We start from the raw sequence: 115,343 nt of genomic DNA, 5'->3' as shown, positions 1-115,343 counted from the left end.
ATCCCTTGCAATTACATCCCGACGTTACAGTCAGTTTTGCGAAAAGCCCCGAGCAAATCGTCGGTGCCGATTTGCTGGTACTGCCCGGCAGCAAATCGGTGCGCAGCGACCTGATTCGGCTCAGAGCACAGGGTTGGGAAGCGTTTATTCATCGGCATTTACGCTATGGCGGCAAGTTACTGGGGATTTGCGGCGGGTTTCAGATGTTGGGTAACAGTATCGACGATCCGCATGGCCTTGAGGGGCCGCCAGGCTGTGCCGATGGATTGGGTTTGCTGAATATGCACACTATTTTGCAGACGGAAAAATGTTTAAAACAAACCGGCGGCACTTTCCACCGGCAAACGATTCCGGTGGCTGGCTATGAAATTCATATGGGCGTCAGCAGCGGTCCCGCCTTATCTCGCCCAATGTTCGCGTTGACTACGGGCGACGACGGCGCAATGTCCGAGGATGGGCTGGTCGCGGGTACTTATTTGCACGGCTTGTTCGATATGCCGCAAGCCTGCGATGCCTTGCTGCGTTGGGCCGGTTATAACAAAGCATTGGCGGTCGATTTCAATGCGCTGCGCGAAGCCGGTATCGATCGCTTGGCGGCATGCCTGGCGGCTCATTGCGATTTTGCGTTGCTGGAAGAACGCGTACAAAATTTCCGCTCAAGCAAACAGCTCTAGATGTTCGAGTAGCTGCACGATTTGCAGATTGAGTTCCCGGAGTTTTTTCAAGTTCTCGCCGGCGTTGCTATTACCGCCATTTTGCGCACCGCGTTGCATTTGCTCGGCCAGACTATGTTGTCGAGTTTGCGTCTGCGCCAATTGCTCCAGCAGGCGCGGGTCGATGTTATGTTCGTTGCGGAGCCGTTCCAGCCATCTACTCAAATGCGATTTTTTCGGATTTAGCGCGGGCCAGCGCGTATTGGTTTGCAGGCATTGTTCCAAGCGGCGCAGCCAATATTGCTGTTGTAGTTTTAATAATTCCAATTGACTAAGCCAACTATTCAACGAGTGTTTTGCGCAATCGATCCAGGCAGGATGATGGTGGTAGTGCTTTACCCAATCCGCAACCGCGTTCGCCGGCATCGGACGGGCAATGCAGTAGCCTTGAGCCATGCTGCACCCGAGGTTTATCAAAAATACGCCGTGTTCTATATCTTCCACGCCCTCGGCGATCACTTCCCGTTTAAAGGCTCTGGACAGAGCGATCACGCTCTCGACGATGGCCATGTCGTCTGGGTCGTCTATCATATTGCGCACAAAACTTTGATCTATCTTGACGGTATTGATGGTCAAATGCCGTAAGTGAGCCAGCGACGAGTAGCCGGTGCCGAAATCGTCGAGCGCGCAAGGTACGCCTAGTTCGTGATAACACTGCTTCAGCGTTTCGCCGACGGAGATCATGTCCTCCAACACGCTGCTTTCCAATACTTCGAGCTCCAGCTGTCTGGAGGAGATTTGCGGATATTCGGTCAGCAGGGTTTGTAGCGTCGTCGTGAAATCCGGCCATTGCAGATGGCGCGGCGAAATATTTACGCTGACGCGTAGATGTAGTCCAGTTTCTTGCCAGGCTTGCAATTGCGCGAATGCTTGTCTGAGTACCCAATTGCTGACGTCGATTTCCAACGTGGTGTTTTCGATTATCGGTAAAAACTCCGCCGGCGGCAGCAGACCTCTTTCCGGATGCCGCCAGCGAATCAGCGCTTCCATGCCGACGATTTCGCCGGTTTTAATATTCACCTGGGGTTGGTAATATAAGCAAAACTGACTTTGTACCAGCGCTTGGCCGACTTCGGCCAAGGCCTGTTCCAAACGGCTGGGCCGATGATAGCCGCCGTTGGCGGGGCCGGATAAATGTTCGTAGATCCGGTAACGGTTGCGGCCGTCCAGTTTAGCCTGATACATAGCCTGATCGGCGTGGCGCAACAGAATGTCGGGGTCTTCCATATCCAGCGGATAAATGGTGACGCCGCTGCTGGCGGCAATCCGGATATGTCTTTCCGCCAGTTCGAACGGTTCCGCCATTGCTTGATGAATCCGGCTTAAAGTGTCTTCGCATTGCTGCACGGATTGCAGATTTTCGAATAGCAAGGCAAATTCGTCGCCGCCCAGCCGGCACACCGTATCGCCTTCGCGCAGTTTTATTTTAATACGCTTGGCGACTTCGACCAGTAATTGATCGCCGGTTTCGTGGCCGAAATTATCGTTAACTTGTTTGAAGCCGTCCAAATCCAGATAACAGACAGCCAGTAGCGATTCCGCGCGCTTGCTGTGGGCAATAGCCTGGGCGAAGCGGTCGGCGAACAAGGCCCGGTTGGGCAATTGGGTAAGCGGATCGAAATGAGCCAGCACTTCCAAGGCTTGTTGTTGCTGTTTACTTTCGGTGATGTCGGAAAATAAGCCCAGATAATTGATGATCTTGCCGCTTTCGTCGCGTAACGCCGAAATGGTGAGTAGCTCCGCGAACAAATCGCCGTTTTTTCGGCGATTCCACACTTCGCCTTGCCAGTGTCCGGTGTCGTGCAGCTCTTGCCACATAGCTTGGTAAAACTCCGGCGCTTGCCTGCCGGATTTCAAAAAATTTGGGTTTCGACCTATCGCTTCGTCGCGGCTGTAGCCGGTAATCTCGGTAAAGGCAGCGTTGACATCGATAATCAAGGTGTCGATGCCTGTAATGATGATGCCCTCGTGAGCGTCCGAAAACACCCGAGCCGACAAGCGTAATTTTTCCTCGGCTTTTTTCAGTTCGCTGATGTTTTGAACGATACCGCGCATGCGTACGGGTTTACCGTTGCCATCGCGTTCGACCTGTCCGACCGAGCGCAACCAGCGCTCTTCGCCGCTAGCGGTGCGAATGCGGTATTCGACATCGTATTTGGCGCCATATTCCAGATGCCGCCGTTTGGCTTCTATGATTGCCGGCCTGTCTTCCGGGCAAACAGCCGCCAGAAAACTGTCCCAGGTATGCGGTGTGCTGCTGGGAAAACCCAATTCGCTGATAACGATCTCCGACCAAAACTGGGTATTGCGAATTAAGTCCGACTCCCAGATCCCCACGCCGCCATAGACTTGACTGATACGAAAACGCTCCTCGCTTTGCTTAAGCGCCAACTCGGTATTTTTGCGTTCGGTAATGTCCTGAACCAAGACCACGAAACGATCGGGTCCGGCCTTATAGCTGTCGATGGCGAACCAGCGGCCGAGCTGCGGTACGTGGTTTTCCAAATATTTCGGTTCGCCGCTGGTATCGAGGTCGTCAAAACTGGTAATCCAGGCGCCTTCGGTATTGGGCATCACTTGTTTTACGGTTTTGCCTATCCAATTGTCGCGGGCGATTCCCGTCATTTTTTCGAAAGCCGGATTGATGTCCAGGTAGCGGTAATCGACGATTTTGCCATTGTTGTCGCGGATGACTTGGTGCAATGCGAAACCCAGCGACATATTGGTGTATAGCCTGGCCAAGTCGGCCTCGCTGGCTTTGCGGGCGTTAATTTCCTGACGCAACCGGATCACCCAGTAGGCAAAAAATAGTAGGATCAGGAATACGACGGCTGCCGAGCGGAATATCGCGTCCATCCGAATGCCGGGTTCGACTTTTAAGCCCATCCAGCGGTTGATAATGGCATCATGCTCGGATTGATTGATGCTGGCCAGCGCTTTTTCCAGGAGCGACAGCAGTTGCGGATGGGCTTTTTGGGCCGCCATGCGGGTTTCGTTGACATAGCCGGGTTGTCCGGCAATATGCAGATTCAACAGACCTTGCTGCTTGATTGCGTAATTTGCCGAGGCGGCATCGCCGATATAGGCTTCCACCTTGCCTTCGGCCAGAAAATTCAGCGCTTGTTTTACCGAGGTGGCGGTAACTAACTGCAAATCCGGATAGTCGCGGCTTAACAGTTCCTGAACGAAATAACCTTGCTCCACCGCGACCCTGTGTCCGGCGAGCAGTTGCAGGGAATTGATATAGCTGCTGTTTTCATCGCCGATAATCACGATCGGCGTACTGATATAAGGCTGAGTGAAACTGAGATATTGTTCGCGATCGGGGGTTTTGGTTGCGCCGGCGATCATATCCAGTTCGCCGCGTTTTGCCATGTCCAGAATTTCCTGCCAGGTTTTGTCCTTGATGATGACAAATTTAACGCCTAATCGCCGCTCGATTAGCTTTAGGTGTTCGGCAATCATTCCTTGATACTCGCCGGCCGGGTCCAGCCATTCATAGGGTGGGAAATCAGGATCGATGCCCACCCTGATTTCAGGGTGCTCGGCCAGCCATAGCCGTTCCGCGTCGTTTAATTGCAAGGCGCTGGATTTGCTGCCGCCGTGGACAAAGTCGTTCAGTTGGCTCTCGTTTAACGGTCTGGCCAATTTTAGGTTGGCATAAATCTCTGCTACCCGGCGTAAGCGGGCAGCTTCTATCTGACCGAGCGGGATAGTGTCCGGCACGATCAGTTTGCGGGTTTCTTCGGCTTCGTAGCGCAGTTGTTCCCGGCTAAGTTTGCTTGAGTACTTGTTTCGGATCAGTTCGATAAGCTCGTCGGGGTGAGCCAGTGCATATTCCCAGCCTTTCAGACTGGCGCGGCGGAAACGCTCGGCCCGGCCCGGATGCTGCTGCAATTCCTTGCGGCTGGTGAACAGTAAATCGCCGTAAAAGTCGATACCGTAGTTTTGCGGATTGATGATATTGACTTTGATGTCGGCGCTCCGAAAGGCGAAAGGCCGGTCAGTGATATAGCCGGACATTACATCGACTTTATCCGCGATCAAGTCCGCGTCGTTAAAGGTCTCGGCAAATTTTTGATAACGGCTTTCGTTCAGGTTGGCTTCGGCCAGCAAGGCGCGCACTTGGGCGTTATTTTCGCCGACCACGTCGTACATAATACGTTTACCGGCCATTTCGTAAGGGCTAATAATGCCGGAAGATTGTTTACTGAACAGTACCAGCGCGTCGTGCTGAAAAATGGCGGCCAGGGCCACGATAGGGCTGCCGTTGGCATATTGGGCGATGATGCCGGAATCGCCGATGCCGTATTCGGCGCGTCCGGTCGCCACTTCTTCAATGTAGTCTTGACTAGGCGAGCGCTCGCGTATCTCTACTTGCAAGCCTTCTTCGGCATAATAGCCTTGCTCGACGGCGGCGTAATACCCGGCGAATTGGAATTGGTGGAACCATTTTAACTGCAACGCCACCGTTTCCAGTGGCTGTTCGGCTGTGGGTATAACCGCAAGGCTAGACGTGCAAAATAGTAGGAAAAATGCCGTAATCAGCCCAAAAATGGTTTTCTTCATAAATGCCAGCGCGGCCTATTTTGAAAGTAGCGATATTCTACATCCAAAGGCAAATGCGCTAAGCAGTTTTAGTAGGCGGTGGCGGAGGTGAACAGCGATTGAAATTTGTTCTTGCCGGCGTTGGCTTTACGTTGTTGGGTATTGGCCAACGCAAGTTTGGCTTCGTTTTGTAATTGGCTATCGGCAAACACTTGCTGCTTGCGCAGTGGAGCCTGGATGGCCTTACGCAAATATTCCTCGGCTTCCGCGCTACGGTCTTGTTGCAATAAATAATCGGCATAGAAATAGTTGGCGTCGATGCCGTTGGGGTTGATTTTCAAACTGGCTTTCAACATCTGCTCGGCCAGCTGATTATCCCCAAAAGATACCGGCCAGCCAGGCACCATGTAATACAGCGTACCCAGCGTGACATAGGCCGCACCATCCAGGGCGCTAGGGTTTTGGGCGATGGCTTCTTCCAATAAGGCCTTGGCGGTTTCCAGGCTGGACAAGGCGCTCAGCGAGGACTGAAATGCCGCATTGGTGGCTATGATAGTTGCTTGCCAGATTTTCGGCTCGGCGGCATTGGGGTAGCGCTTGGTCAGTTCCGCGGCTTTCTCCAGCAACTGCGGATATGTCTGTCTTTGCCGGGTTTCGTCGCTTTGGTAATAAGCGCTGGCCCAATCGCTTTCCAGATTCGCGATAGCACTAGCCAGCTCCGAGGCGAACAGCGGAGTTGAAAAAAGTATCAAAAAAACAACAAAAGTAGCTTTGCTCATACATAAAATATAGAGCATTACAGTCGGCATTTCAATATGCCTTCTAAATTATTGTTTTATAGAAGCATTGCCTGGTGCGGAAGTTCGCCGTTTTGCTGTCTGTTTCTGTTTGGTGTTGTCGGTATTTGTAGCGCTATCGCTACCTCTGTAGTTAATTGTCTATGTTTTGCAACAAATGCTACAAAAAGTGGGTTTTGGCGTTTTTTTAGACAAGCCAAACAAGCAATCGAATGCCGGCGTTAACTATTTGCCCAGTCTTTGAAAGGGTGTTTGCAAAGATTATTATTGTAATAACGCAAATCTTCCGTGACTTCCCGGCCCAGCCAGGCTGGCTGGGCGAAAGCTTCCCCGATGGTCGTCAATTCGATTTCCGCGACGATCAAACCTTGGTTGTCGCCCATGAATTCGTCGATTTCCCAAACATGCGGTTCGCGATAGACAAAATGACGCATTTTCTCCACCAGGGGTTTGTGGCAAAGTTCGTCGAGAATGCTATTGGCGTCGCTTAGCGGAATTTCGTACTCGAACTCCTGGCGGTGACTGCCGATAGTGGCGCTTTTGATATTCAGCCAGGCATGGCTGTCGGAAATCCGCACGCGTATCGAGCTGAGCGGACTGCTACTAAGATAACCCTGCTTATAGTGCACGGAATGATCGATTTCCCCGCGCCAGTCGTCGTTCGCCAGCAAGAATTTATGTTCAACCTCAAGCGCCATGGCTGTTTTCCTCAGATTTAGTTAGTGTTAAGCAATGTTTTATTAAAACCGGTGTCGTAGTAAAAACACCTTTTAATACAATAAGTTGTTTTTGTTTAAAATTTGCGGCGGGAAGATTCCGCGGCGGCGTTACAGCTGAAAAGACATCAGCAAGCCTCACCGCTAAAATGAGAAGCCGTACCGGTTGAGCATGCGCTTAGCCAATAGCGCTTAAAAGAATTCTCGCTCATTATCGCCGTCATCGGGCTGGTCGCGCTGCACACTGCAATCACTGTTAATTCCGAATTGGCCGGCGAACGACAACAGCAAAGCTCGTATGCGGCCTATTTTTTCTGCGGTAGAATGCGGCACCCGGCCTTTGACGGTACGGAAAATCTTATTGTTTACAGCCACTCTATAAGGTTCGCACCCGGATGAATATCTCGTTTGAAATCGTACCCAGAAGCATAGCGGCTTTTGACGAACAATATGCCTTTGTTCAGACGCTGGATGAAAGCATAAACTTCATTAATGTACCCGATATCCAACGTTTCGAAACCCGGAGCTGGGAATTGGCGACGCGCATTGATCGCAGCAAGTACCGATTCATCCCGCATTTTCGGTCAATCGATTTCAAGATCGAAAGTGGCGAGCTGTTCCGCATCATTGAACAATACCAGCTCGACAGCATACTACTCGTATCCGGCGATCCGCCGGAAGGCTTGAAGCGTACTTTTTACGCCACCGACGTCGTGGATATGATACGTGCCGTGCGTCAGCGTTTTCCAAGTTTAAATATTTACGCCGGTTTCGATCCGCACCGCCAGGGCTTACAGGACGAATGCTACTACACCCTGCGCAAGGCCGAAGCCGGCGCCACGGGTTTTTTCTCGCAGCCGTTTTACGATAGCCGTTTGATTGAGATTTATGCCGAACACATGCAAGGGTTGGAAACCTATATCGGTATCAGTCCGATCACGACGATGGCATCCAAGAATTATTGGGAAGTCAAAAATAAGGTCAAATTTCCCGTGGCTTTCCGGCCGGATTACGATTGGAATGTCGAATTCGCGAATCAGGTGATCGCATCGGCCGCCGCTTGTGGCTTAAATGTTTATTTCATGCCGATTCGGATTGATTTGAAGAAGTATTTTGGGGCGATTAGATTAGGTGAAATCCGTTAAGGGGATATAGAACCAATACCGAATTTCACGAAAGCCATTTGCCCGGCGGCGATCATGAAGGCTAGCGCCTAAACAGATCCCATCCAGGGCAATTATGGACAGCCTATAAAAGACGGTGCCTTAATCGGCTTCGAAAACACCGACTAAACTCAAGGCCATTGTTTTTTCGGTGAGTTGTCTATGCAAATTCTTCCTCTGTTATGCATCGGTTTTTCGCTGGGTGCGGCTGCATTGCTGATCGTCGGCAATATTCTGCAAGGCGATGAACCCGTGCGCTTTTCCGCCAAATTTGCCGGGTTTATGTTGATAGCCGGTCTGGCTGGCATTCAGTATCTGCATCTGGGCTGGTTGTTAAATCGGTTTGACCATCTGCATTCCGTGCTTTATCTGCTGTTGCTGTATGCCATTGCGCCCAGCTTTTATTTTTACAGCCGCCAGCTGTTAATTGCCGAAGCCCGTTACCGCTGGCGCGACGTTCTACATTTTTTGCCGTTTACGCTGTGCCTGATTTTGCCTTACCGTCTGGTCTTGCCCGGCGCATTTTTTATCGGCAGCGGTTATTTGTTATGGTTGGCGCAAATCGTTTACGGTCTACGCCAACAACGGCAACGTTTTCGTTTGGAACTCTTGGCGTTGGGGACCTTATTTGCGATAGCCTTGGCGGTGTTGTTACTGGGTTTCATCTGGCCGTTGCTTAACGAAGCCGATTTTATACGTGACTACAGTATCTTGATCGGCTTGGCATTTTTCGCTGTAACGTTGACCTTGCTGCGTTTCCCCGGCATCGCCGCCGATGTGTCGGCGGCGGCGCAAGCGGTTTATGCGGAGTCGACATTAAAAAGCATCGATAAGCCGGCGGTGTTAGCCAGGCTCGACGCCTTAATGCAGCGAGACAAACTGTATACGCTGGAAACCCTGAGTCTGGCCTTGCTGGCAGAGCAGTTGGAGTTGAGCCAGCATCAATTGTCCGAGCTGATCAATACCGAGTTTCAACGAGGCTTTTCCCGCTACATTCGCGAGCAGCGCATAGAGGCAGCAAAAAAACTGTTATTGGCGGAACCCAATGCATCGGTACTATCGATAGGGTTGACGGTGGGTTTTAGTACTCAGTCCAATTTTTATGCCGCATTTCGCGACATCGTCGGCGTGGCGCCGGGACAATACCGGAAAATGCACACGCCACCAGCGTCCTAAACCCGGAAAATTCCGGTTTTATCATTTTGTAAATCCGTAGCTATTTGAATCTTATGGATTTATGTCCCGCATGAATTATTTTTATTCCTGCCTTATCAATTTGGAAGTTCGTTTGTTTGCTGCTGGTTAACCTGCTCCTGCCTCTCAACTTTCGGAGCAAAACCATGAATATTCGCTTGAAACCTATATGTCCCGGCCAACGGCTGCCGGTAACAGCAGACGGAATAGCCAATTGCGGGAGGCGGTTATGAATATCCTGTTAACCGGCGCGACCGGTTTTATCGGCCAGGCAGTCTTGCGGGAGTTGCTGAAACAAGGCCACCAAATCACAGCCTGTTGCCGCCACCCCGAACGTCTGTCGATCAATAACCCCAAGCTTACGCTGTTGAGTCTGGATTTTGCCGACACCCGCACGATAGATTCCTGGCTACCGCATTTGCAGGGTATCGATGCCATTGTCAATTGTGTGGGCATCATTGCCGAGAGCGGGAACCAAAGTTTTGCCCAATTGCATGCCCAAGCACCGATAGTCTTGTTTCAGGCCGGTGCGCAAGCGGGAGTCAGAAAGATCGTGCAGATTTCCGCCCTCGGTGCCGACGCGGGCGCCGAAACGGCCTACCATCTCAGCAAAAAAGCCGCCGACGATGCCCTGCGTAAATTAGCCGTGGATTGGTTTGTATTGCAACCGTCTTTGGTCTACGGTGCAGGCGGACGCAGCAGTAGTTTGTTTCATGCATTGGCGGCTTTGCCCCTCCATTTTCTGCCGGATGGTGGGAGGCAGTTGCTGCAGCCGATTCACGTCGGCGATGTAGCCTCTGCCGTTTGCCGCTGTATGGAACCGGCTGTGTCCGGCCGTAAAACCATAGCTTTAGTCGGCCCGAGTCCGATCAGTTATGCCGAATGGCTGCAAGGGCTTAGACAGCGACTGGGTAAATCCAAGGTCGGAACTTGCTCCGTTCCTTACCAATATGCGTTGGCGATGGCTGGTTTTGGCAAATGGCTGGACGAGCCGATTTTGAGTAAGGACAACGTGACGATGCTAAGCCGAGGCAATAGCGCGGATTCAGGTCCGTTGACTAAGTTCTTGGATCGAGCGCCCATCAGCGTCTCCGCGCAATTGTTTGAACTGCCGGCCAGCCAAGCCGAGCGTTGGCATGCCGGCTTGTATTTTCTAAAGCCTTTGCTGCGATACACGATTGCCATAGTCTGGCTGTGGAGCGGCATCACCTCGTTGTTTTTCTATCCGCATCAGCTCAGTTACCAGTTATTGGCGCCGCTAGGCATCACCGGTTCAGGCGCGCCGTTTGCTTTATACGGCTTGGCGGCAATGGATATTGCCTTGGGTTTGGCGACCTTAGCGCGATTCAGGATCGGAAACCTAATGCTTTCGCAGTTCTGGATCGTACTGGGCTATAGCCTGGCGGTAGCGTTGTGTTTGCCGGGGTTCGTATTCCACCCTTTCGGACCGCTGTTGAAAAACCTGCCGTTTTTAATGTGCTTGTTGATAGCAAGAGAACTGGAAGGAGAGCCATCATGATGTATTTATCTTTAAAGCTGATCCACATCCTTAGCGCGATCGTGCTGTTTGGTCTGGGTTCCGGCACGGTGTTTTACAAAGTGATGGCTGACAAGAGCGGCAATCACGCGGCAATTGCTACCACAAGCAAACATTTAGTCTTGGCCGATTGGTGGTTCACCACGCCGACCGTCATTATCCAACCGCTAACCGGTGTGTTATTGGCCGAGCAATTGTCGGCTTCGTTCGGTGAAGGTTGGTTATGGTGGACGCTGGTGCTGTATTTAATCACCGGCTTGTGCTGGTTGCCGGTGGTGATTTTGCAGGTCCGCATGCGCGACATCGCCGTCGAGTCGCTGGCTCGGGGCCGAGCCTTGCCGTATCTGTATCATTATTACGCCAAGATCTGGCTCTGGTTGGGCGTGCCGGCTTTCTTCGGCATGATCGGTATCACCACCTTGATGGTGTTTCACAATTCACTCTGGAGTTAAGTCATGTCCATGCCATTAATGCAAAAAGTGTTGGGCGACGACTGGCAGCAATTGCCGGAGCTTATTCAAAGACATTATCGAATTAGCGACGGGCAACAAAGCCGGTTAGTGGGTACGATGGAGATAGGCTATCCGGGATATCTGTTTCCGTTGATCTGGGTGATTCATTTGTTCGGTGGCTTGTTGCTGTGGCGCGGACAGGCTGCGCGGGCCGAAGTGGACAAGGCCGCCGATGCAAACGGCGAGTTGTATTGGTACCGGACGATGACTTACGAAGACGGCAAAACCGATTGCTTCAGCTCGCGGATGCGCTATGGAGCTGATCACGAGTTGGTCGAAAGCATAGGTTTTGGCTTTGGTTTGCGCTTGAGCGTCAGTGTCGTGAATGGCGATTTGCTGTATCGTGGCATCGGCCACTTCTGGCAGTGGGGTCGAATATGCCTGAACATCCCAGATTGCTTGTTGTTGGGAGCGGCAAACATCAGCGAACATGCTGTGTCGGAAGACGAGTTTTATCTGAATTTTAGTATCCGCCATCCCTGGTGGGGGCGGAGTTATTACTATCGAGGGCGCTTTCGCAATAGCCGATAGCGAAGAGCTTGGCGTAGTCTGTTGTAATGCTGGCCGGACCCAGGGCAGGCCTGCGCGATAGGCGTAAACCCGGAGCATGCCGACGGGTTTACGTTTAAGTAGTTACCGCATTTAATTTTGATGACGATGATAATGCTCATCGTGCTTGTTGCGGGTATGTCCGAATCGGGCCGATGAGCTGTCATTGTCGGCATTAACCGATGCATCCCGGGCGGCAACGCCGGTATCGGCAAAGTCCGTAAACAAGCCATCGACTCCCAAATCGAAGTAATAGGTCATTTCTTGTTTAGGGTCGGCGAAGCCGTAGCCACTGGCGTCGTTGCGGAAGGTCCAAGTGTGAACCAGCAAGCCCTTGTCGTGCGCCAGCTCCACTACGCCCGTGCTGCCGTCGACACGACGGTCGTTGATGGTGATTACGCCGTCGCTGTCGCGATCCACGCCGTCTGCCACGGTTTTTACCAGATAAGGCTTCCAGGGGCCGACCGCATCGGCATAGGATTTAACGAAATCCAGACCTTCGTCGCTCAACAAATCGGCAAAGGTACGTTGATCGCCTATCACCACCAAGTCATACGGCTGTTTGTACGGCGCAACCAGCGAAATCGAGCCGTCGGCATTAACATCGTCGGCATCGATCAATTGCACCAGTTTAATGTCGGTCTTGTGACTCAGGTATTGCAGATTACTGACTTCAAATGATTGGATGAATACCGGTGCGCAAGCGCTATTGCCGTATTCCTTGTGCAGCTTTTTCAGCAGCTTGTTTTCAAAGACATTCAAGCCAAATAAAGGCTTATCGTTGGCACCCTTAACGGTAGCGTGGTAGGTGGAATGCTTGATTTCCGGATAAATGCCGATAGTGCGGCCAGTTACCTGGCTTTTACGCTTGGCCAATGCAATCACTTCATCCAAGGTCGGGATTGCAAATAAACCATTGTATTGCTGGTCTCTATCGGCGCGGGCTTGAATGGCGTGCAGGGTTTTAATTTCCGCCAAGGTAAAGTCGGTGGCGAACCAGTCGTTGTATTCCACGCCGTCAACCATACGCTTGGTTTTGCGATCGGCAAACTCCGGATGGCTGGCGACATCGGTGGTGCCGCCTATCATCGGTTCGTGGCGGGCGATCATGTGGCCGTCCTTGGTCAATACCAGATCGGGCTCGATAAAGTCCGCGCCCATTTCGATAGCCAACGTATAGCCTTCGATGGTGTGCTCGGGCCGATAGCCGGCCGCGCCACGGTGGCCGATGACGATGGGGCTGTGATGCATCTGATGACTATGCTCTCTGTGTGACTGTGCGTTGGCGTTGCTTTCCGCGCAGAGTATAGCCAGCGTCGCCGCTGCTAGTAAGCCTAGTTTGTGAAAATGTTTCATCATGTTGTTTTCCTAAGTTTTATCGTTTTCTCAGAGATAAATAACGGTTGCGGGCCGATGCTTTTGCCTAAACAACTGCACCGGCCTTGCAATCAAGCTATCAATCCCGGTCGTGATGCTCGTGTTCGCGTTCTGCTTCCGCAGGTAGGGTTTTGCTGAACACAACGGCGCCGTCGATGTCCTTTAAATCAACAGTCATCGCCCGGCTGCGCTTGTCGATATTCACTTCGCCGAAGAATTGCAGGCCGGCATAAGGCGACAAATTGGCTTTTCCGGCTGGCGGCGTTTTGGAAAATACGACTTGCGGACCAAAGGTGCCGTCGGTGGTGTTCGGGCCGAAGGTGCCGGCGTTCAACGGACCGGCGACAAACTCCCAAAACGGCGAAAAATCCTTGGTTTGGGCTTTACTTGGGTCGTAATAGTGAGCCGCCGCATAGTGGACATCGGCGGTCAACCAGACGATGTTTGCCAGGTGTTGGCGTTTGATGAATTTCAGCAAATCGGCCATTTCCAGTTCGCGGCCGGCTGCCGGGCCGTTGTTACCGTTGGCCACCGCTTCCCAGCGTGCCTTGCCTTGCGCATCGACGCCGTCGCCGACGTTAAGGCCAATCGGCATATCGGCGGAAATCACTTTCCAGGTGGCGTCGGAATTTTTCAATTCCTCCTTCAGCCAAGCGACTTGCTCCGGGCCCAAGAACGCGGTTTCGCCACTTTGCTGGGTTTGCAGATTGGCGGTGTTAGGGCCGCGATAGCTGCGCATATCCAGAACAAATACGTCCAGTAATTTACCGTAGGAAATTTTTCGGTAGATGCGTTCAGGTTCCTCGGCGTTATGCGGGCGCAACGGTGCGTATTCATGGAATGCTTGGGTGGCGCGGGCTACCAGCAACGGCACATCCTTGACCGTGTAGCGGTTGTCTTTGCTCAAATCTTTCGAGTCAGACCAGTTGTTGGCGACTTCATGGTCATCCCATTGCCAGATTTGCGGCACTTCGGCATTGAAGCGGCGGACGTTTTCATCCAGCAGATTGTATTTGTAGCGGCCGCGAAATTCGGCCAGCGTTTCGGCGACTTTGCTGACTTCAGGCGTTACCAGATTGGTCCAGATTTGGCCGTCCTCGGCAGTAACACTGGCGGAAATCGGGCCGTCCGAATAGACGCTATCGCCGCTTTCCAGAAAGAACTGCGGCTGTACTTGGCGCATGGCTTCATAGATTTTCATGCCGCCGAAGCTTTCGTTGATACCCCAGCCTTGACCGGCAATATCGCCGCCCCAAACGAAACGGATATCGTCGCGTTTGCCTATGGTATGGAAATGACCTAAGACCGGTTCGCTTTTATTGCGGGCATTGGTCAAGTCTTCAAACCAGACTTTGACGTAAACGTCTTTGCCTTCCGGCAACCCGGTCAAGTCTTGGCGAGCAGTAAAATCGGTTTCCGCCATTGCGTATGGCCCACGCACACTGACGGCATCATTGAATTGCGCGTTATAGGCATATTCCACCATCATCCGGGAAGGACGATCGGCACGGCTCCAAACGATGGCGCGGCCCGGCGCCAAATCGCCGATTTGAATGCCTTGTTCCATTAGAGGCGCATCGCCGGCCACGGCAAGGCCTGCCGGCAACCATAACGGTATCAGCGCGAGCGTTAGTTTTAGGGCGCGGTTAGAACGGATATCCGGAGAGTTTTTGCTACGCATCGTGATAAATCCTGGATTAAGTAGAAGAGGCCAGGATTATAGGTAGCGGCAAATGACAGGATGATTAAGACGGCATCGGCTTAACCCGGATCGGAAAAGCCGACGCTTGCGATCAAGCAGACTTTTCTTAAACAACAAGTTGTGCGGAATCGAAACCGCTTTTTGACTAATCCGGTTTTCGGCTAATAATCGCGCAAGCTAAAAATAATCGGTACCAGCACTGTGCTGGCCAACGCGGTCTGGCCTTGCATGGCCGGGGTAAACTGCCATTTTTTTACCGCTTCCAACGCCGATTCATCCAGGATGTCGTAGCCGCTGCTTTGCTCGACGCTTACGGTTTCGCTCAGGCCTTCAATGGACACCAACACCCGCAATAACACCTTGCCTTGCCAGCCCCGGCTTTGCGCCACGGTAGGGTAGGCCGGCGCCGGATTGCGTGCGTAGCTGGCGCGGTAATCGGGATCGACAATCGGCGCCGGATCGGTTTTGGTCTGAGCGTTTTGCTCGGCCGGATTAGCGGCCGGCAGCAGCGGAGCTTGGGTAAACACCTGTTCGGTTGGAGCGAATTCGTCAGGTGCTTGCACTATTTGCGGCGCTTTCAGCTTCGGTTTTGGTTGCGGTTTTTTTTGCGGTGCGGGCTTTATTCTGACCGGCGCCGTGGGGGGCGGTGGAACGGCCGGCTTGGGCGGGGCAACCTTGACTAAGGATATTTGCATGTCCAGCGGTTTCGCCGGGGGCTGGGTTTCCGAAGCCGGATGCGCGAACCATAGTGCGCCGCCCAAATGCAAGGTCAGTACCAAGATGAAGAGTAAGGCCAACATTCTTACCGAGCGCTCGTGGCGCGACACTCGTCTGGCTAACGGCGCACTCAATACCAGAGCCGGTTGTTCGCATACCGTCGAGCCGACGAACGAAGTCACGCGATTGCCCATGAAGCGAAAAATCTTCCGCTTCATGGTCTTGAGCCGCGTCCGGTTTGTCCGGCTATCGTTATTTTAAAACGCTGTTGGAAAGCTCGGCGGAGCTTTAAAGCCGGCAGGTCAATTCTCATCTTACATCCCTAAAAGACAAATTGTGGCTGGTAAATTCTGTGTGGTGTCGGCTTTGCGATTTGACCAGCATCCCGCTCAAGTCAACAGCTTGTAAATTGTCTATCAGCAATAGCGATTTCTCAACAAATATCGCAAGGCGCCGTGCAATGCTACGGACGCGGCTGGTCAATCTAACAAATAGTCCGGGAGCAAAAAATGCGGTGAATTGCCGCGCGGCAATTTGCCTCACCTACGCCGATAACCGTAGACTTACTGCGGGCGTAAACGGCGGCAAGCGGCAATTTTTTCGGCCCTGGGGTGGGGATTTTCGGTAGTTAAACGTCTTATAGATACCTCGCTAATTTTTTTTGACAACCCGTTTATTGTTTCCCGTCTCCCGACTGAATGCCAGCCAAGCCTGATCGCCCGATATTGTGGATTATTTCAGCCCTATCGGCGTTGTGCGCCGCCGGTTGCGAATCGACTGGGGCGCGCGATGCCAAGGCCTTGGCGTTTTCGGCGCCGTCTCGTTGGACCATTAACGGTCATGTCGCCGAACCTGCGACGAACGGCTGGCTGCGCACTTTTAACGACGCGCGCTTAACCGACTTGGTTGAGAAAGGCCTGACCGATAACTTCGATCTGAAAAGCGCCGCGGCTCGGGTCGATGCGGCACTCGAACAAGCTGTCATCGCCGGTGCCGCACGGTGGCCGCAGTTATCGCTAGCGCCGGGCTATCAGCGCACAAAAACCAATGCCGGCGGCGAGAGCAGCGAATACGGCGCGTTTACTGCAATGTTTAATTTGAGCTGGGAGCTGGATGTCTGGGGGCGAATCAAGGCCGGACAGCAAGCGGCTGAAACCGAAGCCGAGGCAACGAGCGACGATTATCGCGCCGTCCAACTCTCTTTGGCGGCACGGATTGCCCAAGCCTATTTCGAATTCGGCGAGGCGCGTTTGCAAGCGGCGGTCGCGGCGCAATCCGTTAAGGATAGAGGGGTGATCGTCGATTTGGTGCGCGGCCGCTTCAACAAGGGGTTGACGCGTGGCCTGGATTTGCGGCTGGTGCTGACCGATCTGGCAAACGCCGAGGCACAGCTGGCGCAAGCCCGTAACGACGTGCAAGTGCTGGGTAAACGATTGCAAGTCCTGTTGGGCCGGTATCCGGCAGACGAGCCGGCCTGGCCGGATGGGACGAATCAATCGGATCCCGCGCTTTCGTTGCCGCAGCCGCCGGAAACCTTGAGCGCAGGCTTGCCAGCGGCGCTATTGGAGCGCCGCCCCGATGTGATCGCTGCGTTCAAGCGACTGCGGGCTGCCGATTCGCGCTTGGAAGGCGCGGAAAAAGCCTTATTGCCGCGCGTAACCTTGACCGGCGCCGGCGGCTCCAGTAGCGCGGCCTTGACCGAAATCATCGATCCGCGCGCGGCGGCCTGGAATTTGGCCGCCGGATTGGCACAGCCGCTGTTCACCGGCGGTCGCTTGCAAGGCGAAATCCGTTTCAACGAGGCCAAAGTGCGGGAAGCGTTTAACCAATACCAAAGCGTGGCCTTAAATGCCTTTCGTGAAGTGGAACAATCGCTGGCAGCCGAAGCTTGGCTGCGCACCCAGGAGCAGGCCTTGCGCGAAGCGGTGCGGCAAACCGAAGCCAGCCGTAGGCTGGCGGTGTATTCCTACCGGCAGGGCTTGATCGAAATTCTGACGCTGCTTGACAGCTATCGCAGCACCCTCAATGCCCAAAGCGCGCATTTGGCCGTACGGCGGCAATTGTTGAACAACCGCATCAACCTCTATTTGGCATTGGGCGGTGGGGTTTGAACAAATGCTCGCGGCCGGCAAACCTAGTGCGTTCGCTGGGCGGAATTGCTGCGAACTATCGGGCTGTGTTTGCGTTTAGCCTACGGTTACGCCTATCGATAGCACCGCGAATAGGATATTTGACGGCGAGGCAATTCGGCTTCGTTCCAACACTATGACAGTTAAATTGAATTTAAAAATCCTATTACCGATCCTGGTTTTGCTGGCGGCGGTCGGCGCGGCTTGGGCGATTATGGCTACCAAGCCGCAAGTCGTGCAGCAGAGTGCGGAATCCACCGTCCCCAGCGTCAATGTGGTTCGGGTACAGCCGCAAAGTTTACGCATCAACGTCATGTCGCAAGGCGTGGCGATGCCGCGCGAGGCCATCGATTTGGTCGCGGAAGTCGGCGGCAAGGTAGTGCAGGTGCATACCGCCATGGTCGCCGGCGGTTTCTTTGCGGCCAACGAATTGCTGTTGACGATCGACACCCGCGATTACGATTACGCCATCGTTGCCGCCGAAGCGCAGTTGGCCGAAGCCAACCGGGTACTGATCAACGAGCAGGCACAGGTCGAGCAGGCGCAGAGCGAATGGCAGGCATTGGGCGAAGGCGAACCCAGCGCACTGGCTCTCCGCAAGCCGCAATTGGCCGAGGCGCAAGCCAAGCTTAAGGCCGCCGAAGCCGATCTAGCCAAGGCCAAACTCAATCGCAGCCGTTGCGAATTACGGGCGCCGTTTGCAGGGCGGGTGCTGAGCAAGCAGGCCGGCTTGGGGCAATACATTCCTTCCGGTACGGTTGTGGCGCGGATTTACGCCAGCGATGTCGCGGAAATCCGGTTGCCGATCGGTACCGATCAATTGGCGTTTCTGGAACTGCCCTTAGGGCATGCCGCCACCAAATCCGGGCACTGGCCCGCCGTGACGTTGCGCGCGGAACTGGCTGGCAAGTCGCATAGCTGGCAAGGACGTATTGTCCGCAGCGAAGCGGCGTTGGATGATAACAGCGGCCAGTTGTATCTGGTAGCGCAAGTCGCCGAGCCGTTTCGGGTCGTGCCGGATCGCCCGCCCCTGTTGAGCGGCTTGTTCGTGCAGGCCGAGATAGAGGGCGTGGTGCGTGACGGCCTGTTTGCACTGCCGCGCACGGCGCTAAATAGTTTGCAGCAAGCCAAACTGGTGGATAGCCAGCAACGTCTGGAAATTCGTCAAGTAGATGTGCTACGCCTGGAAGCCGACCGCGTCATCGTCAAAGCCGGCCTGAATCCCGGCGAAAAAGTAGTGGTGTCGGAGTTACCGGTACCTGTGGCGGGCATGAAAGTGAATGCAGTCGAAGTGCCGCACGAAACCGTTCAATGATGCTTACCAATAAACAATTTGGCTTGTTGGCTTGGTTTGCCGGCAATCCGGTCGCGGCCAATTTATTGATGCTGTTGATTCTGACCGGCGGCGTGCTGGGCATCATCGGGGTCGACAAGGAAGTGTTTCCGCGTTTCAGTCCTAACAAAGTCGAAATTGCCGTTGAATTTCCGGGTGCCGGACCGTCCGAAGTGGAGGAATCGGTGTGCGTGCCCATCGAGGAAGCCATCCAAGATGTGCCGGGTGTCAAGCATTTACATGGCGAAATCAGAGGTGATAACTGCAAGATCGAAGTTGAAATTTTGCCGGATCACGATCGCAATCAGATGCTGGCGACGCTGCAAAGTCGGGTGCAAGCGATTCCACGTCTGCCGAAGCAACTGGAAAAAATTCAGGTATTGCCGGCCAACCGTGAGGACGACGACGGCGTGATCTGGCTGGCCTTGCACGGCGCTACGGATGCTGCCACCTTGCAGCGCTACGGCGACCGGATTCAGCAACAATTGGCGGCAATACCGGGTGTCAGCCGTGCCCGCAACTACGGCGAGCTGGCCTACGAAATCGATATAGAAGTGTTGCCCCAACAATTGCGTAAATATCGGCTTACCCTCGACGAAGTTGCGCAAGCGGTGCGCAAGGCTTCGGTCGATCTACCGGGCGGTCTGATCAAAAACCCCGACGGCGAGCTGTTGCTGCGCGTCAGTGGCCGCGCCCGCGATGCCGAAGCGGTCGGTGCGTTGATCGTCAAGACCTTGCCGGACGGCAACCGGGTGCGCTTGGATCAAATCGCCACCATCAAGGATGGTCTGGAAGAACGCTTATGGGCTTGGCATCACAACGGCCAGACCGCGCAGGGTTGGGAGATTCACGCCGAACAAGACAGCGTCGCGGTCGCGCGGCGAGTGAAGGCGTATGTCGAAGAGATGCGCGCGCAATTGCCGGAAGGCCTGCGCCTGATTACCTGGTGGGACGATTCGCAAGCTTACGACGAGCGCATCGGCACCTTGCTGGAAGACGGATTGAGCGGTTTCGTGCTGGTCTGTCTGGTGCTGACCTTATTCTTACGGCTGCGGGTGGCGTTGTGGGCCGGCGTCGGCATCTTTACCTCGGTATTGGGTGCGTTCTGGCTGATGCCGGCCCTGGATATTTCCCTGAACATGCTGTCCTTATTCGGCTTTTTATTGGCGATGGGCATCTTGGTGGACGACGCCATCATCATCGGCGAGAGCGTACATAGTCGGCAGCTCGAAAACAGAGATTTGCCGCTCCAAGCCACGATAGAAGGCGTGCGGGAAGTAGCGCTGCCGGTCAGTTTGTCGGTGTTGATCGTCTTGGTTGCCTTCTTGCCCGGCTTGTTTTTACCGGGCTGGGCCGGACAGTTGATGCGGCCGATTTGTCTGGTGATGATTTTGACCCTGGTGTTCTCGCTGGTAGAAGCCTTGCTGATACTGCCGTCGCATCTGGTCGCCGACATCGGTGCTCAAGCCGGCCCGAGTCGTCTACAACGCGTGCGAGACCGAATGAATGGGGGATTGGATCGTTTCGTCGAGCGCGTTTATAGGCCGTTGCTGGAAACCGCGCTGGCTTGGCGCTATCTGACCGTCGCCTTATTCATCGCGTTGCTGGCGGTCTGCGCGGCGCTGGTGCTCAGCGACCGGGTGCGGCAATCGGTTAATCCCGATGTTACCAAGGACAGTTTTTGGGTATCGATGCGCTTACCCCAGAGCGCGCCGTATAGCGAGACTCAGGCATTGGCGGCGCAGGTGGAAAAGGCGCTATTTGCCTTGCGCGACGAATTGGACGGCGTCGCGCAAACCGGTCAACCCGCCGCCGATAGTGTTGCGGCGGCCCATGCCAACGACCATAGCGTCATCGTCGGCGTGGAAACCCTGATCTGGGATCACGGAGCCGGCATCTGGCTGGAGTTTTCGGCGGAAGGCCGCCGCCGCTTGAAAGTGGAAGAGTTCATCCGCGACTGGCGGCAGCGGATCGGCGACATCGGCCGTGGCAAGATCGATTTCATTTATAAGGAAGGCGATGTGCCGTATGACATCGATTTGAGTCTTGGCGCCAGCGATCCCGGCCTGCTGCAACCCGCGGCAGAGCAGCTTAAAAAGATACTTGAAGCCTTCCCCGGCGTTTACGATGTGATCGACTCCGCCGAACCTGGCAAGCCTGAAGTGCGGCTGGCTTTGAAGCCGGAAGCCGAACGCCTGGGTTTGCGCTTGGAGCAACTGGCCGAGCAAGTGCGCCAAGGTTATTACGGCGAGGAAGTACACCGTTTCCTGCGCGGCCGCCGCGAAGTGAAAGTGATGGTGCGCTATCCGCTGGAGCAGCGGCAATCCTTGGATGCGCTAAAGGCCCAGCCGGTGCGTTTACCCAACGGCAGTAGCGTACCGTTGAACGATCTGGCCGAAATCAAGCTGGTGCAAGGTTATTCCCGGTTGAATCGGGAAGACCGGCAACGGGTGTTGAAGGTACAAGCCCGCGTCGATCCGACTCAGGCCGATGTCAACGGGATCTATGCCGCGCTGGAAAGCGGTGTTTTGCCTAGCCTGGAACAGGCCTTTCCAGGCTTAAATCTGCAAATCGGCCAGCAGCGCCAAGAGCAAGAGGCTATGCTGGCGGCTTTCGGCAAGAACACCTTGATCGCACTGTTGGTAATCTACGCCCTGATCGCGGTGCCGTTTAAATCCTACAGCAAGCCGTTGATTTTTCTGTTGGCGGCGCCGGTGGCCTGGAGTGGCGCGGTATTGGCGCATTGGGCGGCCGGCTTGCCTTTGTCGATGGAATCGCTAGTGGGCATGATCGCCGCCAGCGGCGTGGTGGTGAACGATAGTCTGGTGCTGCTGGACTACATCCGCCAGCACGGCGACGACGACATACCGGTGGAAAATCTGATCAGTGCCGCCTGTACCTCGCGTTTCCGGCCGATTTTATTAGCCTTTTTAACCAACTTCGCCGGCTTTCTGCCGACCTTGATGGAGACCAGCCCGCAAGCGCAATTCCTGATCCCGATGACCCTGTCGCTGTCGGCCGGCCTGCTGATCGGCATGGCCGCCAGCTTGATTTTAACGCCGGTTTGTTATGCGATTCTAGGAAACAGTCGGCGGCCGGAGCGATAGACAACGCCGTTAACGTAAGCTTTGACGTTGTTCATCCCTTTCTTTGAAAAGTTGCCCATAAGGGCACGACAGGGCAGGGAAAATCTGCTTCATAAATTATCTACCTCACCCATCTGTACCGTTTCGTTTATGCCGCGATGCGATCGCAACCGCGAATAGCGGCCATCTTGAGTATTTCCCTGCCTTTCGTTTTGGAAGTCGGATCGATTAGCGACTATGCTATGTAGAAATGACGGCGTAGGGAAAACCCTACTCGAATCATAAAAGCAAGCAAGCCAATCGAATTCTTTTAAATCTAATGGTGTTGACACATGCGGCTGCGGTTTCCAAATCACTTCTCCTTCGGTATGGTGAATGCCGGCAGTTTGGTCGGTGTGCTTGGTTTTGCGCTGTTGATGGTGGTGAGTTTGTGGCAGGAGCGCGAACAGAGAATCGCTCATGCCCGCGTCGAAACCGAAAATATGTCATTGGTGCTGGAGGGGCATGCCCAGGCAACCATCGATAAAATCGACCTGATTCTGACCGATGTATTGGGGCGCTTGCATCCCGAGGATTTGCGCGAGGGGGCTGCTCGCCGTGAAGATATTCCGGTTATGCTCAAGGAGAAGATTGCCGAATTACCCGAGACCGCGGCCGTGGAAATAGGCGGGATAGCCGTCTTCGACGCCAACGGTGATAGTCTGTACGACTCTGCCGCCGGCCAGCTGTCAATTAATATTGCCGATCGCGAATATTTTCGCGAGCATCTGGAAGGTCGTAGCCACGGTCTGGCGATTTCGGCGCCGATCGAAGCCCGGCCGTCAGGGGCTTGGGCGATCACGCTGAGCCGGCGCGCGAACTTTGCGGACGGGAGTTTCGCCGGTATCGTCAATGTATTCGTGGAATTGGCCGCATTCGAAAAATTTTATCAGACGCTGAATTTAGGTCGCCACGGCGCGGTGGTATTACGCGACGCCGAGATGCGCTTGTTGGCGCGCCATCCGAGATTGCAGTCCGACCGAGGGCTGGTGTTGGAGGAACATCCGATTCGGCAGTTTCTCGCCAAGGGTAGTGAACGCGGCGTGTATATCGATGTCAGTCCGGCGGACGGCGTCAAGCGACTCTACAGTTTTCGCCGTGTCGGCAAATATCCGCTATACGTGCTGGCGGCCATCGCCGAGTGGGATTATTTGGAGGAATGGCGCAAGCACTTATTTTGGTACGGCGGTGCCGGCCTGGTTATCGTACTGTTGTCGCTGAAGTTGACGCGGGTAGCGCGATACGGCCTGCTGAAATGGCAGAGCAACGAGCGGAAATACCGCTATATCATCGAAAACGCACCGATAGGCGTATTCCAGTGCGATCATCTGGGACAGAACCTTTTTGCGAACTCGACCTTGGCTCGGCAATTCGATTGCGATTCGGTCGACGAATTTTTGGCAAATTACGGCTCTCCGGAGAGGCGGTTTGCCGATTCCGCCAGATTGGCCGAGTTTAGTGATTCGTTGCGCAATCAAAAAGAAGTCCGAGAATTCGAAGCCCGAGCGATATTGGACGATGGCACCATCAAGTGGTTTTCGCTGTCCGCCAGAAAGGATGAGCATAGTGGTCTGGTCAACGGTTTCACGCTGGATATTACCGACCGCAAGCAAACCGAGGAAAAGTTACGCATTTCCGAGGAGCGTTTGCGCCTGACGCTGGAAGTGGCGCAAATCGGTATCTTCGATTGGGACGTTAGACGCGATAGCTTTGTGGTTTCGCCGATTTACTACAGTATGCTCGGTTATTGGCCCAAGGAGGGACTGGGGGATAGAGAGGAATGGCTGGACCGGCTGCATCCCGCCGACCGGGAAATGGTCGCGGAAAAAATCGGCAGTGTGTTGGCGAAGCGAGCCGATGCATACAGTTACGAGGCCAGAATGCGCCATGCCGACGGCGACTACCGGTGGCTGAGCGTCAAGGCTTTCAATGTCGAATGCGGCGACGACGGTGCGGTTAGCAGAATTCTGGGCGTTCGCATGGACATCACGGAACGCAAGCGCAACGAAGAGGAATTGGAGCGTTACAAAAACGGTTTGGAACGCCTGGTTAGCGAACGCACCGCCGAATTGCAAGAAGCCAGACAACAGGCGGATGCGGCCAATCGGGCGAAGTCGGATTTTTTAGCCAATATGAGCCATGAGATTCGTACGCCGATGAATGGCATACTCGGTTTGACTCGGCTGGCTCTGGATACCGATTTGGACGAAAGGCAGCAAGATTATTTACGCAAGGTGTTGAACGCTTCCCAGGCACTATTGGGTATTTTGAACGATATCCTCGATTACTCGAAAATAGAGGCCGGGCGTATCGATATCGAAGCCGTCGATTTTTGCCTGGAAGATATACTGCGTGCCACCGGCGACCTCTTCTCCTTCCGCGCCGAGGAAAAAGGCATCGAATTGTTCATTGATATGGCACCGGATGTTCCGGAATGCTTGGTTGGCGATCCGTTGCGGCTCAGCCAAATCATCGATAATCTGGTCGGCAACGCCATCAAGTTTACCGAGCGGGGCGAAGTGCATTTGCGGGTCGAAAAGCGCGACGCGACGGCCGATTCGGTGTGCTTGCGTTTCGCGGTGCGCGACACCGGCATCGGTTTGACGGCCGAGCAAAGCAGCCGCTTGTTTCAGCCCTTCGTGCAGGCCGATGCCGGCATCACCCGAAAATTCGGCGGCTCCGGACTGGGATTGACCATCTGTAAACGCTTGGTGGAAATGATGAGTGGTCAAATCGCCTTATCCAGCGAGCCCGATCGCGGCAGTACTTTCGTGTTCACTATCTGGCTGGGTCTGCCCGACGCAGAGTACAGAGAGCGGAAAATCGGCCGGGGTTTGCAGGATTTGCGGGCGATGCGCACACTGGTCGTTGACGATCAGGACACTTCGCTGCTAATTCTGCGTTCGATCTTGGAAAGTTGGCATTTCCCGGTGGTTACCGCGAATAGCGGCGAACTGGGGTTACAGTTGTTCAAGGCCGCCGAGCAGCGAGGCGAGCCGTTCGAGTTACTGTTGCTGGATTGGAAAATGCCGGGTATGAGCGGCTTGGACTTCGCCCGGGCTATCGCCGGCATCAAACCGGACAACCGGCCGCCGATTTCCGTGATGGTGACGGCTTACGGCCGCGACGAATTGGCCGACGCGACGCGGGGGGCCGAGATAGATGGGCTGATCGGCAAGCCGGTGACGCCGTCCGACCTATTCGACGTGTTGATCGGATTGCAACGCCACGAAACCCGGCGGACCTTGCCGGTGCCGGCGGTGTTCAAAACCGCCCATGCCTTGCTCGAGGGAATTCGCGGCGCCCATATCCTGCTGGTCGAGGATAACGAGTTGAATCAGCAAGTTGCCAGCGAGTTTTTGCAGAAGGGCGGATTGCGGGTGACAGTGGCCAATCATGGCCGGGAAGCCCTGGAAATGCTCGAAAACCGGACCTTCGACGCGATCTTGATGGACCTGCATATGCCGGTGATGGACGGGCTGGAAGCCACGCGCCGGATCCGGGCTCTGCCGGTCGGCAAGGACTTGCCGATCATTGCGATGACGGCGGCGGCGATGGCTCAGGATCGCGCGGCCAGCACCGCCGCCGGTATGAACGATCACGTCGCCAAGCCGGTCGAGCCGCGCGAACTGGCCGAAGCCTTGGCCCGTTGGATTCGGTCGGGCGGTTCCCGTCCGGAGCCGGGCTCGCCATCGGCCGTTGCCGGTGGCGCCGATGGCGAGGCGCTGGTTCGCTTACTGCCTGGCGTATCGGTGCAAGCGGCATTGTCGCGGATGGGCGGCAACGTCGATTTTTACCGGCGTTTGTTGTTGACGTTTGCCGATCGCCGCGCCGATGTCGGCACCGAATTTCGCCGCTTGCTCCAGGTCGGCGAACTGGATTCGCTATTCCAAGTGGCGCACAATTTAAAGGGCGAGGCCGGCAATTTAGGCTTGGATGCCATCGCGGCCTCGGCCGGACATTTGGCGGATTTGCTTAAATCGGAGGTCTCGGCCGGTTTGTCCGAGGCCGGCGAGGAATTGGCGCGGCAATGCGATGCGATACCCGAGCTGCTGGCGGGGTTGGCGAGAGTCGAGCGGACAGCGGCGCCCGACACCGGCATCACGCACGATGTCGATGAATTCTGGTCTCGCTTGCCTTTGCTGGAGCAGCAATTGCGGACCAAGAGCCTGGATGCCCGCCGCTTGGCGGCCCAATTGGAAAGCGAAATCGCCGACCGCGAACTGCTTGGCGAATTCGCGCCCATCGCCCTGTCGATTGTACAATTGCGGTACGATGAGGCGCTAAGCGACTTGTCTCGGCTAGTCGAGAGTTACCAAAACAGGAGCTGAACATGGCTGGCAATCCAAACCGCCCGCGGGTATTGATCGTCGACGATTCGCTAAGCAATATCGAATTGTTGGATAACATTTTGGGAAAATATTACGAGACCAGCTTTGCGACCAACGGCGCCGAAGCGCTGGAGCTGATTGGGCGCTGCCCGCCGAATCTGGTATTGCTCGATGTGGTGATGCCGGGTATCGACGGTTACGAAGTCTGTCGGTGCTTGAAGGCTAATATCGTCAGCCGGGAAATTCCGGTGATTTTTCTGACCAGCCTGGACAGTCCGGTCGACGAAGAATACGGCTTGTCGCTGGGCGCGGCCGATTTCATACATAAGCCGATATCGTCGCCGGTTGTTTCGGCGCGCGTGCGTAACCATCTGGCGCTGGCCGACAGCACCCGTGAACTGCGCCGGCACAACGAAGGTCTGGAACTGTTGATTGCGGAGCGTACCGAAGAGTTAATCAAACGCAATCGGCAACTGATAGCCGCTCAAGGCTCGATTATTTCGGCGTTTTGCGCGCTGGCCGAAGTCCGCGATAACGAAACCGGCAATCATATCCGCCGCACCCAACACTACGTTCGCGAGTTGGCCGAGGCTTTGCAGACACATCCGCGCTTTCGCGACTGTCTGGACGACGAATCCATAGAATACATGTACAAAACCGCCCCGTTGCACGATATCGGCAAGGTGGCGATACCCGACGCAATTCTGCTCAAACCCGGTAAATTGACCCAGGACGAGTGGGTGATCATGAAACGCCATTGCGAGGCAGGCAAAAATGCCATCGTCTCGGCAGCAAAGGAGTTTGGCGAAAACGAAGGGGTTTTCTTGGGATATGCCGCCGATATTGCGTATTGCCATCACGAACGCTGGGATGGCAGTGGTTATCCGCGAGGGCTGCGCGGCGACGATATTCCCGTCTGCGCCCGGTTGATGGCGGTAGCGGACGTATACGATGCATTGACCACCAGGCGTGTTTACAAGCCGGCCTTTAGCCATGAAGAGTCGGTCGCGCTGATGATGGAAGGGCGCGGCTCACATTTCGACCCGGATATAGTCGACGCCATGCAGTCGATAGTCGCCCGGTTTCAAGCTATCGCCAACCGTTACCGGGACGATGTGGTCTGACCGCGTATTGAATGAGCCGTTCGGCACCGAGCGCTTGGGTAAGCCGGACAACTGAAAGCAGTCATGCAGAAGTTTTAAAAATTGACGGAAACCTAAAAAGGTAGCGGGGTTTGGCGGCGATAAATTTCCCGGTCTTGAATGGTCGGAGTGAGAGGATTCGAACATCTCATTTGAACATTGATTTTAATGAGTTTTTTCTAGAAAGATACATTCTAACATACATAACCGTAGCGAATGGGTTTGGTCGAGAGAATCCCGCCCAAACCCATGGACAGGCCGTGATTTTCCTTCGGAACGTGTGGAGAAGGCATTGATAACCTAAAAAAGCAGGTTATCAACACCTTCACCACACTAAATCACCGCCTGACCACAGGTTCGGGAGTAAGATCACTGCCAGATCAGGACACCTGCGGCGCAATTAATAGAACTGAAAAGTTAATTTTTCTAAATAACCGGGGAGTCGCTATTTTTGCGAAAGATTTTTCGGCAATCCCTTGCGCGAAAAATCGGCAAAAATTACGCGACCGCTCATGCCGAGGCGCTTGGCGACCGTCCGCTCCTCAGATTCATGGCCGGAAAGCTGTCATTGAATTCCGATACCATAAAGCGGCCGTTCGTCACTGTGTCAAACCGACCCATTCCGGTCTGTCACGTTTCTCCAAACCGGCCAGTCAGCAAAACCCTCATTCTGAGGATTAAATGGCTACAAAGCAGCCACTGGAACATGGCCCAATCGGCCATGAGCGGACCGCTGGGTTAGCTTGGTGAACGGCAGCACTTGAATACCTAGCAGACTGTCAGTGCAAATAAATTCCTGATTGTAAGACTCTGACTCCGGTATTCAAGAGGATAGTATGCCGGAATCTATGCATCTAAGAGCCACTTGGATTTAGGTCTTAATCTCTCTGGAAACCTTGGGCGATTTAGCAACGACGAGACTGGGATTGCTTTGTTGGTCGGGCGCTTAGAACAAGATCGTCTAGCGATGAGGGTGTCCTGAATTTTGTGTAAACGGGATTTAATTATCGATTGGGCATCCTGTCTTCAAACTGAATGCTAAACCGATTCAACGCGGCTTTCCAGTCATGCAAAGGCATGGTCCATTTTTTACTGATATTCATCAGGGCCAAATAGAACAATTTCGACAAGGCTTCATCACTGGGAAATGAACCGCGATTCTTGGTGATTTTCCGCAAACTCATGTTGACCGACTCAATGGCATTGGTGGTGTAAATGATGCGGCGTATCTCCGGCGGATAGTCGAAAAAGGGGATGATCCGATCCCAATGACGTCGCCAAATTTGGGCAATGGGAGGGTAGGCCTCGTTCCACTGCACCTCGAACTCAGCCAGCTTCTGCTCCGCCTTGGCGACGGTGGCTGACTGGTAAATCTGCTTGAGATCGGCGGCGATCTGTTTGCGCATTTTCCAGCCGACATAGTTGAGGCTGTTGCGGACCAAATGCACGATGCACAGTTGAACGGCTGTGTGTGGATAGACGGTTTCAATCGCTTCGGGAAAGCCTTTCAAGCCATCGACACAGGCGATGAAGATGTCTTGGACGCCGCGATTTTTCAGGTCTGTCACCACCTGTAACCAGAACTTGGCACCTTCGGTTTGGGCAATCCATAAGCCCAGCACTTCCTTTTCCCCGCTTAGGTTAATTCCAATCGCCAGATAAACGGCCTTGACCCGCACCGCACCGGTATCGCGCACTTTGACGTGGATGCAATCGAGATAAACGATGGGGTAAACCGGGTCGAGCGGTCGCGTTTGCCAGGCTTTCACTTCCTCAATCACGGCGTCCGTCACTGAGGAAATCAAGCTAGACGACACTTCAGTGCCATACAGCTCTTCCAGATGGCTCTGGATTTCCCTGACCGTCAGCCCTCGGGCATAAAGCGAAATAATCTTGTCGTCAAAGCCCGTCCAACGGGATTGGTGTTTGCCAATGATTTGCGGCTCGAACTGACCATGACGATCACGTGGAATCTCAATCGGCAATGCGCCAAAATCACCTTTCAGCGTTTTACGGCTTTTGCCGTTGCGCGTATTCCCCGTAGCATTACTGACAGACTCATGCTTGCCATGCCCCAGATGTTCGGTCATTTCAGCTTCTAAAGCCCGCTCCACCAGCGCCTTGGTGAGTTGTTTCAGCAGGCCATTTTCGCCCAGCAGGTCTTCCGGTTTTTGATAGCCGGACAATAAGGTATCGATTAGGTCGGTTGGGATCGATTTGGGTAAGGTCATAGTTACTCCTCAAAGTAAGGGCAGTTTCCTGCCTAATGACCGTTTACACAAAAATTCTTACACCCTCAATAACCCATTTATAAGCTTCTGATTTTACAAGTTACGCATATTTCTATTGTGAGTTAATCAGCGCTTCCTTAGGCATGTAACCAAAAACCACTTTCGGCAAACTGAGCACCTTTCCACCAATCTTTTTTCCCAGTGCCATACTGGAAATTAGTCGAACCTGCTTGGCTTTGCAGAGGAGCGGTAACATCACCGGTAGCGTTTCGCTGCGCACTCTGGTTAGTCGTTTCAGGCACGACAACAACAATATGCCCTGGTTTTCCGTTTTGTACTCGTCTTGCCACTATCAGCCCTACGGCACCTTGATTCACTTCGGTTTGCAGCTTCGTCAATGTACTAGTTTGGCGCCAGCCAAAATCTGGACCAAAGTCTCGTAACCAACGGAATAAATCGTTGGCACGGAGCTCGTCTATTGTTTTGCCATATGCGGGCTGAACTGCTTTCCCTTTTGTTAAATCTACGATTGCAGCCTGCGACCACCAGACCCGTGGCAAATAAATGCCAGCCAAATGGCAAAAATCGTGAGCATAAACATTACAGAAAGTCGATCCACTGTTCGGCTGGTAGCGCAAATGTGCAGGATTATCCACTGCCAACCAACTGATTATGTTGACCAGTTCTTTTCGTAGTTCATCCGGCGTAGTGCCTTGTCGTCCTGGTTGTCTCGGCTCGTTGAGGGAGTGTGCGCCAGCAGGTTGTGTGCGTTGCGTGATAGTCCCCGCTTTTCGAGGCATATATACAGCAACTATACCCGAAGCTGGGAGAGTGGTGGAGGGGATGGTGACTGTAACATTGGAACCAGCAGGAGCAGGCTTTAAGTATTGTGCGGACAGATATCCATGAAAATGAGCGCCGAGGAGATAGGTTTCCACCTCAAGAAAACCATTGTCTGGTCTATTTGTGACTGCTTGGACGATATGACCATCAGGAAGATGGGTTAAAACATTTGAATTATCGTTATCGATTTTCGGCTCGCTACGCAACCTTAGTGGTGAATGCTGAACATCGACTTCATATATTGGGCCTGTGGCGGTGATTGGCGATGGGTTGGCTATCGTAGCTCGACCAGGTTTAGGTGGGGCCAATGATGCACTTCCATCACTAATAGCCACAGTCTGAGCCAATCTCAGATAATCAAAAAAATACTCCCCGTAATATTTGTCATTATCCTTGTCGTAATAGCCTTGCCTGATGCCTTTCCTTGGGTTGTAACCGCCTGTATTATAGGCGATAGCTACAGCGGCCATTTCCAGATTTGTTAAAACCTTATTCTTATCCAAGCCTATTCTTTTCAGCCCTCTGCGCAGTTCCTCAAGGCACTTACTAAGGCACCTGTCAAAATCCGCATATTCCTTGTTCAAGAAATAATCTGGTGAATTTTTAAAAAATTGAATATCGTATTGAAAAATACCAAAGCCATGACAAAATTTATCTGGATTCTTTGAAACTTTCAGATAAACCTTATCGCCAGTTTCATTTGCCATGTCTAATAAAGCCCTTCTCGCAATATCGAACATTTTGTCACCGTTGGCAACTTTAACTAGGTCATCCTTGTCTTTTGGAAAGTTTTTTGTTCGATCAAGAGTGTCCCCCACGCATAGTTCCAGTATGGTCGCCGTTGGCAGTCCTTTACTGCGCAGAATGCCCCAAATATAGCCGGTTTCTTGGCTAGCAATGGCTGTTAACATATCCAGAGTGAAAGGTGAGCCGGATACAGCAGCTTCAATTTTCTGATGGAACTCATTTTTGAACCAAAGCATATCATTTTTTGTAGGCATGTCATGAGCTCCAGAATTAAGCGGTTAATGACAAAGTTTCCGAATCCGTTTACAGTTTTTACTAAATAAATACCCCCTGCATAATGTTCAACTAGTTTTCGAGATCAGTGTCCGCCGAATGCAATCCGCTGGAACTAAGGCTAGAATAAGCTGGCTTTTGGGGTGCCCACAATCATTAAACCATTATAGTAATTGGCAAATTTAAGCGCGATTGCCCTGATAGTCTGCCAATAAGTTGAGATCAATATCAAATTCCGGTTGATCTGTCTTGAGATCAATCAGTCGATGAGGAGAAAGATTATTCTTGTGTCCGGTGGATGTACCACCATCGTATACTTTAGCTATACCGATTTGGCCGTGCCAAGTTTTTCCTTCATGTTTATGTCCAAATAAAAGAAGGTCAATTTGTTGATTTTTAAGTATTTCTTGTAACTCTTTGGTGTCATCAAGGGCCATCCAGTGCTTTTTTATAAAACCCTTAAAAAAAGGATGATGATGTAAATAAACTACACGCTTGGTAGCATTTTTTACATTAGGTCTTGACAGAATACTCTTTAATAAATTCAACTGGTTACCGCCCAAACGGCCACGTGCGTCTCCATCATCATCGTCATCTACTTCTTCCTCCATGCTATTAAGGCCAATCAAAGCAACATCGTTAACCCAGCGTAGCACAGGATAGTTATTTGACTCTCTAGCAAATACTTCATCTTTAAATACTTTATGGAATTCTGCTTCCGTAGTACGATTCGCCGCACTACCGGTGCCGTAGTCATGATTGCCCGGCACCAGGAAGAGTGGATACCCCTCATTCCGCAATGGAGTAATAAAAATTTCTTTAGCTAAACTAAAAGCTCCCACATCTATTCCACGATCAACCAAATCACCAGTGATAACCACTGGCAGGTCTGTTGGACTTATATCAGCCAAATGAGGAACGCTATGGCGATCAATGGTGAGCTTGCGAATCAAAAAATCAATACGTTTCCTCATGTCCGGTGTATCGTTTGCCTTTGCTCCAATATGCAAATCAGTAAGGTGTAATATCTTCATAAGATTGCTCCAGAAAATTAAGTTGCAGTATAAAAAACCTTCGCATGAGAATTGACATGGACGCTTTTTTTAGGCATTTAAAAGCATGTTACTTGGTGCAATCAGTGCCTGTCGCTGATTTGCTACTTTCGAGAGGTTTTACACCTGATGAAATTAGTTTTGAACTAACTTCATTTCTAAACTTATCAATGTCAACGTCATTGTCATGACCAGACTTCGATACTTCCAAGAGTTTTTCATTACCGTTATCGAATGACCACTCTTCAATTTTGATGCCATTTGATTCGTATCGCTTCATTTTGCTGTCACATCCAACCTGCGCGGGATTTAGGTTGTCAGGAAATGTAGTTTTTTTCTCTGCTTTTAGTGAACAACTAAGCGAATATGTTTTTTTTATCTTTTCTAATAGAAAGGTAATATCAACTTCGTATTTCGATTCGGCATTCGATCCTAAAACGCATTGCCACGCATCTGCGTTATATGTGTCTGGCAAGGGGGCATCACCGCGATACTTAATCATTAGTTGTGTCTTTTCCCCCTGGGTTCGTCGTCTAGCAATCACCGAGTAACCGTCTGGAACATCAAAGGGAGTCTCAATTGCAAAATATGACACTTTATACTCGTCCATCTTGGCGGACTTTAGTTCGAGTAGGTTAATTACATCATTAGCTGTTTTAGGGCCTCCTTTAGAAGGGTTCCATCGAATTGCGAATTCTGCTGATCTATCGGCAGCTAAGGTATTAGAGAACATTATTAGAATAAACACAAAACTGCAGCTAATGGTGCGGAATATATCGAAACGCATAAATTCTCCAGTTGTATATTTGTTGCAGTAAAATTATCGGGTTCGTAGTCTGAAACAATTAACAGCGCGCACCTAAAGGAGAGTGTTATCAATTAACAGAATGGAAATCGAATTTGTCGTATTGTTCTTCATAATTACGTTTGACAAAATTTTAGTATTAAATGAGTCCAAGCTCGCAAAACCCGAGGCCTAACATTTTTACTTGACTCGCTCCAGGATTACTGGAAAATCTGAAGCCTATTTTGGAAAAAATTCGACTCTATATTCCATAATTTGCGTCACCACAATTGACTAAGTTAGCTTAATAATCAGATAAAACAACGATTTCAATGACATCAGCTATATACATTTTAACCTTAATACACATTACTAACTAACTTAAAGTTTTTCCTAAATATTTTGACAGAAAAGGATTTAAACGCATGCAAAGCAAAGTCGTTTTTTCCACAACTTTCGCACCTTGTATGTCACGACACTCGTTTTATGCTGACTTGAATGCTCATGAAGTTATTCCAGTACCATCCGGGCATATCATTCGCAAAACAAAACAAGCGTCCATTATTATTGGCTTTATAGAGATAGGAACTGCCAATTCCAAACAAACTATGCTCGCCTTGGTCAAGTGCGCCGCAAAGCATGAACCAATTTTTATTCGGCAAGCGTAACAAATTTTCCAGATCTTTCTGGTAAAGCAAACTTGTATAACCATCAGGTCCACAAGGGATAATTAAATCTAACCACGTTCCTTGGGCATTGAATAAATAACTGGCATCTTTAACTAAATCTATACCGCTGTCATTCCAGAATTGACGGGCGTAAACAGGAAAGGTATTTTGTTCGCCGACATTCATGCCAGATCTCTCAAAAAATTGTGTTCACAGAACCTATTTAATACCAACTGAATCATAGGCATCGCTGATCGCTTGGAGTTTAGCCTGCTGTACTGCTACATCATAGGAGAATCGCTGAACTGCGGTATTCAAAAGCGTGCGGCGACAATCTGAAAAATTAGATAAAGGGGCAAGTTTTGTCAGAGTAATGTAGTAAAGGATAGCAACCTCTAACGGGTCAAAAACCCAGTTCCCGCCTTGGTCCTTAGCTGTCATCACGTTATAAAAAGCCTTGTTGTGTATTCCGCTATTAATGTGGACACCCAAAAAGTCATTCCGCCCAGATGGCGCTGTGCCTGGTGGGAATTTTAGGAAATCTCGCATATGATCAGGTTGCGCTGAACCATTTGGCCAAATAGCTTGACCACCTAACCTAGGGTCCTGCACACTGCGGAGTGCTTTGCCAGACCCACTCCAACCATTTCCTATGGACCAAACCCAAGAGGACAAAGGATTAAAGCCAATAGCGGAATTCCAGTTATGGATAAGGACACCAAAGATATCACTGTAGGATTCATTCAGAGCGCCTGATTCGCCGAGGTAATTCAATCCAGCACTTGATTCCGTTACACCATGGGTTAATTCATGGGCGATGACATCCAGAAAACGCGAGGTACTAATAAGTCCTCCATTACCATCAGGCATTTGCCCATACCACATCACCTTCTGTGACCACATAGCATTGCGCCAAACCGGTGATGCTTCACCATTTCCGGTGCTACAGTAGCAGTTCACCACTGATCTCAATTTCATGCCTTTATCGTCTATGCCATTGCGTTTTAGCACGTTGTTATAAAAATCAAATACTGTGGTTGCGTGGTAGTGAGCAGTCACAGCAGCAGGTGCTGCCGCCCCAAAATTGTTACTCGAATTCCGTACTGGTGTAGAGGGAGCAGTGAAAGTCGGAGCAATGTCTGAATATGCAGCATCAAAGGTTTCCACTCCACGCAAAGGATCGGACAACTCGAATTGGGAGGGCTGCATGAGATTGCTGGAGCTGAAAATCGCCAACCCGTCAAATTTGCGGGGAACACCAGTGTCGTCATTTCCTTGGAGAGGCACAGGGACATCCAAATGGGCAGAGGAAGGGAACGCTAAGACCATCTCGCCCGTGTTAGCATCTACTAGACAGTCGTAACGCGGCGTGCCTAAGATTTGTGTCAAACCGAAACAACTAGCAACGGGCAATTCATTTTCTACAGGGTGGTCTGGTAGGTTTAGTCCAACATTGCGAAAATAATAAACAAGCAGCCACGTTCCGTCTCGCCCCTCATCTTCGTGCGCAGACAAGTAAAAATTCAGGGCGGGTAAGTCGGCCGAACTAAGCTGCTCAACGCTAACGTTTCCATAGTCGGCTAATTTTTCGATTGCCTGTGATGTGCCTATTGCTGGGACTGGGCTTATGTCGGGAACATCTGTTATAAGCCCATCCATAGCCACTAACTGACGGTTTGCTTCATCGACTTCTACAACAGCGCGTGTGCCGAAGATTGGCACTTTCTTTGACGTTTGTTGATAAGAGACCATGCGTGTGGCAGTCAGAACCATGTCTCGTTCACTCTCCAGTTTCATGTCAGGAATCAATTCCGGGCTCTGTGGGGAGGTAATGTTCGTAAGTTGCTCAGATCCCTGGCCTTCGAGTAAGGTTTGCAAGTGATAGCGCGTGGCGGTCTCAAAATTCCAAGCACTTGCGATGTGGGCACGGGCTTCCTCTTCAACGGAAGGCACCGCCGCCGAGCGTATATATTCTGGTAAGCTCAGTAAGCCATTTAGCGCAGCCGTTGATTTAAACAGTTTGGGAACAACGGTAGCAGCTGTTTCGGACTGGGCGTTAAAGTGAAGCGAATGAATACGGGCCATGATAGTTATAACTCCTTTTTTCAGAGGATACTTAGAGCAAATCTTTTCTCAGCTCATCTGAGCCGCGCAAGCCTAGTTGCGCAATCAGCGAATCATTATAGAAAGGTACAGCTGTTGCCGTAACCGCAAGGGCGGTGGCTGCAGCAACAGGCGATGGAGGCTGTGCTTCCGTAATTTCGCGCAAGCGGGTGCGCAACGCGCTGGAGGTTGCCGCATGATGGAGCAACTCTCGTCCGTGAGATTCTAAAAATGTATCCAGCTTAGCTTCAGTCAAGCCTAAATCTGAGGCTAAGGCCGACCTTAACTTCTCAATTTCAACTCTAGGCAATAGCCTCAGCATATCAGATAGAATTTTGTCAGCTACGCTAACATGAGAAACAGGTGCAACTAAAGGCACTGCTACTGCAGCCTGTTTCTGTTTGAGCGCCTCCAATGGATCGATCTTGACTAGCTCTTGGGCATTGATAACACCTTTCCCGAAGTCTTGGCTCTGAAAATCTGGATAATCTGGCAAATCAGGCGGGGCGGAATTCGGAATATTTATATTAGTGGCTTTATGTTGATGTATACACTCAAGGAATGCTTCGGGAATAGAACGGGGATTGTCGCCAAGCTTTTGCAGCAAGCTGTCCCACCCCCCCCAATAGTTTAACCAGCAGGCCGCGATACCAGCGACGGTAGCGACAGCAAAGGAAGTGCCGCTGCCCTGCCCAGTGCTGAAAACGGTCTCTTTTTCCCATGGCCAAAAGCCATCAAGTTCAGCTGTTGCCCGCCAGACATCCGTGCCGGGCGCGGTAACTACAACTTCTTTCCCTCGACAGGTATCTCTCCATGGCCGATAAAAATAATCACAACCCGCAACCGCAATAACACCAGGATAAGCGGCTGGGTAGGTCACCGCAGTTAGCCATGATTCAGCCAAAACCACGTTGCCGGCTGCTGCGCAGACTATGACCCCACGATCCAATGCGTATTGCACTGCCAACTCAAGCTCATCGGCTCCCCAGGGCGTACCAAGGCTCATTGAAATTACCCGTGCTCCGCTTTTCACTGCCTTGATAATTCCTTGCGCCACTTCGTCCAAGCTTCCTGTCGGCAGAATTACTACCGACGGCGTAGCCCGAATGGGAATAATGCTTGCATTAGGCGCAGTACCGCAAACAGGGCTGGGGCCAATAGGGGGGCTTACTTGCCAACCTTGCGGACTGGCAATGACGCTCCCAGTACCTGTTCCGTGGCCTGGATTGGTCACCGGCATTTTGGCTCGAACCTTGTCCCACAAAGATGAGTCAAGATCGTCTTTAGCATCTGCGTCATCGTCCCATGTGTCGTAGCCTAGGTCTTTACGGATGTTCGAAATGATCTCAGGGTGCTCTGTATAACCTGTGTCCACATGCCCTATAAGTACGTCTTTACCATAATTTCCCACAGTCCAAATAGCTTTGGCATATGTCTTTTCGAGCGACCATTCTGGAGCCGTCTTGGCTTGAGGCACTCCATGATCTTGCATTCCGAACGTCTTGATAAACGCAACAGGCCCTGCGGCTGTCGCGGCTTCGGCACCGAGCTCTTTGAAATTGGGGGTTTCTGGCAATTGACGTATCGCTGGCTCTGCGCTCAGGATACCCTCAATTTGGGAGAGCTTATAAGCCAAACTCCAAGCTTCACTTACTGTAGGGTTTAAATCTTCGAGAGGACGCACGGTATAAAACCCGGTTAGCTCTTCCATCGCTTGCGGTTTTCTCCATCCTGTCAATTGATCACTAACCTCCTTAAGGACGTCATCGGAGGATGCATCCACTATTACTCGTATCGTTATGCCACGGACGCCTAAAGAGATTTCAGCAAGGGGATTATTTTTCTCCGAAGCAAAGGGGGCTACCCCCATGCCCTCCACCCCGACATCAGCTATAGCGGTTAATTTTGCTTCGATTTCAGAAAGGAGTAGATTATCAAGCAATCCATCCAATACACGCCTAATTAAACGATGTCGCGCAGCGCGGGGAATAATTGCAGCAGCAGGAACCTCTGCGAGAAGTAACTCATCAGCCTGTTTAACGATAAGATCACGAGTGCTATCTTGCTCAAGCGTATCTTTGGCAAAAGTTGGTAGTAAACGATTTAGTATGGCTGTTATTGGGTTAAGAAGATGTTGAGCTATTTTTGTGGCTCGAGCTAAATTAGGTTGCGACATACGTTTTAGATCTCCTTTATTTTTAAACTAAATTTATAAAAATAATTTTCTAGGATGGCATTAAATAATTAATTTCAATGCGCCAAAAGCCGCCAACCTTTTCCGTAGATGATCTTACCAAGATTTAATCTCAGTCAAGCGATATTTTTGTGTTCGTGGACGTCTGCCAAGCTGATTCAGGTGCCAAAGTAATACGGTATGAACAAACGATGGAAGTTGGTAGTCCGTTGTAGGTACTAAACCAGCCGTTTATTGGAAACTTGCGACTGACTTTTATGGGTCGCCTGGCGACCGTCTGCTCTTCAGATTCATCGCCCGAAAGCTGTCATTGAATTCCGATAATGGCCGGGTCGAGCCAAAGAGAACGCAAAGTTGCTTGCCGAAAAGCTGCCACTTGCTGAACTTAGGGATGGAAAATTTCGCAACCCCAGTGGCCGGTTATGACCGAACTTGCTCTATCGCAATCGAAGGGGGAGTTATAACTAAATCTGGTGTACATATTGCTGAATTATATCGCTCGCGGGGTATTAATCAGAGGTTCCCTAACATGAGGGTGTAAGAATTTTTGTGTAAACGGTCATTAGGCAGGAAACTGCCCTTACTTTGAGGAGTAACTATGACCTTACCCAAATCGATCCCAACCGACCTAATCGATACCTTATTGTCCGGCTATCAAAAACCGGAAGACCTGCTGGGCGAAAATGGCCTGCTGAAACAACTCACCAAGGCGCTGGTGGAGCGGGCTTTAGAAGCTGAAATGACCGAACATCTGGGGCATGGCAAGCATGAGTCTGTCAGTAATGCTACGGGGAATACGCGCAACGGCAAAAGCCGTAAAACGCTGAAAGGTGATTTTGGCGCATTGCCGATTGAGATTCCACGTGATCGTCATGGTCAGTTCGAGCCGCAAATCATTGGCAAACACCAATCCCGTTGGACGGGCTTTGACGACAAGATTATTTCGCTTTATGCCCGAGGGCTGACGGTCAGGGAAATCCAGAGCCATCTGGAAGAGCTGTATGGCACTGAAGTGTCGTCTAGCTTGATTTCCTCAGTGACGGACGCCGTGATTGAGGAAGTGAAAGCCTGGCAAACGCGACCGCTCGACCCGGTTTACCCCATCGTTTATCTCGATTGCATCCACGTCAAAGTGCGCGATACCGGTGCGGTGCGGGTCAAGGCCGTTTATCTGGCGATTGGAATTAACCTAAGCGGGGAAAAGGAAGTGCTGGGCTTATGGATTGCCCAAACCGAAGGTGCCAAGTTCTGGTTACAGGTGGTGACAGACCTGAAAAATCGCGGCGTCCAAGACATCTTCATCGCCTGTGTCGATGGCTTGAAAGGCTTTCCCGAAGCGATTGAAACCGTCTATCCACACACAGCCGTTCAACTGTGCATCGTGCATTTGGTCCGCAACAGCCTCAACTATGTCGGCTGGAAAATGCGCAAACAGATCGCCGCCGATCTCAAGCAGATTTACCAGTCAGCCACCGTCGCCAAGGCGGAGCAGAAGCTGGCTGAGTTCGAGGTGCAGTGGAACGAGGCCTACCCTCCCATTGCCCAAATTTGGCGACGTCATTGGGATCGGATCATCCCCTTTTTCGACTATCCGCCGGAGATACGCCGCATCATTTACACCACCAATGCCATTGAGTCGGTCAACATGAGTTTGCGGAAAATCACCAAGAATCGCGGTTCATTTCCCAGTGATGAAGCCTTGTCGAAATTGTTCTATTTGGCCCTGATGAATATCAGTAAAAAATGGACCATGCCTTTGCATGACTGGAAAGCCGCGTTGAATCGGTTTAGCATTCAGTTTGAAGACAGGATGCCCAATCGATAATTAAATCCCGTTTACACAAAATTCAGGACACCCTCCACGCCTGCCAACATTCGACGCCTAGAGGTTTTCAGGGAAGAAATCCTCGCCGCGATCTCACTGGGAACATTCGACTATTCCGCCACATTTCCGGACAGCAAGCGCGCAGAACTATTCAAACCACAAGCCGCGCTAACCATTTCATCCCGGCTGAATAAATGGCTGGACCGCAAGGAAAGGCACCTCAAAGCCAGCACCTACGATACCTACCGCCGCGCCATCCTACAGCTAAAAACCGGACTCGGCGATATCACCATCGCCGATATCAAAAAAAAGGATATGCGAGCCTGGTGCGAAACCAAAACATGCTCCAACAAAGCTATCGCCAACCTGACATCGGTATTGCGCGCCGCGCTGCAGGACGCCGTTGACGACGAGCTGATCGACAGCAATCCGTTGTCTGATTTTAGATTCCGCAGAGCTGAAGCGCCGAAAGAGACCGAAGACGTGGACCCATTCACCGCCGAAGAGCAGTTAGCCATATTGTCGGCACTGAATGGCCAGCACCGCAATTTGATTCAATTCTCGTTCTGGACCGGACTACGCCCCAGCGAAGCCATCGCCCTGGAATGGACCGATATCGATTTCATAAAAGGCGTAGTGCAAATCAAACGCGCGAAAACATTCCATGCCAGAAAACCGGAAACCACCAAAACCAGAGCCGGTCTTCGCGAAGTCAAGCTGTTGCAGCCTGCATTAGCCGCCATCGACGACCAAAAACACCATACATTTCTGGACGGCCGCCATGTATTCAAAAACCCGAACACGAGTAAGCCCTGGACAGGCGACCGACAAATCAGAAAGTTTTGGGGCTGGGCACTGAAACGTGCCGGCGTGCGTTACCGCAATCCATACCAGACCCGCCACACCTATGCCTCGATGATGCTCACAGCCGGTGAATCGCTGCCATGGATCAGCCGACAAATGGGACACAGCTCGGTGATCATGACCACCAAAGCCTACGCGAGATTTATCAAGGATAGCCTGCCGGATGCGGGCAATAAAGCGGTTGAATTGTTCGCCGAAAAACGTACATAAAAACAGACATTACGGGCGGTTAATGTCGGTTTATTTCGGTTTTAATGTCTGTTTTTTTCCCGTAAACACTGGGGTTACTGGTCGGAGTGAGAGGATTCGAACCTCCGGCCCCTGCCTCCCGAAGGCAGTGCTCTACCAAGCTGAGCTACACTCCGTCAGATGCCGATGGACGGTAAGCGGGTTATTCTAGCAAAGCTGGGATGCTTGAAGAAAGACGGTCAAGCGGAAAAATAGTTTTGCGGAAGGGGCTTTCGCAGTCTAACGAGCTAAGTTGGGTAATGCGAGGAGAAAAAGTGGAAGCCGTGCGACTTCCACTACATCTAACAAAAAAGCCGTAGGTGCAAATGGCAGCTACGGCTTAAATATTTAGATGATGGTTACTTCTTCGGCTTGTGGGCCTTTAGGGCCGCGGCCCAGTTTGAATTGTACATGCTGACCTTCGTCCAGCGTTCTATAGCTGTTGTTTGGGTTCAGAATGTTTTTGAAATGTACGAAAACGTCAGGGCCTTGTTTTTGTTCGATAAAGCCGAAGCCTTTGTCAGAGTTAAACCATTTTACGACGCCAGTTGTCATTGTAGACATAATAAGTCCTATAAAAATTTTAGATAAAGCCTTAGCCAAAGTAAGGCTGGTAACGCTGGTAAATGTGGAAATTACTTAATGAAAAACAAGGACGAAGGACTACTGAAGAGACATCGAGCTGGTAAACAAAGGGTAAATCGTATTTTCTAGCTGAGCCTCATTCTAGGCTGATTCGACCGATTGTCAATTTAAATCGTAAAATCGACTATTTAGCCTCTAGGTGTGCTTTCTTGCCCTTTGGTAATTTGCTGTTCGATCATGCTCAATGTAATCCCTAAAATTAAAATGCGCGGGCAATTGAGCCGATGCCGGTGGTTGCACTATTTGTTTGATCTCGGCGCGGCGATTCTGTTTTTTGGCGCGTTGACCCAGCAAACCGAATTGCGGCAAAGCGGAACTCAAGCCGTTAAGGAATTGGGAGGGCTTGGGTATCGAATTCCTAGCGAAGATGATCCGGTGCGGGTGTTTCCGGCGCTGACCGATGGGCAGTTCAGCGGCAGACATGCCGGCGGCTGGCGGCCTGGTAGTATTTATCTGCGGCAACAGCCGCAGGGTAGCTTGAGCGAAGCGGTTTATCTACGCCACGAGCTGTTTCACGAAGCCAGTCACCGCAGTTGTGCCGGGGGTCTTCCAATTTGGGCGGAAGAGGCTGCGGCGATGCGCTTTAGCGGCGAGTTGGCGGGCATGGAATTAGACGGTCCGGTCGGCGTAGCGGAATTGCAAAGACTTAAACGTCATATCCGGCAAGGTGCGGAGTTGGATGATAAGGACAGGAGGGTATTGGCGCGTCTGATAGTCGATGCCGATTGGCCGAGCGAGCCTTGTGCCGCGCCGGCGAAAATAAAGGAGTTGCAGGGAGAGGCCTTCAACGATGCGGGAGTTAGTTCGTACCTAGTAATGAACCTGTTGTCTGGAAGGATATTGGAAAGCGGCGGCGATATTCTTAGCCGATTACCGCCCGGATCCTTGTTGAAAGTGCCGTACGCAGCAGCCTTGAAGCAAGCAAATCCCGAGTTGTTGGGGAGAGAATTGGTCACAAGCGATACCGACAAGTTGCTGCAGCGCCGGGAACAATTTCAAGTGGAGCGTTACCGCTTGTTGCTATCGCCGATATCCGAACAGCAATTTCCAGTGCAAGCGCCGCCGGTAGAATCGCAAGTTTGGCGAGCATATTTAGGCGAACGCAACAACGATGGCGATTTTGCTTTACAAGCCAGTCTGCCGGAGTTGGCTTTAGTAATGCGGGCGGCATTGCTTTCCCAGCCTGATTACTTTACTGGCCTAAGTCAAAACGGCGTTTTGCCCAATTCGACTTTGGCCGGTCAGCATGAAGCCGATAAAAAGTTGCTGCGGCAAATGCAAGCATTGGCAAAAACCGGCACCGTATCCACCCGCTCTGGCCAACCCTTGGTTGGGCATTTGCTGTTGGCTTGGCCGGTGCCAAATCCACTGTTTCTGGCGATTTTTCGCCAGCGCGGAGTTCATGGTGCTACGGTGTTGAATAGCGCCGCCCCTTTATTGCGAAAATGGCGGCAAGTTTATCCGAGCCGCTTTGCCGAGGTTCGTGTGCGTTTATTGGCGCCTACTGATCGCAACAGTTGGGAAGCGTGGGCCGCATGTCCGGAGCTGGATAGCCGGCGCGGCAAGTTTTCGCTTTGCGGACAATTTCATATCGTGTCTACCGCGCGCGGTAGCCGTTCCGAGCGATTAGTTCAAGGGATTCTGCGGGAAAATGTTGAAGGAGATATTTCGGTATTGGAAACCGATGTCGATAGCTATGTCGACGGTGTCCTAGCCGCCGAGGCGCAAAATTTGACCGGCGAAGCCCGCGCAGCGATGCGTGCGGTGATTGCCTGGAACGGTAGTCACGGCAGCCATAGGCATAACGATTCAAACTCGCTATGTGATACCACGCATTGTATGGTTTTTCTTGGCGAACCGCCTGGCGACAAGCCGCGCCGTAGTAGCCATATCGATATCGAGTTGATGCAGTATTTGGATAAGCTGGCGGCCGAATCCGGATTGAATTGGTTATCGTTCGCTAACGGCGGCGATCAGCGCTGGCAGCGACAGCTCTCGGGCGACGAGTTGCGGCGGGCGTTTGCGGAAAATCAAATCTTGGAGATTCGCCGCGAACGTCGAAAGGATGGCGAGTTATTTATCCGGCTGATTTATCCTGACAGTGAAGAAGCCGTCAGTTGCGAGATTTTTCGTAATACATTGAAGCTACCTTCTTGTCCGGATTCGGTAAAAGCCACGGATGGTCAAGCTTGGCAATTTGCAGGCATGGGCGCCGGACATGGCTTGGGGCTGTCCATTGTTCGAGCTCAAGCGCTGGCGGAGGCTGGCCGCACTGCGGAGCAGATTTTGCGGGATGCTTATGGGCAACCCCGTTAGGCCGGGCTTGTTTGCCGGACCTAACGTTTTATGCCGTCGGTATCGATCAAGTGATAACGTCGGGCTCGGTTCTGCCGGTGCGTTTTTTAACTTCACAAAGTTGCTCGGCAATCGCTATCAACTCCGCGAGCGCAACCTGAGCTTCCTGATCGTGCTTGCTGACATCGCGCTCGTAGCGTTCCAGATAAATACGCAGAGTCGCGCCGACCGTACCGGTGCCGGACAGCCGGAATACGATGCGCGAGCCGTTCACAAAACCAATGCGGATGCCCTGATTGCTACTGACACTGCCGTCGACCGGATCGGTGTAACTGAATTCGTCGGCAAATTTGACTTCATAATCGCCCCAGCTTTTGCCGGGCAGACTGCTTAACTGACTGCGCAAATACTCGACAATGCCGCTGGCGATCTCGGAATCGACCGCTTCGTAATCGTGGCGGCAATAAATGTCGCGGCCGTATTTTTGCCAATGTTCGTGGACGATGTCTGCCACCGATTCACGTTTGCGGGCTATCAAATTCAACCAAAATAATACTGCCCACAAACCGTCTTTTTCGCGGACATGGTTGGAGCCGGAGCCGAAGCTTTCTTCGCCGCAGATGGTGATTTTGTCGGCGTCGAGCAAGTTGCCGAAAAATTTCCAGCCTGTCGGCGTCTCGTAGCAAGGCAGACTCAATTTATCGGCAACCCGATCAACTGCCTGGCTGGTCGGCATCGAGCGGGCCACGCCGCTGATACCTTTGGCGTAAGCCGGAATCAGTTTGGCGTTGGCAGCCATAATCGCCAGACTATCGCTAGGAGTGACGAAGATGTTGGCGCCCATAATCATATTGCGGTCGCCGTCGCCGTCCGAGGCTGCGCCGAAAGTGGGAGCGTTGGCGCCGAGCATGATTTCGCACAGTTCGTGGGCGTGGGCCATGTTCGGGTCCGGATGGCCGCCGCCGAAATCTTCCAGCGGTACCGCATTAAACACCGAACCGGGTGCCGCACCCAGCGTGTCTTCCAGAATGTGCTTGGCATAAGGGCCGGTGATAGCATGCATCGCATCGAAACGCAGTGTGATAAAGCCGTTATGGATACTTTGTTTGAGCAGGTCGAAATCGAAGATTTTTGCCATCAATTCGGCGTAGTCGGCTACCGAATCGATAATTTGAATTTTCACGCCACCCTTCTCGACTTCGCCGATAGCATCCAGGTCAATGTCGCCGAAGCGGGCTTTTTTATAGCCGGTGATAGTTTTGGTGTTCTCGTAGAGCTTGTCCGTGAGCTTTTCCGGGGCAGGGCCGCCGTTACCGACATTGTATTTGATGCCGAAATCTTCTTCTGGGCCGCCCGGATTGTGACTAGCCGATAGAACAATGCCTCCGAAAGCATTGTATTTCCTAATAATATTAGATGCGGCAGGAGTGGACAACAGGCCGCCTTGGCCTATAATGAGTTTACCAAAACCGTTGGCCGCCGCCATTTTGATGATGATCTGGATGGCTTTACGGTTAAAGTAGCGGCCATCGCCGCCAATCACTAGGGTTTGGCCTTGAAAATCCTCAAGGCTGTCGAAGATTGATTGGACGAAGTTTTCCAGATATTTGGGTTGTTGGAAGACTTTAACTTTTTTGCGCAGGCCTGATGTGCCGGGCTTTTGATCGTCGTAGGGAGTGGTTTTGGTGATTGTTGTTGTCATATGCTACCCTTTGTAATACCACGGTTCGAAAGGGTTAAATTACACCAAAACTTTGATTATTTACAGATTGCTATGCTAAAGAAAAAATTATTAGGTGTTTTGATTGTGATGGGTTGCACCGTGTCGGCGCGCAGTTTCGCCGGCGAGGATGTATGGTTGCTGGTCGATACGCAGACTCAGAGCATGGAAGTCAGAAAAGGCGACAAGACGGTTGCCGTATTGGAAAACATCGCCATCGGCCGTAACGGTGCGGGTGAGAAAAATCATCGGGGAGATGACATCACGCCGCTCGGCAATTATCGAATCGGTTGGATTAACGAAAAAAGCGCCTTCCGCAAATTCTTCGGCTTGACCTATCCCAATGTAGACAATGCCGATAATGCCTTGAAGAAAGGCAAAATCGATCTAGACACTTACGAAGCTATTGCCAGAGCGCATTCTGCCGGACAAATTCCGCCGCAAAATACCGATCTCGGTGGGCAAATCGGTATTCATGGCCTGGGCAGTGGTAGTCTGTCTATCCACAGATCCATGAATTGGACACACGGATGTATCGCGTTGACAAATGATCAGATTGATCAGTTGAGCCAATGGGTAGAAAAAGGGACACTCGTAACGGTGAAATAATGTTGGTATAATCCAAAAAAATGTTGGACAATTACCACCGTTTTTCATTTATTATTTTTTGAAACCACAATCAAGGGGAAAACCATGATGAGAGCTATTAAATTATCAGCAGTTGTTGCAATTGCAGTTTTGGCAACCGGTTGCGCAAGCACTTCAGACCTGGAAGCTTTGGACGCAAGAGTAGGCACTTTGGAAGGTAAAGTTGCTACTGCATCTGCTGACGCTGCTTCTGCAAAAGCTGCTGCTGCTGAAGCTGCTGCAAAAGCTGCCGCTGCTGAAGCTGCTGCTAACCGTGCTGCTCAATATGCTCAAGATACCAACAGCAAATTGGACCGTATGTTCAAAAAATCACAACACAAATAAGCTTTACTGCTGTTGTTGATTTTAAAAAGCCCGTGAGCCGCAAGGCCACGGGCTTTTTTATTGCCGCTAGTTTTTAATTGGCGCCACCTGGCTTTGCACAACTGCTGGCACTTGGGTAGGACGTTCGTAGATGGCAACGGGGACTCCGGTAGCTTTCTCTACGGCGGCTTTTAAAATGGAGCCTTTCACCACCGGCATTTGACCGCCATTAGCTTGCTCTATTAGGCCCAGCGCAGTATGTAACCGTTGCTCATAGGTGGCTGGCGTCTCTTCCAGTTCAGGATACACCTCCATATATAGAGTATCGTGATACCAGCCGACTTTGATCGACTGATTGACGATATTGACCTGGGTTCCAACCTTTACCATTGGAAAAAATTGCTCAATGTCGGCAGGATACATGCGCATGCATCCATGACTGACGCGCATGCCAATGCCATTGACAACGTTCGTGCTATGAATCAGATACCCAGGCAAGCCCAGTTTAAACGCATATAAACCTAACGGGTTATTCGGGCCGGGAGGGTAATATGGGTCTAGCACATCGCCATCCGCTAAATGTTCCGCGATGATTGAAGGTGGCGGCGTCCAGGAAGGATTTTCGGTTTTCCCTGCAATACGTGTTTTGCCCAGCGGTGTTTTCCAGTTATCTTCCCTGCCGATGCCAATGGCATAAGTCTCAATTCTATGTGAGTCCGCGAAATAGTAAATCCGCATTTCCGGCAGATTAACCACTAGGCCTTCCCGTGGTGCATTCGGCAGCAAAAAACTGCTGGGTATACGCACCTGAGTGCCCGCGCGCGGCAACCACCGATCGACATAAGGATTGGCCAGGACTATCTCATCCTGGCCCAGCCGGAAATTGACCGCAATATCAATCAGCGTATCTTCCTCTTTGGCGGCGACATATTTGACTTCGTGCGGCGGATTGCCGATTAAACTATCGCCTGGCCTGTCCGGCGGCGCCAAAGTCAGTGCCGATGCCGCTGTACTGGCTGTCAGCAACAAGCTGGATAACAATCGAGTTTTCATCAGGTGTTTCCTTCGGCAGTAAATAATTCGAGAAGACGCGGCAAGAACTGGGCAAGTTCCGCAGTCATAATGGAAAAGTCGGCGTCGAATTGTTCGACTTCGTCAAATGTTTCGATATCGGCAGCCTGCTCCTGAATCAGGTCGAGGAACTTCAGACGTTTGACCGCCAGACTCTCATCCAGCACAAAAGAAATTCGTTCGGCCCAGCTCATCGCCAATTTAATAACTTGTTTACCGCTATCCAGATGATTTTTGATTTCCGGTAAGGCTAGATCATGGCGTTTGCAGCGAATAATCGAGCCATCTTCTTCCGGCGAGCGCAGTTCGCATTCGTCTTCAATCAAAATGTCTTTGGGCGATGTATTGTCGATCAGCCATTGCGTCATCACGCCGGCAGGTTTGACAGTAGCGGTTAGCGGTACGATGGGCAACGAACCTAGGCATTTGCGCAACTGGCTGAGCATGTCTTCGGCTTTTTTGGCCGATGCCGCGTCCACGACCAACCATCCGCCTTGGCTGTCGATGTAAGCGTAAGTTTTCCGCGAAAACGAAAACGCGCGCGGCAATAGTTCGAATATCAATTCGTCTTTGATGCGGCTGCGTTCCTTGGCCGGCAATTTACGGGCTTCGCGTTCTTCGATTTCGTTGATTCGCTCTTGCAGCATCTCGTTGATGACCGACGCCGGCACCACTTTTTCTTCCTTTTTGCCGCATAGCATCAGGAAACCGTTATTGGCATGTACTAACGCATCCGAGGTTCTGCCCAGCGGCGCGGTCCAGCCGAAGCTGAACTCGTCGTGGCTGCCGCAGGAACGAAAAGGTTGTTGTTGCAGTTTTTGCTCTAAGGCATTGGCATCCAGGATAAATGGCTCGGTAAAACGGTAGACGGCAAGATTTTTAAACCACATGAAACGACTCTTTTTTAAAAACCGGCCATTATCGCAAATTTGTGCTGACCATAGAACCTGCTCCGCTTAAAGCCGCGGTAAAAAGCTGGTTTAACGACAAATTTGCCCGATCGGCAAATAAGTTATGCACATTAAACGGTTTACATTAAATGTATAAAAATGCTTGACAAAATAACTTGTTGAAATACAAGGGTGTATTATTAAGTTATTGATTTTTATAAGCTAACTAATTTGTGCGAATCTTGTGCAATATGACGGGGGGCCAGTGTTACCGGGGAATGACGAAGGCTTTCGACATTCAATGCACAGAGTTATCCACAGCTTCTGTGAATAACATGGATTTTTCCTGTCGCAATAACCGCTTAGCGATAAATTCCGAGAAAAAACTTTTAAATTGTCGCAACAAGCAATGACTTGTTGCATGGCAAGGTTTGTTAGAATGCCCCATGGTAAAGTCGATAGCGACTTCCCTCACTCACAACAAAGCGGGCAAATCATGCTGTCAACCTGGGAAAACCTGATACTCGGCGCCCTGGCGCTGCTGCTTTTGTTCTGGATGCAGCCCGGCATCAAAGCCGCACTGGCGCGCAGCAAACAAACACCCTCCGATTGGCCCAGCGTTGTTGTGCCTCTGTTGCTGGTGGTGATGTTTGTGCTTTTCTTAATAGCAATGGTTTGACATGAACGACGAAGACTACCAAGAAGAATACGAAGAAGACTATTACGACGAATCCGAGGCCGAAGGCGACGACGGAGAAGTCGAGTATTACGCGATACGTCCGAATAAGACCCGCATCAAAAAAGAAATTGCCGAAGTATTCGCGATGGCCGAGGAAATTTGTGCGCTATCTCCAGCGCATATCGCCGAATTCGAATTACCCGAGAGCATAGAGCAAGCGATGCGCGATGCCGGCAAAATGGGGCACAATTCAGCCAGAAAGCGCTTGTTGAAATACATCACTGCACAACTCAGAAAGCTCGACACCGCCGCTATTCAGGAAAAATTGGCGCGGATGAAAAATCGCAGCGCCCACGCCGTCAGAGAACATCACCAGGCAGAACGCTGGCGCGACTTGCTGTTGGCTGCCAACGGTAATCAGCAGCTGACCCTATTCATTGAAGAATTTCCGGCTGCGGACAGCCAGCATTTACGCCAGTTGCAACGCAATGCGCAAAAAGAAGCCAAAGAGAGCAAGCCGCCCAAGTCAGCGCGTTTGTTGTACAAATACTTGAAAGAGTTGATTGCCGACGCTTCCGGCTTGCCGCAAGTCGAGGAGGACGAACAGGGCGACGAGGATGCTGACGATTAAGTTCGGTTACGCTTTGATCTTTAACACTGCCGGACGGAGTTAATTTCCTACTGTCCGCATTTGCCCCAAGATCCAGCTTTGGCGTTTATGTAAATAAGCGCTGGGCTGATCGGCTTTTAACAATATCGGATTCGGTAAGGTGGCAGCCAGCAGTGCTGCTTGGTTAGGCGACAATTGTTGGGCGGAAACACCGAAATAGCGGCGGCTGGCGGCTTCGATACCGAATAAATGATCGCCGAACTCGGCAATATTCAAATACATTTCAAGAATGCGCTGCTTGTCCCAGACGGTCTCTATCAGCAGCGTAAACCATATCTCCAAAGCCTTGCGGCCGAAATTTTTCGCCGGACTCAAAAACAGATTCTTCGCCACCTGCTGGCTAATGGTGCTGGCGCCGCGTAGCTTGCCACCGCGCAGATATTGATTAAAGGCTTTGGCGATGGCGTCGACATCAAAGCCGTTGTGCTGATAAAACAATTGATCTTCGGAAGCGATCACTGCAGCAAAGGCATGCGGCGAAATATGTAGGCGGCTTACCCAGCGTTGGTCTATGCCCTTATAGGGCTTACCTTCCGCCAGATCGTCGATATGTTGATGCAGCATGAATGCCGAGGTCGGTGCCGGCAAATACCTTAATGCGCCTACCAACAGCAGCGAGCTCAGGACAAAAAACAGCAAGACATAAGTTAGTCCACGTTTGCATAGTTGCAATAATGACATGGCTGATTTGGATTGGCGCGAAAATTGACGATAGCGGGCCGGATGGCGGAAGTGCTTCACGGAGGTTCGAGCATTGTGGCTGGGATTTTTATTATCCATGATTCAGCGCCGTACTGACCAATTACAGCTATTGCGGGAAATGCCATGCAATATCCGTTTAATTGAGGTAAATAACATAGATAGCAAGTATCGGGTTGCGGCTTTTAATGGAAAAGCCTTATAAAATAAGCTTTGCAGGCTTTGGCATGGATATTGTTATATAAGAACCGGTATCAAGGATGTTAAGTTCTCTCCCCCGTGAACATGGAAACAATGACGCCAAGGACAACCTGGATAAAAGCGCGGAAAAAACGCTTTTATCCAGGCAGGGATGATTCAAGCAATTCCATCAGACCGACAGTTTCTCGCCTGTCCGAGCAAAAAACACCAAGTTATCGTTTCGCCACAGTCCTTTGTTGGCCCAAACGGAATTTTGATTGCCCTCTGCTTTGGCGGCAACGAAGCAATGCCAAAATGTCAAGCCGGGCCGAATAATCCAACCCGGCAGGATTGTTGGGTCTAGTACTCTATTTTGATAGCCCCCATAAATGTTCGAGGTGCGCCGTAATTAGTAGGTCCGTAACTGTAAATGGCCGCCGTATAGGTTTTATCGAGTAGATTGTCGATATTGAGCTGCGCTGTAATTTTTGAGTTGCCAACTTGCCAAGCCTGGCTTGCCATCATATTGAATACCACATAACCAGGCGCTTGTGCGGTTTCGTAATAACCGATTTCCCGTTGACTAAGTGCTTGCATACCGGCGCCTAGCTTTAAACCTTTTAGATCACCATCCTGCAATTGGTAGGTTGTCCACAAACTGCCGTTATGCTTTGGGGCGTTGTTCAGGCGTTTACCTATAACGGTTGGATCGGTTTCGTCTTTGATGCTTTTGGCAAATGGCATATAGGAATAAGCGCCGATTACATTCCAACCCGGCAGAATTTCGCCGCTCACATCAAATTCAATACCCCGGGTTTCGGCTTCGCCCTGTGCCCGCGAAAACGCCAACCATGTAGCAATTGGCGCGTTCCGCTTGGTCAAATCGTAATACGCCAAGGTTGCCGATAAACGGCCATCGAACAATTCGGTTTTGGCGCCAACTTCCCACTGATCAGCGGTTTGGGCAGGAAGTGGTTTACCGTCACCCCCCCAGTAATTTGGTGCGCCAAAATTTTCGGTATAACTACCATACAGCGAAAGTTCCGGGATCGGTTGCCAAACCACGCCACCACGAGGTGAGACCCGTTCCGAATGGGTATCCGGATTTCGCCCGCTGCCGAACTCGCCGGAGCTGCCGTAAAACAAGTCGGCATTGTCATAACGTAAGCCTGCCAACACATGAAAATGGTAGGGCAATTCGATTTGATCCTGCGCGTATAAGCCGAACCAGGGAATCGTGGAATTGGAATAAGTGATGTCTGTGGGTAGTATGACCGGAGCCGCCGCGGTATGGAAAGGACTATAAACATTAGATGTGTCGTAGAGCGCCGGATCGGAGCCAAACCCGGCCATTGTCGCCCGATAATCGGTTCGATAATAGTCTCCTCCCAACAGCAAATTGTGTTTCAAGAACGCAGTATCGAACTTGCCGGTAAGTTCCAGTGCGTTGAAAAAGTTATGTTGAAAATCTTGCCCATCGGTATTCTGCGCAAAAAATGCCCGCCCGACATCGCCAGTCAATGGATTGGCACTCGAGCCGCCATTGGCCGACATTGTCAAATTGTAATTTTTAAAGTTAAAGCGATGACGCAGCTTCCAGTTATCGTTAAATTCATGTTCGGTATTCAACGAGAGCATGAAGTATTCGTCCTCCTGGTAATTCCATGGATCACCTAAGTTTCGCTCCCTGGAAATGGGCGCCGGCCGGTTACCCATAACCGGAACCGTTCCGTTTCCAAGCTCCTTGATGTTGCTATATTCCAGCTTCACGCTGCTGACGGTTCGGTCGCTTATGTTCCAACGCAGAGTTGGTGCCACCATCAGGCGTTCATTTCCACCAAACTCTTGGAAGGAATGATTGCTCTGATACCCCAAGTTGAAACGGTAGGCCAGGGTTTTATCCGAGTTCAGCGGGCCGGTAGCGTCTACACTGGTCCGGTATAAATCGAAGGAGCCGAATTGTTGGCGCAAGCTGTAATAGGGGATATCCAGAGGCTGTTTGGTCACAAAGTTAACAATACCGCCAGGCTCGGTTCGCCCGTATAGAATGGAGCCTGGACCTTTAAGAACTTCAACCCGCTCGACGTTCTCCAGATCTTCGGTATGTGCCCATTCGCCCTGGCTCAAAAATCCATCCCGGTAGTTGATATAGCTGCCGAAACCGCGAACAAAAAAGTGGCCGCTACCACCCCAACCGCTACTGACGCCACTCACGTTTCTGAGCGCCTGATCGATGGTTATTGCCTGCTGATCTTTCAATACCGCATTGGGCACCACTTTTACCGACATCGGTGTTTGCATAATAGGCGTGTCGGTCTTGGTCGCAGTGGAAGCATTGCTGCGCTTATAATCGGTACTGAAGGGATCCTCACCCTCAAAATAGGAGTTAGCCTTGCCAACCACATTCACCGCCGGTAACGCCGTCGGATCCTGCTTGTAATTCAAGGTCTGTCTTTCGATCAATATATTGCCGTTTTCGGCGGCACGGTAACTCAGGCCGCTATTGCTGAGTAATTGCCGCAATGCCGCCTCCGGCGAGTAGTTACCGCTTAAGCCCTTGCTTTGTAAACCTTCGGCGATGGTGGCGTCGTAGACCAACTGCAAGCCGCCGGTTTCCGCTAAACGGTTTAGCGCGGTAGCCAGCGAGCCGGCGGGGATATTGAATGGCCGGCTCGCGCTTTCCGCGCTGGCGACACTGGAAACTACTAATGCCGCGCCTAAAAACAAGGCCGATGCCGGTCCGGTCAGGCGCTTGGTCGATGTATTTTTCAAAGTCATGAAACTCCCTCTATTTTGTTAAATCGTGACTGACTTTGATTTGACGCACGACCTGAGTAAAACAGGAGGCGAAGGATGAATAATTTTAGATTGGGCGGAGGGTGCGGCGGGCTAGGGGAGGCATGCTCGCAACTGACGAATGGACGCGAGCTCGCTCCGGTTCAAATACTGCTGTTAGCGATGCAGTACGATCAGATAATCGCCAATCCTGGAAGAATGCAGCTTTAGAGAGGTTTCCAGGGTGTCGAGCACTGCCAGTGGTTGATCGGTACGAAACACGCCATTGACACGGCGCTGGGCCAGCTCGGCATCGTTGATTAACAAATATCCGCGATGATAGCGGTTCAACTCGGCAAGTACTTCGCCCAAGGGCCGGTTCTCGAATACTAGTTTGCCGCGCTGCCAGGCAGTGACCGTTTGCGTATCGATGTTTTGCGGCTGTTCCAACCCGGATTCGCTGCTGTAGACGACTTGCTGGCCTTCGCTGATCACGGTGTGCCGGGCTTCACGGCCTGATTGCGCCAAATCCACCGCCACGCTGTGCTGAGTGACGCTGACTTCGGTTTTGCCGTCGCGTAACCGCGCATTAAAAGCCGTGCCCAATGCCGTGACCTTGCCATGTTCGGCAGATACTTGAAATGGGCGAGCTTTATCGGGACTGACTTCAAACCAGGCTTCGCCTTGCAATAATGTCAATTGCCGCCGCGCGCCGTCTATGTGTACTTCCAATGCGCTATTGCTGTTCAGATGCGCGATGGAACCGTCGCTTAGATGAATGTCGCGCAACTCGCCGAAGCCGGTGTGAAAATCGGCGCGTAACATAATCCACAATGGGTTAAACAGCCACAGGGCCAGGCAGCCTCCCGCCAAGGCCGGCAATGCCCATTGCCACGTGCGCCAAACCGGTTTGGGTTTGACTATGGCTGGTACTGTAAGTCTTGATGCCGCAGCCTCCAGTGCGCCCCATAGTTCACGTAGTTGATCGTAGGCCTGCCGGTGCAAGGGGTCGGCGGCTAGCCAGCGGCCAAACTCGGCGTGTTCATCGGCGTTCAATTCGCCGCTGTCCAGTCTGACCCACCAGTCGCGCGCACGGGCTTTGATCTCGGCAGAGATTTTCATTGCGCTTTTAGGTGTTGGTACCACGCGTACGCAAACATCTTGCGGACTAGCGGGGAAAGATGAAGGCAAAAGATTGTCATCGGCGCGGTTCAGGGTGTCGGGTTTGCCATTATAAGACGCATAACCCAGTGAAAACAGGAGCGAATCGGCTACAGATCGTCGAGTTCTTGTAGTGTGGCTAAAGCATTGCGCAGATGTTTTTCCACCATATTGCGGGATATACCCAGGCGTTCGGCAATTTCGGCGTGGCTAAGGTCCTCGAATTTGCGCAACACAAAAACCGTTCGGCACTTGGTCGGCAGGCTATCGACAGCCGCGACCAAGCGGTCCAAACGTTCGCGCGCCAGATTGATTTGCTCCGGATCGATGCCGTCGCTGACCTGCAAGGCAGCTTCACCGGTATCGTCATGGTCTACATGCTGATTGCGAGTATTGCGGCGGCGTTCGTAGTCGGTAGCCAGGTTGGCGGCTATGCGATGCAGCAAGGCGCGCGGATTGTCGGCCTGCTGCCACAAATTGCCGGCAAACATGCGCTGGTAGGTTTCCTGCACAATGTCGGCCGCGGTATCGATACAGCCGCAACGTCTGAACATTACCCGGCGCAATTCCTCGTCATAAGTTTCGATCAGGCGGGAGATATGGAAAGCATTGCTCATGGCTTCGGGTGTGCGGATTTTGGTATCGATAGTTGGGCGATCAACCAATATTCATGCCAGACTCGTTGCTAAAGCTATTTTTGCGGGTTTAAAGCGAAAGCAGTTGAGTGAAGCTTAGGAGGCAGGGTTAAAAGTGAGGGATATGGCGGAATTTTGTTATTTATTTAACATAGTTAAATTATTGCTATGCGCCCGAATACCGCTGAAATCGGACAGAACTTGACTAGGCCATGCAAAACGATGCGAGTCGCCGAGAAATTGCGCCGCCGCCATTAGGTTCCATAGGCACGCAGAACATGAGTTGTTGTGCTTCGTGATTGAACCCGCCCCTTAAATCCAGTCATTTCAGCAGCCTTTGTCGGCCCCGCCGTTTTTGCAGCCAGCGAATCACGCCGGTGACGAACAGGGCCGGACAAGCCAAGCCGGTGAGAAACACCAATATCCGCCCAGTCATACCGAAAGCCTGACCGGAATGCAGCGGCCACTGCCAATGGGTGAATATTTCGCCGGCAGAAGCTGTCGGCAAACTAGGGTCGTCCAGATCCAGAATCTTTCCGTTGTAACGGTCGATCACTGTACAGCGGCGTTGCAAAATGCTGCCGGGCGCATCGACACCATCCTGACAAACCGTGTAGGTGTCTGTAGGCGCCACTGCGCCGTAAATCCAATGCGGCCGGCCGGTCGGATAACGCTGCTTCGCAATTTCCACCGCTTTATCCATGCCGATGGCCGGCGCGTTTGCAAACGGTGGCGTGGATTGAAACCAGTAACGGTAAGTCACTGGTGAAAACAGCTCTAAAACCGGCACCAGGTTATGCGGCAGTACAAAGTAAATCCCGGAAAAGAATACCGGAATCATCACCGGCAGCGTGTAAAAACCGCTGACTTTGTGCAAATCGTAATTGAATCGAACCTTGCCGGCTCCGGTTTTAAACGTCAGCGCCTGCCGCCATTTGCCGGTCAACGGCCGCCAGACGATCAGGCCGGTCAGCGATGAAATGAGCAATAGCGCAGCGGAAATGCCGACGATGACTTCGCCTGTTTCGCCGTGTATCAATAACGCGTAATGGAGTTCGAACATCAAGATGATAAGGGTGTTGGGTAGCCATTTATCCGAGGATCGCATCAAACGTTTGCCGGTTACTTTCGCCGTATAGGGATCGACACCTACTTGCCAGAGTTGCATGACATCCCGGCTGACGGGCAAAGCATACGATATCTGGAATGTGGCCAACTCGTTGCGCGGATAGGTGGCGAAGGTCGGCTTGACCTCAGGCGGCATGATGGCTTGGCCGGCGGCGAAAACATTCGCCAACGGTTTGTAGCTTGCCGTTTGATCGGGAGGAACCACGGTCAACAGTTCTTGGTTTAACCATTCGTCGATTTCCGCGTGAAATACCAAGATGCTGCCGGTGATGCCGTAGATCGACAGCAACAGGCCCAGCGTCAGTCCCAGCCAGAGATGGATGGTTAACCAACCATCTCTGGCTTTCAAACGCGCCAGGCGCTGGTTTGCCGGTGGGTGAGGCGGTGTCGCGCCAAGGCGTTCGTCGTGGATGTTCATCGTTTTAATCGAAAATAAACCATGGTTCGGCTGTTGCTATATAGGACGTAGCAGCACGAAAAATTCCCATGCTGATTGACGTTTGATTCGATAGGGCCGGCGCTTGGCCGCGCCGGTTTTAGGGACAGGCCAGGCGGAGTTGAAAGGTTTAGGTCGGGGGTGCAAATCCCGACCTGCTTAAATGTGTCATCGGCCTAAGCCGAGCTGACTAAAACTCCAATCTCACCGATCCCATCGCCGTGAGCGGCGCACCAGGGTAAATACCCACACGCGGCGGCGCATTTTGGAAAGGATCGGTGGATTCGTAATAGGTTTTATCCAGCAGATTGCGGACATTAAATTGGGTGATCAGCCGGGATTTGCCCAGATGATAGGTATAGCTGGCAAAGGCATCCAAGCGGGCGTAGCCGGGTAACGCAAACGTGTTGTCGTTATCGCCTTGCCGTTGCCCGGCGGCGAACATGCCCAAGCCAAAGCTCAAACCGTTCAACGGTTCGTAGTGATGAATATCGTATTTGAGCCAAAGACTACCGGAATGCTCCGGTACGTTATTCAGACGATGGCCTTGCAGACCGGAAAAATCTTGGGTGATGCGGGCATCGGTAAAGGCATAGTTGCCGATGATGCTGAACTCGTCGGTAAGCCGCCCCGCCATATCCAACTCAATACCTTGACTGCGAGCTTTGCCGATAGCCGCGCTGGCGAACGGGTCCGGGCTATTGAAATCGCGAGTCATTAAATTTTCTTTGGTTAAATGGTAATACGCCAAGGTGGTGGACAAGCGCTGATCGAAAAATTCGGTTTTGACCCCGGCTTCGAATTGCTCGCCGATTTCCGGATTAATCGTCGCGCCGCTGGCGGTTATGCCGTTGTTAGCGCCGAATGACGTGGTCCAATTGCCGTAGATACTGGCCCAGGTCCAGGGTTGATAGAGAACACCCACCCTTGGGCTAAAGCCTTCGTCTCGGCGCGAAGGTAAGGCGGCATCGGCGGCGTTGGTCGAATCGCCTATGCCCAAGCCGGTTCTTGCCCAATCGTAGCGGCCACCGCCGAGGATATGCACTTTGTCCCACAGGGTAATGTGGTCCTGAAAATACGCGCCGTACCAGTCGTCGCGGAACAGGTAATGGTTAGCCCCACCGTCGGCGGGCGTTGCCAGTGCATTGGCGTAATAAGACGGATCGATACCGTATTGGGGATTATAAATATCGATCTCCAAACCCGGCACCGGGTCCTGGTAGTTGCCATAAAATTCATAGCTGCCAACCGCGCGTAAATAATCGACACCGACCAAAGTCTGATGGCTGAGTCCCCATAAGTTAAATTTCCCGGTCAAATCCAGATTGGTCGTATAGGTTTCGTTGTCGGAGGTTTGAGAAAATATATTCCGTGCATAGCGGCGATTACCCGTGCTCGGATCGAGAAACTGTTCGACGGTAAAGCCGTTGGCGGGTTTGACCGAGGTATTTTTATCGTAAATAAACGAAGCCAGGAAGCGATTGCGCAAGGTCCAGTTATCGTTGAAAGCATGGCTTAGATTAAAGCCAAGATTTACCTTGGAGTTAGTATCGACCGGATCATCTGGATCGATAAAAGAGCGGCTAACCGGAATCGGAGCCGGGCGATTGCCAATAGCGAACAAACCTCTGTCAACCTGATAATCCTCATGCAAGGCCTCGACCTCAAGGGACATTTCAGTTGCATCGCTGGGGCGCCAGGTCAAAGAGGGATTTACCAGCACCCGGTCATTGAAATTAAAATCCCGAAACGATTTGTTGTTTTGATAGGCGCCGGAAAAACGATAGCTCAACGACTTATCGCCGGTTATCGGTCCGGTGGCATCCCATTCGGTTCTATAAAAATCGTACGCGCCGAAACGCTGCTCCACCGAGTAATAGGCCTCGTCGCGAGGTTTTTTAGTGACCAGGTTAATTAAGCCGCCGGGCTCGATACGGCCAAACAAAACCGCTGCCGGACCTTTCAGCACTTCGACACGCTCCAGATTCGCCGAATCGAATTGAGCTCCTTCGCCAATACCCAGGCCGTTGGCGACCAAGCCATTGCGATAAACCCGGCCGTTCCTAAAGCCACGGACTATATAGGCGTTGCTCAGACCCAAGGACGATTGCGGACGTATGCTGCTGACGTTTTCGAGCGCATCTTTGATGGTCGTGGTTTTTTGATCGTTCATCACCGCTCTGGGCACTACCTGAATCGATACCGGGGTTTCCATGATCGGCGTATCGGTCTTGGTGGCGGCGCTGGCGCTGGTGCGGTTGTAATCGGGATTATACGGATCGCTGTCGGCATAGCCGGATTTGCCTGTGACCGTCACCGCCGGCATGGTCGTGGAATTGGCCGATTGCGGTTCTACCGGCTTAGTCGAATTTTCCAAGGTTACAGTACCGTCGCCCGTTGATTTTGCGGCCAGACCGGAGCCGTCCAATAGCTTGTGCAATGCCTGTTCCGGCGTATAACGGCCCTGTACGGCATTGGCGCGCAGCCTGTCGGTCAATTGCGAGCTGAAGAACACCTTGACGCCGCTGATCTCGGAAAATTGCAGCAGGGCGTCGGCCAAGGGCGCGGCGGGAATCGTGAAATTGATTTCACTCTCCGCCGTACACCACGGGCTGGCACTTAGGGTGGCGGCAAAAAGGGTGAAACAGAGCGGGTTAACAAAGGAATAACGCTTACTCATCCGGCCTCCTGGCTTTAAATACGCGGATAACGGCTCGCGAAGAAGGCGTTCCTTCGCGGTATCCGTGTGGGTTCGTAAGCAAAGACGACGGAGCGCGTGAGTTTTATAACCCGGTTGAGAATTTTTTTTAGCTGGAGGCCAAACGGCGCGGTTTCGCGGCGGTAGACCAGGCAATCAGCGCGGCGAAATCTTATGGGCGACGCAAGATCACCAAGGCGTCGGTCAAGCGGGTTTCGCTGGCTCCCAAGGTTTTTTCGATGACATTCAACGCCGCTTCCGGGTCGTCGGCGTCGAATATGCCGGTGACCAAATGCTCAGCCAGCGCCGGATCGGCGATGATTATTTTTCCGGCACGGTAGCGATTCAGGTCATCCACCACTTGTCGCAGCGGCTTTTCCTTGAACACTAGGCGCCGTTCTTGCCAGGCACCGACCTGCTTTAAATTGACACTTTCCGGTAGCCCGGCTTTATCGCCAGCCGACGCGACGCGTTGACCTGCCGTCAGGCTTTCCAAGGTCTCGCCATCGGCGAACGCGACGCGCACGCTGTGTTCGTAGACCGTGACCGCCAGGTCGCCCTGCCATTGTTTAACATCAAAAGCCGTACCCAAGGCCCTGACTCGACCGCCGCTCGTCACCACCTCGAACGGCCTGGCCGCATCGGCAGCCACCTTGAAATAGGCCTCGCCGCCGTGCAGGCGGATCACGCGTTGTCTTTCGGAAAATTCCACCGACAACGACGAGGCAGTATTCAGGATTACCGAAGAGCCGTCGCTGAGTTGAATTCGACGCTGTTCGCCGGTGCCGGTTCGGAAATCGGCAAAGAAGCCGGCGCTGAATGCCCACCCCAAACCAAAGGCCAGCATCAGACAGGCGGCAATCGGCAACATCCGCAGGCTGCGCTGGGGCAGTCTCCGGGCCGGAGTGTCATGTGGCGTGCCGTTCGCGGTCCTTACTTCCCGTTCGATTCGGTCGATTTGTGCCGGGTTTAAGCGCTCTATACAGTCAAAAAAGTGCTGTGTCTGCCGCCAGGCTTCCTGATTTTCCCGGCTGGCCGCCAACCAAGCTCGCCAGCGCAGATCCTGCTCGCTGTCGAAGAACGGCGATTCGCGCAAAGCTCGCCAGTATTCGGCTTGCTCATTCACGTCGGCGTCGGGGAAAGGCGGGATGGGTGGGTTCATAAGAAGGCTGCGCCGCGGTCGATTCGGGAATCGGATTATAAAACGCCGGCTGGATAAACACAGGCGTGTTTGCCGATAAAGGCATCCCGTTCAATCCAGGTCGCCGATCCTCTGCCGACAATGGCGCAGGGCCTGGGTCAAGTATTTGAAAATCATGGTTTGCGAAATGCTCAGCCTTTGTTCCACTTCCGCATAGCTGCAATGCTTGAGTTTAAGCAGGACGAATACCTCCCGGCATTTGGGCGATAACTCGTCCAGCGCGGCGATTAACTGCTCCAGTTGTTGTTGCGACATGACGGTCCGTTCAACAGATAGGGCAGATTGCTCGCCGCCCTCCGCCTCGGCGGCGGCGGAGGTTTGGATGTCTCTTCCGGAATGGCGGCTGTGGCTGCGTAGATAATCGGTGGCCAGATTGGCGGCGATGCGGAAAATAAAGGCGCGGGGGTTTTCGACGCGGTCTTTACCGCCGTAGCCGGCGTAGCGGATAAACGTCTCTTGAAAAATATCCTGCGCGGTTTCCGCGCAACTAATGCGCTGCGACAGAAAACCCAATAATTCGCGGCGATGCTTATGCATCAGATCGGCAATGTCGGTGGCGGTCAATTCGAGCATGGGGCAGTTAACGCTGGGCAGCCAAGGTGTGGCGTTTTACGCAGCAATATTTGCGCCCGATTTGTGCAGATGAGCTCTCAGCATAGACGCGGCCTGCCATGCCGGCGAATTTTCGCCCCAAGGGCTGCGGCGTGATTTTCTAAACTGTGTTATTTCACGCGCACAGGGTGGCGATTAATCTTTGCGGGGAGCCTGTTTCCTCGACGCTTTTGCAGGCAGCGTTGCCGCCGAGATTGTAATCGGGCCCGGAATGCCCATACCGATTTGCTCGGTCGGATGGGGTTCTTGATCCCGTCCGTAGCATTTTTCTGATGCTGCGGGATTGATAAAACCTTAAAGTTAAAAGCAATTGGACGAACTTGAAGCTGTTATCTCTCCGAATATGTCGTGCTATTTAGAGTTATTCCAGAGGCTAAACATCATGCTTGCATCCAATACAAACGCTTAAAACTCCACCTTGATCGATCCGATAGCTGTCAACGGTGCACCTGGAGCAACACTTAAACGGGGGGTTACGTTGGACTCAGGATCGGTCGACTCGTAATAGCGCTTATCGAGTAGATTGCGTAGATTGAACTGTGCGGTGACCCGAGTTTTGTTGATTTCCCACCGGTATGCGGCGAAAGCATCCATTCGCACATAGCCAGGCAGTTGAAAACTATTGGCCAAATCGCCTTCGCGCGCGCCCGCAGCTATACCGCCCAGACCGAAGCTTAAGCCTTTCAATGCCGCATGCCCGTTCATATCGTATTTTATCCACAGACTACCGGAATGCTCTGGAACGTTAGCCAAGCGATGGCCAGCCGTATCGCCGGCATAATCTTTAATGACGCGTGCATCCGTAAACGCATAACTGCCGATCAAGCTCAAGGCATCCGTCAAATGTCCCGTTATATCAAGCTCTATGCCCTGACTGCGTTGCTGGTTGGCTATTTTATCGAACGGGTTGGGCGTACTGTTATCTGGAACCAGGATGTTATCTTTGGTGAGATGGTAGTAGGCCAAGGTTGCCAATAAGCGGTCATCGAATCCTTGGGTTTTCAAGCCGGCCTCAAACTGCTCGCCGATTTGCGGGTCAAAGGTCGAACCATCAGCGGCTGGTGCGTTATTGGCACCGAACGAGGTGGTCCAGTTGCCGTAAACTGCCAACTGTTTAATGGGTTGAAAAAGTATACCGACGCGAGGACTAAAACCCTCGTCTTTGCGCGATGGTAGGGTAGCCTCTGCGTCGGCAAATGAAGCCATGTACGATGAACCGGTTTCCGCCCAATCGTATCGACCACCTCCTAAGATATGCAATTTATCCCACAGAGTAATGTGATCCTGAAAATAGGCGCCGTACCAGTTGTTATTAAAAAACGCAAAATTGTCGGTGGTGCAGCAATTGGGTGGTTGCGATAAGGTTTGTTCAATAACTGCAGGATTTATTCCGTAGCTGGGCCAAGGATTGTAAATGTTGATATTCAGATCAGGATTGGCGTCGTTGAATTCACCAACATAATGGTACTTCATCGTCGCCTGAAAATAATCGAACCCCACCAACACATCGTGCTTGGTCGAGCCAAGCATGAACTTTCCGGTCAAATCCAGATTGGTAGTGTAGAGATCGGTATCGGCTGTTTGACCGAATATATTGCGTTTAAGCGTCCCGTCGGGGAGCAAGGCGTCTTCGGCGGGGCCAAACGCCGGCGTTGGATTAACCATATAGTCATGCGCTTCGTTAAAGCTGGCTAGAAAGCGATTATGTATCGCCCAGTCGTCGTTAAAATGGTGATTAATTTCCGTGCTCAGATGCGTTTTGGAGATACTACTCATAGGAATATTGGGATCGTTCAATGACCGACTGATTGGTATCGACGCAGGACGATTGCCAATGACTGGAATGCCGAAATCTGATCGATAGTCCTGATCGAATCCCTCGACGCTTAAGGTCATATCTGTTCTATCGGTCGGTCGCCAAGTGACACTAGGGTTGACCAACACTCGATCAGTGGACACAAAATCTCTGAAAGAATTTGCGTTTTGATACGCACCGGTAAAACGATAGAGTACCGATTTGTCATCGGTTACTGGGCCGGTGGCATCCCACTGCGTGCGGTAAAAATCATACGAACCAAATTGTTGTTCTAATGCGTAATACGGGATATCTAGCGGCTTTTTGGTAGTGATGTTGACAAGACCACCGGGTTCGATACGACCGAATAGAACCGCAGCAGGGCCTTTTAGCACCTCGACACTTTGTAAATTGCCTGCATCTACTTCGGTCGGTTCGCCATCACGGATAGACAGCAAACCGTTTCGATATACCCTGGCATTGTGAAAACCGCGAATGATGAAACCATTGCCATATCCCAATGAAGGCTGTGCTCGCACACCGCTGACATTTTCCAACACATCTTTAAGCCGTGAACTTTTTTGGTCATCCATCACTGCTCTCGGGACCACCTGAACCGATACTGGTGTATCGAAGATGGGGGTATCGGTTTTGGTGGCAGTAGTTGTCGTGGTCCGATTGTAGCTTGAGTTGTAAGGGTCACTGTCCGCATAGCCTGCTTTACCGGTCACCATGACTGCAGGCAAAGTCGTCGATGACTGTGACTCGGTTCTCGCCATCTTTTCCAGCGTCACAGTATTACCGTTGCTGAACCGATATTGCAGCCCAGAGCCGCGCAGCAGATTTTGCAAAGCCTGTTCCGACGTATAACTGCCTTTTAATTCCGGTGCGGTGATGTGTTCGGCAATGTCGCCTTCATACAGCACTTGCAAGCCGGTTTGCGCAGAAAAATGCGTCAGGGCCGAGGACAGCGCTTGGGAGCGGATATCAAAGCTTTGCGCGGTTTGCTCGGCAGCTAGGGTAATAGTGGACGTCAACAGGCCGGCAGCAAGCACTGCATAGAATGGGCCGCGACAAGCTGGTACGGGATATTTCATGCGTCTATCTCCTTGGTCGATGGATGGTGTTACCGACAAAGACGACGCGGGTTTGGGTTTACCCTTAGTGCTGAAAAAATATTTTTTATAGTCGTTAACTATTTATTAATCCGGTCTTGTGAAATTTTAATATCCGTTCGCCTTGAACTTGTCGAAAGGCTGCTTGTGCTTCGACACGCTTGTATGGTAAAGCTTAAGAGAATCGGGGAGACTTTGGGTGTCGGGATGGAGGGACGTCGACAGGTATCTGCTAAGACAGACCACGCTGAGAATTCATCCCATCGCGTCTTCCAGAGTCGATGAAGAATCTAGCGGTTTAACCGCCGATTTGTGCACAAGCTTACTCGGTAGACGCACCACCCCGACTCTCTTATTTTTCAACAGGTGGAGGACGTATGACAAGCGAAATGTTGATCGGTATCGATGTACCCAGAGGGCATAAATAGCAAAAGACGAGCTGGTGATTGATTCAGAGCAGGGTTTGCTGACGCTTGCCAATACGGCAGAGGCCATTGATGCCTGGCTGAAGACGTTACCGACCGAGAGTTATATTGGTCTGGAAGCCACCAGCGATTATCATCAACTCCTGGCAGAGCGAGCGGTATCCAAGGGCATGGTTGTCTATGTGCTGAACCTGCGGGATATGCGCCATTATGCCCTTGGTTTGGGCCGACGGGGCAAGACGGATCGAGTGGACGCCCAAATGATCCGGCGATTTATCACCGCTGAACGGGGTCATTTACGATCCTATCAACCCGCTTCGGCGATCCAGCATCAATTGGCTTTACTGCAACGGCGTCGAGCGACTGTCGTCAAGCACCGCCAAGCGTTGCAAAAAGCCCTGCGAAGCGTGAACGAACTCGAAGCGCCACTCGTTGACACCTTGGCCGCCTTGGACGTTTTGCTGAAGCATATCGATCAGCAATTGGATGACTTATTGGCTTTACAGCCCGCACTGAAAGCCGAGGCCCGGCGTCTTGAAAGCATACCGGGTATTGGCCGGCAAACCTCAACACAGCTGGCTGTCTTGTTTGACCGAGTCCCGTTAAGCCGTAGCGATGCTGCGGTAGCCTTTGTCGGGCTGGATCCACGAGCCTGTGATTCAGGACAAAAGCGGGGCCGCCGACGCCTCTCTAAACGCGGACCCGGCGAACTGCGAAGAGTGTTGTACAACTGCGCCCAAGCAGCCGCCAAAACCGCTGTGTGGAAACCCTATTACCAAGTGTTACGAGCCAGAGAGTTCTCGGCAACCCAGGCACTGGTGATTATCGCCAGAAAATTATTACGCATCGCATTCTCGCTTTGGCAACAAGCCGGTGCCAGATTCGACGCTCAAAAAATAGACTGCCTCAATAATGCGGCTTGACAAAAACCATAGAATCTCAGCACGAACGGTTAAAACATTTAAGGGCCGGTTCAATAGCGCAAGCTGCCCACCGACCACGTCAATATAAAAGCACCAGATCCCCCGGCATCCGCAAGGATTTGGCTTGAAGCGTTGTTGTCAGCGCGGCCAGCACCGCATCGGGGTCGCCGTTGTTGAAGACGCCGTTGACGACGCGTTCGGCCAACTGCGGATTGACAGCGACAATACGGCCTCGACGATAGCGGTTAACTTCTTCCAACACTTGCGTCAAAGGCTGACGATGAAACACGGTTTGGCGCCGCCGCCAGGCCAGCGCATCGTCGTTATCGAGCTGAGCCACGGCTTGCAGCCGGCCTTGCCGATACTCGGCTTGTTCGGCGGCATGCACCAAAGCCTTGGCGCTATCGGCGCCGACCTCCACGGTGCCTTCGCTAACGACGACGCTCAGCTCGTCGGCGTGCTTGCGGACGCTGTAGGCGGTGCCCACCGCGCGGGCGGTCGCTTGGCCGCCGTCTACGACAAACGGCCTTTGTTTATTGGGCGCGACTTCGAAATAGGCTTCGCCGCGTAATAATTCGATCTGGCGCAAGCTGTCGCTATAACGGACTACCAAGGCCGTATCGGTATTCAAGGTCAGCCGCGAGCCGTCCGCCAGCTCGACGCTGAGTTGTTGGCCGGCAGCGGTATGGTAGTCGCTGCGCCAGTTTTGCCATTGTTCAGGCAGCCGCCAGCCGGCCACCAGCAGCAACAGCCCGAGACAACCCAAGGCAACCCGGTGCAGGGCTCTGCCACTTGCGGGTGCTGGCAAACGCCCCTCACCCAGCCCTTTCCCAGCGGGAGAGGGTTCCGTTTTGGTTTGGGCGGCATCCGCTTGCAGACGTTGCTGAACCCGCTTCGCCGGCTGTTGCAGCAAGTCCCATAGCTTGCGGGATTTATCGTAGGCGTCGGCGTGGCGGGGGTCGGCGTGATACCAAATTTCAAATTGGCGACGTGCTTCGTCGCTGACGTCATCCGCTTGCAAGCGGGCAAACCAGGCCAGTGCTTGGTCGGAAAGCGAACCGGAAGACGGGGATTGGGGCTTATCGGACATGGTTAGGGGCGCGAAGCGTAGAGCCGAGGCAGGCATGATGCCACGATTTTAGAATGGGGTTAAGTCGCATGATACGAGCGCGCGGCGCATCAAAAGAAATCGATGCGGTCTTTCAGGTGCTTCAAGGCCTTATGCATATGACTTTCCACGGTACGCGCCGAGATGCCAAGCTCGGCGGCAATTTCGGAGTAACTTTTGCCTTCCACGCGGCACGCCAAGAACACCTTGCGACATTGCGGCGGCAGTTCGTAGATGAGTGTTTCGAACAATTCCATTTGTTGTTGTCCCTCCAGCGTGCTATCCGGTTGCGGTTGATTGCAAGCGATATCCTCGCCGACCAGTCCGCCGTCGCGCTGTTCTTGCCGGGCTCTGCTGCGCAAGTGGTCAAGGGCCAGATTGTCGGCGATGCGAAACACGAATGCCCGCTGATTGGCGACCTCGCCGGCGGCGGAATAGCGGGCGATGCGCAAATAGGTTTCCTGGATCAAATCGGCCGCGGTTTCGGCGCAGTTGACCTTACGCGTCAAAAATTGCTGGAGTTCTTTCTGGTAGAGCAGAAAACTGGCCAGTAAATCGGAATCGGTGATTGCATCCATGAATACATAGTCGGCAATGAAACGTCTTCCGCAACAGCAATTTTTAAGCCACTAGCTTGGGAAGTCAGGGTTATACGGTAGTTGATTCATCAAGTTGGCCGCATTAATGGCGAAATCCTCGGAAGCTCAACGGCTAAAGTGCGGCATTTGACACACTTTTAAATCGCGCTTCCAGCCACCAATCGCGACTGACATCGGGACGAATTCATACCCCCCTTATTGCTGAAAACAAAGGCCCATCATGAAGCAAGCCCGTCGTTTCAGACCCTGATAATTGATCGGTTTCAGCCTTTCCGCTTGTGCCGGGTTGCGGCTTTCTGCCGCCAGCGGATCACGCCGGTGACAAACAACACCGGGCAAGCCAGTCCCGTGATAAAGACCACAATCCTTCCCGGCATGCCGAAGGCCTGGCCGGAATGCAGCGGCCATTGCCAATGCGTAAAGATTTCGCCGGCTGTGGCTGCCGGCAGGCTGGGATCGTCCAGATCCAGAATCTCGCCGCTGTAGCGGTCGATCACGGTACAGCGGCGTTGCAAGATGCTGCCGGGTGCGTCGACGCCGTCTTGGCAGACCGTGTAGGTTTTGCTTGGCTCGGCAGCGCCGTAAATCCAGTGTGGCCGGCCTTGCGGGTATTGCTTGACGGCAATCGCCAACGCTTTGTCCATACCAATAGCCGGCGCCACCGGAGAGGGCGGATTGGATTGAAACCAATAGCGGTAAGTCACCGGCGAAAACAACTCTAAAACCGGCACCACGTTATGCGGCAGCACCATGTATATCCCGGAAAATAGCACGGGGATCATCGCCAGCAATGTGTAAAAACCGCTGATTTTATGCAAATCGTAATTGAATCGCACCTTGCCGGCCCCGGCTTTAAACGTCAGCGCCTGCCGCCATTTGCCGGTCAACGGCCACCAGACGATCAGGCCGGTCAAAGCGGAGATGATCAGCAATGCCGCCGAGACACCGACGATGACGGCGCTGATGTCCTCGGACGGAATCAACAGCGCGTAATGCAACTCGAACACGCAATCGATGAAGGTTGCCGGCAGCCAATCGCCGGAGCGGGTCAGCAGCATTGTTCCGGTCACTTGCGCCGTGTATGGATTGACGCCAACAATCCAGCGTTCGTTTTCGGTGTCGGAGGTCGGAAATTGGTAACGCAGCTTGAAAGCTGCATTCTCGTTGCGCGGGTACACCGAAAACACGTGTTTCGCGGTGGGCGGCATCACGGTTTTGCCGGCGGCGAAAATTTCCGCCAGCGGCCGGTATTGTGCGTCGGCGGGGCGCTCAACTACCAACAAATCCGGATGCAGCCATTCGTCGATCTCGGCGTAGAACACCAGAAAACTGCCGGTGATGCCGTAAATCGACAGCAAAAATCCTAGGGTCAAACCCAGCCATAAATGCACGTCCAGCCAGCGTTTGCGGCGGGATTTCAGGCGGGACAAGACCCGGCTTTGCGGATTCGTCGGAGTGGTTGAGCGCGATTGTTGGTGAATGGCGGTCATGGTGATAGCAAAACGGTCAGGTGAATGGTGCGAAAAAGATGCGAGGCAAAACCGCCGCCTTATGAAAAATCTGATTGCGCCTATCTGCCGACTTCCGCGCACGCGGAAACCGGAAAAAACAAAAGGCGCCGATTCCTGAACAAGACGTTTTAGCCTGGGAAATCCCCAGTTCTTTTTTGCCGAGAGAGCGTAGGTTGGGGTTCCGACAGGAACCCCAACACGACAAGCTCAAAATTATTCTCCAGCTATCGGCAACAGGACATCAAAGTTACCGGTAATTTAGCGGCCAAAAAATGTTGGGGTTCGTTACCTCACCCCAACCTGCGGTCTAACGCCTAACACGACTTGTGTGGCGGCTCAACAGAGCAGCTTAATATTCCAACTTGATCGAGCCCATCACCGTCATCGGCTCAGCCGGCAAGTTGCTGCGCCGCGAACGCATCGCGAAGTATTCGGCATCGTTGACGTTGTTAATGTTGACCCGCGTAGTCAGGGTCGTGTCGCCCAATTTGCGCTTGTAAGCGGCCATCAGGTCCAGTCGAGCATAGGCGTGGTCGTAATAGCTGTTCGCTGCATCACCGTAGCGACGACCGGCGGTATAGACGCCGCCGCCGAAGCTGAAGCCGTTCAGCCAACCTTCGTTGACGTCGTATTTCAGCCACAGACTGCCTTGATGCGTCGGCGCGAATGGCAGACGATGGCCTATGTTGGCCGGCGAAGTTACGTCGTTGGTGATGGTGGCGTCGGTGTAGGCGTAGCTGCCTATCATGCTTAGGCAGCCGTAGATTTGACCTTGCAGGTCGACTTCGACGCCCTTGCTTTTGCCTTTGACTGGCACCGATTTGAAAATGTTGTCGCTGGCGGGGTCTTGAAAAAATTGGGTTCTTTCGAGATCGAAATAAGCGGCGCTGGCGGTAAATTTACCGTCGAAGAACTGGGTTTTCAGGCCACCTTCGAATTGGGTGGCGGTAAACGGTTCGTACAGCGTGTTGCCGCCGTCCGCGTAGTCGGCGGCCGGCCCAAACGACTCGGAAAAACTGCCAAATAACGATAGCCAGTCGGCCGGTTGATAAACGATGCCGACCCGCGGACTGGCCAGATCGTCGGTGCGGCTGGCTTGCTTGTAAGGGTCGTCGTTCCAACTCAGATATTGGTAGCGGTCTATCCAGTTGTAGCGAAATCCGCCGGTAACGTGCAGTTTGTTCCATAGCGTCAATTGATCCTGCAGATAAAACGCCTGGGAGGTGTATTCGGTCGCGATGTGGTACGCGTAGGGCGAGTTTTCGAATTGCGCGATCTGAGCTGCGGAGATCGTCGGCACATTGGGATCGAAAATATTGACGGTGCCGACCCGAATGTCGGTGACTTGGTAGTTCATTCGGTTGTTGTAGTATTCACCGCCGATCAAGGCTTTGTGCTTGATGCCGAAAGTCTCGAAGTCGGCGGTGCCGTTGACCCAGGCCGTGATCGCTTCGGATTTCTCCGGGCCGAACCAGGCGTTCCGGCGCACGTCGCCGAAACTGGGCCCGGGTTGCTCGTTGACGCGACTGAGATACACGCTACGCCAATACTTATCGTACTGCGATGATACCGCGCCAGCATTCAATTTGACGCGGTCGTTAAACCGATGGTCGATCCGGAAGTCGAACAAATTGTTGTGAGTGTTGTTTTTCATGTCGGGGCTACCGCCGTAGGTCCGCGAAATAGGCACTTGCGCCAGGCGGCTGCCGATCGCGGGAATACCGAAATCGTAGGCGTTGTTGTCTTCCAAATGCTCGTAGGACAGGGTTAATTTGGTGTCATGCGTGACGTCCCAACTCAGGCTGGGCGCGAAAAAGATCCGGTCATTACCCATGTTTTGACGAAACGATCCCGCATCCAGATACGAAAAATCCATCCGGTAATTCAAGCCGTGCGTCTCACTAAGCGGCCCGGTCGCGCTGGCTTCGGTGCGGTAAAAATCGTAGGAGCCGAAGCGTTGCTCCAACGAGTAGTAGGGCGTGGCGCTCGGCTGCTTGATAGTGGTGCTGATCATGCCGCCAGGATCGCTGAAGCCATACAACATTGCCGACGCGCCTTTCAAGACTTCCACCCGTTCGACGTTGGCAAGATCGAATTTGGTGAATGGAATGCGGATGCCGTTGCGGTAATTGGCCATCGTTTGCAAGAAGCCGCGCATCACGTAGTTTTCGAAATCGCCGCCGAACGGATGGTAGGACTGCACGCCGCTGACGTTTTTCAACGCGTCCTGCAGCCGGTAGGCTTGCTGGTCTTGCATCACGGTACGGGTAATCACCTGAATCGATGCTGGCGTTTCCATGATCGGCGTGTCGGTTTTAGTGGCCGTCGTGCTGTTGCCGACCGTGTAACTTTTATCGTAAGGATCGCTTGTATTGCTGGGCGCCAATCCCTGTACCGTTACCGCCGGCATGGTCGTGGCCGATTGCGGCTCCAGGCCCGTCGTCTTTTGCAAGGTAACTGTATTGCCGTCATTGAATCGATAAGCGATCTCCGACCCTGACAGCAAGCGTTTCAACGCCCCTTCCAGCGAGTATTGCCCGCTAAGGCCCGGCGAGCTAATGCCTTTGACCAACTCCGAGTTGTAAACAAACTGGACGCCGGATTGCTCGGCCAATGCACTGAGTGCGGAATACAAGGGTTGCGGGGCGATGTTGTAGTTACGGTTGTCGGCACTGGTCGAGGCGTTTTCGGCTTGAGCCGGCAATGGTGCCGCGATAGTAATCAAGCCAAGACAAAGCGGCAGTGCGCCAACTATCGTCGAGCGGCGGGCTCGGGTTCGATCTGTTCTGGTTGGGGTTCCGATTTTTTTCATGGTATGTCCTCAGTAAAGATGCGTTTTAGCTGAGAACGATTGGCGAATGGCGATGCCGTACTAATTTGTGTGCGGCAAATTGTCGCGGAACCGTCCCGTCGTAGCCCTTGGAAATGAAGGCTTATTTTGGTGAGTAGCGCCGCCGTCAAGAATTAGGATTTTAAAAATACAAAAGGCCCGGCTTGAACAATCTTGATGGGAATGGTGTGTTGCAGTGCTGCCAGCCAGGCGTCTATCTGTTTGATATCGACCGCAATATTGACTTCCCGCTCCGCCAGATTGTCGTCCAACAGCCGGATTTGGCAGCGCCGATAGCGGTTGATTTCGGCGATAACTTGTTTCAACGGTACGAAGTTCATCAGCAAGCGACCGCGCCGCCAGGCATCGGCGTTGCTTAATTCCACGGTTTGCGGCGCGCCAAGCGTTTCTGCGTTAAAAGCCACCTGCTCGCCGGGCTGTAGCGTGGCGCTGTCGGTTTGCGCGCCTTGCGCGGAAGGCCTGCTGCTGCGGACTTTGCCTTGTAGCAGCGTCACAATGCCGGCATGGCCGTCGTAACGGACGATAAAACGGGTGCCCAGCGCTTCGGTGGTGGTGGCGCCGGAAATTACGCGAAACGGCTTGTCGGCATCGTGCGCCACATCGAATTCCGCTTCGCCGCGCAGCAATTCGATACGGCGTTCGCTCGCATTGATCGTCACATCGGCAGCGGTGTCGGTATTCAGATGCATGACACTGCCGTCGGCCAAGGTGACCGAGGCTTGTTCGCCGATGCGGGTGCGGTAATCGGCCATCGGATGTTGCAGATAATCCGGATAAAAACCGCTTATCAGCGTCAGTAGCAGCGAAGCCGCCGCCGCAAAGCCCATACCCCGCCGCACTAAGACTGCACGGCGGTGCTTGGCCGCCAACGCTCGGCGCCTCTGCCGGTCGGCCAGCACGGGATTCGGCAGTTTTTGCCAAAGGGTTTCGATATCGAGATAGGCTTGCCCGTGCGCCGGGGATTGCCGCCGCCAACGCTCGAATTCGGCAAACGCAGCCTCGTCGGCGGCACCGGACGTCAGACGCAGATGCCAGGCAACAGCCTGTTGCTGCAAGATTTCGCGGAGTGCTGGGGGGGCTTCGTTCATCGGGGCCGTGGCATTGCGGAAAGATATTTACTATAACGATCAGCAGGGCTTAAAGCCATACTAGGCATCTTCGCTATTGACGGCCTGCCGGCACTGCAGCAAGGCTTTGGCCAACTGCTTTTCCACCCAGCTGGTGGATATTTTCAGCTGTTGGGCAATTTCTATATGGCTTAAACCCTCGATGCGGCTCAAATACAGAATCTCGGCGCATTGATCGGGCAGTTCCGCCAAAGCCGCTTGAATTTGCTGCAATTGGTCCTGGGCTTGCACGGCCCGTTCCGGCGCAGCGGAACCGTCGATTTCGGTTGCGTCGCCCAGATATTGATCCAGTAATTCGTGGTGGCGCTTTTGCGTGCGCAGATGATCGAGCGATAAATTGGAGGCCACGGTAAACAGCCAGGCCCGCACTTCGATCTCGTTGGCGGGCGGGGGTTTGAGCAGCGTCAGCCTCAGGAAAATGTCCTGAATCAAATCGGCGGCGGTATCCTGACAGCGCACGCGTTGTTGTAGAAAGCGCTGGATTTGCGGCCGGGTGCTTAGAAAAGTCCGATAAATATCGTGGTCTGAAAATGCCATGCGCGGGGAATTTGGCCAAAATCGGCGTTAATCGTGGCAAGCCACGCAGCAGAGTTTGTGCCAGAATCCGCATTCTCTAATGTTGCGACCTGTTCAGCCTTGATTTTAAACAGTGCTTTACGCCGCGGCTTGTCGAAACAGACGGCAAGCCACCGGAATAAACTGTGTGAAATGCCGCATTGATCCGAGATATAACCTGTTTTTTTGCGCTTAGAGCCTCCGGGCCTGGACCTGATTGCGCATCCAGTCCAGCGTATTTCCAGCAAGCGATGCGCTAGCTTAGCCGGAACGGAATGCCGGTAACAATTTGGGCCCGCTCAGTACCGGCATTGAAGTTTAAAACTCCAACTTGATCGACCCGAGCAAAGAACGCGGCGTGCCGATGGTGCGCGTACTGCTGGCGCCGCTCCAGTAGGCGTCCGGAAAGTAGGTTTTGTCCAGCAAATTGTTGACGTTGAGTTGCGCGGTAATTTTGGATTTTTCGACTTTCCAGGAATACGCGGCCAATAGATCGACCGTCGCATAGCCGGCGGTTTGATAGCCATTTCTAGAGCCGTCGGTGGCACCGTCGCGCATACTGATACCACCGCCGACTTTTAATCCGCGTAAATCGCCTTGCTGGAAATCGTAGGTGGACCATAAACTGCCGACCCGGTGGCATGCTTCTGAGGACTGGTTTGGCTTGAGGCTTACCGGGAATCTAGGGCGAATTTTTCCGCCGGGGTATCGGCGAAAAGCGTGGCATATGCCGCATGTTTGTCGGCGATATGCCCGATGTTCCCGATTTTTGGCGTTTGGTTTTTAAGCGTTTCCGTGCCGATAAACTCCGGGAACGATAAAATTCATCCGCAGTGCGGCCGGTTTGCGTTAGAACTCATACTTTAGCGAACCCAATACGTTAATCGGATAGCCTGGAATCGCGCCAAGGTTGCCGCCGTCCGAATTCGCGTAATACTGTTTATCCAAAAGATTGTTGATGTTCAACTGGGCAGTCAGTTTGTGCCGCCCAATCCTTTGGGTGTAGGCCGCCATCGCATCCAATCGCGCATAACCCGGGAGGATGAAGGTATTGTTGGCGTCGCCGGACCGTCTGCCGAGGGCTACCACACCCAAACCCGCCTTAAAGGCATCGTTGAACTGCCAGGTACCCCAAAGGCTGCCCTGGTGCCGTGGCACATTCTCCAGGCGATTGCCCTGCAAGCCGTCGAAATCTTCGATGTAATTGGCTTGAGTGTAAGCGTAGGTCGCTAATAGATGGAGTTGATCGGTAATTTGTCCAGCCAAGTCCAACTCGATACCTTTACTTCTGATTTTTCCCGCGAGTATCTGGAAATTCGGGTCGGCTTGGGTTGGGTCGTCGGTGAGTAGATTGCTTTTGGTCAATTCGAAAAACGCCAGCGTCGACGAAAAGCGTTTATCTTGCGACTCCATTTTTAGTCCGATTTCGTATTGTTTGCCGATCTGCGGTTCAAAGCGCTGATTGCTGGCGCTTACGCCGTTATTGGCGGAGAACGATTTTGTATAACTCCCGTAAATCGATAGCCAATCCTGAATTTGGTACAACAAACCGGCTCTGGGACTGAAGGCATTATCTTCAAGCGCTACCCGCCCAGCTTGAGCGGCGGCCAAGGAATTGGCAGAGAATCGCGAGCCCGTTGTGACGTTATCGTAGCGACCGCCCAGCAATAGATGTAGTCTGTCGAAGAACGTAATCTGATCCTGAACATAGGCGCCCACCCAGGATTCTTTGCGATAGAAAAAAGCATTGTCAGTTGTCAGCGCCGCAAAATCGACTTGGCCATACACCGGATTGAATATGTCGATAGCCGCTGCCGGACCGCTTCTTGCCGCTGACTCTGTTATCGCATGAAAACCATCCACACCGATTAACAAATCGTGCCGGCTGCCCAGGAGTTCGAATTTCCCGTTCAAATCGATATTGCCGGAGTGAGTCATCACGTCTTGCCCGGCGATTTGGGTGGAACGATTCAATAAGCGGTTATTGGCCTGCAAGCCGCCATAGTTGAAGAGCGTTGGCCCTGTCAGCGACCAGTCCTTAAACAGATAGCGTTGGGTTAATTTCCAGTCGTCGTTGAAACGATAGGTCCAGTCGAAGCCGACCAGCGCACTTTCCACTAACATGCGCTGCGGGCCATCCTTCAGTGTGCGGGTGATTGGAATGGCCGCCGGACGCCCGCCAATGGCCGGAATACCGTAATCGGAATTGAAGCGGTCATGCTTGTATTCCAGCTCAAGATTGGTCTCAAATTTTTCGTTCGGTCGCCAAGTGACCACCGGTGCGACAAAAAACCGCTCGTTACCGACAAATTCTCTGAAGGATTGATTATCGGTGTATGAGCCGTTCAGGCGATACAGCAAGGTTTTATCGTCATCGATCGGCCCGGTCGCATCGACCAAGGTGCGATATTGGTCGTAAGAACCGAACTGCTGTTGCAACGAATAATAGGGGGTAGCCAACGGTTTCTTGGTCACGTAATTCACCAAACCGCCGGGCTCGATGCGGCCATACAGTACCGCCGCCGGGCCTTTGAGGATTTCGATCTGCTCGATGTTGGCAATATCATAAATGTCCTGGCGGTTATACAAGCCGTTGCGGTAGGCGTCGCCGAAACCGGAGCCCGCCAAACCGCGAATGATGAAGTTATCGTACAGATAGCCGCCTCCAGTTCTACCCAGCACACCACTGACATGACCGTTCACGGCATCGGGCAGCGTCATCGACTGTTTGTCCGCCAGCACCGCCTTCGGCACGACTTGTATCGAAACCGGGGTTTCCATGATCGGGGTATCGGTCTTGGTGGCCGTGGTGGCGTTGGGGCGGTTGTAATCGGTATTGTAGGGATCGGTGGCGTCGTAAACCGTCTGACCGATAACATTCACCGGTTGTAACATCGTCGCGTCCTTGCCCGCCGCCTTGATCGATACCGAACCGTCGCCGGCAATCGCAAAACTCAGGCCGCTGGCCGACAGCAGTTTACTCAGCGCCTCGTTTAGCGTCATCGTGCCTCGTAACGCCGGTCCGCTGTGGCCGGCCACGCTATCGTGAGCGTAAAAAATTTGTACGCCGGATTGCGCCGCCAGTTTCGGCAGAGCCGCCACCAATGCCTGGGCCGGGATGTCAAAGCTGTAGGTGGTTTCGGTTGCCCGTACTTCGCAGGCTGAGGCCAACAGGGCGCCGAACAATAGCGGTTGTGTTAAAAACTTCATTCATCTTCTCCTTTTGCTGGGGTTTCCGGAATGAAACGCACCAAGCCGAAAAAGACGCCAAAATTTATTCGGGAAGCAGAGCGGGGGCCTATCGGAGGTCAGCGTCTGACCAATAGCGCCTGCCCCGGCGCGGGCCGCTGAATATTGACCGGCAAAGTCATCGCGATAATATTCAGCGCGCCGTCGAGATTACCGATATGGAAGGTACCGCTGACCTTGAGCTTGGCCAAGCTGGGGTCGGCCAAGCTCAAGCGCGTGTCATGAAAGCGTTCCAGTTCGCTTAACACGTCGTCCAAGCGGCGGTTTTCGAATACCAGTTGGCCGCGCAGCCAAGCAGTGAGATTGGCCGGACTGTCCGGGTTGTCCTGAAAATTGCCTTGAGCATCGTAGCTGAGTACTTGATTAGCGTTGATTTCCCGGCCGCCGTTGGTTTCAACTTTAACGGCGCCTTCCACCACCGCAACGGCTACCTGCCGGTTTTGCACCTTTACGTCGAATTGGGTACCAATGTCGACAATAGTGCCGTTACCGGCCTTGACCTCGAAGGGTTGTTGCGGGTTGTGAGCCACACTAAAAAATGCCTCGCCCTTGACCAGATCCACCGAGCGCCGCCAACGGTTGATACGCAAATTCAACTCGGTATCGCCACTCAGCTCCAGGCGCGAGCCATCGGCCAGTTGTAAAGTCTGGCGGTCGCCGCGTTCGGTGACATAGTGGCTGCGATGACCGTACCAGCCCTGTTCCGAGAAAGTTCCCACGCCCAAACCCAGCAACAAACAAGCGGCCAGCGCCAGTTCGGTAAAACGGCGCAAACGCTTGCGCGGGGGGCGGTAACTTAAGGCTTGTTGGCGCACCGGAAAATCCCCGCCCTTGAAACGATCCAGCTTGCGCCATTTGTCGGCCAATTGCCGGTAAATGTGTTGCCGGTCCTCGCCTTGCGCCAACCATTCCTGGAAGGCCTGGCGCTCTGCTGGCGTGCAGGCAGCCGAATCCAGCCGCAGAATCCACGCTATGGCTTGCTGTTGCAGATCGGACGAGGCTTCGGTTTTTGGCATGTTAAACAGGGGGCGATGGGTTGCGCTAAGCACAGGCATTCTATCCTTTAGCCGCCCGACATTTAAAATCCGGCATACGAGGCGGTGAAAAAATGGGCGCGCCAAGCATGACAGTTTAGTTGTCCAGCGAGCCGAAGCACAGCAGCACATGCTGCGCGGCAATGCCGACCAGTCTCACGGAATTGCGTTCGGAAATCCCCAGCCGATGGCCGATTTCCTTGTGCGACAGCCCTTCCAGTCGGTACAGCACGAAGGCGTTGCGGGTAGTCTCCGGCAGTTCCAATAAAATGCGGTTCAAGGATTGCAGTTCCTGTTCCGAGGCCAATTGATCCTCGGGCAACGGCTCGGCTGCCGTTATGTCATGCAGTGCCTGGTCGTCGCCGGTTTCGATATGAAAACGGTCGCGAACGCTCTGGCGGCGGTGTTGATCGATACTGAGATTGGCGATCGTGCGATACAGGAAGGCCCTGGCATTGTCGATCGACTCCGGTTCGGGATGTTGCATCAAGCGCAAATACGCTTCCTGCACCAAATCCTCGGCAAACTCATTGCCGCCGCGTAGGCCGGCAAAGACTCGGAGCTCATGGCTATGCCGCTGAAACAGCCGATCGAACAGCGATGGTTTGGATTTAGGCACTAACAAGTCTCGATGACACAATAAGTAACGGTCTGGGGCATAAACCCTTGCCGAACCAATTCCGGTTTGGCGGCGTAGGCAAAACGGAACACCGCGCAAAAAGCATTCCATCCGATCGAATCAAACTTGATAGATAGGTTTTAAATGCAATTACTTCTTTTAAAACAATTGTTTTAACTACCCGTAAAGATGCAATTTATGTTTAGACGACGAGGATTCTCGCGGAATCCGGTGCGGCATATCACGCAAAATCGCTTGTAGATACGTCAAATCACGCAGCGCTGGCCGCGTTGTAGATTTCATGGCCGGCATCAAAGTAAAAATGGTCAAGAATTAGGTTTATCCCGGTGTATTGTTGATTGCAGCAAAATGGCCGGCTACTAAGTGACTTTCGCGTCGATAGGTTTGACCCTGGAGGTGGAAGACATTTACAGCCGGGTCGATACTGCGATATGAACAAATTCAGGTGAGACGAGGTTTAAGGGCCACAGACGGGTGTGTTACTGTCCAAATGCGTGCCAAGGGCACGCTACCGTACCCCGACACACTTACTTGTTCGATCAAAACTCTAAACGCACCGAACCCATAAAGGTACGGGGCGTGCCCCAAAAGTTTCGGTCGGCCCTGCCGGTTTCGAAATACTCCTTGTCCAGCAGATTGTCCGCGTTGATTTGGGTGGTCAGCTTGGTTTTGCCGATGTGGGTTTCATAGCCGATCAGCGCATTGAAAATCGCGTAACCCGGCAATTGAAAGTTGTTGGTGTTCGATCCTTGTCTTTGCGAGCGGGCGACCACGCCGGCGCCGAACTTCAGCCCCTTCAACGCGCCGTCTTGCACGGTATAGGTATTCCATAGACTACCGCCATGCGCGGGCACGTTCGCGAGGCGATGACCTTCGTCGGTGCCGCCGTTGCTGACGATTTCCGAGTCGATGTAGGAATAAACCCCGATCACCTTCCAGCCCGGCAACATTTCGCCGGTCAGGTCCAATTCGTAGCCTTGATTGCGGGCCTTGCCGACGGCTTCGTAAAACCGAGTGCCGAATATCGGCGTGGCGATGTTTTGTTTGGTGATTTCGAAGTAAGCGGCGGTCAGATTGAGTCTACCGTCCAGCCATTCCTTCTTGAAGCCGGCCTCCCATTGCTCCGAGGTTTGCGGTTTGATTTTGGCCCCGCTGTCGCCATAGACGCCAATATTCGGCGCGCCGAAGCCTTGTATGTAGTTACCGTAAAGGCTGAACGACGGGATTGGTTGCCAGAGTATGCCGACGCGCGGCGTGACTTTATCCTCGTGATTAGTGTCCTTGATGCCGCTGCCGAAAGCGCCGAAATCCTGCCAGGAGTTGGCGTTGTCGTAACGCATGCCCAGTAATAGATGCACGTCGTAAGGGAGCTTGATCTGATCCTGCAAATACACGCCGAACCATTCGAAGCCCAAGTTGCCGACAGCGTCCAGCCGCGAAAGTAAATCCAGATTGCCCGAATAAACCGGGTTGTAAATGTCGATATCCGGCACCGTTTGCGGTGTCGGCCACGCAAAGGAATTTTCGAAGCTGAAGTAATCGCCGCCGATCAGCAAGGTGTGCTCGAATATGCCGGTCTTGAATTTGCCGGTCAGATCGGCGTTGGTGTTGTAAGTTGCGCCCAGGTTGTCGCGGACACCAAAATTGCCGCGATGCAGGGTTCGATTGTCGGCGTCCAAGCCGAGCGGCGCGCCGGGCAGATTCTCGTTATCTTCGGTGAAGTCGGCGAAGAAGCGGTGGCGGAAGGTCCACTGGTCGTTGAAGGCATGGCTCCAGTCCACGCCGAACAGGATGTCATCGCTGACCGCGCGGATATTCGGTTCGCTCAAATTGCGATTGCGCGGTAGAGCGGCCGGCCGATTGCCGATGCTTGGCGGGCCGCCGACGTCCGGCGCGGTGTCGTTGTGCAAATAGTCGATATAAAACGTGGCCTGGGTGCGGTCGCTGATGTCCCAATGCACGGTGGGCGCGAAGTAAACCCGCTCGCCTTCGATAAAGTCGCGAAACGAGCCTTTGTTTTCATAGGCCAGATTGGCGCGGTACTGAACCGATTTGTCGGCGGTCACCGGGCCGGTGGCGTCTATCGTGGTTCGATAAAAACGGTAAGAGCCGAATTGCTGCTGCAATGAATAATAGGGAGTCGCCAGCGGCGTTTTCGGCACCATGTTGACCATGCCGCCAGGCTCGATGCGGCCGTACAAAATCGAGGCCGGGCCTTTCAAGACTTCCACTCGCTCCAAGCCGGCGGCATCGCGCAAGCCGCCCTGAGTCCAGCCGGTCTCCAGCCGTACGCCATTGTAGTAGGGGCTGAAGTCCGCGAAGCCTCGTACCAGAAAGGTATCGGCGGTGCCGCCGTTACCGGGGCCCCCATAAACCCCGCTGACGTTTTTCAATGCATCGTCCAGGCGGGTGATTTGCTGGTCGTTGATCACCGATTTTGGGATGACCTTGACCGACAGCGGTAATTCCATGATCGGCGTATCGGTCTTGGTCGCGGTATTTGCGTTACGGACCTGATAATTCGAGTTGTACGGATCGTTCGTATCCACATTCGATTGGCCCACTACGGTTACCGCCCCTAATGTGGTGGCGCTGCTACTCGCGCCCGGTTTCAACGTCACCGTGCCGTCGGCGTTGATGCTGTGAATCAAACCGCTGCCGATCAGCAGTTTGCGGATGGCTTCCTCTATCGTGTATTCGCCTTGCAGGGCCGGGCTGGTTTTCCCGGCCGCGGATTGCTCCGCATACAGCATCGCCGTGCCGGATTGCGCGGATAGCTGTTGCAAGGCTGCGGCCAGGGGCTGGGCCGGGATATCGAAATGGCGTTTGCCGTCCTCGGCATGGGCTTGCGCCGAGATCAGCGCAATGGCCGTGGCGAGGCGTTTGATTGTCAATGTCATGCTCCATGTCTCCGTTATGATGGGGGTTCATAGGCATAGACGCGGAGGATAAAAAAAGCCGCCAACCCGCATCGAGTAAATTGCTGCGAGGTGCGGGGTTGCAAAAGGTTTTAGTGCTTGTCCGCAACCGCCTCCAGCACAATCTCGCGCTCGCCGACATGTTGAACACTGACCGGCAACAGCGTGGCTACCGCATGCAACATGCTGTCCAGTTGCTCGGTACGAAAGTTGCCGTTAACGCGTAATTCCGCCAATTTAGGGTCGGGCAGGCGGATTTGTACGTCGTGATAACGAGCGATTTCCGTCAGCACATCCGCCAGCCGCCGGCCGTTAAAAGTCAGCAACCCTTGGCGCCAAGCCGTCGCGGCGGCAATATCGCTTGGCGCGGCCGCGAAGAAACGGCGATCGTCGCTATAGGCTAATTGTTGCCCGGCTTTCAACTCGCGGCTTTCGCCCTGACCGGCCATTTCCACCACGCCTTCCTGTACGGCCACGCTGACCCGGTCGGCTTGTTTGTATACGTCAAAGGCGGTGCCGATATCGCGCACGCTGACATGGCCGACCCGCACCTTAAACGGCCTTTCGGCATCGTGTGCGACCTTAAAGAACGCTTCGCCGCGAATCAGATCGACATGGCGTTGCGCGTGATTGAAATGCACCCGCACTTCGGTGTCGGTATTCAATTCCAGTTCGGTGCCGTCCGATAATGCTACGGTCTGCCTTTGGCCCTTGCCGGTGTTGTAGCTATTCGGTAGTCCGTACCAGCCTTGCGGCGAGAATATTGCCAAACCAAGGCCCAATAACACGATTGCCGCCGCGCTGTAAGTTAGCCGGCGCCGCGCCGCCGGTTTACGCCCGGCCGGCCGGTAACGTAAGGCCGCGTCGCGTGCCGGAAAACTTTGTTGCTTGAAAGCTTCCATCCAGGCCCATTGCGCTTGTGCCTGACGATAGGCCGTTTGATGCGCGGGATCGGCCGCCAGCCAGTCTGCGAACGCACGCGCGCTTTGCGCGTCGGAGGGCGCATCGCGTAAGCGCAGCAGCCAGGCTATGGCTTGGTCGCGCATGGTTTGGTTGATGGGTTCGATGTCGGACACGCTGAGTGACTGGAAGATGTTTATCAAAAGCGCAGTTTACCGGACTTTATTCATAGACGGGACAGACGGTAATCACCGCCAATCCTGGTCCGGTTCGGCGCTGAGTTTGGCGCTGATATGCTGCATCGCCAGCATTACGTAGCGTTCGGAGCAACGTACCGAAATGCCCAAACGTTTAGCAATTTCGGCGTGCGAACAGCCTTCAATCCGATACAAAACAAAAGCATGGCGCCGAATCTCGGGCAATTCGTCCAGCCAAGCGGCAAATTTCTCCAGTTGTTGATGGGTTTGCCAATAATGTTCCGGCGATAATCCCTGGTCGGCAACATGCTCGATGTTTGCGTCGGGTTCATCGAAACGCTCGCGAGTTTCGCGGCGGCGATGGCGATCAACGGTCAGATTGGCGGCAGTCTGGAACAAAAACGCCCGAGGGTTTTGAATGGTTTGCGGCTCGGGATATTGCGATAGGCGCAGAAAAGTTTCCTGTACGATGTCGGTTACATCGGGTTCTCTCGGCCAACGGCCGCGCACAAAAGCGCCAATTTCATGCGCATGCTGTAGAAACAGCGCGTGGAGGAATCCCGGCGAGTCTTTGGACATTGAAGACGTTGCAAGCTTGCGAATAAAGTGACTCAACACAGCAATAAGCAAGCCAGACCGCCGCAGACCTTGGTTCGCAGCCGCTTCCAAACCGGATGCGGCGCTGGCGCCGCGGCATAAAATCAGTTTAACTGCGTGATATGACTTGTTGCGCGCCGATAGTGCGGCATATCACACAGTCCTCGCAAGCGCCTTTGCGCCGGCTCGGCGTTTTTGCAGCCAACGAATCAGGCCGGTGACGAATAGCAACGGACAAATCAGTCCGGTGATAAATACCAATATCCGTCCGGTCCAACCGAAAGCCTGTCCCGAATGCAGCGGCCACTGCCATTGCATGAACAAGTCGCCGCCGCTGCCGTGCGCGGCATCCTTGATTTGCAACAGTTTGCCGTCGGTACGGTCAATCACCAGGCAGCGTTCCGCCACCACATAAGGCTTTAGCTCCGGCACGTCCTGAAAGCAGGCGGTGAACGGGCTTTGTTCGGCGGCGCCGAGGGAGAAGTATTGAGCAGTGCCGCCAGGATAGCTTTGCCGGATTTGCCGCAAGGCCGAGTCCAGCGATACCGAACCGGTAGTCGCCGGCTTTGCCACTGGCTCCGGCGTCAGGGGCGAGAAGCATTCCACCAGCCAGCGGAATTGATTCGGCAAATTGAAATAAATCCCGGAAACCAGCAGCGCCAGCAACACGATCACACTGTAAAAACCGGCGGTTTGGTGAAGGTCGTGATTGAAGCGTTCGACGCTGGCGCGGCGCTTGATGCTGAGCACCCGGCGCCAGTTGCCGGTCAGCGGCCACCATAAAATCAAACCGCTGAGCGCCGAAATCAGAAACAGCACGCCCAGGATGCCGACCAAGGTACCGCCGGTGTCGCCCAAAAACAACGCGTAATGCAGCTTGAAGAAAAACCCGGCAAAGCTATGTTTTAGCGGGTTGCTGGCATGATAGAACGTTCGTTTTGCGGTCACTTGCGCCGTGTAAGGATCGATGCCTATCGAGAACGATTGGGCCTGTTCCGGCGGCGGACTGCTATTGGGATAGTAAAAACCGAACACATAATTGCCGGTTGTTGCTGCGGGTACTTGTATCGATAGCGAATCCCAACCCGGCGGCGCGGCTTCTCGGGCGGCGGCGATAATTTCGTCCAGGGATTTTGCCGTGCCGGGCGAGCTAGGCGATTGATAGAGCTTGGGGTTTAGTGCTTCGTCGATCTCATGCCAAAACACCAGCACCGAGCCGGTCAGCCCGATCAAAGCCAGAAAAAAACCCAGAGCCAAACCCAACCACAAATGCACTTGCAACCAAAGTTTGCGGCGGGCTTTTAGGCGGTGCAGGGTTCGGGTTTTACGGGTGGCGGGATTTTCTAAGTCCGTGTTGGCAACAACGCTGTTCATCGCAATAACCTGTAGGGGAATGGCATTACAGGTAAGACGTTTGAAAGCCGGTTTTTCCCACCATGGGGATGTAAATTTAGTGGCGGATCGTGTAAATCAATCGGCACCGGTATTCATTAACCGAGTTATTTATACCGGCCCCGCCTGCTCAGTCTATGGCTAAAGCGACCAAACGCACCTTCTTTTGTACCGGATCGGTCCAGGCGACGAAGGCTTGCTTGCCGACTTGGACCATGCTCAGATATTTGCTGGGCCATTTCGGAAAGCCGCCGCGATACACGGTGGTTTGCCGGCTGATTATGCCGTCGACTGTTACTTTTGCTACCCGTAATTCATCGTCCGGGCCGTTACGCCCGCGCCAGCTGACCAGGGCCGAGCCGTCCTCCAGCAGCAAGGCATTGGCGTAACCGCTGGCATCGGCATCCAACTCGATGGGCTGATCAAAATGCGCGCCGCCGTCGCTGGAGAACGCCAGTTTTACCCGGCCCTTGCCGTCCGCGGCTGTGAACCAGGCGGCCACGCTGCGGTTAGGCGCCATATCGATGGACGGCCCGTTGCTTGGGCAGCCGCCGATTACCCAACCGTCCGCATGCACGTTGGAAATTTGCGGATTGCCGTTGGCCTGCCAGCGCACGGCGCTTATGTCGCGGATTTCGCCGGCGGCATGGTCGCGGTAGACAGTGAGCAATTGCTCCCCCTGCGCGGCCGTATAACTGCGGCAGCAGGAGCAGACATCGTTATCCAAAGTCAGCGCCGGGCCGGCTTGCCAGTGTTTGTCTATAACCGTGGCCATTAACTGGTAGCGGTTGCTTTTTTGATCGGCCGCCGGATCGTGGTTGGCATTGCGCATATCGGTCCACACCAATGCCAGTCCGGCATCCGGCAAGGCGCTCAACGACAATTGCGCGTCGTAAACCCGCGCCTCATCGCCGTAAGGCCGTAACGCCGGGCTCCAGCTGAGACCGCCGTCTATGGAGCGGGCCACATAGATGTCGGCCGCGTAGCGATCCGTGGAATTTGCCACATACGGCATCCAGGCCGCGGCCAAACTGCCGTCGCTCAAGCCCAATACCACCGGCGGATCGGCCAATTTGCCTTCGACCTTAGTCACCGTTAATGGCAGACTCCAGCGTTTAGCTTCGAGGATGGCGAATTTGGCGGTACTGGTTTCGGCGTCGGTTTCCACCCAGCTGACGATCAAGTCGCCGTTTGCCGTCCGGGCCAGGTGATGTTGTTGGCTAGGGCTTTGGGCAGGGATTTGCAGTTCGGTTATCGGCAAGGCTTGCGGCGGTTTGGGGAATGCGATGTGGCTGATTAAACTCAGTAATAGCCCGCCGGTAATTTTAGAAAAGTTTTTGATGGTATTCATTTGGCAACCTCGGATAGAGGCAGGCAACGTATCCGTTAACTCTGCTGCGGAGTTAAGAATCGAACGGTTGCCCGGAAAAGTTCAAGGTTTGGTTCCAGGCCTCGCCTGGCTTAGATTCAATAGTTCGATCAAGACCGTGAGGATTATAAACTCGCCACGGCTTAGGCGGTATTCGCAAGACTTAACTCGATTACCCAAATTCGATGCGACGGCCGGGAAAGTGCTGCGGCGATAGATTGATCTCGACATGTTCAAGCAAAGAACTCCCGCAGACCTCGCTTGTCCGACTTAAATCGATCATATCCGGGAGGCCGCCGTGTCGAAGTTTTTGTACAAATCCGTTTTGGTATTAGTGGCTATGGCGGCGGGTATGCCGGTTCGGGCCGATATGGTGGTGCGTTTCGAGCCGGCGGAAACATTCACCGACTTCAGTCTTAGCGGCTCCTCGACGCCGGCCGTTCAGGAAGATCTGCTGAAACAGTTGCTAAAGCATTTCAAACAGCTGGCGGAGCGCTATTTGCCGGCGGGCGATGACTTGGAAATTGATGTTCAGGACATCGACATGGCCGGCGCGATGGAGTCTTGGCATGCGCCGAATTTTACAAATACCCGTTTTCTCCGCGATGTTTACCCGCCACGAATTACCTTGCATTACCTGTGGCGCGACAAAGCCGGCCTACTTAAGGCTGACAGGCAGGAAAAGCTGACGGATTTGAATTACCTGCTGCTGCCGGATGCCGCGCGTTTCAATAATAACGACCCGCTACGTTACGAGAAAGCCATGCTGGAGCGCTGGTTTCGGCAGACTTTTGGCACCAGCAATAAAGCCGGCGATATGAGCGGCTAAGTTGCTCGTGAATACCGTTCGCGCTTATCGAGGTGGTGTCCGTGCTTCGTCAAGCCCGGCTCGCATGGAATGCCGGTTTTTCTTGGGCTTACCGCATTTCCCGGCAGCTTGAGAAATATTTTCCAATCCATTGAACCTTGCCGCTAGTCGCCGGGATACACCGTCGAATGCAGCTGGCTTTGGCCACCCCCCTTTTGTCGGTTCAAGGTCGAGCCGTATTCACGCTAGGCATTTGGTCGATGCCGACGCGACAGCAAAACGTTCTTAATTGAACTGAAACAGCAGCTAATCGGTGGCTTGCCGCTGGTTAGCTGCACCTAATTGATCTTATCGACAGAGGATAGAAGTATGAGATTTAATAGTATTCGAACAATATTTGTCGCCGTCATGCTGATTGGTGCGCAGCAGGCGGAGGCTAGCGTCGTTAACGACGCGGTAGGCGATTATTTGGCTACCTATACCGGCAGCAAAGCCGGCGATCTGGACGTGACCGACGCGCTGCTCACCTATAATCCGGCCAGCGATATTTTTCATTTCGAAAGTACGTTCGCCGCCAACCTCGGCGCGTCGCCTTCCGGATTTTACATTTTGGGGATTAATCGCGGCAGCGGCACTGCTGCGTTTGCCGCAAACGGCCTGCAGAATGTGCTGTTCGATTCGGTAGTGCGGATCAATTTGGACGGTAGCGGTGCGGTAGTTCGTTTGGGGCCTAATGGCGGTAGTAGCCCATTTGGCGCCGGAACAGCCCTGATTCAAGCCAATCGCCTGATCGCCGACATTGCCGGCAGTCTGTTGCCCGCCAACGGCTTTGCCAAAACCGACTATACCTGGAATCTTTGGCCGCGCGATGGCGCTGCGAGCGCGGGGTTTGCGCAGATTTCCGATTTTGCGCCGGACACTACTAATGCCGGGGTCCAGGTGGTGCCGCTTCCCGCTGCATTTTGGCTGTTCGGTTCGGTATTGGGATGGTACAAATTCGCCGGCAGGGGCAAACGCTTTTTCCCGTTCGCAATTTAGCCTGATATAGGTTGCATGTCTGTAAGCCCGTTCGTGTCTGCCCGGCAAGGGAATGCGAGCGGGTTTGTTAAGCTAATGTTTCGCGCCAATCTCTTCCCTTCCATAGCGGAACGTAGTCACTGAGCGTCAGCCGGCGCGTCAATATATTTCACTTCTACTTCTGTCTGACCTTGCATGCCGAGTTGCGTGGCCGCGCCTTGCGACAGATCGATCAATCTGTTCGGGCTGAACGGGCCTCTGTCGTTAACCAGCACGTCGATAAAGCGGCCGTTACGCAAATTTGTGACGCGGACTTTCGACGGTATCGGTAGGGTTTTGTGTGCCGCGGTCAACGCTTGCGGATCGTAGCGGCTGCCGTCGGCGGTACGATTGCCGGACTCGGCGCCATACCAGGATGCCAGGCCGATTTCCCGATAACCGGTGGCCGAGGTCAACGGGAAATAGGTTTTACCTTTTACCTTGTAGGGCTTGTTATACGCGGCTTGGCCGTCGTATCCCGGCTGCCCGGTTTGCGCGCCGCCGGGCGGCAGCGGCGGTTCCGAGGCACAGCCGGCGAGCAGGCCGATTAATAAGAACGCTGAGGCTGACGCGGTAAACGCATAGGCTGGTTGCATTTTCGACATATGATCTTCCGATAGAGGTGCTCGTTTCAACGCTGTGCGATCGATACGGGTATGCCGGACCGCTGCGCACGCTCTAATCATAATCTGAATGAGGCACTAAAACTCGCGCGGATTGGCCGCAAGCTGACGCTGTGCCGATGCCGATTGCAATGGCCGGCACATGCATCCCTTCAAAATCGGCCAGTCCGAGCATGTTTGGTTATAATGCCGACGCATTAGGAATGTATAAAAAGGCAGGGATAGCGAATTTTTTGTTTAGCGTAAGCAAACAGCACTTGAGGGGAAGAATAATGGCGGGCGAACAACATAAAATCCTGATTGTCGGCGGTGGTGCCGCCGGGCTGGAATTGGCGACGGAATTGGGGCACAAACTCGGTAAAGCCGGCAAGGCGGAAATCACGCTGCTGGATGCCGCGTCCACCCATATCTGGAAGCCCTTGCTGCACGAAGTAGCGTCCGGCACGCTGGCCGAGGCCGAGGAAATCGAATATCTGGCTCAGGCGCACAGCAATCATTTCCGCTTCTTGTTCGGCAAAATGGAAGGTTTGGATCGCGCCAACAAAGAAGTCATCGTCAGCTCGATTACCAACAAGAAAGGCGAAGAGATCATTCCGCAACGCCGCTTCAAATACGATACCTTGGTCATGGCAGTCGGCAGCGTCAGCAACACCTTCGGCATCAAGGGTGTCGATAAATATTGCCGCTTCATCGATACCACCAAGGAAGCCTTCCGCTTTCAAAAACAGCTGGTGGAAACCTATTACATTCAGTCCTACGCCAACCAAAGTCATCAGCGCGACAAGCCGTTGTCGATAGTCATCATCGGCGCCGGCGCGACGGGAGTGGAATTGTCCGCCGAGTTACACGAAGTGACCAAATTGCTGGCGACCTACGGTTTGGAAGGCTCGATAGACGTCAACATCACCATCATCGAAGCTGCCACCCAATTATTGCCGGCCCTGCCGCCGCGCTTGTCGCAAGCCACTCAAGAGCAATTGATCAAGCTGGGCATCCAGTTAAAACTGGGCCGTAAAGTCACGGAAGTGACCGAAACCGAAGTGCACACCTACGACGGCGAAGTATTCGATGCGGACTTAAAAGTCTGGGCGGCCGGTATCAAGGCGCCGGATTGGATGAAAAATCTGGACGGATTGGAATCCAACCACATCAATCAGTTGGTGGTCGATCAGACCTTGCAAACCAGCGATCCCAATATTTTTGCCATCGGCGACTGTGCCGCTTGCGAATGGGTCGGCCATGGCGGCAACGTGCCGCCGCGCGCCCAGTCCGCGCACCAAATGGCATCAACCGTTGCTAAAACCATCGTCAACCGCCTGAAAGGCAAACCGGCTGCGAAGTTTGTTTATCGCGACTACGGCTCGTTGGTGTCGCTGGGTAAGTTCAGCACAGTCGGGTCGTTGATGGGCAGCCTGATGGGGACGGTCAGCGTCGGCGGCTTTATTGCTTATGCCGTGTATTTGTCCTTGTACAAAATGCACCAAGTCGCCATCCACGGCTACTTCCGCACCGCGATGCTGACCTTATCCAATTTGTTCCGGCGCAGTACCCACGCCAAAATGAAAATGCACTAACCCACAACTCCACCGAGCGATAGACATGTTAGAAATCGAATACGAATTCCGCGAAGAAGACCTGGTCCACTTTAATGAGGAAAGGCTGAAAAAAGACCCGGAAATGCAGAAAAAAATTCGCCAAAACCGCATCTTTGCGCCCGGCGTGATGATGGCGATTGGTTTGTTTTATTACGTGTACTACGTGGATATGACCACCACCGCCTACATCACCATCCTGGCGCTGGCCTGGTCGTTTGCCTCGCCGTTTATCATGAAAATGGATTTGCGCCGGCAGTTTTTCGATAAATACACCGAAGCGGAAAAAAAGGCCTTATTCGGTATCCACTGGCTGAGCATCGAGCCGGAATTCCTGCAAGAACGCGCCCCCGGCGGCAAAAGCAAAACCCCCTGGAAAGACATGCTGCGGGTGGAAAAACACAAAGACTACGTGTACATCTATGTGGATATCGACGCGGCGATCGTGATTCCGCGCGCCACGATTAAGAAAGGCGATTTGAAGGCGTTCGCCAAGCAGGCTGAGGGGATGATTGAGAGGGCGGGTTGAGTTTTTACTGGCGGTTATTGGTGGCATGTCGTTTATTCTGCATATTTCGGTGATATACGGAAACTATTTAATTACTCGTTAGATTTGTATGGAACCAACTAAACGACAAATTACAGCTTTCGGACGTTTTCTCGAGCTATTACCTCATGGAAAGGATCTCGATTTAGTTATATTGAAAGGTCATTTACTTATCGAGGAGCAGATTAAAGAAATTGTACGGCAGAGGTTGTTAAATCCAAGTGCTTTGGATATTACCAGGATGAATTGCCATCAAGCTATATGTCTGGCTCAAGCATTATTGCCTAGGGGGCACCAAGAGGAATTTTGGATGGCTACGAAGAAGCTAAATGAACTACGTAACAATATTGCCCATAAATTAACACCCACAGAGTGCGAGCTGAAAATAAATGAGTTTATATCATGCGTCCCTGTTGACTGGGAGGGTCAGGATAAAACCCAAACCTTTGAGCTGTGCATTTGGTCTCTTTTCGTCTATATATCAAGCTTTGTTGAAGGTAAAATTTCGGAAGATATGGAGATGTTTGTACCAAAGCCGAGAGCCATGTAGGGTGGGCACGGTTTTTGTGCCCACGCGGAATTGAAGCTATTCCTCCCAATGGTGGGCAGAAAAGCGTTGCCCACCCTACATTTGGTGGTAGCCCGTAGGTACGATTAGCGAAGTGTAATCGTACGCAAGATTCACATCATAGCCCCGATTACGCTTCGCTAATCGGGGCTATGATAGAGGCAAAGGCATTGCAAACTTTTTTAAAGAGGCCGGTTTTCGGCTTTGCTTCATCTTGCGGGAAGAACCCGGAATGCCCTCTCACATGCAAGCGCAAACCGGCGAAGGGGACTGCTAACCGGAATATCCAGGCCGTTTAGCTGGATTGCTACCAGCGCCAGGCTTTTCGTTGCTCTCGAATGCCTTTTAACCTTAATCGCAAGGCATTTCGGCTTACCCGCAAATCAAAAAGGTATTCGCGCAAGGCAATTTGCTGTAACCGCAAACCTCGATAAGCAAGGGCGCGAGCAAAATTGCTGCTCGCGAATGGCAAATTGCCTTAATCGCAAGCCTGGGTAGCCTGACAAGTAAGGTAAAAAGCTAATCGGGCAAAGCAAATTGCTGCAAATTTATACCCATATAGCCTTGTGCTGGAGCCAAAAAGCTATTCGCTCCCTGAAAAATTGTACAAACTCATACCTATATATCTTTGCGCGCAAGCCAAAAAGCCACTCGCGCAATCTGATAGGGTAATCGCGGTTTATATGTCAGCACGGAATTGAGGCTATTACGCCTAATAGTAGGCAGAAAAGCCTTGCCCGCCCTACATTTTGTGAGTCGTAATTGCCAGTTCGGCTTGTTGGTAATGCCGGTAACGCTGCCTGCCTGCCTGTTTGCACTCTTCGCTGTTATCCAGTATTTCCAGAATGCGTTCGGTCGGCGGTTGAGTTGGCGGATACAAACTCGAGAGGTTGACGACGATTTTCTGCCAGCCTTCGGGGATGTGTTCGCTGCCGATCAGGATGGTGCCGGTAAACGCCGGGATTTCGCCGCGATAGATTTGGTGAGGAATAAAACTGCCGGCCCGAAAGGTCCACAAGGCTTTGTCGATTTGCTCGGCTTGCTCGGCTGAGTCGGTCAGCACATAGGGAAAATGGCCGCTGCGATAGATTTTCTCGATCAGCTTGCAGGCAAAGTCCTGGCGTTGTTGCTGGTCGTGCGTCGCCAGCACGTAAAAGCTGACTTCGGGGAGGGCTGGCGAATGACTGGGTTCGGTCATGTCGTTTTAAATTTGAGAAATGAGAGAGGGACTTTAGCCGCGACCATGGATCGCAACTAAAGCTCCTCTTGCGTCCGGCGTTAAGCCGAGGCGCGGTTTAACAGATACTGGCTGACCAAGGGCACCGGCCGGCCGGTTGCGCCTTTGTTGGCGCCGGTGCGCCAAGCGGTGCCGGCAATGTCGATATGCGCCCAGCGGTATTCTTCGGCAAATTTGGATAAAAATACCGAGGCGGTAATGCTGCCGCCGTCCGGACCGCCTATGTTGGCCAGGTCTGCGAAGTTGGATTTCAGTTGTTCCTGATATTCTTCCCAGATCGGCATGCGCCACACCAAGTCGCAGGCGGTGTCGCCGGCGCTGAGCAAGTCGTTGCAGAGTTTGTCGTCGTTGCCGAACAAGCCGCTCGGTACCCGGCCCAAAGCGACGATGACTGCGCCGGTCAGCGTTGCCATGTCGATCACGACATCCGGGTTGTACTTTTTGGCGTAGGTGAGCGTGTCGCACAAAATCAAGCGGCCTTCGGCGTCGGTGTTCAAGATTTCGATGGTTTTGCCGGACATGCTGGTCCAGATGTCGCCGGGTTTGTTGGCGGCGCCGTCCGGCAGGTTTTCAGAGGCCGGAATCAGGCCGACGATGTTCAGTTTCAGATTCAACAGCGTCGCCATGCGTATCAGGCCTAACACGCTGGCCCCGCCGCACATGTCGTATTTCATTTCGTCCATGCCCAAGCCGGGCTTCAAGGAAATGCCGCCGGCGTCGAAGGTCAGGCCTTTACCGATCAACACGATAGGCTTGGCGTTGCTGTCGCCGCCTTGATAATCCAGGCAAATCAATTTTGCCGGTTGGCGGCTGCCGCGCGATACGGACAGGAAGGAACCCATGCCCAGCGCTTCCATATCGCTTTCTTCCAGGATCTCGCAAGTCAGTTTGTCGTGTTCGCCGGCCAAGGACAGAGCTTGCTCGGCCAGATGGGTGGGGGTGCAGATATTGCCGGGCAGGTCGGCCAAGTGTTTGGCCAGCTCCATGCCTCTGGCGATGGCGATGCCTTGTTGCAGACCGCTTTCCGCCAAGGCTTTCTGGCTGTCGTCGGCGACGATGGCTAATTGCTGCAACGGGATTTTATCGTCGACTTTTTTGGTGGCGCTGTATTGGTATAAGCCGTCGTTACTGACTTCGACGATTTGCCGGGCTTTCCATTGGCTGTCGGCGCCGCTGACGTCTATATCCAGCAGTGCGTAGCTGGCGGCTTTGATCTTGCTATCCTTGAGGGTTTTGATGGCGGCGGCCAAGGCTTTACGGAATTGTTTGCGCGTGACTTTGCCGCGCTCGCCTAAGCCCAATAATACGATGCGGGCAATATTGCCGTCCGGCAGGTTGTTGATCAGCAAGGTTTCGGCGTTTTTACCCTTGATGTCGCCGCGGCCGATTAATTTGGTCAGCAGGCCGTCGAACAGGCTGTCCAGCTGAGTTGCCGCCGGGCTGAGTTGTTGATTTTCGTAGATTCCGACCAGAAGACAGTCGCTTTGCAGTTTGTCTAAGGGAGCGCTTTCTATAGAATAGTCCATGGGATAGGTCTGTAAGTGTCTGGGATTGAGGGTTTCTGCCGGGTGCAGGGGCTTTGGCCCGATTATACAATAGAAAATCAGGAGTGAGTTGTTGAGCATTGAGCGAGGATTACCCAGCGCGGGCCGGCCTTTCCGGCTGTTGACGGTGCTGGATAAAATGATAATCAAGGAGCTGTTTCAGACGGTCAGCGCCGTGTTGGTGGTATTGGTGGTGATCATCGTCAGCCGCAAGTTTATCAAGGTGCTGGCGCAGGCTATCGAAGGCAATATCGCCAACGATACCGTAATGACGTTGCTGGGTCTGAAAATCGTGGTGGCCGCCGCCACCTTCCTGCCGGCCGCGCTGTTCATGGCGGTGCTGATGGTGCTGGGCCGCATGTATCGGGAGCAGGAAATGGCGGCGATTTCGTCGGCAGGCGGCAGCGTGTTCACCATTTACCGGGCGGTATTTCTGTTGGTGGTGCCGTTAAGTATCGCCGGTGTGAGCTTGTCGATGCTGGCGGCGCCCTGGGCGGAGGCCAAAACCGAGCAATTGATGCATCAGGATAAGCAGAATGCCGATATTCGCGGCATCTCGGCCGGCCGCTTTAGTGAATACAGCGACGGCGAGTTGATTTTTTACACGGAAAATGTCGATGACGAAGGCCGGATGCACAAGGTGTTCGTGCAGAACAAACAAGGCGATAACACCGGGGTGGTGAACGCCGAATACGGCTGGTTGAAAAATTTGCCCGGCGGTTTGTATCTGGTTTTGGAGAATGGCGAGCGGGTGCAGGGCGTACCCGGCAACAAGGATTTCACGATAGAGGCGTTTAAGGAATACGCCGTGTTGATAGAAAAAAAGGTCACCATTTTGAACCTGGGCCGGGAAGCGGCGGCGACCGAGGCTTTGTGGCAGTCGCCGGAGCTGCGGGACGTTGCCGAAATTCAAGACCGCTTAAACACGCCGCTGGGCGTGATTCTGTTGGCTTTTCTGGCGGTGCCGCTGGCAAAGTTATCGCCGCGCGGCGGTATATACGGCAGTATGCTGGTGGCTTTCGGGATTTATTTCGTTTACGGCAATTTGCAGCGGGTTAATCACAGTTGGGTGATTAGCGGCACGCTCCCGTCCTGGCTGGGTTACTTCTGGGTCGATGTGTTGTTATTGCTATTAGGCTTGCTGATGCTGATGCGCTTGTACGGTTGGCCGTGGTTGCTGCAGAGTCTCAGAGAAAAGCTGGCTTAAGTATGTCTTGATTGTTTATATGGTCGAGGAAGTCGTCAACGGGCTTTGATTGCGCTAAGTTAAGCGGCTGCGGGAGGGAAACAGTTTAAACGGTGCACGGATGCCGAGCGCGATGGCAGTATTATTGGTCTAGACGGCAGGCAAGGGCGGAAGATTCCGCCCTTAAAGAAGTTTTGCTAGGCTTGGACGGTCTGGAGGCCGATGCTATTTGCGAGTCATGAACAGATAGAGAAATTTACATTTCAACACTACATCTTTCTCGTCCATTTCCACGACCGCGCAATCTTCGTATTTTTCCCGGCCCGGCGTGATTTGCTTTTTGATGACGCCGTCAGCCACGCTATATTTGATGGGAATGGTCATTTCGCCGATGCCGCTGCGGGCGTCTTCGCCAGTGGTTATCAAGGTGCCGTCTTTTTGAAATTCCCAAGTTACATGCAAGGGCTTTTTTTCGCGATCGAGCGCAAGCGCTTCGTGAGTGACCTGCCATTTGCCCAGCAGTTTTGAGTTGTCCTGAAGTTTGACGTCGGCGCTGGCTGTGGACGTCGCAAATGCAGCAAACAGGGATAGAAGTATTGTTATTGTTTTCATTGTATGTTCCCGGCTGAGTGGTTAATCGAGCCGCGAATATAGCATATTCGCTTTTGCCGTCAGCGCTTTTCTTCCTGAAAAACCAAGCGGGTTTTTGACAGATAATCGTGCCAGCCTTGCCGGTTTTTATCGAATAGACACCAAAAAAAACCCAAGCCCAAACAGGCCCAGGACAGCAAGCTGGCACAGAAGCGGATGCCGGCTTGCCGCCAGCCGGGTGCTTGCCCTTCCAGCGTGCAGACTTTTATTTTCCAGGCGCGCATGCCCAGGGTTTGGCCGCCATGGGTCCAAAACCAGCCGTAAAAGCCAAAGCTGATGCTGAGTAGATAAAGCGGATAAAAGAGTTGGCCGCTGGCGAACGCTTGGCCGGCGTTAAACGGCAGGGCAACGGCGGTGGCCAGAAATAAAACCGCCAGTAATAGAAAAAGATCGTAACCGGCCGCCGCCAACCGACGCAAAAAACCCGGCGCGTTCGGCCTGTCCGCGCCGGGTTTTGGGGTGTTCGTTTTCTTAGGTGTTTGCCGCAATTATTTTTCGAAAATCGCCAGCTTTTGACCCATATACATGCTCATGCCGACCAATGCGCCAATCATTACAATAGAGAACAGGAAAGGCGGTCTATGGAACACCAGCAAAGCGAAATCGGCGACGAATAGACTGGTAAACACGGGTTGGTCTACAAAACCCAGTAAAATTTTTTTAAACATACGCTCCACACTCCGAAGTAAATTCCTCATCGCCTAGTAGCGGGCAACGAGTACAGCCATTTTTATGTATTACGCCAACATTCAGCGAATGGGGAAATTCTACATTCAACGCAAGGGAATGTAAAAGAAAGTGCTTGATTGAGCTTAAATCTGGCGAGGTGTTATGATAAGACCATTCGGTCGTTTGCGCCAGAAGTCTTGAAACGGCTGGCAAACGTCATTCTAAATAAAGGGATAGGGTCATTTTTAGTTTCATCAAAAAAATCTTTTCGCCGGTTGGACCTGTTGGGTTGGCTGCCGAACAGGTCAATGAGGCGGTCGTTCCGGGCACCGTGAAGATTTATCCGCGTTCCGAGCATTGTATTTCCCGCGCTCAAATCAGCGAAAACGCCCTGAAGGTGTTGCAGCGCCTGAAAAAGGCCGATTACGAAGCCTATCTGGTCGGCGGCTGCGTCAGGGATTTATTGTTGGGACGCGAGCCCAAGGATTTCGACGTGGCGACCAACGCCAGTCCGGAACAGATCAAGCAAGTATTCCGCAATTGCCGGATTATCGGCCGGCGGTTTCGCCTGGCCCACGTGTTTTTCGGGCGGGAAATTATCGAAGTCGCGACGTTTCGCGGTTCCGAGCCGGAAGAATCAGACCAGCAAGTGGTGCATGAGGACGGCCGTTTATTACGCGATAACGTGTTCGGCACCCTAGAACAAGATGTCTGGCGCCGGGATTTCACCGTCAATGCGCTGTATTACAATATTCGCGATTTTTCCGTGGTCGATTATACCGGCGGCATGCAGGATCATGCCGCGGCGGTCATGCGCTTGATTGGCGATCCCGAGGTGCGCTATCGGGAAGATCCGGTGCGGATGTTGCGGGCTATCCGGTTTGCCGTCAAGTTGGGCTTTACCCTGCATCCCGATACCGAAAAACCGATTCACGCGCAGGCCGACTTATTAAAGAGTATCCCCTCGGCGCGGCTCTACGACGAAGTGATCAAATTGTTTTTATTCGGTTACGGGCTGCAAACCTTCGAAATGCTCAGGCATTACGGCTTGTTTGCGATTTTGTTCCCCGATACCGATGCCTGTTTGGCGAGCGAAGACCAGGATTTTCCACGTCTGTTTTTGATTAGAGCCTTGGAAAACTCCGATACCCGCTTTAACGACGGCAAAACGCTGACGCCTTATTTCTTGTTGGCAGCCTTGTTGTGGGAGCCTTTGCAACTGGCCGCGCAAAAACGCATTGCCCACGGCGAAAACGAAACGCTGGCCTATCAGAACGCCGCTAACGAGGTGTTGACCCGGCAGATCAAGATTACCGCGCTGCCGCGGCATATCACGCAATCCATGCGCGAAGTCTGGTTTTTACAGAACAAGTTTTCCCGAACCGTTGGCTCCAGGCCTTATCGTCTGCTGGAGCAGCCTAAATTTAGAGCGGCGTATGATTTTCTGCGCTTGCGCGGCGAAACCGGCGGCGCCGATCCGGAGCTGGTCGAATGGTGGACCAATTTCCAGGATGCCGACGACGCGTTACGCGAAAAAATGACTGCGCCGCCCAAGTCCGGCAACGGCAAGCCGCGCAATCGTAAAGCCGGCCGTTATCGTCCCCGCACCAAACCCGCCGCTAATTAATCATGGCTGCGGTTCCGTCCGGCGTCGAGGCTTATATCGGTCTGGGCAGTAATCTCGACAACCCTGTCGATCAGGTTAATCAAGCCAGGGCAGCGATTGCGGCCTTGCCTGGGGTGGCCGAAATCGGTTTTTCGCCACTGTATCGCAGTCTGCCGGTCGGTCCGCAAGACCAGCCCGATTACATTAATGCGGTGATGCGGGTGGTCACGGAGCTGGCGCCTCTGGCTTTACTCAGGCAATTGCAACAGATCGAGAACCAGCACGGCCGGCTAAGACTGGTGCGTTGGGGCGCTCGTACGCTGGATCTGGATGTGTTGCTCTACGGCCAGCAGGCTATCAATGAACCGGACTTGATCGTGCCGCATCCGGAGCTTGCTAAGCGAGCGTTTGTTCTCTATCCGCTGGCGGATGTGGCGGGCGCGGATTTGGTGGTGCCGGGCTTGGGCTTGTTGTCGCAGTTGTTGACGGCGTGTCCGGCTGACGGTTTGCGGAAATTAAATTCATGACTTTATACGCCGATTCCTTAAAGGCTCTGACCGTTAACGAGCTGGCCGCGATGAAGCGCGCCGGGGAGAAAATTAGCTGCCTGACCGCTTACGACGCCAGTTTTAGCGCATTGCTGGATAGAGTCGGTATCGATGTGTTGCTGATCGGCGATTCGTTGGGTATGGTCGTACAGGGGCATGACAGTACCTTGCCGGTCACGGTGGACGATATGGTGTATCACAGCCGCAGCGTGGCGATGGCCAGAAAGCGAGCCTTCGTGGTTACCGATTTGCCGTTTGCCAGCTATGCTACGCCGGTGCAAGCTTTAGGCAATGCCGCGCGCTTGATGCAGAACGGGGCGGCGCAGATGGTCAAGCTGGAAGGCGGCAAAGTCGAAGTCATTCAGTTTTTGGTTGAGCAGGGGATTCCGGTCTGCGGGCATCTGGGTCTGTTGCCGCAATCGGTGAATCGTTTGGGTGGCTACAAGGTGCAAGGGCGGGAGGAGCGGCAGGCTCGGCAAATTGTCGAGGATGCGGAAAAAGTCCAAAATGCCGGCGCAAGCTTGTTGGTGCTGGAATGCGTACCCGCCGGTCTGGCCGCGGAAATCAGCCGGCGACTGCGCATTCCGGTAATCGGGATCGGCGCGGGCGTCGATTGCGACGGGCAAGTATTGGTGCTGTACGACATGTTGAATATCAGTACCGGCAAGCGGCCGCGCTTTTCCAAGGACTTTATGGTCGACGCCGAGAGTATAGAAGATGCGGTGCGCCGCTATCATCAAGCGGTTAAATCCGCGCAGTTTCCAGCGCCCGAACACAGCTATTAAATCTATGCAGACAGTGACCAGCGTCGCCGCGTTAAGAGACGTAATCCGGCAATGGCGGCAAGCCGGGCAAAGCGTCGGTTTTGTGCCGACCATGGGTAATCTGCATGCCGGTCACATCAAGCTGGTGAGTACGGCCAGGCAGCGGGCCAATAGAGTGGTGGTCAGTATTTTTGTAAATCCCGCTCAATTTGGGCCGAACGAAGACTTTGCCAGTTATCCGCGCACCGAGCAGCAGGATCAGGAAAAACTGATAGCAAGCGGCGCCGATTTGTTGTTCTTGCCCGAGGTGACGGAAATGTATCCGCAGGCCTCGCAAACACAGATTGCGGTCGGCAGTTTGGCGAGCCTGCATTGCGGCGCCAGCCGGCCCGGCCATTTCGACGGTGTGGCATTGGTGGTTTGCAAGTTGTTGAATATGGTACAGCCGGATGTGTTGCTGCTGGGAGAGAAGGATTTTCAACAGCTGACGCTGATTCGGCAAATGGTTGCCGATCTGAATATTCCGGTGACGATTCAGGGCGTGGCGACGGTTCGAGAAGCGGACGGTTTGGCGATGAGTTCGCGCAACGCGTATCTTTCCCCGCAACAAAGACAGCAGGCGCCCAGGCTTTATCAAGCGTTATGCGCCGCGCGCGATGCGATTTTTGCCGGGAACGACGATTATCGCGCAGTGGCGCAGCAGCAATGGCAGATTCTGCAGCAAGCCGGTTTTATTGTCGATTATTTCAGTATTTGCCGCAGCGCGGATTTGCTGCCCGCCGGAACCGGCGACTTGGATCTGCTGATTTTGGCGGCTGCCAAACTTGGCGCCACTCGGCTGATAGATAACCTTTATTTTTCTAAAACCCGTATTTGACTGTGCATTTTTGGCTCGTTAAAGATAATGCTTAAATTTGATAGCAGGGTCAATTTCAGGCATAATCGCCGGCCCTAGTATTCGACCTTGTTTACCATGAACATAAACATGCTTAAAGCTAAGTTACACCGTGCGCGGGTAACGCATTCCGAGCTGGATTACGAAGGATCGTGTGCTATTGATAGCAAGATTTTGGATTTTTCAGGGATTAGGGAATACGAGCAAATCCATATTTACAATATTAACAATGGTCAGCGCTTTACTACCTATGCGATTCGCGCCGAAGAAGGTTCGGGCGTGTTTTCGATTAACGGTGCGGCTGCCCGGTTGGCGTGCCCTGGCGATTTGATTATAGTCTGTGCGTTCGCTAGCCTAGATGAGAAGGAACTGAAGAACTACAAGCCGACTTTGGTGTATTTCGACGGCAACAATACGATTAGCCATTCCAGTCATTCCATTCCTGTTCAGGCCGCCTGACTAAAACACCCGCCGGCGTTAGCGCCGGCGGGTGTTTGCATTATTAAGCTTCCGATACGTCTATTTCGCTGATTTTCTCTGTCAGCGTGATGCTTTGCTCGATCGCAACCAGTACTTTTTGCAGACCGATGCGTTTGTTGGCATTGATCAATATTGGCGATTTGATAGAGCCTTTAATGGTCGGTTTGCCGTTATCTTGTTCGTTATCTTTATGCAGCAGAATTAAAATGACCAATTCGTCGCCTTTCTGTAATTCCAGAAGCGTTTCTTCGGCGTCCGTCACCGTAAAGTTGTAATTGATGTTGAAGTTCGACGGATGGGCAACGGAGAAGGTGAGTTCCGAGTTATCGACCGATTGCAGCCAGTAGACGATTTCACTACCTTCCTGATGAAACAGTTTAAAGCGGGTTTGATCTTCGAAACCTGGTAAGCCGCGCGGAAAAATAATGATGGTCTCCGGGTTAATTTCTTGGTTGCCTAACAGTTTCGATTGAATTTCCATAATCCCGCCCATTCGTTGAAGTCTAAGTTAACAGCATTAATCAATGCACCAATGTATAGCATGGAAAGGGCTATTTGCAATGCCGATTGTTTTTAACGAACCATGTTTTATTGCTTTTTAGCGCCCGCCTGCATACAATCTCGGCCCTTCTTTCAGGTGTTTGCGCTGTTTCTCGGCCAAACTTAAACAGGAAGTCGGTGCGGCGGTTGTTTTCAATCGCCCATGCCGACGCTGCCCCCGCAACGGTAGATAAGTAAAGAGCTGCGTTTTTGCCACTGTGCGCTTTGCATGGGAAGGTTCGTAGTTCAGGCCTCGAGCTGCTTATAAGTCCGGAGACTGGCCCGGAAGATCATTCGAGACAGCGGAGGGCTGTTGACGGAATGGTCAGAGTCCTTGCCCAGCCTGCCTCCGCCTTTTTCGTTTACAGCTTTTTCCTCTGTCCTTTTTCACCCGGATGCGCGGCGGGCGCAGAGGAAAGCATGCAAAAGCTTTTGGTTACACCCTTTATTTTAGCCGGCGCCGGCGTGCCTTTGGCAAGTGCGGCACAATCAGATCAGCAAGCCTTTAGCTTGCCGGAAATGACGGTTACTGCGACGCGCAACGATACGCCGAGCAATGAGCTTGCAACAGCCACGACGGTTTATACTCGAGCCGACATTGAGCAACTACAAGTCAGAACGCTACCGGAATTGTTGAATCGAACGACCGGCATCGACATGACTCAAAACGGCGGTTTCGGAAAAACTTCCAGTGTGTTCATGCGCGGTACCAATTCCGATCATGTGCTGGTGCTGATCGATGGCATTAAAGCCGGCTCGGTGACCTTAGGTACTGCGCCGTTTGAGATTATGCCGGTCGAGCAAATCGAACGAGTAGAAATTAGTCGCGGGCCCAATTCGAGTCTTTACGGTTCGGAAGCCGTGGGTGGTGTCATTCAAATTTTCACGCGCAAAGGCAAACAGCAAGATACGCCCTCCCTTTCGCTCGATGCTGGTGCCGGTTCTTACGATACCTCGCAAGCCAGCGGGGCGGTCAGCGGCAAGTGGGGCGATTCTTGGTATAGCCTGTCGGCTTCGCATCTCGATACTCAGGGTATCAACGCCAAGCAAGATAGTGACCCGGACAGAGACGGATATTACAACACCGGCCTGAATGCCCGAGCCGGCCACCGTTTCGCGAATGCTGCCGAATTGGAAGCCTTTTATCTACGCAGTGAAGGACAGACCGAAATCGATGGCCTTTTTAATAAAACGGCATTCAATAATCAGGTGGTGGGTGTAAGCGGCAGTGCGCAGCTTGCCGACGGTTGGCGTTCGCTCTTGCGACTGGGCCAAAGTCGCGACGATAGTTACAACTTTGCCAGTAATCCGACTTATAACAGTCGCTTCGACACTACCCGTTGGAATGTGACCTGGCAAAACGACGTAAAATTTAACGATGCTCATAAAGGGGTGTTCGGCGCGGATTATCGCTTCGACGAAGTGGAAAGCACCACCCAATATCTGCGGACCGAGCGATACGATTTCGGCATTTTCGGCGAATTGCACAGCCGAGTATTTGATAGGCATCATCTCAACGCTTCGCTGCGTTGGGACGAAAATCAGGCCTTTGGTGACTATGTGACCGGAAATTTCGGTTGGCGTTATAACTGGGACAGCGGGATCAGCGCCTTTGCCAGCTTTGGCAACGCCTTCAAGGCACCCACATTAAACGATCTTTATTATGTCGATAGTTTCGGAAGTCACGGCGACCCTGGTTTGAAGCCAGAGGAATCAACCTCCTTCGAAGTGGGTCTGAGCGGCCGGCAAACTTGGGCTAACTGGGAAGCGCGCGCCTACCATACCAATATCGATAATTTGATTACTTGGGTGACCGATCGGGATACATTTATATCCACAACGCGGCAAACTCAAAAAGCTCAAATTGATGGTCTCGAATTCGATGTCAACAAGGAGATATTCGGTTGGCGAAACAAGATCGCCGTGCAGTACTTAAGCCCCAGGGATCGTACGAGCAATTTGCGACTGGTGCGGCGCGCGGACACCATTGTTACCTACGATTTATCCCATTCGTTCGATACCGTCGATGTTGGGGCCAATATCTTGGCGCGCGGCAATAGTTTTGAAGAAGATTGGCTGGGTGAGCGTACGCGGGTCGCCGGTTTTGTCACCGTTGATCTTCGCGCCGCCTATCGCCTGACAAAAAACTGGACACTGAGCGCGAAGCTAAATAATCTGCTGGATAAGGATTATCAAACCGTCGATACTTATAATAGCCCCGGTCGAAATTTCTTTTTTTCGGTTCATTTCAATAACTGATTCTCTTGGAGTATTAAACAATGTCAGCAACACCTTCTTTTTCCGTCAAACCCGGCGCCGTGGCGCTGATGGCATTGATGGCCGCCACCCGTTTTCACCATTTCGGCACACCGTTTGCGTTACCGGACGCTTCGCTGGCGGCGTTTTTTTTCGCCGGTCTGTGGCTGGGCGGCCGCTATTTGTTTGGGTTGCTGTTGCTTGAGGCGGGCTTGATCGATTATCTGGCGATTACCAAGCTCGGCGTTAGCGATTTTTGCGTGTCCAAGGCCTATGTGTTTCTGATTGGCTCTTACGGCGCAATGTGGCTGGGCGGTAAATGGTGCCGCAAATTTACCTTATTGACGTTGGCCGGCGCTGCCCAACAGTTTGCTGCGCTGGTTGCGGCCGTTTCCGTCGCCTTTGTGATTTCCAACGGTAGCTTTTATTTGCTGTCCGGGCGCTTTTCCGACAGCGTCCCTGGGCAATATCTGGCGGGTTTTGCCGAGTATTATCCGCCTTACCTGACTTCGACCTTGATTTATGGCGTGGTTATTTTCGGCTTGGTCCGTGCGGTAAAAGCCTTGCTGCCAGCAAAAACCGCTCACGAAGCCGTATAAAACCGGCGGGGAGATTCCAATCGTTCCCGGTTGCTCAGGCAAGATGCGTCAGTTGATCCGGCTTTAGGTTCTTACGGATTTTGAAATTATTCTTTCCGAGCCACAAAGCATGACTCTCACCGCCGTCATCCTGCTGGCTGTCGCCATAGACTTTGGCTTGGGTGAGCCGAGTAACACGTATCACCCCTTGGTGCTGTTCGGCAAATGGGCAGGCGTTATCGAAAAGCGGTTGTTAAACGCCGGGCAATCGCCGATTCGTCAGCAAATCAGCGGTTGCCTGGCGGTGGGGATAGCCTTGACGCCTTGCGTCGCATGGTTGCTGGCTCTGCCCGATTGGCCGGTGTTGCGGCTTGTCATTGACGTGTTGATTTTGTATTTCTGCATCGCCGCTCGCAGTCTGCAACAGCATGCTCAAGCCGTTTACGCGGCGTTGACGGTGAATGACTTACCTTTGGCGCGGCAACAAGTTGGCAGAATCGTTAGTCGTCAGACCGACGCCATGACAGCGGCCGATGTGCGGCGAGCGGCGATCGAGTCGGTGCTGGAAAACGGCGCCGATGCGGTGTTTGCGCCCTTGTTCTGGTTCGTCGTATTGGGGCCGTTCGGTGCGCTATTGTATCGGCTGAGCAATACCTTGGATGCGATGTGGGGGTATAAGAATCGGCGCTATCGCTATTTCGGCTGGATGGCGGCGCGTTTCGACGATGTGCTGAACTGGATGCCCGCGCGCTTGACCGCGATAAGTTATGCCGTGTTGGGCAATACCGCTCAGGCCCTGAGTGCCTGGAGGCGGCACGCCCATTTGCTGGACAGCCCCAATGCCGGGCCGGTGATGACAGCCGGTGGCGGTTCGCTAATGTTGCAGTTGGGCGGTCCCGCTTGCTATCACGGCGAAATTAAACAAAAACCCTGGTTTGGCGGCGAGCGGGCGCCGGAAGACTACGATATTCCCCGAGCCTGTAAGCTAATGTATCGGGTGCTGTTGTTGTGGCTGATACTTATCGGCCTGGGAGACGCGCTTGCTTGAACATGGCGGGCGCTTACGGCAAGCCGCCAGCCGGTACGGCATTCCTTTGGCCGATTGGCTGGATTTGTCCACCGGCATCAACCCCAACGGCTGGCCGGCGCTGATCATTCCGGCCGAATGCTGGCAACGCCTGCCGGAAGATGATGACGAGCTTCTACCGGCAGCACGGGATTACTACCAAAACAACTCGTTGCTCGCGGTAGCGGGCTCGCAGGCCGCGATTCAAGCCCTACCATTGCTGCGGGCGAAGTCTCGCGTTGGTGTGCTGCATCCGGCTTATGCGGAGCATGCCGTCGTCTGGCAAAACGCCGGCCATCATATCGTCAGCCTTGATGCCGAGCAGATCGATATCCGGCTGGACGAGCTGGATGTGCTGATTCTGATCAATCCCAACAATCCGACCGGCCGGCTTTGGAGTAGGCGGCAGCTGTTAAATTGGCATGAAAAGCTTAGTCGGCGTGGCGGTTGGCTGTTAGTGGACGAAGCCTTCATCGACGGCATGCCGCAGTTCAGTCTGTCTAATTTGCCGGTGCGGCCCGGTCTTATCGTGTTACGTTCGCTGGGCAAGTTTTTCGGTTTGGCTGGGGTGCGTTGCGGTTTTGTGATTGCCGAACCGGCAGTGTTGAAGCCGTTGCGGGAGCTGTTGGGCCCTTGGCCTATTAGTCATCCCGCCCGTTATGCGGCTTCGCTGGCCTTGGCGGACCGGGATTGGCAGCAAGCGACCGCCGTATCATTAAGGCAGCAAGGCCAAAGACTCGAACAACTACTCAGCAGCCATGGCTGGCCACCGGATGGCGGCTGCAATTTGTTTCAATGGCTAAGAATTGAATCAGCCGGTGTTTTGCATGAAAGCTTGGCAAGGCAAGGTATCTTGACGCGATTATTCGACCATCCGCCTAGCTTGCGAGTCGGTTTGCCCGGCGAAGAGCCGGCTTGGCACAGACTGGCCGAGGCTTTAAACGGTCTAAACAATTGCCTGCCCCACGGCGAAAGCGCTAAAACACCTTATCCAAAATCGACATCACAATCTCCACCGCAATCAGCCAGATGATGATCCATTCCAGTGCCGAGGAATGTTGGTGCTTCTGTTCGTCGGCCAGCATTTCCAGCAGCTCGTGTATGGTCTCAAGCTTTTTTGACAAGACGTCGGTGCGCTGTTGAATTTCCAGGTAATTGGCGGCCATCGAATAAATATGCTGATATTCCGGGTGTTCCCAGAAAAACTCCGGGGTATCCAGCAAGTCGTAATTCAGGATAATGTCGCTTTTGGTCAGGAACAATTGGCCGCGGATCATTGCCATGGTTTTCCGATTCAGTTTGATCTTGCCTTCCCTTGCCAGCGATTGCGGTAAATGGCTGGTGGCGCGGATGGTGTCGATGGCGTGACCTTCAAACGCCGCCAGCTTGATCGATTGTGCCATCGCGTGTGATAGCGCCAACAGCACTTTAAAGTCAGCCGACTGCAATTCCAGATGGTCGTGTTGAAAACGGTCGTGCTCGCAGCCTACTTCATAACTGAAATTGTCTTCCTGCGGTTCGGCGTCGGGTTTGATCGCGTAATCCAGCAACAAATCCTGCAAAGCGCGGCGGTCGTCGAGATTGAGGTTCCAGCACACCATGACGCCGTAGGCAAACACAATCGCGCAGCCGGTTTTGTAATCGATCACCAAGGCGTTTCTGAATAGTTGCGCGCGGGTGGAGTCCAGCAGTTTTTCCCGCAATTGCGCGAATTCGAACGATTGCGCCAGGCATACCGTCAGGCAGCGTTTAATGGGTCTGTCGTCTGTCATGTCAGGGTTTTCTCAGGTCGGTTTCGGCATTAGTTTGTAACACCGACAGGCAAAACGGTTAAAATAGCCAATTAATCCATCTACTGAAAGCGTATTGCTGAGTGTCATGCCAACTAACTATAACACCGATGATTTAAGAATTTGTGAAACCAAGGACGTGGTGGCGCCGATTCAGGTTCATGAAGAAATCCCGATGACTGAGCAAGCCGCAGCCACCATTCTGCATGCGAGGGAGGCGATTCACAACGTTCTTACCGGTGCAGATGATAGATTACTGGTGATTATAGGCCCCTGCTCGATCCATGACCCGGCAGCGGCGGTGGAGTACGCCGGGCGCTTGAAACTGATCATGGACGAGTTGCAAGATGACCTAGTGATCGTGATGCGGGTGTATTTCGAAAAGCCACGGACCACGGTAGGCTGGAAAGGCCTGATCAATGACCCGGATCTCAATTCCAGCTTCAATATCAATAAAGGCCTGCGCATGGCGCGGCAGTTATTGTCGGATGTGAATAATCTGGGTGTGCCCGCGGCTACCGAATATCTGGATTTGATTACGCCGCAATATGTCTCCGACCTGATTTCCTGGGGCGCCATCGGCGCCCGCACCACCGAGAGCCAGGTGCATCGGGAATTGGCGTCCGGATTATCCTGCCCGGTCGGCTTCAAAAACGCCACCGACGGCGGCATTAAAATCGCCATCGACGCCATCAATGCCGCGATGAGTCCGCATCACTTTTTGTCCTTGACCAAGGAAGGCCGCTCGGCGATTTTCTCAACGCGCGGCAACGAAGATGCCCACATCATTCTGCGCGGCGGCAACAACCGGCCGAACTACGACGAAGTCAGCGTCGAACAGGTGGCTGAGGGCTTGGTCGAAGCCGGCCTGCGTCCCAACATCATGATCGATTTCAGCCACGCCAACAGTTCGAAAAAATACGAACGGCAAATGCTGGTTGCACAAGATGTGGCGGGGCAAATCCGTGGCGGCGATACCCGCATCATCGGCGCTATGGTGGAAAGTCATCTGGTCGGCGGTCGTCAGGATGTCGAGGAAGGCAAACCGCTGACATACGGTCAAAGCATTACCGACGCCTGTTTGTGCTGGGAAGACAGCGCGGAATTATTACATCACTTGGCCGGCGCCGTAGAACGCCGCCGTGCCGCGAAAACACACAAGGTTTAAAGCATGAAAATACAGGTCAATGGCGACAATCGCGAATATGGCGAGAACGCTACCGTTGCCGACATAATTGCCGATTTGGGTTTGACCGGCAAACGCATCGCCGTGGAATTGAACAAGGAAATTCTGCCGTTTACCCAACACGCCAGCCAACGCTTGCAAAACGACGACCGCTTGGAAATCGTGCAAGCCATCGGCGGCGGGCAGGACGATTATTTCACGCTGGCCGGTAAACAATATCGCTCACGGCTGTTGGTGGGTTCCGGCAAATACAAGGATCTGGAAGAAACCCGCCTGGCCACCGAAGCCAGCGGCGCCGAGATCATCACCGTGGCGATTCGCCGCACTAACATCGGCCAAAACCCAGGCGAACCCAGCTTGCTGGATGTGATTTCCCCTGATAAATACACTATCCTGCCCAACACCGCCGGCTGCTACACCGCCGATGACGCTGTGCGTACCTGCCGATTGGCGCGCGAATTGTTGGGCGGCCACAAACTGGTGAAGCTGGAAGTGCTGGCCGATCAATTGACCTTGTTTCCGGATGTTGCCGAAACCTATGTCGCCGCAGAATTGCTGGTCAAGGAAGGCTTCGACGTGATGGTTTACACCAACGACGATCCTATCGCCGCCAAGCGTCTGGAAGAAATCGGTTGCGTGGCGGTGATGCCGCTGGCCGCGCCAATCGGCTCGGGTTTGGGCATTCGTAACCCTTACAACATTCTGACCATCGTCGAAAACGCCAAGGTGCCCATCCTGGTCGATGCCGGCGTCGGCACCGCCTCCGACGCTGCGATGGCGATGGAGCTGGGCTGCGACGGCGTGTTGATGAACACTGCTATCGCCGCCGCAAAAAATCCGGTGCTGATGGCCTCGGCGATGAAAAAAGGCATTGAGGCAGGACGCGAAGCTTTCCTGGCCGGGCGCATGCCACGCAAACGCTTCGCGTCGGCGTCTTCGCCGATTGATGGGTTATTTTTGTAAGAACGATAAAATCCAGATGTAGGATGGGTTAGCCCGATAGGGCGTAACCCAACAAAGTGAAGCCAACATTCAGAATCTTTCCTTATGAATGCCATTAAGCCAGACATCGAAAACGACGTAATTTGCTATTGCAGCGGTACCACCGTTCAGCAAATCAAAGCCCTGTTAGTCGAGGGTGTCGTCGATCCGGAAAGAATTTCCCGCATCACCGGTGCGGCATCCGGCTGCGGTGGTTGCGAGTTCGAATTTCAGCAGCTCGTTTCCGAGCATAACCAAGAAGCCTAAAGCAATGGGCTGCTGCGACGATCCCACCGAACCGAAAAAACTCGACCGCCGCGACTTGATCCGCTTGCAGGAACAATACGGCGAACTGGTCCGCGACCTGTTTACCGAAGACCCGGAAAGAGTGATTCTCAAGCTGCTGAACGACTCCGGCAGCTATATGACGGAACTGGCGGCACTAAACGCCCACTACGGTTCGGTGCGGCTGCGAGCCATTGGTTTATTGGAAAAATCCAGTTCATCGGTGCTGCAACGAATTGTCGAGAAGGAGCTGGATTCGGCGTTCGGATTGGCGGCGAAGTCGAGGTTGGAGCAGTTTGATGCTTAAATGTTCCGACTAGGATAGGCTAACAAAGCCGACTCATCTATTACGAGTTCTGTTCTTCAAGATCGCAGCCATATAATAGATAACCTGACGTCACTAACCTATCCCTCCAGGCCTGTAATAAATTTTTTCCATGACCGAAGCAAAAAAAATCCACCCCTCCAAAATTCGCAGTTTTATCCGCCGCCAAGGTAGGGCTACTGCCGGACAGAAACAGGCGCTGGAAAGCCATTGGGATAAGTATTGCCTGTCGCCGCAAGCCAACTTTGATGCCGAGCAAGCCTTTGGTCGCCAAGCGCCCTTGATCGTCGAAATCGGCTTCGGCAACGGCGACAGTCTGGCGGCGATGGCGGCAGCCAATCCGGATTTGAATTATTTAGGGATAGAGGTGCACCGACCCGGCGTTGGGCATTTGATGATGTTGCTGGGGCAGCGCGGCATTAACAACGTAAGGATTTACCACCACGACGCGATCGAGATTCTGGAACAAAAAATCGCCGATCACAGCTTGGCCGGCGTGCATCTGTTTTTCCCCGATCCGTGGCAGAAGCGTCGCCACCACAAGCGCCGCATCGTCCGTCCCAGTTTCGTGGATCTGCTGAACAAGAAATTGATGGCCGGCGGCTATTTTCATGCCGCTACCGATTGGGAACATTACGCCAACGATATGCTGGGGATTTTGTCGGCTGGCAGCGGTTTGCAAAACAGCAGCCCCAGCAACGATTTTTGCGAACGGCCGATTTACCGGCCCTTAACCAAATTCGAAAACCGAGGCCTGGGTTTGGGGCACGGAGTTTGGGATTTGATTTTTCGCAAGGTCTAGCGCTTCACCACATCAAATCGTCCGGAATCTGAAACTTGGCATACGGATCGTCGGCGGCTGCCACATCCTGCGTCGCTTCGTTTAACACCACAATACTACCCGCGTCCCGCGCCTGCACTTTACGGGCGACCTCCGCCGGCACGATCTCGTAATGTCCGTTTACTTTGGCGATGCCCGCCCGGCCGTTGATTAAGGCCTCCCGTACTTTGTCTGCCACATATAGGGTTTTGACTTTGTTGTCGTCGGTGAAGTTGTAAGCCAAGCCGTTTGCGTCCTGAGGGATACGATTCATTTCGACGATCTGTTTGATTTGCGCGCCCAGGGCTTTTTGTTCCTCGGCCAGCTTGCGCTGCCGATTCAACTCGCGGTCGCGTTCCACCTGTTGCTGACGCAATTGCTCTGCACTGAGCTTGATCTCGTCGACGATTTCGACGCCATTATTGCGTTCCAGCTTGGTTTGCTTGCGTTTTTCGGCTTTGACTTGCTTGAGCTTGGCGTCGTTGCTCAGGCCGGATTTAAGCAGTTGTTCTTGCAGGGATAAGGTTTGCGGTTTTTTCATGGCAGGACAGCGGTTTATCGACGTTAAAATTCAGAGTCAGCATAGCATAAAGTGTTACTGGCCCAGCATCTTGCCGGTCGCGTACTGCCACCAGTTTAACGGCTTGGTCAACGGCACCGTGCAGCGGTCGTAGCCCTGGTATTCGATGCCGCGAAAAATGTCTTCGCGCAGCCACTGATAGGCGGCCGGCGCGCTTAGCAGCAAGCGTTCCGGGATCAGAATGTATTGCGCCACCAGTTCGGCCAGCTTTTCCTGGGTGGTGCCGTCGTAACGGCCCTCGTTGACCTCCCCCAAATACTCGAAAGCTTCGAACCATTTGGACGGCCACAGCGCCAGCTTGGCTTCGGCGATGATTTTCATGATCTCTTCGTCGTTGGAAATCTTGTGGTATTTGTAGAAAAAATACAGATCGTCCCGGCCGTTCCAGAAGTGAAAGTTGTCGATGGTGTGGGCGATTTCATGCACGACGATAGGCAAGCGGAAATCCACCAGATATTGCACGCCGATGTCGCGGTAAGTGCCGCCTTCCTTGCCTTTGTCAAAGGCCTTGACGGTAAATGCGATCAGATTCTGGCCGCTGAATACTTGGGCGACGGTCTGAGAACGAAAGCCTATGCCAGGCACCAGCGTCAATGGGTGGGTGCGATCCTGCCAGATACTATTTTTGTAGTCTTCCTGAAACGCATCGCGAATCAGTTCCTGCATCACCGTCGGCTTATCGGCAATTTCCTGTTCCAGATTATCGACCGGCTTGGCCCTGCTGATGCTTTGCCTTAAAAAAGCCGGAATCTTGCGGATGGCTTTTTCGAACAGGCGCAGGTGGTCGGCGCTGAAACGCCTCACTTCGTAGCGATAGTCTTCGCTGTGCTTGACCACGGTTTTGGTATCGTAAAACAAGGCCAAAGCCCGCCAAGCGGCCTCGCGGTCGTCCCAGTATTTTTCCAGTACGCAGAGTTCGCCGGCGATATTGTTGGCGCAGTCTTCGCGGTAGCCGGCCAAGTCATCCAGATGGTCCTGGTTCTGATGATCGGTCAACACCGCCACGGCTTGTTTCCGCAGGCCGGGGTGATTTGCTTCGTAAAAACGAATGATTTCGGCTAGAACGGCGGTAGGGGTAAATTGTTGCTGGCTGGTGGCGCAAACCAGTTCGGTGCCCTGTGATAGCGTGAAAAAGCGGTTTTGAAACAGCGGTGCAGGTTCCGCGGCAATTGCGGCAGCGGCATTGAGCAGCAGGCCGCATAGCCCGGCAAGCCGCAAAACGGTGAAACGGCTCAAGCGTTTATTTATCCAGGCCCATGGCGTCCCAAACTTTTTGGATGGCGCCTTCGTCCTTGTAATTGGCTTGCGGCGCGCCGGCCGGATAGTTCAGGGCATAAATCCGTTCGGCGTCGGCGGCCAATTCGTCCATGCCCAACTGCCGATAGCCGTCTTGCATGATTTGCAACGCAAACGGCACCGCCGGCGTGCGTTGGTATTCCTTTATGATGTGATTGGCCCGGTTTACAGCGGCGACGTAAGCCTTGCGGCGCATGTAATAATCGGCCACATGGACTTCGTACATCGCCATATTGTTGCGCAGCGCGATCATGCGCTGTTTGGCGTCGGTAACGTATTGGCTGTTGGGGTAGCGGCGGATCAATTCCTGGAAATTATCGTAGGAGTCTTTGGCCGGACCGGGGTCGCGCTGAGAAGAATCGGTGGGGAGGAAACGGTCGATAAAACCGATGCCGCGGTTGTAATTGATCAGGCCTTTTAAATAATAGGCATAATCGACGCTGGGGTTGCGCGGATGAATTTTGATAAAACGGTCGGCAGCCGCCAATCCCGCTTCCGGATCGTCGTTTTTATAATATGCGTATGCAACGTTCAATTGCGCTTGGGCGGCGTAATCGCCAAACGGATAGCGCGATTCCAAGGCTTCGTATAGGGTGACGGCTTTTTGGTAGTTTTTGTTATCCAGCGCTTCCTTGGCTTTTTCATGAAAGGTTTTATCGTCCCAGCCGGCGTATTCCTCTTCCTTATCGGAAGAACTGCTTTTGCTGGAGAAGACATCCAAGGTCTCGCAAGCAGGCAGTATCCAGATCAGACTGGCGATAAAAACGGTTTTTACTAAAACTAATCGCATACGTTTATCAACACGTTGTAATATTGCGGGTTTTTTGCAGCTTTTGGCGGCGTTCCGGCCGCGAGTATAACTTAAAAACGACTATGACGATATTAACGGCAAGGGTTCCAGAGGAACTGGCGGGTATGCGACTGGACCAGTGTCTGGCCGAAGTGTTCCCCGATTATTCGCGCAGCAAACTGCAAACCTGGATCAAGGCCGGGCGGGTGCTGGTGGACGGCGAAATCATGAAGGGCCGCGAGAAACTGGACGGCGGCGAGGAAATCGAGCTGGACGCGGAAGCCGAACGGGTCATCGAATATGCCCCTCAGGAAATCCCGCTAGACATTATCCACGAAGACGATGCCTTATTGATCGTTAACAAGCCGGCCGGTTTGGTGGTGCACCCGGCGGTGGGTAACTGGGACGGCACCTTGGTCAACGCGTTGCTAAATCACGCCCCCAGCCTGGATACCCTGCCGCGCGCCGGCATTGTGCACCGTATCGACAAGGATACCAGCGGCCTCTTGATGGTCGCCAAAACCTTGCAGGCTCATAACAGTTTGGTCGAGCAACTGCAGGAACGCAGCATCCATCGCGAATATCTGGCCTTGGTAAAAGGCTGGATGACCGCCGGCGGTACCGTCGACGAACCGATCGGCCGCCATCCGGTGGACCGCAAACGCAACGCCGTACGCCGTGACGGTAAGGAAGCGATCACCCATTATCGTCTCGAGCAACGCTTCAAACGCCACACCCTGATCCGGGTCAAGCTGGAAACCGGCCGCACCCATCAAATCAGGGTGCATATGTCGCACATCAATTATCCGTTGGTTGGGGATCAAGTTTACGGCGGCCGCTTCCAAATGCCGGCAGATTGCAATCCGGCACTGGCCGAAGCCCTGCGCAATTTCAAACGTCAGGCCCTGCATGCCGCTAAGCTGGGTTTGGAGCATCCGGAAACCGGCGAATACTGCGAATGGGAGCAAGCCATTCCCGAGGATATGAAAAATCTTTTAAAACTATTGGGTGAAAATGAATTGGATCAAGCCTGATTGGCCGCTGCCGGCGCATGTGCACGCCGCTGTAACCTTGCGTACCGGCGGCGTCAGCACCGGCGCTTACGCCAGTTTGAACCCGGCCGGCCACGTCAATGACGACCCGCAACACGTCAAAACCAACCGCTACATCATTAAGGACATGCTGCAACTGCCGTCCGAACCGGTCTGGTTGCAACAAGTGCACGGGGTGCGGGTAGTGAATGCCGATGAAACCAACAGTTTGGAAGAGGCCGACGCCAGTTTCGCCGATCAACCCGGCACGGTTTGCGCGGTATTGACCGCCGATTGCCTACCATTGCTGTTCTGCGGCGACGATGGCGAAGTGGTTGCCGCCGCCCATGCCGGTTGGCGCGGCTTGCAGGCCGGTATCATCGCCGAAACCTTGTATGCGATGAGCTGCCAGGAAGTACAAGTCTGGTTGGGGCCGGCGATTGGTCCGGAGAATTTCGAGGTCGGCGACGACGTGCGGGACGCTTTTGTCAGGGACAATCCGATTACCGCCGTGGCGTTTCGCGCCGGTCAGCCCGGCAAGTGGTTGGCCGATATTTATAGATTGGCGCGGATTAAGCTGGCGGAGTTGGGCGTCCAACAAGTCTACGGCGGCGACTTGTGTACTGTCGCCGATGCGCAACGTTTTTACTCGTACCGCCGCGACGGCGCTGCGACTGGCCGCATGGCCAGCCTGATCTGGAGAGACTGATTTGAGCGTATTGCTGTCGATTATCCTGTTTACCGCGCTGGGCGGCGTGCTCAGCGTGTTGGCCGCAGCGGTATTTTTGCTGCTGCCGGAACACAAACAAAAACACGTGTTGCCGCACGGCATCAGCTTTGCGATCGGCGCCTTGCTGACCGGCGCGTTTTGCGGCCTGATCCCGCATGCGTTCCAGG

At 53.1% G+C, this 115,343-nt stretch carries 94 protein-coding genes, 1 tRNA gene and 1 riboswitch (2 of these 96 running past the window's edge); of the genes, 42 read left to right on the top strand and 53 right to left on the bottom strand.

Features of this window, described 5'->3' with window-relative positions:
* Positions 1-674 carry the 3' portion of a cobyric acid synthase gene (locus tag ACH50O_RS17490; protein ID WP_446809030.1) on the top strand. The gene continues 817 nt to the left of window position 1, outside the view, so 674 of the gene's 1,491 nt are visible here — the last part of the coding sequence; the start codon falls outside the window, past its left edge; it ends in the stop codon at positions 672-674.
* On the opposite strand, the gene ACH50O_RS17485 is transcribed toward ACH50O_RS17490, so the two are convergent.
* The 3 genes from ACH50O_RS17485 to ACH50O_RS17475 all read right to left on the bottom strand — a co-directional run bounded on the left by ACH50O_RS17485 (position 657) and on the right by ACH50O_RS17475 (position 6,756).
* The gene (locus ACH50O_RS17485; protein ID WP_446809029.1) at positions 657-5,282 is read right to left on the bottom strand and encodes an EAL domain-containing protein; all 4,626 of its coding nucleotides are present in this window, start codon (positions 5,280-5,282) and stop codon (positions 657-659) included. The genes ACH50O_RS17490 and ACH50O_RS17485 overlap by 18 nt on opposite strands.
* Positions 5,283-5,350: 68 nt before the next feature.
* Positions 5,351-6,013, bottom strand: coding sequence for a tetratricopeptide repeat protein (locus ACH50O_RS17480; RefSeq protein ID WP_446809028.1), 663 nt, complete (start codon positions 6,011-6,013; stop codon positions 5,351-5,353).
* Between the two features lie 266 nt (positions 6,014-6,279).
* Entirely contained in the window at positions 6,280-6,756 is a 477-nt protein-coding gene (locus tag ACH50O_RS17475; RefSeq protein ID WP_446809027.1) for a CYTH domain-containing protein, read from the bottom strand.
* Positions 6,757-7,169: 413 nt separating this feature from the next.
* Here ACH50O_RS17475 and ACH50O_RS17470 point away from each other — a divergent pair, with 413 nt between their 5' ends.
* The 5 genes from ACH50O_RS17470 to ACH50O_RS17450 all read left to right on the top strand — a co-directional run bounded on the left by ACH50O_RS17470 (position 7,170) and on the right by ACH50O_RS17450 (position 11,711).
* The gene (locus ACH50O_RS17470; protein ID WP_446809026.1) at positions 7,170-7,919 is read left to right on the top strand and encodes a methylenetetrahydrofolate reductase; all 750 of its coding nucleotides are present in this window, start codon (positions 7,170-7,172) and stop codon (positions 7,917-7,919) included.
* A gap of 180 nt (positions 7,920-8,099) precedes the next feature.
* A complete protein-coding gene (locus ACH50O_RS17465) occupies positions 8,100-9,113 on the top strand; it encodes a helix-turn-helix domain-containing protein (protein WP_446809025.1) in 1,014 nt (337 codons plus the stop codon).
* Positions 9,114-9,360: 247 nt separating this feature from the next.
* Entirely contained in the window at positions 9,361-10,650 is a 1,290-nt protein-coding gene (locus ACH50O_RS17460) for an NAD(P)H-binding protein (protein ID WP_446809024.1), read from the top strand.
* A complete protein-coding gene (locus ACH50O_RS17455) occupies positions 10,647-11,120 on the top strand; it encodes a DUF2269 family protein (protein WP_446809023.1) in 474 nt (157 codons plus the stop codon). The genes ACH50O_RS17460 and ACH50O_RS17455 overlap by 4 nt, the downstream gene beginning before the upstream one ends.
* A 3-nt stretch (positions 11,121-11,123) precedes the next feature.
* The gene (locus ACH50O_RS17450) at positions 11,124-11,711 is read left to right on the top strand and encodes a DUF4166 domain-containing protein (RefSeq protein WP_446809022.1); all 588 of its coding nucleotides are present in this window, start codon (positions 11,124-11,126) and stop codon (positions 11,709-11,711) included.
* A gap of 111 nt (positions 11,712-11,822) precedes the next feature.
* Here ACH50O_RS17450 and ACH50O_RS17445 read toward each other — a convergent pair whose 3' ends face one another.
* The 3 genes from ACH50O_RS17445 to ACH50O_RS17435 form a co-directional block, all read right to left on the bottom strand.
* The gene (locus tag ACH50O_RS17445) at positions 11,823-13,088 is read right to left on the bottom strand and encodes a glycerophosphodiester phosphodiesterase (RefSeq protein WP_446809021.1); all 1,266 of its coding nucleotides are present in this window, start codon (positions 13,086-13,088) and stop codon (positions 11,823-11,825) included.
* Between the two features lie 97 nt (positions 13,089-13,185).
* Positions 13,186-14,787, bottom strand: coding sequence for an alkaline phosphatase D family protein (locus ACH50O_RS17440; RefSeq protein WP_446809020.1), 1,602 nt, complete (start codon positions 14,785-14,787; stop codon positions 13,186-13,188).
* A gap of 182 nt (positions 14,788-14,969) precedes the next feature.
* Positions 14,970-15,743 (bottom strand): energy transducer TonB, encoded by a 774-nt coding sequence (locus ACH50O_RS17435; RefSeq protein ID WP_446809019.1) that lies wholly within the window; start codon positions 15,741-15,743, stop codon positions 14,970-14,972.
* Between the two features lie 480 nt (positions 15,744-16,223).
* On the opposite strand from ACH50O_RS17435, the gene ACH50O_RS17430 reads away from it, so the two are divergent.
* The 5 genes from ACH50O_RS17430 to ACH50O_RS17410 all read left to right on the top strand — a co-directional run bounded on the left by ACH50O_RS17430 (position 16,224) and on the right by ACH50O_RS17410 (position 27,567).
* On the top strand, positions 16,224-17,636 hold the full coding sequence (locus ACH50O_RS17430; RefSeq protein ID WP_446809018.1) for an efflux transporter outer membrane subunit: 1,413 nt from the start codon (positions 16,224-16,226) through the stop codon (positions 17,634-17,636).
* Positions 17,637-17,802: 166 nt separating this feature from the next.
* Positions 17,803-18,969 carry an efflux RND transporter periplasmic adaptor subunit gene (locus ACH50O_RS17425; protein ID WP_446809017.1) on the top strand — a complete coding sequence of 389 codons (1,167 nt, stop codon included), beginning with the start codon at positions 17,803-17,805 and terminating at the stop codon, positions 18,967-18,969.
* Entirely contained in the window at positions 18,966-22,094 is a 3,129-nt protein-coding gene (locus tag ACH50O_RS17420; protein ID WP_446809016.1) for an efflux RND transporter permease subunit, read from the top strand. The genes ACH50O_RS17425 and ACH50O_RS17420 overlap by 4 nt, the downstream gene beginning before the upstream one ends.
* 311 nt (positions 22,095-22,405) lie before the next feature.
* Positions 22,406-26,443, top strand: a complete 4,038-nt coding sequence (locus tag ACH50O_RS17415; protein WP_446809015.1) for a response regulator — start codon at positions 22,406-22,408, stop codon at positions 26,441-26,443.
* A 2-nt stretch (positions 26,444-26,445) separates the two neighbouring features.
* On the top strand, positions 26,446-27,567 hold the full coding sequence (locus ACH50O_RS17410; protein WP_446809014.1) for an HD domain-containing phosphohydrolase: 1,122 nt from the start codon (positions 26,446-26,448) through the stop codon (positions 27,565-27,567).
* Between the two features lie 1,022 nt (positions 27,568-28,589).
* Here the strand turns inward: ACH50O_RS17410 and ACH50O_RS17405 are convergent.
* The 7 genes from ACH50O_RS17405 to ACH50O_RS17375 all read right to left on the bottom strand — a co-directional run bounded on the left by ACH50O_RS17405 (position 28,590) and on the right by ACH50O_RS17375 (position 38,462).
* Positions 28,590-29,816, bottom strand: coding sequence for an IS256 family transposase (locus ACH50O_RS17405; RefSeq protein WP_446809007.1), 1,227 nt, complete (start codon positions 29,814-29,816; stop codon positions 28,590-28,592).
* 137 nt (positions 29,817-29,953) lie between these two features.
* A complete protein-coding gene (locus ACH50O_RS17400) occupies positions 29,954-31,660 on the bottom strand; it encodes a hypothetical protein (RefSeq protein ID WP_446809013.1) in 1,707 nt (568 codons plus the stop codon).
* Between the two features lie 201 nt (positions 31,661-31,861).
* On the bottom strand, positions 31,862-32,713 hold the full coding sequence (locus ACH50O_RS17395) for a metallophosphoesterase family protein (protein WP_446809012.1): 852 nt from the start codon (positions 32,711-32,713) through the stop codon (positions 31,862-31,864).
* Between the two features lie 88 nt (positions 32,714-32,801).
* The gene (locus ACH50O_RS17390; protein WP_446809011.1) at positions 32,802-33,518 is read right to left on the bottom strand and encodes a hypothetical protein; all 717 of its coding nucleotides are present in this window, start codon (positions 33,516-33,518) and stop codon (positions 32,802-32,804) included.
* A gap of 467 nt (positions 33,519-33,985) precedes the next feature.
* Complete coding sequence (locus ACH50O_RS17385; protein ID WP_446809010.1) at positions 33,986-34,369, bottom strand: hypothetical protein; 384 nt, start codon at positions 34,367-34,369, stop codon at positions 33,986-33,988.
* 33 nt (positions 34,370-34,402) lie between these two features.
* A complete protein-coding gene (locus ACH50O_RS17380) occupies positions 34,403-36,268 on the bottom strand; it encodes a M4 family metallopeptidase (RefSeq protein WP_446809009.1) in 1,866 nt (621 codons plus the stop codon).
* Positions 36,269-36,299: 31 nt separating this feature from the next.
* Positions 36,300-38,462 carry a S8 family peptidase gene (locus tag ACH50O_RS17375; protein WP_446809008.1) on the bottom strand — a complete coding sequence of 721 codons (2,163 nt, stop codon included), beginning with the start codon at positions 38,460-38,462 and terminating at the stop codon, positions 36,300-36,302.
* 616 nt (positions 38,463-39,078) lie between these two features.
* Here ACH50O_RS17375 and ACH50O_RS17370 point away from each other — a divergent pair.
* Positions 39,079-40,305, top strand: a complete 1,227-nt coding sequence (locus ACH50O_RS17370) for an IS256 family transposase (protein ID WP_446809007.1) — start codon at positions 39,079-39,081, stop codon at positions 40,303-40,305.
* Between the two features lie 48 nt (positions 40,306-40,353).
* The gene (locus ACH50O_RS17365; protein WP_446812168.1) at positions 40,354-41,379 is read left to right on the top strand and encodes a tyrosine-type recombinase/integrase; all 1,026 of its coding nucleotides are present in this window, start codon (positions 40,354-40,356) and stop codon (positions 41,377-41,379) included.
* Positions 41,380-41,457: 78 nt separating this feature from the next.
* On the opposite strand, the gene ACH50O_RS17360 is transcribed toward ACH50O_RS17365, so the two are convergent.
* Both ACH50O_RS17360 and ACH50O_RS17355 read right to left on the bottom strand, forming a co-directional pair.
* A tRNA-Pro gene (locus ACH50O_RS17360) sits at positions 41,458-41,534 on the bottom strand.
* A 211-nt stretch (positions 41,535-41,745) separates the two neighbouring features.
* The gene (locus ACH50O_RS17355) at positions 41,746-41,952 is read right to left on the bottom strand and encodes a cold-shock protein (protein WP_192377116.1); all 207 of its coding nucleotides are present in this window, start codon (positions 41,950-41,952) and stop codon (positions 41,746-41,748) included.
* Between the two features lie 324 nt (positions 41,953-42,276).
* On the opposite strand from ACH50O_RS17355, the gene ACH50O_RS17350 reads away from it, so the two are divergent.
* Positions 42,277-44,358: a hypothetical protein gene (locus ACH50O_RS17350; protein ID WP_446809006.1), complete on the top strand. Its 2,082-nt coding sequence runs from the start codon at positions 42,277-42,279 to the stop codon at positions 44,356-44,358.
* A 46-nt stretch (positions 44,359-44,404) separates the two neighbouring features.
* On the opposite strand, the gene ACH50O_RS17345 is transcribed toward ACH50O_RS17350, so the two are convergent.
* Entirely contained in the window at positions 44,405-46,039 is a 1,635-nt protein-coding gene (locus ACH50O_RS17345) for an alpha-D-glucose phosphate-specific phosphoglucomutase (RefSeq protein WP_446809005.1), read from the bottom strand.
* Positions 46,040-46,111: 72 nt separating this feature from the next.
* Here ACH50O_RS17345 and ACH50O_RS17340 point away from each other — a divergent pair, with 72 nt between their 5' ends.
* Entirely contained in the window at positions 46,112-46,666 is a 555-nt protein-coding gene (locus tag ACH50O_RS17340; RefSeq protein WP_446809004.1) for a L,D-transpeptidase family protein, read from the top strand.
* Between the two features lie 84 nt (positions 46,667-46,750).
* Entirely contained in the window at positions 46,751-47,029 is a 279-nt protein-coding gene (locus tag ACH50O_RS17335; protein ID WP_446809003.1) for an Lpp/OprI family alanine-zipper lipoprotein, read from the top strand.
* A gap of 66 nt (positions 47,030-47,095) precedes the next feature.
* Here ACH50O_RS17335 and ACH50O_RS17330 read toward each other — a convergent pair whose 3' ends face one another.
* Both ACH50O_RS17330 and rdgC read right to left on the bottom strand, forming a co-directional pair.
* Positions 47,096-48,061, bottom strand: coding sequence for a L,D-transpeptidase family protein (locus tag ACH50O_RS17330; RefSeq protein WP_446809002.1), 966 nt, complete (start codon positions 48,059-48,061; stop codon positions 47,096-47,098).
* Complete coding sequence (gene rdgC / locus ACH50O_RS17325) at positions 48,061-48,969, bottom strand: recombination-associated protein RdgC (RefSeq protein WP_446809001.1); 909 nt, start codon at positions 48,967-48,969, stop codon at positions 48,061-48,063. The genes ACH50O_RS17330 and rdgC overlap by 1 nt, the downstream gene beginning before the upstream one ends.
* 439 nt (positions 48,970-49,408) lie before the next feature.
* Between rdgC and ACH50O_RS17320 the strand changes: the two genes are divergently transcribed.
* Both ACH50O_RS17320 and yjgA read left to right on the top strand, forming a co-directional pair.
* The gene (locus ACH50O_RS17320) at positions 49,409-49,648 is read left to right on the top strand and encodes a hypothetical protein (RefSeq protein ID WP_446809000.1); all 240 of its coding nucleotides are present in this window, start codon (positions 49,409-49,411) and stop codon (positions 49,646-49,648) included.
* A gap of 1 nt (position 49,649) precedes the next feature.
* Positions 49,650-50,279 (top strand): ribosome biogenesis factor YjgA, encoded by a 630-nt coding sequence (yjgA, locus tag ACH50O_RS17315; RefSeq protein ID WP_446808999.1) that lies wholly within the window; start codon positions 49,650-49,652, stop codon positions 50,277-50,279.
* 39 nt (positions 50,280-50,318) lie between these two features.
* On the opposite strand, the gene mtgA is transcribed toward yjgA, so the two are convergent.
* The 9 genes from mtgA to ACH50O_RS17270 form a co-directional block, all read right to left on the bottom strand.
* Positions 50,319-51,098, bottom strand: a complete 780-nt coding sequence (mtgA, locus tag ACH50O_RS17310; RefSeq protein WP_446808998.1) for a monofunctional biosynthetic peptidoglycan transglycosylase — start codon at positions 51,096-51,098, stop codon at positions 50,319-50,321.
* A gap of 459 nt (positions 51,099-51,557) precedes the next feature.
* On the bottom strand, positions 51,558-53,975 hold the full coding sequence (locus tag ACH50O_RS17305; protein WP_446808997.1) for a TonB-dependent siderophore receptor: 2,418 nt from the start codon (positions 53,973-53,975) through the stop codon (positions 51,558-51,560).
* A gap of 174 nt (positions 53,976-54,149) precedes the next feature.
* Positions 54,150-55,094: a FecR family protein gene (locus tag ACH50O_RS17300; RefSeq protein WP_446808996.1), complete on the bottom strand. Its 945-nt coding sequence runs from the start codon at positions 55,092-55,094 to the stop codon at positions 54,150-54,152.
* Between the two features lie 149 nt (positions 55,095-55,243).
* A complete protein-coding gene (locus ACH50O_RS17295) occupies positions 55,244-55,798 on the bottom strand; it encodes an RNA polymerase sigma factor (protein WP_446808995.1) in 555 nt (184 codons plus the stop codon).
* A gap of 292 nt (positions 55,799-56,090) precedes the next feature.
* The gene (locus tag ACH50O_RS17290; protein WP_446808994.1) at positions 56,091-57,314 is read right to left on the bottom strand and encodes a PepSY-associated TM helix domain-containing protein; all 1,224 of its coding nucleotides are present in this window, start codon (positions 57,312-57,314) and stop codon (positions 56,091-56,093) included.
* 208 nt (positions 57,315-57,522) lie between these two features.
* Positions 57,523-60,012 (bottom strand): TonB-dependent siderophore receptor, encoded by a 2,490-nt coding sequence (locus tag ACH50O_RS17285; protein WP_446808993.1) that lies wholly within the window; start codon positions 60,010-60,012, stop codon positions 57,523-57,525.
* A gap of 190 nt (positions 60,013-60,202) precedes the next feature.
* Positions 60,203-61,192 (bottom strand): FecR family protein, encoded by a 990-nt coding sequence (locus ACH50O_RS17280; RefSeq protein ID WP_446808992.1) that lies wholly within the window; start codon positions 61,190-61,192, stop codon positions 60,203-60,205.
* A gap of 90 nt (positions 61,193-61,282) precedes the next feature.
* Positions 61,283-61,804 (bottom strand): sigma-70 family RNA polymerase sigma factor, encoded by a 522-nt coding sequence (locus ACH50O_RS17275; RefSeq protein WP_446808991.1) that lies wholly within the window; start codon positions 61,802-61,804, stop codon positions 61,283-61,285.
* A 444-nt stretch (positions 61,805-62,248) separates the two neighbouring features.
* Complete coding sequence (locus ACH50O_RS17270) at positions 62,249-64,735, bottom strand: TonB-dependent siderophore receptor (protein ID WP_446808990.1); 2,487 nt, start codon at positions 64,733-64,735, stop codon at positions 62,249-62,251.
* 460 nt (positions 64,736-65,195) lie between these two features.
* Here ACH50O_RS17270 and ACH50O_RS17265 point away from each other — a divergent pair, with 460 nt between their 5' ends.
* Complete coding sequence (locus ACH50O_RS17265) at positions 65,196-66,101, top strand: IS110 family transposase (protein WP_446808989.1); 906 nt, start codon at positions 65,196-65,198, stop codon at positions 66,099-66,101.
* A gap of 79 nt (positions 66,102-66,180) precedes the next feature.
* On the opposite strand, the gene ACH50O_RS17260 is transcribed toward ACH50O_RS17265, so the two are convergent.
* From ACH50O_RS17260 to ACH50O_RS17190, 15 genes are all read right to left on the bottom strand, one after another.
* Positions 66,181-67,191, bottom strand: coding sequence for a FecR family protein (locus tag ACH50O_RS17260; protein ID WP_446808988.1), 1,011 nt, complete (start codon positions 67,189-67,191; stop codon positions 66,181-66,183).
* 89 nt (positions 67,192-67,280) lie between these two features.
* Entirely contained in the window at positions 67,281-67,787 is a 507-nt protein-coding gene (locus ACH50O_RS17255; RefSeq protein WP_446808987.1) for an RNA polymerase sigma factor, read from the bottom strand.
* Between the two features lie 284 nt (positions 67,788-68,071).
* The gene (locus ACH50O_RS17250; protein ID WP_446808986.1) at positions 68,072-69,298 is read right to left on the bottom strand and encodes a PepSY-associated TM helix domain-containing protein; all 1,227 of its coding nucleotides are present in this window, start codon (positions 69,296-69,298) and stop codon (positions 68,072-68,074) included.
* A 370-nt stretch (positions 69,299-69,668) separates the two neighbouring features.
* Positions 69,669-72,131 (bottom strand): TonB-dependent siderophore receptor, encoded by a 2,463-nt coding sequence (locus ACH50O_RS17245; RefSeq protein ID WP_446808985.1) that lies wholly within the window; start codon positions 72,129-72,131, stop codon positions 69,669-69,671.
* A 152-nt stretch (positions 72,132-72,283) separates the two neighbouring features.
* Positions 72,284-73,258, bottom strand: coding sequence for a FecR family protein (locus ACH50O_RS17240; RefSeq protein ID WP_446808984.1), 975 nt, complete (start codon positions 73,256-73,258; stop codon positions 72,284-72,286).
* 60 nt (positions 73,259-73,318) lie between these two features.
* Entirely contained in the window at positions 73,319-73,834 is a 516-nt protein-coding gene (locus tag ACH50O_RS17235) for an RNA polymerase sigma factor (protein WP_446808983.1), read from the bottom strand.
* Positions 73,835-74,170: 336 nt separating this feature from the next.
* The gene (locus ACH50O_RS17230) at positions 74,171-74,545 is read right to left on the bottom strand and encodes a TonB-dependent receptor domain-containing protein (protein WP_446812167.1); all 375 of its coding nucleotides are present in this window, start codon (positions 74,543-74,545) and stop codon (positions 74,171-74,173) included.
* Positions 74,546-74,701: 156 nt separating this feature from the next.
* Positions 74,702-77,062, bottom strand: coding sequence for a TonB-dependent siderophore receptor (locus tag ACH50O_RS17225; RefSeq protein ID WP_446808982.1), 2,361 nt, complete (start codon positions 77,060-77,062; stop codon positions 74,702-74,704).
* Between the two features lie 98 nt (positions 77,063-77,160).
* Complete coding sequence (locus ACH50O_RS17220; RefSeq protein ID WP_446808981.1) at positions 77,161-78,117, bottom strand: FecR family protein; 957 nt, start codon at positions 78,115-78,117, stop codon at positions 77,161-77,163.
* Positions 78,118-78,232: 115 nt separating this feature from the next.
* Positions 78,233-78,754 (bottom strand): RNA polymerase sigma factor, encoded by a 522-nt coding sequence (locus ACH50O_RS17215; RefSeq protein ID WP_446808980.1) that lies wholly within the window; start codon positions 78,752-78,754, stop codon positions 78,233-78,235.
* Between the two features lie 560 nt (positions 78,755-79,314).
* Complete coding sequence (locus ACH50O_RS17210) at positions 79,315-81,675, bottom strand: TonB-dependent siderophore receptor (RefSeq protein ID WP_446808979.1); 2,361 nt, start codon at positions 81,673-81,675, stop codon at positions 79,315-79,317.
* A gap of 110 nt (positions 81,676-81,785) precedes the next feature.
* Positions 81,786-82,796, bottom strand: coding sequence for a FecR family protein (locus ACH50O_RS17205; protein ID WP_446808978.1), 1,011 nt, complete (start codon positions 82,794-82,796; stop codon positions 81,786-81,788).
* 45 nt (positions 82,797-82,841) lie between these two features.
* Positions 82,842-83,369 (bottom strand): RNA polymerase sigma factor, encoded by a 528-nt coding sequence (locus ACH50O_RS17200; protein WP_446808977.1) that lies wholly within the window; start codon positions 83,367-83,369, stop codon positions 82,842-82,844.
* Between the two features lie 171 nt (positions 83,370-83,540).
* Positions 83,541-84,761 carry a PepSY-associated TM helix domain-containing protein gene (locus tag ACH50O_RS17195; RefSeq protein ID WP_446808976.1) on the bottom strand — a complete coding sequence of 407 codons (1,221 nt, stop codon included), beginning with the start codon at positions 84,759-84,761 and terminating at the stop codon, positions 83,541-83,543.
* A gap of 148 nt (positions 84,762-84,909) precedes the next feature.
* Complete coding sequence (locus ACH50O_RS17190; protein ID WP_446808975.1) at positions 84,910-86,130, bottom strand: exo-alpha-sialidase; 1,221 nt, start codon at positions 86,128-86,130, stop codon at positions 84,910-84,912.
* A 316-nt stretch (positions 86,131-86,446) separates the two neighbouring features.
* On the opposite strand from ACH50O_RS17190, the gene ACH50O_RS17185 reads away from it, so the two are divergent.
* Positions 86,447-86,977: a DUF3016 domain-containing protein gene (locus tag ACH50O_RS17185; RefSeq protein ID WP_446808974.1), complete on the top strand. Its 531-nt coding sequence runs from the start codon at positions 86,447-86,449 to the stop codon at positions 86,975-86,977.
* Between the two features lie 348 nt (positions 86,978-87,325).
* Complete coding sequence (locus ACH50O_RS17180; protein ID WP_446808973.1) at positions 87,326-87,994, top strand: hypothetical protein; 669 nt, start codon at positions 87,326-87,328, stop codon at positions 87,992-87,994.
* Positions 87,995-88,110: 116 nt separating this feature from the next.
* Here the strand turns inward: ACH50O_RS17180 and ACH50O_RS17175 are convergent, their stop codons facing one another.
* Entirely contained in the window at positions 88,111-88,617 is a 507-nt protein-coding gene (locus ACH50O_RS17175; protein WP_446808972.1) for a septal ring lytic transglycosylase RlpA family protein, read from the bottom strand.
* 290 nt (positions 88,618-88,907) lie between these two features.
* Between ACH50O_RS17175 and ACH50O_RS17170 the strand changes: the two genes are divergently transcribed.
* From ACH50O_RS17170 to ACH50O_RS17160, 3 genes are all read left to right on the top strand, one after another.
* On the top strand, positions 88,908-90,209 hold the full coding sequence (locus tag ACH50O_RS17170) for an NAD(P)/FAD-dependent oxidoreductase (protein WP_446808971.1): 1,302 nt from the start codon (positions 88,908-88,910) through the stop codon (positions 90,207-90,209).
* Between the two features lie 25 nt (positions 90,210-90,234).
* Positions 90,235-90,756: a YcxB family protein gene (locus ACH50O_RS17165; protein ID WP_446808970.1), complete on the top strand. Its 522-nt coding sequence runs from the start codon at positions 90,235-90,237 to the stop codon at positions 90,754-90,756.
* Between the two features lie 88 nt (positions 90,757-90,844).
* The gene (locus ACH50O_RS17160; protein ID WP_446808969.1) at positions 90,845-91,324 is read left to right on the top strand and encodes a hypothetical protein; all 480 of its coding nucleotides are present in this window, start codon (positions 90,845-90,847) and stop codon (positions 91,322-91,324) included.
* Between the two features lie 760 nt (positions 91,325-92,084).
* Here the strand turns inward: ACH50O_RS17160 and ACH50O_RS17155 are convergent.
* Together ACH50O_RS17155 and ACH50O_RS17150 are read right to left on the bottom strand one after the other, a co-directional pair.
* Positions 92,085-92,540 carry a DNA polymerase III subunit chi gene (locus ACH50O_RS17155; protein ID WP_446808968.1) on the bottom strand — a complete coding sequence of 152 codons (456 nt, stop codon included), beginning with the start codon at positions 92,538-92,540 and terminating at the stop codon, positions 92,085-92,087.
* An 80-nt stretch (positions 92,541-92,620) separates the two neighbouring features.
* A complete protein-coding gene (locus ACH50O_RS17150; RefSeq protein ID WP_446808967.1) occupies positions 92,621-94,105 on the bottom strand; it encodes a leucyl aminopeptidase in 1,485 nt (494 codons plus the stop codon).
* 91 nt (positions 94,106-94,196) lie between these two features.
* On the opposite strand from ACH50O_RS17150, the gene lptF reads away from it, so the two are divergent.
* Positions 94,197-95,330, top strand: a complete 1,134-nt coding sequence (lptF, locus tag ACH50O_RS17145; RefSeq protein ID WP_446808966.1) for an LPS export ABC transporter permease LptF — start codon at positions 94,197-94,199, stop codon at positions 95,328-95,330.
* A 204-nt stretch (positions 95,331-95,534) separates the two neighbouring features.
* Here lptF and ACH50O_RS17140 read toward each other — a convergent pair whose 3' ends face one another.
* The 3 genes from ACH50O_RS17140 to ACH50O_RS17130 are packed head-to-tail and all read right to left on the bottom strand — an operon-like array spanning position 95,535 to position 96,628.
* Positions 95,535-95,921 carry a hypothetical protein gene (locus tag ACH50O_RS17140; RefSeq protein WP_446808965.1) on the bottom strand — a complete coding sequence of 129 codons (387 nt, stop codon included), beginning with the start codon at positions 95,919-95,921 and terminating at the stop codon, positions 95,535-95,537.
* A 59-nt stretch (positions 95,922-95,980) separates the two neighbouring features.
* Positions 95,981-96,448, bottom strand: coding sequence for an RDD family protein (locus ACH50O_RS17135; protein ID WP_446808964.1), 468 nt, complete (start codon positions 96,446-96,448; stop codon positions 95,981-95,983).
* The gene (locus tag ACH50O_RS17130; protein WP_064006717.1) at positions 96,449-96,628 is read right to left on the bottom strand and encodes a hypothetical protein; all 180 of its coding nucleotides are present in this window, start codon (positions 96,626-96,628) and stop codon (positions 96,449-96,451) included.
* A 290-nt stretch (positions 96,629-96,918) separates the two neighbouring features.
* Between ACH50O_RS17130 and pcnB the strand changes: the two genes are divergently transcribed.
* The 5 genes from pcnB to panD all read left to right on the top strand — a co-directional run bounded on the left by pcnB (position 96,919) and on the right by panD (position 100,901).
* A complete protein-coding gene (gene pcnB / locus ACH50O_RS17125) occupies positions 96,919-98,256 on the top strand; it encodes a polynucleotide adenylyltransferase PcnB (RefSeq protein ID WP_446808963.1) in 1,338 nt (445 codons plus the stop codon).
* Positions 98,257-98,258: 2 nt separating this feature from the next.
* Positions 98,259-98,762 (top strand): 2-amino-4-hydroxy-6-hydroxymethyldihydropteridine diphosphokinase, encoded by a 504-nt coding sequence (gene folK / locus ACH50O_RS17120; protein WP_446808962.1) that lies wholly within the window; start codon positions 98,259-98,261, stop codon positions 98,760-98,762.
* On the top strand, positions 98,759-99,568 hold the full coding sequence (gene panB / locus ACH50O_RS17115; protein ID WP_446808961.1) for a 3-methyl-2-oxobutanoate hydroxymethyltransferase: 810 nt from the start codon (positions 98,759-98,761) through the stop codon (positions 99,566-99,568). Before folK ends, panB begins: the two co-directional genes overlap by 4 nt.
* Positions 99,569-99,572: 4 nt before the next feature.
* A complete protein-coding gene (gene panC / locus ACH50O_RS17110) occupies positions 99,573-100,424 on the top strand; it encodes a pantoate--beta-alanine ligase (RefSeq protein WP_446808960.1) in 852 nt (283 codons plus the stop codon).
* Positions 100,425-100,520: 96 nt separating this feature from the next.
* Positions 100,521-100,901, top strand: a complete 381-nt coding sequence (gene panD / locus ACH50O_RS17105; protein ID WP_446808959.1) for an aspartate 1-decarboxylase — start codon at positions 100,521-100,523, stop codon at positions 100,899-100,901.
* 43 nt (positions 100,902-100,944) lie between these two features.
* On the opposite strand, the gene fliW is transcribed toward panD, so the two are convergent.
* Positions 100,945-101,403, bottom strand: coding sequence for a flagellar assembly protein FliW (gene fliW, locus ACH50O_RS17100; RefSeq protein WP_446808958.1), 459 nt, complete (start codon positions 101,401-101,403; stop codon positions 100,945-100,947).
* Positions 101,404-101,540: 137 nt separating this feature from the next.
* A riboswitch (cobalamin riboswitch) is annotated at positions 101,541-101,762 on the top strand.
* Positions 101,763-101,882: 120 nt separating this feature from the next.
* Here fliW and ACH50O_RS17095 point away from each other — a divergent pair.
* The 4 genes from ACH50O_RS17095 (at position 101,883) to cobD (ending at position 106,395) form a co-directional block, all read left to right on the top strand.
* Positions 101,883-103,721 carry a TonB-dependent receptor domain-containing protein gene (locus ACH50O_RS17095; protein WP_446808957.1) on the top strand — a complete coding sequence of 613 codons (1,839 nt, stop codon included), beginning with the start codon at positions 101,883-101,885 and terminating at the stop codon, positions 103,719-103,721.
* A 20-nt stretch (positions 103,722-103,741) separates the two neighbouring features.
* Entirely contained in the window at positions 103,742-104,317 is a 576-nt protein-coding gene (locus ACH50O_RS17090; protein ID WP_446808956.1) for a hypothetical protein, read from the top strand.
* A gap of 109 nt (positions 104,318-104,426) precedes the next feature.
* Positions 104,427-105,344 (top strand): adenosylcobinamide-phosphate synthase CbiB, encoded by a 918-nt coding sequence (gene cbiB / locus ACH50O_RS17085; protein ID WP_446808955.1) that lies wholly within the window; start codon positions 104,427-104,429, stop codon positions 105,342-105,344.
* Positions 105,337-106,395: a threonine-phosphate decarboxylase CobD gene (gene cobD / locus ACH50O_RS17080; RefSeq protein ID WP_446808954.1), complete on the top strand. Its 1,059-nt coding sequence runs from the start codon at positions 105,337-105,339 to the stop codon at positions 106,393-106,395. The genes cbiB and cobD overlap by 8 nt, the downstream gene beginning before the upstream one ends.
* On the opposite strand, the gene ACH50O_RS17075 is transcribed toward cobD, so the two are convergent.
* A complete protein-coding gene (locus tag ACH50O_RS17075; RefSeq protein WP_446808953.1) occupies positions 106,340-107,134 on the bottom strand; it encodes an RMD1 family protein in 795 nt (264 codons plus the stop codon). The two genes, cobD and ACH50O_RS17075, sit on opposite strands and share 56 nt — an antisense overlap.
* 106 nt (positions 107,135-107,240) lie before the next feature.
* Here ACH50O_RS17075 and aroG point away from each other — a divergent pair, with 106 nt between their 5' ends.
* The 5 genes from aroG to trmB all read left to right on the top strand — a co-directional run bounded on the left by aroG (position 107,241) and on the right by trmB (position 110,731).
* On the top strand, positions 107,241-108,320 hold the full coding sequence (aroG, locus tag ACH50O_RS17070; RefSeq protein WP_446808952.1) for a 3-deoxy-7-phosphoheptulonate synthase AroG: 1,080 nt from the start codon (positions 107,241-107,243) through the stop codon (positions 108,318-108,320).
* A gap of 3 nt (positions 108,321-108,323) precedes the next feature.
* Positions 108,324-109,301: a sulfur carrier protein ThiS gene (thiS, locus tag ACH50O_RS17065; protein WP_446808951.1), complete on the top strand. Its 978-nt coding sequence runs from the start codon at positions 108,324-108,326 to the stop codon at positions 109,299-109,301.
* Positions 109,302-109,385: 84 nt separating this feature from the next.
* Positions 109,386-109,586, top strand: coding sequence for a (2Fe-2S)-binding protein (locus ACH50O_RS17060; protein WP_446808950.1), 201 nt, complete (start codon positions 109,386-109,388; stop codon positions 109,584-109,586).
* A gap of 4 nt (positions 109,587-109,590) precedes the next feature.
* Entirely contained in the window at positions 109,591-109,911 is a 321-nt protein-coding gene (locus ACH50O_RS17055) for a hypothetical protein (RefSeq protein ID WP_446808949.1), read from the top strand.
* Positions 109,912-110,041: 130 nt separating this feature from the next.
* Positions 110,042-110,731 carry a tRNA (guanosine(46)-N7)-methyltransferase TrmB gene (gene trmB, locus ACH50O_RS17050; RefSeq protein ID WP_446808948.1) on the top strand — a complete coding sequence of 230 codons (690 nt, stop codon included), beginning with the start codon at positions 110,042-110,044 and terminating at the stop codon, positions 110,729-110,731.
* Between the two features lie 4 nt (positions 110,732-110,735).
* Here trmB and ACH50O_RS17045 read toward each other — a convergent pair whose 3' ends face one another.
* From ACH50O_RS17045 to ACH50O_RS17035, 3 genes are read right to left on the bottom strand one after another with little or no spacing between them, the layout of a single operon-like run.
* Positions 110,736-111,290: a DUF2058 domain-containing protein gene (locus ACH50O_RS17045; protein ID WP_446808947.1), complete on the bottom strand. Its 555-nt coding sequence runs from the start codon at positions 111,288-111,290 to the stop codon at positions 110,736-110,738.
* Between the two features lie 54 nt (positions 111,291-111,344).
* Positions 111,345-112,565, bottom strand: coding sequence for a hypothetical protein (locus ACH50O_RS17040; protein WP_446808946.1), 1,221 nt, complete (start codon positions 112,563-112,565; stop codon positions 111,345-111,347).
* A gap of 4 nt (positions 112,566-112,569) precedes the next feature.
* Positions 112,570-113,415, bottom strand: a complete 846-nt coding sequence (locus ACH50O_RS17035) for an outer membrane protein assembly factor BamD (protein ID WP_446808945.1) — start codon at positions 113,413-113,415, stop codon at positions 112,570-112,572.
* A gap of 83 nt (positions 113,416-113,498) precedes the next feature.
* Here ACH50O_RS17035 and rluD point away from each other — a divergent pair, with 83 nt between their 5' ends.
* The 3 genes in view from rluD to ACH50O_RS17020 are tightly spaced (at most 1 nt apart) and all read left to right on the top strand, a layout consistent with a single transcriptional unit that may run on beyond the window.
* The gene (rluD, locus tag ACH50O_RS17030) at positions 113,499-114,449 is read left to right on the top strand and encodes a 23S rRNA pseudouridine(1911/1915/1917) synthase RluD (RefSeq protein ID WP_446808944.1); all 951 of its coding nucleotides are present in this window, start codon (positions 113,499-113,501) and stop codon (positions 114,447-114,449) included.
* Entirely contained in the window at positions 114,430-115,155 is a 726-nt protein-coding gene (gene pgeF, locus ACH50O_RS17025; RefSeq protein WP_446808943.1) for a peptidoglycan editing factor PgeF, read from the top strand. Before rluD ends, pgeF begins: the two co-directional genes overlap by 20 nt.
* 1 nt (position 115,156) lies before the next feature.
* On the top strand, positions 115,157-115,343 hold the 5' end (the start) of the coding sequence (locus ACH50O_RS17020; protein WP_446808942.1) for a ZIP family metal transporter. It continues 695 nt past the right edge of the window; the window shows 187 of its 882 coding nt (coding positions 1-187); it begins with the start codon at positions 115,157-115,159; its stop codon lies beyond the right edge, outside the window.

This window comes from Methylomonas sp. 2BW1-5-20 (assembly GCF_052474515.1).
Note: the sequence above shows the minus strand (reverse complement) of the source record. Positions and strands in the feature narration are given on the sequence as shown.

What these genes read in the sequence shown, in the direction of transcription:
- ACH50O_RS17240 (WP_446808984.1), bottom strand. Translation starts at nt 73,258, where the DNA reads ATGAACGAAGCCCCCCCAGCACTCCGCGAAATCTTGCAGCAACAGGCT.
- ACH50O_RS17405 (WP_446809007.1), bottom strand. Translation starts at nt 29,816, where the DNA reads ATGACCTTACCCAAATCGATCCCAACCGACCTAATCGATACCTTATTG.
- ACH50O_RS17255 (WP_446808987.1), bottom strand. Translation starts at nt 67,787, where the DNA reads ATGGATGCAATCACCGATTCCGATTTACTGGCCAGTTTTCTGCTCTAC.
- ACH50O_RS17245 (WP_446808985.1), bottom strand. Translation starts at nt 72,131, where the DNA reads ATGAAAAAAATCGGAACCCCAACCAGAACAGATCGAACCCGAGCCCGC.
- ACH50O_RS17415 (WP_446809015.1), top strand. Translation starts at nt 22,406, where the DNA reads ATGCGGCTGCGGTTTCCAAATCACTTCTCCTTCGGTATGGTGAATGCC.
- mtgA (WP_446808998.1), bottom strand. Translation starts at nt 51,098, where the DNA reads ATGGATAATAAAAATCCCAGCCACAATGCTCGAACCTCCGTGAAGCAC.
- ACH50O_RS17375 (WP_446809008.1), bottom strand. Translation starts at nt 38,462, where the DNA reads ATGTCGCAACCTAATTTAGCTCGAGCCACAAAAATAGCTCAACATCTT.
- ACH50O_RS17370 (WP_446809007.1), top strand. Translation starts at nt 39,079, where the DNA reads ATGACCTTACCCAAATCGATCCCAACCGACCTAATCGATACCTTATTG.
- ACH50O_RS17470 (WP_446809026.1), top strand. Translation starts at nt 7,170, where the DNA reads ATGAATATCTCGTTTGAAATCGTACCCAGAAGCATAGCGGCTTTTGAC.
- pgeF (WP_446808943.1), top strand. Translation starts at nt 114,430, where the DNA reads ATGAATTGGATCAAGCCTGATTGGCCGCTGCCGGCGCATGTGCACGCC.
- ACH50O_RS17385 (WP_446809010.1), bottom strand. Translation starts at nt 34,369, where the DNA reads ATGAATGTCGGCGAACAAAATACCTTTCCTGTTTACGCCCGTCAATTC.
- ACH50O_RS17380 (WP_446809009.1), bottom strand. Translation starts at nt 36,268, where the DNA reads ATGGCCCGTATTCATTCGCTTCACTTTAACGCCCAGTCCGAAACAGCT.
- ACH50O_RS17155 (WP_446808968.1), bottom strand. Translation starts at nt 92,540, where the DNA reads ATGACCGAACCCAGTCATTCGCCAGCCCTCCCCGAAGTCAGCTTTTAC.
- ACH50O_RS17195 (WP_446808976.1), bottom strand. Translation starts at nt 84,761, where the DNA reads ATGAACAGCGTTGTTGCCAACACGGACTTAGAAAATCCCGCCACCCGT.
- ACH50O_RS17430 (WP_446809018.1), top strand. Translation starts at nt 16,224, where the DNA reads ATGCCAGCCAAGCCTGATCGCCCGATATTGTGGATTATTTCAGCCCTA.
- fliW (WP_446808958.1), bottom strand. Translation starts at nt 101,403, where the DNA reads ATGGAAATTCAATCGAAACTGTTAGGCAACCAAGAAATTAACCCGGAG.
- trmB (WP_446808948.1), top strand. Translation starts at nt 110,042, where the DNA reads ATGACCGAAGCAAAAAAAATCCACCCCTCCAAAATTCGCAGTTTTATC.
- yjgA (WP_446808999.1), top strand. Translation starts at nt 49,650, where the DNA reads ATGAACGACGAAGACTACCAAGAAGAATACGAAGAAGACTATTACGAC.
- ACH50O_RS17440 (WP_446809020.1), bottom strand. Translation starts at nt 14,787, where the DNA reads ATGCGTAGCAAAAACTCTCCGGATATCCGTTCTAACCGCGCCCTAAAA.
- folK (WP_446808962.1), top strand. Translation starts at nt 98,259, where the DNA reads ATGGCTGCGGTTCCGTCCGGCGTCGAGGCTTATATCGGTCTGGGCAGT.
- ACH50O_RS17335 (WP_446809003.1), top strand. Translation starts at nt 46,751, where the DNA reads ATGATGAGAGCTATTAAATTATCAGCAGTTGTTGCAATTGCAGTTTTG.
- ACH50O_RS17270 (WP_446808990.1), bottom strand. Translation starts at nt 64,735, where the DNA reads ATGAAATATCCCGTACCAGCTTGTCGCGGCCCATTCTATGCAGTGCTT.
- ACH50O_RS17165 (WP_446808970.1), top strand. Translation starts at nt 90,235, where the DNA reads ATGTTAGAAATCGAATACGAATTCCGCGAAGAAGACCTGGTCCACTTT.
- ACH50O_RS17390 (WP_446809011.1), bottom strand. Translation starts at nt 33,518, where the DNA reads ATGCGTTTCGATATATTCCGCACCATTAGCTGCAGTTTTGTGTTTATT.
- ACH50O_RS17355 (WP_192377116.1), bottom strand. Translation starts at nt 41,952, where the DNA reads ATGACAACTGGCGTCGTAAAATGGTTTAACTCTGACAAAGGCTTCGGC.
- ACH50O_RS17130 (WP_064006717.1), bottom strand. Translation starts at nt 96,628, where the DNA reads ATGTTTAAAAAAATTTTACTGGGTTTTGTAGACCAACCCGTGTTTACC.
- ACH50O_RS17140 (WP_446808965.1), bottom strand. Translation starts at nt 95,921, where the DNA reads ATGAAAACAATAACAATACTTCTATCCCTGTTTGCTGCATTTGCGACG.
- ACH50O_RS17250 (WP_446808986.1), bottom strand. Translation starts at nt 69,298, where the DNA reads ATGACCGCCATTCACCAACAATCGCGCTCAACCACTCCGACGAATCCG.
- ACH50O_RS17485 (WP_446809029.1), bottom strand. Translation starts at nt 5,282, where the DNA reads ATGAAGAAAACCATTTTTGGGCTGATTACGGCATTTTTCCTACTATTT.
- panD (WP_446808959.1), top strand. Translation starts at nt 100,521, where the DNA reads ATGAACATAAACATGCTTAAAGCTAAGTTACACCGTGCGCGGGTAACG.
- ACH50O_RS17280 (WP_446808992.1), bottom strand. Translation starts at nt 61,192, where the DNA reads ATGAACCCACCCATCCCGCCTTTCCCCGACGCCGACGTGAATGAGCAA.
- cbiB (WP_446808955.1), top strand. Translation starts at nt 104,427, where the DNA reads ATGACTCTCACCGCCGTCATCCTGCTGGCTGTCGCCATAGACTTTGGC.
- ACH50O_RS17465 (WP_446809025.1), top strand. Translation starts at nt 8,100, where the DNA reads ATGCAAATTCTTCCTCTGTTATGCATCGGTTTTTCGCTGGGTGCGGCT.
- ACH50O_RS17275 (WP_446808991.1), bottom strand. Translation starts at nt 61,804, where the DNA reads ATGCTCGAATTGACCGCCACCGACATTGCCGATCTGATGCATAAGCAT.
- ACH50O_RS17445 (WP_446809021.1), bottom strand. Translation starts at nt 13,088, where the DNA reads ATGATGAAACATTTTCACAAACTAGGCTTACTAGCAGCGGCGACGCTG.
- ACH50O_RS17045 (WP_446808947.1), bottom strand. Translation starts at nt 111,290, where the DNA reads ATGAAAAAACCGCAAACCTTATCCCTGCAAGAACAACTGCTTAAATCC.
- ACH50O_RS17450 (WP_446809022.1), top strand. Translation starts at nt 11,124, where the DNA reads ATGTCCATGCCATTAATGCAAAAAGTGTTGGGCGACGACTGGCAGCAA.
- ACH50O_RS17420 (WP_446809016.1), top strand. Translation starts at nt 18,966, where the DNA reads ATGATGCTTACCAATAAACAATTTGGCTTGTTGGCTTGGTTTGCCGGC.
- ACH50O_RS17175 (WP_446808972.1), bottom strand. Translation starts at nt 88,617, where the DNA reads ATGTCGAAAATGCAACCAGCCTATGCGTTTACCGCGTCAGCCTCAGCG.
- ACH50O_RS17035 (WP_446808945.1), bottom strand. Translation starts at nt 113,415, where the DNA reads ATGCGATTAGTTTTAGTAAAAACCGTTTTTATCGCCAGTCTGATCTGG.
- ACH50O_RS17210 (WP_446808979.1), bottom strand. Translation starts at nt 81,675, where the DNA reads ATGACATTGACAATCAAACGCCTCGCCACGGCCATTGCGCTGATCTCG.
- ACH50O_RS17435 (WP_446809019.1), bottom strand. Translation starts at nt 15,743, where the DNA reads ATGAAGCGGAAGATTTTTCGCTTCATGGGCAATCGCGTGACTTCGTTC.
- ACH50O_RS17220 (WP_446808981.1), bottom strand. Translation starts at nt 78,117, where the DNA reads ATGCCAAAAACCGAAGCCTCGTCCGATCTGCAACAGCAAGCCATAGCG.
- ACH50O_RS17180 (WP_446808973.1), top strand. Translation starts at nt 87,326, where the DNA reads ATGAGATTTAATAGTATTCGAACAATATTTGTCGCCGTCATGCTGATT.
- ACH50O_RS17090 (WP_446808956.1), top strand. Translation starts at nt 103,742, where the DNA reads ATGTCAGCAACACCTTCTTTTTCCGTCAAACCCGGCGCCGTGGCGCTG.
- ACH50O_RS17190 (WP_446808975.1), bottom strand. Translation starts at nt 86,130, where the DNA reads ATGAATACCATCAAAAACTTTTCTAAAATTACCGGCGGGCTATTACTG.
- ACH50O_RS17160 (WP_446808969.1), top strand. Translation starts at nt 90,845, where the DNA reads ATGGAACCAACTAAACGACAAATTACAGCTTTCGGACGTTTTCTCGAG.
- panC (WP_446808960.1), top strand. Translation starts at nt 99,573, where the DNA reads ATGCAGACAGTGACCAGCGTCGCCGCGTTAAGAGACGTAATCCGGCAA.
- ACH50O_RS17075 (WP_446808953.1), bottom strand. Translation starts at nt 107,134, where the DNA reads ATGACAGACGACAGACCCATTAAACGCTGCCTGACGGTATGCCTGGCG.
- ACH50O_RS17150 (WP_446808967.1), bottom strand. Translation starts at nt 94,105, where the DNA reads ATGGACTATTCTATAGAAAGCGCTCCCTTAGACAAACTGCAAAGCGAC.
- ACH50O_RS17305 (WP_446808997.1), bottom strand. Translation starts at nt 53,975, where the DNA reads ATGACTTTGAAAAATACATCGACCAAGCGCCTGACCGGACCGGCATCG.
- ACH50O_RS17200 (WP_446808977.1), bottom strand. Translation starts at nt 83,369, where the DNA reads ATGTCCAAAGACTCGCCGGGATTCCTCCACGCGCTGTTTCTACAGCAT.
- ACH50O_RS17345 (WP_446809005.1), bottom strand. Translation starts at nt 46,039, where the DNA reads ATGACAACAACAATCACCAAAACCACTCCCTACGACGATCAAAAGCCC.
- ACH50O_RS17260 (WP_446808988.1), bottom strand. Translation starts at nt 67,191, where the DNA reads ATGTCCGATAAGCCCCAATCCCCGTCTTCCGGTTCGCTTTCCGACCAA.
- ACH50O_RS17300 (WP_446808996.1), bottom strand. Translation starts at nt 55,094, where the DNA reads ATGAAAATCTCTGCCGAGATCAAAGCCCGTGCGCGCGACTGGTGGGTC.
- ACH50O_RS17410 (WP_446809014.1), top strand. Translation starts at nt 26,446, where the DNA reads ATGGCTGGCAATCCAAACCGCCCGCGGGTATTGATCGTCGACGATTCG.
- ACH50O_RS17235 (WP_446808983.1), bottom strand. Translation starts at nt 73,834, where the DNA reads ATGGCATTTTCAGACCACGATATTTATCGGACTTTTCTAAGCACCCGG.
- ACH50O_RS17395 (WP_446809012.1), bottom strand. Translation starts at nt 32,713, where the DNA reads ATGAAGATATTACACCTTACTGATTTGCATATTGGAGCAAAGGCAAAC.
- ACH50O_RS17285 (WP_446808993.1), bottom strand. Translation starts at nt 60,012, where the DNA reads ATGAGTAAGCGTTATTCCTTTGTTAACCCGCTCTGTTTCACCCTTTTT.
- ACH50O_RS17340 (WP_446809004.1), top strand. Translation starts at nt 46,112, where the DNA reads ATGCTAAAGAAAAAATTATTAGGTGTTTTGATTGTGATGGGTTGCACC.
- ACH50O_RS17060 (WP_446808950.1), top strand. Translation starts at nt 109,386, where the DNA reads ATGAATGCCATTAAGCCAGACATCGAAAACGACGTAATTTGCTATTGC.
- thiS (WP_446808951.1), top strand. Translation starts at nt 108,324, where the DNA reads ATGAAAATACAGGTCAATGGCGACAATCGCGAATATGGCGAGAACGCT.
- rluD (WP_446808944.1), top strand. Translation starts at nt 113,499, where the DNA reads ATGACGATATTAACGGCAAGGGTTCCAGAGGAACTGGCGGGTATGCGA.
- ACH50O_RS17170 (WP_446808971.1), top strand. Translation starts at nt 88,908, where the DNA reads ATGGCGGGCGAACAACATAAAATCCTGATTGTCGGCGGTGGTGCCGCC.
- ACH50O_RS17460 (WP_446809024.1), top strand. Translation starts at nt 9,361, where the DNA reads ATGAATATCCTGTTAACCGGCGCGACCGGTTTTATCGGCCAGGCAGTC.
- ACH50O_RS17095 (WP_446808957.1), top strand. Translation starts at nt 101,883, where the DNA reads ATGCAAAAGCTTTTGGTTACACCCTTTATTTTAGCCGGCGCCGGCGTG.
- ACH50O_RS17330 (WP_446809002.1), bottom strand. Translation starts at nt 48,061, where the DNA reads ATGAAAACTCGATTGTTATCCAGCTTGTTGCTGACAGCCAGTACAGCG.
- ACH50O_RS17455 (WP_446809023.1), top strand. Translation starts at nt 10,647, where the DNA reads ATGATGTATTTATCTTTAAAGCTGATCCACATCCTTAGCGCGATCGTG.
- ACH50O_RS17290 (WP_446808994.1), bottom strand. Translation starts at nt 57,314, where the DNA reads ATGAACATCCACGACGAACGCCTTGGCGCGACACCGCCTCACCCACCG.
- panB (WP_446808961.1), top strand. Translation starts at nt 98,759, where the DNA reads ATGACTTTATACGCCGATTCCTTAAAGGCTCTGACCGTTAACGAGCTG.
- ACH50O_RS17400 (WP_446809013.1), bottom strand. Translation starts at nt 31,660, where the DNA reads ATGCCTACAAAAAATGATATGCTTTGGTTCAAAAATGAGTTCCATCAG.
- ACH50O_RS17225 (WP_446808982.1), bottom strand. Translation starts at nt 77,062, where the DNA reads ATGAAGTTTTTAACACAACCGCTATTGTTCGGCGCCCTGTTGGCCTCA.
- rdgC (WP_446809001.1), bottom strand. Translation starts at nt 48,969, where the DNA reads ATGTGGTTTAAAAATCTTGCCGTCTACCGTTTTACCGAGCCATTTATC.
- ACH50O_RS17320 (WP_446809000.1), top strand. Translation starts at nt 49,409, where the DNA reads ATGCCCCATGGTAAAGTCGATAGCGACTTCCCTCACTCACAACAAAGC.
- ACH50O_RS17475 (WP_446809027.1), bottom strand. Translation starts at nt 6,756, where the DNA reads ATGGCGCTTGAGGTTGAACATAAATTCTTGCTGGCGAACGACGACTGG.
- aroG (WP_446808952.1), top strand. Translation starts at nt 107,241, where the DNA reads ATGCCAACTAACTATAACACCGATGATTTAAGAATTTGTGAAACCAAG.
- ACH50O_RS17055 (WP_446808949.1), top strand. Translation starts at nt 109,591, where the DNA reads ATGGGCTGCTGCGACGATCCCACCGAACCGAAAAAACTCGACCGCCGC.